The 111,409-nt window shown below is 65.6% G+C and carries 124 protein-coding genes and 1 tRNA gene (1 of these 125 running past the window's edge); 44 read left to right on the top strand and 81 right to left on the bottom strand.

Features of this window, described 5'->3' with window-relative positions:
- Together ectB and ectA are read right to left on the bottom strand one after the other, a co-directional pair.
- A protein-coding gene (gene ectB, locus BST42_RS18020) for a diaminobutyrate--2-oxoglutarate transaminase (RefSeq protein ID WP_083120665.1) crosses the window boundary here: on the bottom strand, positions 1-824 show its 5' portion. 466 nt of this gene lie to the left of the window's left edge; only the first 824 of its 1,290 coding nucleotides appear in the window; its start codon is at positions 822-824; the stop codon falls past the left edge of the window.
- Positions 825-842: 18 nt separating this feature from the next.
- On the bottom strand, positions 843-1,430 hold the full coding sequence (gene ectA / locus BST42_RS18015) for a diaminobutyrate acetyltransferase (RefSeq protein WP_083120664.1): 588 nt from the start codon (positions 1,428-1,430) through the stop codon (positions 843-845).
- Positions 1,431-1,856: 426 nt separating this feature from the next.
- Here ectA and BST42_RS18010 point away from each other — a divergent pair, with 426 nt between their 5' ends.
- Complete coding sequence (locus BST42_RS18010; protein ID WP_083120663.1) at positions 1,857-2,279, top strand: organic hydroperoxide resistance protein; 423 nt, start codon at positions 1,857-1,859, stop codon at positions 2,277-2,279.
- Positions 2,280-2,294: 15 nt separating this feature from the next.
- Here the strand turns inward: BST42_RS18010 and BST42_RS18005 are convergent, their stop codons facing one another.
- Positions 2,295-3,077, bottom strand: coding sequence for a DUF427 domain-containing protein (locus BST42_RS18005; protein WP_083120662.1), 783 nt, complete (start codon positions 3,075-3,077; stop codon positions 2,295-2,297).
- Between the two features lie 98 nt (positions 3,078-3,175).
- On the opposite strand from BST42_RS18005, the gene BST42_RS18000 reads away from it, so the two are divergent.
- Positions 3,176-3,931, top strand: a complete 756-nt coding sequence (locus tag BST42_RS18000; protein WP_083120661.1) for a dienelactone hydrolase family protein — start codon at positions 3,176-3,178, stop codon at positions 3,929-3,931.
- A gap of 12 nt (positions 3,932-3,943) precedes the next feature.
- The gene (locus BST42_RS17995) at positions 3,944-4,216 is read left to right on the top strand and encodes a DUF6295 family protein (protein ID WP_036343599.1); all 273 of its coding nucleotides are present in this window, start codon (positions 3,944-3,946) and stop codon (positions 4,214-4,216) included.
- 46 nt (positions 4,217-4,262) lie between these two features.
- On the opposite strand, the gene BST42_RS17990 is transcribed toward BST42_RS17995, so the two are convergent.
- On the bottom strand, positions 4,263-6,128 hold the full coding sequence (locus BST42_RS17990) for a glycoside hydrolase family 2 protein (protein ID WP_083120762.1): 1,866 nt from the start codon (positions 6,126-6,128) through the stop codon (positions 4,263-4,265).
- Between the two features lie 460 nt (positions 6,129-6,588).
- Between BST42_RS17990 and BST42_RS17985 the strand changes: the two genes are divergently transcribed.
- Positions 6,589-7,626, top strand: a complete 1,038-nt coding sequence (locus BST42_RS17985; protein WP_237159487.1) for a CobW family GTP-binding protein — start codon at positions 6,589-6,591, stop codon at positions 7,624-7,626.
- Positions 7,627-7,630: 4 nt separating this feature from the next.
- Here the strand turns inward: BST42_RS17985 and BST42_RS17980 are convergent, their stop codons facing one another.
- The 3 genes from BST42_RS17980 to BST42_RS17970 are packed head-to-tail and all read right to left on the bottom strand — an operon-like array spanning position 7,631 to position 10,732.
- The gene (locus tag BST42_RS17980; protein ID WP_083120660.1) at positions 7,631-9,382 is read right to left on the bottom strand and encodes an MOSC domain-containing protein; all 1,752 of its coding nucleotides are present in this window, start codon (positions 9,380-9,382) and stop codon (positions 7,631-7,633) included.
- 6 nt (positions 9,383-9,388) lie between these two features.
- Positions 9,389-10,027: a pyridoxamine 5'-phosphate oxidase family protein gene (locus tag BST42_RS17975; RefSeq protein ID WP_083120659.1), complete on the bottom strand. Its 639-nt coding sequence runs from the start codon at positions 10,025-10,027 to the stop codon at positions 9,389-9,391.
- Between the two features lie 42 nt (positions 10,028-10,069).
- Positions 10,070-10,732 (bottom strand): cysteine hydrolase family protein, encoded by a 663-nt coding sequence (locus BST42_RS17970; RefSeq protein ID WP_083120658.1) that lies wholly within the window; start codon positions 10,730-10,732, stop codon positions 10,070-10,072.
- 111 nt (positions 10,733-10,843) lie between these two features.
- On the opposite strand from BST42_RS17970, the gene BST42_RS17965 reads away from it, so the two are divergent.
- On the top strand, positions 10,844-11,338 hold the full coding sequence (locus tag BST42_RS17965; protein WP_237159486.1) for a MarR family winged helix-turn-helix transcriptional regulator: 495 nt from the start codon (positions 10,844-10,846) through the stop codon (positions 11,336-11,338).
- Here the strand turns inward: BST42_RS17965 and BST42_RS17960 are convergent.
- Positions 11,329-12,075, bottom strand: coding sequence for an SDR family oxidoreductase (locus BST42_RS17960; RefSeq protein WP_083120656.1), 747 nt, complete (start codon positions 12,073-12,075; stop codon positions 11,329-11,331). The two genes, BST42_RS17965 and BST42_RS17960, sit on opposite strands and share 10 nt — an antisense overlap.
- Before the next feature lie 152 nt (positions 12,076-12,227).
- Here BST42_RS17960 and BST42_RS17955 point away from each other — a divergent pair, with 152 nt between their 5' ends.
- Genes BST42_RS17955 through BST42_RS17945 form a run of 3 tightly spaced genes read left to right on the top strand, consistent with a single transcriptional unit; the run spans position 12,228 to position 15,066 of the window.
- The gene (locus tag BST42_RS17955; protein ID WP_083120655.1) at positions 12,228-13,013 is read left to right on the top strand and encodes a prolipoprotein diacylglyceryl transferase; all 786 of its coding nucleotides are present in this window, start codon (positions 12,228-12,230) and stop codon (positions 13,011-13,013) included.
- A complete protein-coding gene (locus BST42_RS30125; RefSeq protein ID WP_237159485.1) occupies positions 13,010-13,498 on the top strand; it encodes a hypothetical protein in 489 nt (162 codons plus the stop codon). Before BST42_RS17955 ends, BST42_RS30125 begins: the two co-directional genes overlap by 4 nt.
- An 8-nt stretch (positions 13,499-13,506) precedes the next feature.
- The gene (locus BST42_RS17945; RefSeq protein WP_083120759.1) at positions 13,507-15,066 is read left to right on the top strand and encodes a radical SAM protein; all 1,560 of its coding nucleotides are present in this window, start codon (positions 13,507-13,509) and stop codon (positions 15,064-15,066) included.
- Here the strand turns inward: BST42_RS17945 and sodC are convergent.
- From sodC to BST42_RS17890, 11 genes are all read right to left on the bottom strand, one after another.
- Positions 15,044-15,886 carry a superoxide dismutase[Cu-Zn] gene (sodC, locus tag BST42_RS17940; protein ID WP_083120654.1) on the bottom strand — a complete coding sequence of 281 codons (843 nt, stop codon included), beginning with the start codon at positions 15,884-15,886 and terminating at the stop codon, positions 15,044-15,046. The genes BST42_RS17945 and sodC overlap by 23 nt on opposite strands.
- Before the next feature lie 45 nt (positions 15,887-15,931).
- Positions 15,932-16,303, bottom strand: a complete 372-nt coding sequence (locus tag BST42_RS17935) for a hypothetical protein (RefSeq protein ID WP_110918656.1) — start codon at positions 16,301-16,303, stop codon at positions 15,932-15,934.
- Positions 16,300-17,046, bottom strand: a complete 747-nt coding sequence (locus BST42_RS17930) for a hypothetical protein (protein ID WP_237159484.1) — start codon at positions 17,044-17,046, stop codon at positions 16,300-16,302. Before BST42_RS17930 ends, BST42_RS17935 begins: the two co-directional genes overlap by 4 nt.
- Positions 17,047-17,147: 101 nt before the next feature.
- Positions 17,148-18,344, bottom strand: a complete 1,197-nt coding sequence (gene gjpA / locus BST42_RS17925) for an outer membrane porin GjpA (RefSeq protein ID WP_133057478.1) — start codon at positions 18,342-18,344, stop codon at positions 17,148-17,150.
- Between the two features lie 225 nt (positions 18,345-18,569).
- Entirely contained in the window at positions 18,570-19,373 is an 804-nt protein-coding gene (locus BST42_RS17920) for a L,D-transpeptidase (protein ID WP_237159495.1), read from the bottom strand.
- Positions 19,374-19,472: 99 nt separating this feature from the next.
- Entirely contained in the window at positions 19,473-20,291 is an 819-nt protein-coding gene (locus tag BST42_RS17915) for a CbtA family protein (RefSeq protein ID WP_083120651.1), read from the bottom strand.
- Positions 20,282-20,506 carry a CbtB domain-containing protein gene (locus BST42_RS17910; protein ID WP_083120650.1) on the bottom strand — a complete coding sequence of 75 codons (225 nt, stop codon included), beginning with the start codon at positions 20,504-20,506 and terminating at the stop codon, positions 20,282-20,284. Before BST42_RS17910 ends, BST42_RS17915 begins: the two co-directional genes overlap by 10 nt.
- A gap of 18 nt (positions 20,507-20,524) precedes the next feature.
- Complete coding sequence (locus BST42_RS17905; protein ID WP_083120649.1) at positions 20,525-20,842, bottom strand: nitrile hydratase accessory protein; 318 nt, start codon at positions 20,840-20,842, stop codon at positions 20,525-20,527.
- Entirely contained in the window at positions 20,839-21,459 is a 621-nt protein-coding gene (gene nthA / locus BST42_RS17900) for a nitrile hydratase subunit alpha (protein ID WP_083120648.1), read from the bottom strand. Before nthA ends, BST42_RS17905 begins: the two co-directional genes overlap by 4 nt.
- Complete coding sequence (nthB, locus tag BST42_RS17895; RefSeq protein ID WP_083120647.1) at positions 21,456-22,193, bottom strand: nitrile hydratase subunit beta; 738 nt, start codon at positions 22,191-22,193, stop codon at positions 21,456-21,458. Before nthB ends, nthA begins: the two co-directional genes overlap by 4 nt.
- Positions 22,193-22,723, bottom strand: a complete 531-nt coding sequence (locus BST42_RS17890; protein ID WP_083120646.1) for a DUF1097 domain-containing protein — start codon at positions 22,721-22,723, stop codon at positions 22,193-22,195. Before BST42_RS17890 ends, nthB begins: the two co-directional genes overlap by 1 nt.
- 320 nt (positions 22,724-23,043) lie before the next feature.
- Between BST42_RS17890 and BST42_RS17885 the strand changes: the two genes are divergently transcribed.
- The 3 genes from BST42_RS17885 (at position 23,044) to BST42_RS17875 (ending at position 25,178) form a co-directional block, all read left to right on the top strand.
- Positions 23,044-24,042 (top strand): GlxA family transcriptional regulator, encoded by a 999-nt coding sequence (locus tag BST42_RS17885; protein WP_083120756.1) that lies wholly within the window; start codon positions 23,044-23,046, stop codon positions 24,040-24,042.
- 203 nt (positions 24,043-24,245) lie between these two features.
- The gene (locus tag BST42_RS17880; RefSeq protein ID WP_083120645.1) at positions 24,246-24,884 is read left to right on the top strand and encodes a hypothetical protein; all 639 of its coding nucleotides are present in this window, start codon (positions 24,246-24,248) and stop codon (positions 24,882-24,884) included.
- Between the two features lie 60 nt (positions 24,885-24,944).
- Positions 24,945-25,178, top strand: coding sequence for a hypothetical protein (locus BST42_RS17875; RefSeq protein WP_083120644.1), 234 nt, complete (start codon positions 24,945-24,947; stop codon positions 25,176-25,178).
- An 8-nt stretch (positions 25,179-25,186) separates the two neighbouring features.
- On the opposite strand, the gene BST42_RS17870 is transcribed toward BST42_RS17875, so the two are convergent.
- From BST42_RS17870 to BST42_RS17860, 3 genes are read right to left on the bottom strand one after another with little or no spacing between them, the layout of a single operon-like run.
- Entirely contained in the window at positions 25,187-25,981 is a 795-nt protein-coding gene (locus BST42_RS17870) for a glycoside hydrolase family 16 protein (RefSeq protein WP_083120755.1), read from the bottom strand.
- Positions 25,982-26,033: 52 nt separating this feature from the next.
- Positions 26,034-26,423 carry a YchJ family protein gene (locus BST42_RS17865; protein ID WP_083120643.1) on the bottom strand — a complete coding sequence of 130 codons (390 nt, stop codon included), beginning with the start codon at positions 26,421-26,423 and terminating at the stop codon, positions 26,034-26,036.
- A gap of 20 nt (positions 26,424-26,443) precedes the next feature.
- Positions 26,444-27,346: an NAD-dependent epimerase/dehydratase family protein gene (locus tag BST42_RS17860; RefSeq protein WP_083120642.1), complete on the bottom strand. Its 903-nt coding sequence runs from the start codon at positions 27,344-27,346 to the stop codon at positions 26,444-26,446.
- Positions 27,347-27,566: 220 nt separating this feature from the next.
- Here BST42_RS17860 and BST42_RS17855 point away from each other — a divergent pair, with 220 nt between their 5' ends.
- Complete coding sequence (locus BST42_RS17855; RefSeq protein ID WP_083120641.1) at positions 27,567-28,046, top strand: hypothetical protein; 480 nt, start codon at positions 27,567-27,569, stop codon at positions 28,044-28,046.
- Positions 28,047-28,083: 37 nt separating this feature from the next.
- On the opposite strand, the gene BST42_RS17850 is transcribed toward BST42_RS17855, so the two are convergent.
- Positions 28,084-29,040, bottom strand: coding sequence for a mechanosensitive ion channel family protein (locus BST42_RS17850; protein ID WP_083120754.1), 957 nt, complete (start codon positions 29,038-29,040; stop codon positions 28,084-28,086).
- 161 nt (positions 29,041-29,201) lie between these two features.
- Here BST42_RS17850 and BST42_RS17845 point away from each other — a divergent pair, with 161 nt between their 5' ends.
- Together BST42_RS17845 and BST42_RS17840 are read left to right on the top strand one after the other, a co-directional pair.
- Positions 29,202-30,200 carry a YihY/virulence factor BrkB family protein gene (locus BST42_RS17845; RefSeq protein ID WP_237159483.1) on the top strand — a complete coding sequence of 333 codons (999 nt, stop codon included), beginning with the start codon at positions 29,202-29,204 and terminating at the stop codon, positions 30,198-30,200.
- A 228-nt stretch (positions 30,201-30,428) separates the two neighbouring features.
- Positions 30,429-30,809 carry a ChaB family protein gene (locus tag BST42_RS17840; protein WP_083120753.1) on the top strand — a complete coding sequence of 127 codons (381 nt, stop codon included), beginning with the start codon at positions 30,429-30,431 and terminating at the stop codon, positions 30,807-30,809.
- Positions 30,810-30,951: 142 nt separating this feature from the next.
- Here the strand turns inward: BST42_RS17840 and BST42_RS17835 are convergent, their stop codons facing one another.
- Together BST42_RS17835 and BST42_RS17830 are read right to left on the bottom strand one after the other, a co-directional pair.
- On the bottom strand, positions 30,952-32,172 hold the full coding sequence (locus BST42_RS17835) for a hypothetical protein (RefSeq protein WP_083120639.1): 1,221 nt from the start codon (positions 32,170-32,172) through the stop codon (positions 30,952-30,954).
- A gap of 540 nt (positions 32,173-32,712) precedes the next feature.
- Positions 32,713-34,575, bottom strand: coding sequence for a S9 family peptidase (locus tag BST42_RS17830; RefSeq protein WP_083120752.1), 1,863 nt, complete (start codon positions 34,573-34,575; stop codon positions 32,713-32,715).
- Between the two features lie 64 nt (positions 34,576-34,639).
- On the opposite strand from BST42_RS17830, the gene BST42_RS17825 reads away from it, so the two are divergent.
- Both BST42_RS17825 and BST42_RS17820 read left to right on the top strand, forming a co-directional pair.
- Positions 34,640-35,365, top strand: a complete 726-nt coding sequence (locus BST42_RS17825; protein WP_083120638.1) for a MerR family transcriptional regulator — start codon at positions 34,640-34,642, stop codon at positions 35,363-35,365.
- Between the two features lie 34 nt (positions 35,366-35,399).
- Positions 35,400-36,299, top strand: a complete 900-nt coding sequence (locus BST42_RS17820) for a LysR family transcriptional regulator (RefSeq protein ID WP_083120637.1) — start codon at positions 35,400-35,402, stop codon at positions 36,297-36,299.
- A 3-nt stretch (positions 36,300-36,302) separates the two neighbouring features.
- Here BST42_RS17820 and BST42_RS17815 read toward each other — a convergent pair whose 3' ends face one another.
- The 7 genes from BST42_RS17815 to BST42_RS17785 all read right to left on the bottom strand — a co-directional run bounded on the left by BST42_RS17815 (position 36,303) and on the right by BST42_RS17785 (position 42,672).
- Positions 36,303-37,127 carry an alpha/beta fold hydrolase gene (locus BST42_RS17815; protein ID WP_083120636.1) on the bottom strand — a complete coding sequence of 275 codons (825 nt, stop codon included), beginning with the start codon at positions 37,125-37,127 and terminating at the stop codon, positions 36,303-36,305.
- The gene (locus tag BST42_RS17810) at positions 37,105-37,773 is read right to left on the bottom strand and encodes a flavin reductase family protein (RefSeq protein WP_083120635.1); all 669 of its coding nucleotides are present in this window, start codon (positions 37,771-37,773) and stop codon (positions 37,105-37,107) included. The genes BST42_RS17815 and BST42_RS17810 overlap by 23 nt, the downstream gene beginning before the upstream one ends.
- Positions 37,773-38,489 (bottom strand): alpha/beta fold hydrolase, encoded by a 717-nt coding sequence (locus tag BST42_RS17805; protein ID WP_083120634.1) that lies wholly within the window; start codon positions 38,487-38,489, stop codon positions 37,773-37,775. Before BST42_RS17805 ends, BST42_RS17810 begins: the two co-directional genes overlap by 1 nt.
- Positions 38,490-38,535: 46 nt before the next feature.
- A complete protein-coding gene (locus BST42_RS17800) occupies positions 38,536-39,009 on the bottom strand; it encodes a MaoC family dehydratase (protein WP_083120633.1) in 474 nt (157 codons plus the stop codon).
- Between the two features lie 404 nt (positions 39,010-39,413).
- A complete protein-coding gene (locus tag BST42_RS17795) occupies positions 39,414-40,034 on the bottom strand; it encodes a hypothetical protein (RefSeq protein ID WP_083120632.1) in 621 nt (206 codons plus the stop codon).
- Between the two features lie 546 nt (positions 40,035-40,580).
- A complete protein-coding gene (locus BST42_RS17790) occupies positions 40,581-40,886 on the bottom strand; it encodes a hypothetical protein (protein ID WP_133057477.1) in 306 nt (101 codons plus the stop codon).
- 613 nt (positions 40,887-41,499) lie between these two features.
- Positions 41,500-42,672, bottom strand: a complete 1,173-nt coding sequence (locus tag BST42_RS17785) for a hypothetical protein (RefSeq protein ID WP_083120630.1) — start codon at positions 42,670-42,672, stop codon at positions 41,500-41,502.
- A 1,591-nt stretch (positions 42,673-44,263) separates the two neighbouring features.
- Between BST42_RS17785 and BST42_RS17780 the strand changes: the two genes are divergently transcribed.
- The 5 genes from BST42_RS17780 to BST42_RS17760 all read left to right on the top strand — a co-directional run bounded on the left by BST42_RS17780 (position 44,264) and on the right by BST42_RS17760 (position 49,400).
- A complete protein-coding gene (locus BST42_RS17780; RefSeq protein ID WP_083120629.1) occupies positions 44,264-44,566 on the top strand; it encodes a hypothetical protein in 303 nt (100 codons plus the stop codon).
- A 98-nt stretch (positions 44,567-44,664) separates the two neighbouring features.
- On the top strand, positions 44,665-46,122 hold the full coding sequence (locus BST42_RS17775) for a DNA primase family protein (RefSeq protein WP_083120628.1): 1,458 nt from the start codon (positions 44,665-44,667) through the stop codon (positions 46,120-46,122).
- Between the two features lie 186 nt (positions 46,123-46,308).
- Positions 46,309-47,235: a hypothetical protein gene (locus tag BST42_RS29390; RefSeq protein WP_133057476.1), complete on the top strand. Its 927-nt coding sequence runs from the start codon at positions 46,309-46,311 to the stop codon at positions 47,233-47,235.
- 111 nt (positions 47,236-47,346) lie between these two features.
- The gene (locus BST42_RS17765) at positions 47,347-48,006 is read left to right on the top strand and encodes a recombinase family protein (protein ID WP_237159482.1); all 660 of its coding nucleotides are present in this window, start codon (positions 47,347-47,349) and stop codon (positions 48,004-48,006) included.
- Complete coding sequence (locus tag BST42_RS17760) at positions 48,006-49,400, top strand: tyrosine-type recombinase/integrase (RefSeq protein WP_083120626.1); 1,395 nt, start codon at positions 48,006-48,008, stop codon at positions 49,398-49,400. Before BST42_RS17765 ends, BST42_RS17760 begins: the two co-directional genes overlap by 1 nt.
- A gap of 3 nt (positions 49,401-49,403) precedes the next feature.
- On the opposite strand, the gene BST42_RS17755 is transcribed toward BST42_RS17760, so the two are convergent.
- The 4 genes from BST42_RS17755 to BST42_RS17745 all read right to left on the bottom strand — a co-directional run bounded on the left by BST42_RS17755 (position 49,404) and on the right by BST42_RS17745 (position 53,098).
- A complete protein-coding gene (locus BST42_RS17755; RefSeq protein WP_083120625.1) occupies positions 49,404-50,177 on the bottom strand; it encodes a DUF8453 domain-containing protein in 774 nt (257 codons plus the stop codon).
- Positions 50,178-50,183: 6 nt separating this feature from the next.
- A complete protein-coding gene (locus tag BST42_RS29385) occupies positions 50,184-51,083 on the bottom strand; it encodes a hypothetical protein (protein WP_133057475.1) in 900 nt (299 codons plus the stop codon).
- 218 nt (positions 51,084-51,301) lie between these two features.
- Positions 51,302-51,375, bottom strand: a tRNA-Leu gene (locus tag BST42_RS17750).
- A gap of 349 nt (positions 51,376-51,724) precedes the next feature.
- Complete coding sequence (locus tag BST42_RS17745; RefSeq protein ID WP_083120624.1) at positions 51,725-53,098, bottom strand: cation:dicarboxylate symporter family transporter; 1,374 nt, start codon at positions 53,096-53,098, stop codon at positions 51,725-51,727.
- A 105-nt stretch (positions 53,099-53,203) separates the two neighbouring features.
- Between BST42_RS17745 and BST42_RS17740 the strand changes: the two genes are divergently transcribed.
- The 5 genes from BST42_RS17740 to mmsB all read left to right on the top strand — a co-directional run bounded on the left by BST42_RS17740 (position 53,204) and on the right by mmsB (position 59,308).
- Entirely contained in the window at positions 53,204-54,736 is a 1,533-nt protein-coding gene (locus tag BST42_RS17740; protein WP_083120623.1) for a sensor histidine kinase, read from the top strand.
- Positions 54,733-55,410, top strand: a complete 678-nt coding sequence (locus BST42_RS17735) for a response regulator (RefSeq protein ID WP_083120622.1) — start codon at positions 54,733-54,735, stop codon at positions 55,408-55,410. The genes BST42_RS17740 and BST42_RS17735 overlap by 4 nt, the downstream gene beginning before the upstream one ends.
- 317 nt (positions 55,411-55,727) lie before the next feature.
- On the top strand, positions 55,728-57,248 hold the full coding sequence (locus BST42_RS17730) for a CoA-acylating methylmalonate-semialdehyde dehydrogenase (protein WP_083120621.1): 1,521 nt from the start codon (positions 55,728-55,730) through the stop codon (positions 57,246-57,248).
- Between the two features lie 7 nt (positions 57,249-57,255).
- Positions 57,256-58,422 (top strand): acyl-CoA dehydrogenase family protein, encoded by a 1,167-nt coding sequence (locus BST42_RS17725; protein WP_083120620.1) that lies wholly within the window; start codon positions 57,256-57,258, stop codon positions 58,420-58,422.
- Positions 58,423-58,438: 16 nt separating this feature from the next.
- Entirely contained in the window at positions 58,439-59,308 is an 870-nt protein-coding gene (gene mmsB, locus BST42_RS17720) for a 3-hydroxyisobutyrate dehydrogenase (protein WP_083120619.1), read from the top strand.
- A gap of 76 nt (positions 59,309-59,384) precedes the next feature.
- Here mmsB and BST42_RS17715 read toward each other — a convergent pair whose 3' ends face one another.
- From BST42_RS17715 to secY, 6 genes are all read right to left on the bottom strand, one after another.
- The gene (locus BST42_RS17715) at positions 59,385-59,894 is read right to left on the bottom strand and encodes a MarR family transcriptional regulator (RefSeq protein ID WP_083120750.1); all 510 of its coding nucleotides are present in this window, start codon (positions 59,892-59,894) and stop codon (positions 59,385-59,387) included.
- A 148-nt stretch (positions 59,895-60,042) separates the two neighbouring features.
- Complete coding sequence (locus BST42_RS17710) at positions 60,043-60,762, bottom strand: anti-sigma factor family protein (RefSeq protein WP_083120618.1); 720 nt, start codon at positions 60,760-60,762, stop codon at positions 60,043-60,045.
- Positions 60,759-61,274 (bottom strand): sigma-70 family RNA polymerase sigma factor, encoded by a 516-nt coding sequence (locus tag BST42_RS17705; RefSeq protein ID WP_083120617.1) that lies wholly within the window; start codon positions 61,272-61,274, stop codon positions 60,759-60,761. Before BST42_RS17705 ends, BST42_RS17710 begins: the two co-directional genes overlap by 4 nt.
- 141 nt (positions 61,275-61,415) lie before the next feature.
- Positions 61,416-62,213 carry a type I methionyl aminopeptidase gene (gene map / locus BST42_RS17700; protein WP_083120616.1) on the bottom strand — a complete coding sequence of 266 codons (798 nt, stop codon included), beginning with the start codon at positions 62,211-62,213 and terminating at the stop codon, positions 61,416-61,418.
- Positions 62,214-62,219: 6 nt separating this feature from the next.
- Entirely contained in the window at positions 62,220-62,765 is a 546-nt protein-coding gene (locus BST42_RS17695; RefSeq protein ID WP_083120615.1) for an adenylate kinase, read from the bottom strand.
- Complete coding sequence (gene secY / locus BST42_RS17690) at positions 62,762-64,087, bottom strand: preprotein translocase subunit SecY (RefSeq protein ID WP_083120614.1); 1,326 nt, start codon at positions 64,085-64,087, stop codon at positions 62,762-62,764. Before secY ends, BST42_RS17695 begins: the two co-directional genes overlap by 4 nt.
- Positions 64,088-64,441: 354 nt before the next feature.
- Between secY and BST42_RS17685 the strand changes: the two genes are divergently transcribed.
- The 4 genes from BST42_RS17685 to BST42_RS17670 are packed head-to-tail and all read left to right on the top strand — an operon-like array spanning position 64,442 to position 68,109.
- Entirely contained in the window at positions 64,442-65,362 is a 921-nt protein-coding gene (locus BST42_RS17685; protein WP_083120613.1) for a class I SAM-dependent methyltransferase, read from the top strand.
- Positions 65,359-66,264 (top strand): class I SAM-dependent methyltransferase, encoded by a 906-nt coding sequence (locus BST42_RS17680; RefSeq protein WP_083120612.1) that lies wholly within the window; start codon positions 65,359-65,361, stop codon positions 66,262-66,264. The genes BST42_RS17685 and BST42_RS17680 overlap by 4 nt, the downstream gene beginning before the upstream one ends.
- A gap of 4 nt (positions 66,265-66,268) precedes the next feature.
- Positions 66,269-67,195 carry a class I SAM-dependent methyltransferase gene (locus BST42_RS17675; RefSeq protein ID WP_083120611.1) on the top strand — a complete coding sequence of 309 codons (927 nt, stop codon included), beginning with the start codon at positions 66,269-66,271 and terminating at the stop codon, positions 67,193-67,195.
- The gene (locus BST42_RS17670) at positions 67,195-68,109 is read left to right on the top strand and encodes a class I SAM-dependent methyltransferase (protein ID WP_083120610.1); all 915 of its coding nucleotides are present in this window, start codon (positions 67,195-67,197) and stop codon (positions 68,107-68,109) included. The genes BST42_RS17675 and BST42_RS17670 overlap by 1 nt, the downstream gene beginning before the upstream one ends.
- Here the strand turns inward: BST42_RS17670 and sppA are convergent.
- On the bottom strand, positions 68,090-69,895 hold the full coding sequence (gene sppA, locus BST42_RS17665; RefSeq protein WP_083120609.1) for a signal peptide peptidase SppA: 1,806 nt from the start codon (positions 69,893-69,895) through the stop codon (positions 68,090-68,092). The genes BST42_RS17670 and sppA overlap by 20 nt on opposite strands.
- A 58-nt stretch (positions 69,896-69,953) precedes the next feature.
- On the opposite strand from sppA, the gene BST42_RS17660 reads away from it, so the two are divergent.
- On the top strand, positions 69,954-70,880 hold the full coding sequence (locus BST42_RS17660; protein WP_083120749.1) for an LLM class flavin-dependent oxidoreductase: 927 nt from the start codon (positions 69,954-69,956) through the stop codon (positions 70,878-70,880).
- A 52-nt stretch (positions 70,881-70,932) separates the two neighbouring features.
- Here the strand turns inward: BST42_RS17660 and rplO are convergent, their stop codons facing one another.
- The 26 genes from rplO to BST42_RS17530 all read right to left on the bottom strand — a co-directional run bounded on the left by rplO (position 70,933) and on the right by BST42_RS17530 (position 86,839).
- Positions 70,933-71,376: a 50S ribosomal protein L15 gene (gene rplO / locus BST42_RS17655; protein WP_083120608.1), complete on the bottom strand. Its 444-nt coding sequence runs from the start codon at positions 71,374-71,376 to the stop codon at positions 70,933-70,935.
- Positions 71,373-71,567, bottom strand: a complete 195-nt coding sequence (rpmD, locus tag BST42_RS17650; protein WP_083120607.1) for a 50S ribosomal protein L30 — start codon at positions 71,565-71,567, stop codon at positions 71,373-71,375. The genes rplO and rpmD overlap by 4 nt, the downstream gene beginning before the upstream one ends.
- Before the next feature lie 2 nt (positions 71,568-71,569).
- Positions 71,570-72,283, bottom strand: coding sequence for a 30S ribosomal protein S5 (rpsE, locus tag BST42_RS17645; protein WP_172507332.1), 714 nt, complete (start codon positions 72,281-72,283; stop codon positions 71,570-71,572).
- Between the two features lie 28 nt (positions 72,284-72,311).
- A complete protein-coding gene (gene rplR / locus BST42_RS17640) occupies positions 72,312-72,719 on the bottom strand; it encodes a 50S ribosomal protein L18 (protein WP_036343534.1) in 408 nt (135 codons plus the stop codon).
- A gap of 3 nt (positions 72,720-72,722) precedes the next feature.
- The gene (rplF, locus tag BST42_RS17635; RefSeq protein WP_083120606.1) at positions 72,723-73,262 is read right to left on the bottom strand and encodes a 50S ribosomal protein L6; all 540 of its coding nucleotides are present in this window, start codon (positions 73,260-73,262) and stop codon (positions 72,723-72,725) included.
- Positions 73,263-73,283: 21 nt separating this feature from the next.
- A complete protein-coding gene (rpsH, locus tag BST42_RS17630) occupies positions 73,284-73,682 on the bottom strand; it encodes a 30S ribosomal protein S8 (RefSeq protein ID WP_071947464.1) in 399 nt (132 codons plus the stop codon).
- An 88-nt stretch (positions 73,683-73,770) separates the two neighbouring features.
- Positions 73,771-73,956: a type Z 30S ribosomal protein S14 gene (locus tag BST42_RS17625; RefSeq protein ID WP_019510998.1), complete on the bottom strand. Its 186-nt coding sequence runs from the start codon at positions 73,954-73,956 to the stop codon at positions 73,771-73,773.
- 4 nt (positions 73,957-73,960) lie between these two features.
- Positions 73,961-74,524, bottom strand: a complete 564-nt coding sequence (gene rplE / locus BST42_RS17620) for a 50S ribosomal protein L5 (RefSeq protein ID WP_083120605.1) — start codon at positions 74,522-74,524, stop codon at positions 73,961-73,963.
- Positions 74,525-74,529: 5 nt separating this feature from the next.
- Complete coding sequence (gene rplX, locus BST42_RS17615; RefSeq protein WP_083120604.1) at positions 74,530-74,847, bottom strand: 50S ribosomal protein L24; 318 nt, start codon at positions 74,845-74,847, stop codon at positions 74,530-74,532.
- On the bottom strand, positions 74,848-75,216 hold the full coding sequence (gene rplN, locus BST42_RS17610) for a 50S ribosomal protein L14 (protein WP_003892852.1): 369 nt from the start codon (positions 75,214-75,216) through the stop codon (positions 74,848-74,850).
- A gap of 132 nt (positions 75,217-75,348) precedes the next feature.
- Positions 75,349-76,239, bottom strand: coding sequence for a hypothetical protein (locus BST42_RS17605; protein ID WP_083120603.1), 891 nt, complete (start codon positions 76,237-76,239; stop codon positions 75,349-75,351).
- Positions 76,240-76,321: 82 nt separating this feature from the next.
- On the bottom strand, positions 76,322-77,200 hold the full coding sequence (locus BST42_RS17600; RefSeq protein WP_083120602.1) for a formylglycine-generating enzyme family protein: 879 nt from the start codon (positions 77,198-77,200) through the stop codon (positions 76,322-76,324).
- Between the two features lie 4 nt (positions 77,201-77,204).
- Positions 77,205-77,909: a hypothetical protein gene (locus tag BST42_RS17595; RefSeq protein WP_083120601.1), complete on the bottom strand. Its 705-nt coding sequence runs from the start codon at positions 77,907-77,909 to the stop codon at positions 77,205-77,207.
- A gap of 21 nt (positions 77,910-77,930) precedes the next feature.
- Positions 77,931-80,282 (bottom strand): arylsulfatase, encoded by a 2,352-nt coding sequence (locus tag BST42_RS17590; RefSeq protein ID WP_083120600.1) that lies wholly within the window; start codon positions 80,280-80,282, stop codon positions 77,931-77,933.
- 131 nt (positions 80,283-80,413) lie between these two features.
- Positions 80,414-80,710 carry a 30S ribosomal protein S17 gene (rpsQ, locus tag BST42_RS17585; RefSeq protein ID WP_036343518.1) on the bottom strand — a complete coding sequence of 99 codons (297 nt, stop codon included), beginning with the start codon at positions 80,708-80,710 and terminating at the stop codon, positions 80,414-80,416.
- Positions 80,710-80,943 carry a 50S ribosomal protein L29 gene (gene rpmC, locus BST42_RS17580; protein WP_083120599.1) on the bottom strand — a complete coding sequence of 78 codons (234 nt, stop codon included), beginning with the start codon at positions 80,941-80,943 and terminating at the stop codon, positions 80,710-80,712. The genes rpsQ and rpmC overlap by 1 nt, the downstream gene beginning before the upstream one ends.
- Positions 80,943-81,359 (bottom strand): 50S ribosomal protein L16, encoded by a 417-nt coding sequence (gene rplP, locus BST42_RS17575; protein WP_047329109.1) that lies wholly within the window; start codon positions 81,357-81,359, stop codon positions 80,943-80,945. Before rplP ends, rpmC begins: the two co-directional genes overlap by 1 nt.
- A gap of 3 nt (positions 81,360-81,362) precedes the next feature.
- Positions 81,363-82,205: a 30S ribosomal protein S3 gene (gene rpsC, locus BST42_RS17570; protein WP_083120598.1), complete on the bottom strand. Its 843-nt coding sequence runs from the start codon at positions 82,203-82,205 to the stop codon at positions 81,363-81,365.
- A complete protein-coding gene (rplV, locus tag BST42_RS17565) occupies positions 82,205-82,711 on the bottom strand; it encodes a 50S ribosomal protein L22 (protein WP_083120597.1) in 507 nt (168 codons plus the stop codon). The genes rpsC and rplV overlap by 1 nt, the downstream gene beginning before the upstream one ends.
- Positions 82,708-82,989, bottom strand: a complete 282-nt coding sequence (gene rpsS, locus BST42_RS17560) for a 30S ribosomal protein S19 (RefSeq protein WP_003892827.1) — start codon at positions 82,987-82,989, stop codon at positions 82,708-82,710. Before rpsS ends, rplV begins: the two co-directional genes overlap by 4 nt.
- A gap of 15 nt (positions 82,990-83,004) precedes the next feature.
- Positions 83,005-83,841: a 50S ribosomal protein L2 gene (gene rplB / locus BST42_RS17555; protein WP_005143876.1), complete on the bottom strand. Its 837-nt coding sequence runs from the start codon at positions 83,839-83,841 to the stop codon at positions 83,005-83,007.
- Positions 83,842-83,876: 35 nt separating this feature from the next.
- The gene (gene rplW, locus BST42_RS17550) at positions 83,877-84,179 is read right to left on the bottom strand and encodes a 50S ribosomal protein L23 (protein ID WP_083120596.1); all 303 of its coding nucleotides are present in this window, start codon (positions 84,177-84,179) and stop codon (positions 83,877-83,879) included.
- A complete protein-coding gene (gene rplD, locus BST42_RS17545; protein WP_083120595.1) occupies positions 84,179-84,823 on the bottom strand; it encodes a 50S ribosomal protein L4 in 645 nt (214 codons plus the stop codon). Before rplD ends, rplW begins: the two co-directional genes overlap by 1 nt.
- Entirely contained in the window at positions 84,820-85,473 is a 654-nt protein-coding gene (gene rplC, locus BST42_RS17540; protein ID WP_083120594.1) for a 50S ribosomal protein L3, read from the bottom strand. Before rplC ends, rplD begins: the two co-directional genes overlap by 4 nt.
- Before the next feature lie 19 nt (positions 85,474-85,492).
- A complete protein-coding gene (gene rpsJ / locus BST42_RS17535) occupies positions 85,493-85,798 on the bottom strand; it encodes a 30S ribosomal protein S10 (RefSeq protein ID WP_003883485.1) in 306 nt (101 codons plus the stop codon).
- Positions 85,799-86,167: 369 nt separating this feature from the next.
- The gene (locus BST42_RS17530; RefSeq protein ID WP_083120593.1) at positions 86,168-86,839 is read right to left on the bottom strand and encodes a hypothetical protein; all 672 of its coding nucleotides are present in this window, start codon (positions 86,837-86,839) and stop codon (positions 86,168-86,170) included.
- A gap of 110 nt (positions 86,840-86,949) precedes the next feature.
- Between BST42_RS17530 and BST42_RS17525 the strand changes: the two genes are divergently transcribed.
- From BST42_RS17525 to BST42_RS17510, 4 genes are read left to right on the top strand one after another with little or no spacing between them, the layout of a single operon-like run.
- Positions 86,950-88,020, top strand: coding sequence for an NAD(P)H-dependent amine dehydrogenase family protein (locus tag BST42_RS17525; RefSeq protein WP_237159481.1), 1,071 nt, complete (start codon positions 86,950-86,952; stop codon positions 88,018-88,020).
- Complete coding sequence (locus BST42_RS17520; protein ID WP_264045604.1) at positions 88,017-88,490, top strand: VOC family protein; 474 nt, start codon at positions 88,017-88,019, stop codon at positions 88,488-88,490. Before BST42_RS17525 ends, BST42_RS17520 begins: the two co-directional genes overlap by 4 nt.
- A complete protein-coding gene (locus BST42_RS17515) occupies positions 88,477-89,262 on the top strand; it encodes an SDR family NAD(P)-dependent oxidoreductase (protein WP_083120592.1) in 786 nt (261 codons plus the stop codon). The genes BST42_RS17520 and BST42_RS17515 overlap by 14 nt, the downstream gene beginning before the upstream one ends.
- Complete coding sequence (locus BST42_RS17510) at positions 89,259-89,873, top strand: TetR family transcriptional regulator (RefSeq protein ID WP_083120591.1); 615 nt, start codon at positions 89,259-89,261, stop codon at positions 89,871-89,873. Before BST42_RS17515 ends, BST42_RS17510 begins: the two co-directional genes overlap by 4 nt.
- Here the strand turns inward: BST42_RS17510 and BST42_RS17505 are convergent.
- Positions 89,870-91,429 (bottom strand): carboxylesterase/lipase family protein, encoded by a 1,560-nt coding sequence (locus BST42_RS17505; RefSeq protein WP_237159480.1) that lies wholly within the window; start codon positions 91,427-91,429, stop codon positions 89,870-89,872. The two genes, BST42_RS17510 and BST42_RS17505, sit on opposite strands and share 4 nt — an antisense overlap.
- Positions 91,430-91,619: 190 nt before the next feature.
- Here BST42_RS17505 and BST42_RS17500 point away from each other — a divergent pair, with 190 nt between their 5' ends.
- Positions 91,620-92,870, top strand: a complete 1,251-nt coding sequence (locus BST42_RS17500) for a cytochrome P450 (protein WP_083120590.1) — start codon at positions 91,620-91,622, stop codon at positions 92,868-92,870.
- Here BST42_RS17500 and BST42_RS17495 read toward each other — a convergent pair.
- The gene (locus BST42_RS17495) at positions 92,836-93,486 is read right to left on the bottom strand and encodes a TetR/AcrR family transcriptional regulator (protein ID WP_083120589.1); all 651 of its coding nucleotides are present in this window, start codon (positions 93,484-93,486) and stop codon (positions 92,836-92,838) included. The genes BST42_RS17500 and BST42_RS17495 overlap by 35 nt on opposite strands.
- A gap of 93 nt (positions 93,487-93,579) precedes the next feature.
- Here BST42_RS17495 and BST42_RS17490 point away from each other — a divergent pair, with 93 nt between their 5' ends.
- Entirely contained in the window at positions 93,580-95,226 is a 1,647-nt protein-coding gene (locus BST42_RS17490) for an MFS transporter (RefSeq protein WP_083120588.1), read from the top strand.
- Here BST42_RS17490 and mftG read toward each other — a convergent pair.
- The 7 genes from mftG to mftA all read right to left on the bottom strand — a co-directional run bounded on the left by mftG (position 95,137) and on the right by mftA (position 101,638).
- The gene (mftG, locus tag BST42_RS17485; protein WP_083120587.1) at positions 95,137-96,579 is read right to left on the bottom strand and encodes a mycofactocin dehydrogenase MftG; all 1,443 of its coding nucleotides are present in this window, start codon (positions 96,577-96,579) and stop codon (positions 95,137-95,139) included. The two genes, BST42_RS17490 and mftG, sit on opposite strands and share 90 nt — an antisense overlap.
- A gap of 4 nt (positions 96,580-96,583) precedes the next feature.
- Positions 96,584-97,996, bottom strand: a complete 1,413-nt coding sequence (mftF, locus tag BST42_RS17480; protein ID WP_083120586.1) for a mycofactocin biosynthesis glycosyltransferase MftF — start codon at positions 97,994-97,996, stop codon at positions 96,584-96,586.
- The gene (gene mftE / locus BST42_RS17475) at positions 97,993-98,736 is read right to left on the bottom strand and encodes a mycofactocin biosynthesis peptidyl-dipeptidase MftE (protein WP_083120585.1); all 744 of its coding nucleotides are present in this window, start codon (positions 98,734-98,736) and stop codon (positions 97,993-97,995) included. The genes mftF and mftE overlap by 4 nt, the downstream gene beginning before the upstream one ends.
- Positions 98,737-98,862: 126 nt before the next feature.
- Positions 98,863-100,056, bottom strand: a complete 1,194-nt coding sequence (mftD, locus tag BST42_RS17470) for a pre-mycofactocin synthase MftD (protein WP_083120584.1) — start codon at positions 100,054-100,056, stop codon at positions 98,863-98,865.
- Positions 100,057-100,059: 3 nt separating this feature from the next.
- Positions 100,060-101,229, bottom strand: coding sequence for a mycofactocin radical SAM maturase (mftC, locus tag BST42_RS17465; RefSeq protein WP_083120583.1), 1,170 nt, complete (start codon positions 101,227-101,229; stop codon positions 100,060-100,062).
- Positions 101,226-101,540, bottom strand: a complete 315-nt coding sequence (gene mftB / locus BST42_RS17460) for a mycofactocin biosynthesis chaperone MftB (protein ID WP_435406044.1) — start codon at positions 101,538-101,540, stop codon at positions 101,226-101,228. The genes mftC and mftB overlap by 4 nt, the downstream gene beginning before the upstream one ends.
- Before the next feature lie 2 nt (positions 101,541-101,542).
- Positions 101,543-101,638 (bottom strand): mycofactocin precursor MftA, encoded by a 96-nt coding sequence (gene mftA, locus BST42_RS17455; RefSeq protein WP_102807121.1) that lies wholly within the window; start codon positions 101,636-101,638, stop codon positions 101,543-101,545.
- 92 nt (positions 101,639-101,730) lie between these two features.
- On the opposite strand from mftA, the gene mftR reads away from it, so the two are divergent.
- The 3 genes from mftR (at position 101,731) to BST42_RS17440 (ending at position 104,239) form a co-directional block, all read left to right on the top strand.
- The gene (gene mftR / locus BST42_RS17450) at positions 101,731-102,348 is read left to right on the top strand and encodes a mycofactocin system transcriptional regulator MftR (protein ID WP_083120580.1); all 618 of its coding nucleotides are present in this window, start codon (positions 101,731-101,733) and stop codon (positions 102,346-102,348) included.
- Positions 102,349-102,470: 122 nt separating this feature from the next.
- On the top strand, positions 102,471-102,986 hold the full coding sequence (locus tag BST42_RS17445) for an RNA polymerase sigma factor (protein WP_083120579.1): 516 nt from the start codon (positions 102,471-102,473) through the stop codon (positions 102,984-102,986).
- Positions 102,983-104,239: a VOC family protein gene (locus BST42_RS17440; RefSeq protein WP_083120578.1), complete on the top strand. Its 1,257-nt coding sequence runs from the start codon at positions 102,983-102,985 to the stop codon at positions 104,237-104,239. The genes BST42_RS17445 and BST42_RS17440 overlap by 4 nt, the downstream gene beginning before the upstream one ends.
- Here the strand turns inward: BST42_RS17440 and BST42_RS17435 are convergent.
- Positions 104,236-105,423, bottom strand: a complete 1,188-nt coding sequence (locus tag BST42_RS17435) for an NAD(P)/FAD-dependent oxidoreductase (RefSeq protein WP_083120577.1) — start codon at positions 105,421-105,423, stop codon at positions 104,236-104,238. The genes BST42_RS17440 and BST42_RS17435 overlap by 4 nt on opposite strands.
- A 59-nt stretch (positions 105,424-105,482) precedes the next feature.
- Entirely contained in the window at positions 105,483-105,929 is a 447-nt protein-coding gene (locus BST42_RS17430; RefSeq protein WP_083120576.1) for an Rv2324 family transcriptional regulator, read from the bottom strand.
- Positions 105,930-106,053: 124 nt separating this feature from the next.
- Between BST42_RS17430 and ddaH the strand changes: the two genes are divergently transcribed.
- The 4 genes from ddaH to BST42_RS17410 are packed head-to-tail and all read left to right on the top strand — an operon-like array spanning position 106,054 to position 110,542.
- Entirely contained in the window at positions 106,054-106,899 is an 846-nt protein-coding gene (gene ddaH / locus BST42_RS17425) for a dimethylargininase (protein ID WP_083120575.1), read from the top strand.
- Positions 106,896-108,134: an ornithine--oxo-acid transaminase gene (rocD, locus tag BST42_RS17420; RefSeq protein WP_083120574.1), complete on the top strand. Its 1,239-nt coding sequence runs from the start codon at positions 106,896-106,898 to the stop codon at positions 108,132-108,134. The genes ddaH and rocD overlap by 4 nt, the downstream gene beginning before the upstream one ends.
- Before the next feature lie 33 nt (positions 108,135-108,167).
- A complete protein-coding gene (locus BST42_RS17415; protein WP_083120573.1) occupies positions 108,168-109,664 on the top strand; it encodes an amino acid permease in 1,497 nt (498 codons plus the stop codon).
- A complete protein-coding gene (locus BST42_RS17410) occupies positions 109,661-110,542 on the top strand; it encodes a universal stress protein (RefSeq protein ID WP_083120572.1) in 882 nt (293 codons plus the stop codon). The genes BST42_RS17415 and BST42_RS17410 overlap by 4 nt, the downstream gene beginning before the upstream one ends.
- Positions 110,543-110,545: 3 nt before the next feature.
- Here BST42_RS17410 and BST42_RS17405 read toward each other — a convergent pair whose 3' ends face one another.
- Entirely contained in the window at positions 110,546-111,400 is an 855-nt protein-coding gene (locus BST42_RS17405) for a mycofactocin-coupled SDR family oxidoreductase (protein WP_036343475.1), read from the bottom strand.
- Between the last annotated feature and the right edge of the window lie 9 nt (positions 111,401-111,409).

The raw sequence follows: 111,409 nt of genomic DNA, 5'->3' as shown, positions 1-111,409 counted from the left end.
ACGATGTCGGGCTTGATCCCGGCTTCTTCGAAGCTGAAGAACCTGCCGGTCCGGCCGCAGCCCATCTGTACGTCGTCAACGATCAGCAGGATCTCGCGCCGATTGCACAACTCGGCCAGAGCGCGCAGCCACTCCGCCCGAGCCACGTTGAGCCCGCCCTCACCCTGCACCGTCTCGACGATCACCGCGGCCGGACGATTGAGCCCACCACCGGAGTCGTCGAGCACTCGCTCGAACCAGTGAAAGTCCTCGGTGACGCCGTCGAAGTAGTTGTCGTACGGCATCGGCGTCGCGTGGACCAATGGGATACCCGCACCGGCACGCTTCATGGAATTGCCGGTCACTGACAGTGACCCCAATGTCATTCCGTGAAAAGCGTTGGTGAAGTTGATTATTGACTCGCGGCCGGTCACTTTTCGTGCCAGCTTCAATGCCGCCTCCACCGCGTTGGTGCCGGTGGGCCCGGGAAACTGCACCTTGTAGTCCATGCCCCGCGGAGCGAGAATCAGTCGCTGAAACGTCTCCAGAAATGCGGTCTTCGCCTCGGTTGCCAGGTCCAGCGAGTGCACGATCATGTCGCGGCTGAGGTAGTCGAGCAGAGGCCGCTTGAGGAGCGGGTTGTTGTGCCCGTAGTTGAGAGCGCCCGCACCAGCGAAGAAGTCCAGATAACGCCGGCCGCTGGTATCGGTCAACCAGGACGCGCTGGCTCCGGCCATCTCCACCGGCCAGCCGCGGCAGTAGCTGCGCACCTCCGACTCGACGGCGTCGTAGACGTCCGGTAGCTGAGAGTCGTTGAAAGAAGGCACCATTGCCTGGGTTGTCATGTTTCCTTTCGGGTGGGTTCAGTCGGAAAGTGCTGCCGCGATAGGCCCGATACGCAAGATCGGTTCGTCTTCGTGGTCGCTCTCGGGGTCGAGAAGCTCGGCGCCGAAATATGGTCGCTCGGTCATCGGGACGCCGTGGCGGCGGGCGAAGCCACCGAACAAAGCGCGCGACGGCCCATTACCCGGGGCCACCGTGGCTTCGACGGTCAGAGGATGGCCGTGTCGGGCTCGGCGGACGCGATTCACGAGCTCGTCGAGCATCGCCGCGGCCAGGCCGGTGCCCCGCACGCGTTCGGTCACCGCGACCTGCCAGACGAACAGCACCTCCGGCCTCTCCGGGGGGTGATAGGCGGTGATCAGACCGCAAAGCTCGCCGTCCCGCTCCGCCACAATCGAGGATTTGGCAAAATCGGTGGCCAGCAGCAGATATGCGTATGTCGAATTCACGTCGAGCACCCCTGTCGCGTCGACCAGCTGCCGCATCGCGACGGCGTCGGTTGAAGAGGGGCACCGTAGGTGGCGTTCCCAGGACACGTGTTGCCTGGTCACGCCGCCTGGAACAGTTGTCCACGGACTCTGCAGCCCATGGGTGTTGGAAGCATTCATCTCGGGTTGAAATCTCACCACCGAACAAGTCATCGTCGTCGTCAGTTCAAGTCTTCGGCGAGCTGACCGTAGGCCCGCAAAGCGTTGTGATCAAGCTGTGAGACCGCACGGCGAACGTGGCGTGACGATTGCGGCGTCTGCGGCTACCTGCGCGGATAGGGCGCATCGAGATCACCGTCACCCCTGACCGGCGTTACCAAATCGTTACCAAGCACTCACGCGCCATGATTGCGCTCCGGCAACCATTGCCGGTGGTAAATCTTCGCCCGACCACCTCGCGCCTGCCTGCCGTCAAGCGACATGCTGGCCCATTTGGCTGTGCGCAATGTGATTGCGCACTAAGCTCAGGCCGTTCCGACGCCTGCTCGGGGATCGCAGTGCAACGACTGGGCGACAGCATGCTCCACCAACTGGAATGGAACTCCGATGAAGGTTCTCTACACCGCTGAAGCACTGGCCACCGGTGATGGCCGCGACGGGCACGGCCGAACCTCCGACGGCAAGGTAGATGTCGATCTGAGCATCCAGAAGGAACTCGGCGGCACGGGTACCGGAACCAACCCCGAGCAGCTGTTCGCCGTGGGGTACGCCGCGTGTTACCACTCCGCACTGCGGCTCGTGGGCCGTCAGGAGAAGGCCGATGTCTCCGATTCGGTTGTGGGAGCCAAGGTTTCACTCGGAAGCAATGACGCCGGCGGCTTCGTCCTGGCGGTCGAGTTGGAGATCGTGCTGCCCAACGTCGACCATGAGACTGCGGTAGCTCTGGCCGAGAAAGCGCATCAGGTCTGCCCGTATTCGAACGCCACCCGCGGCAACATCGATGTGAAGCTGACCGTCACCGACGACTGAGGTCAGGCCGCGAAGCTAGGAAAAGTGCGTCTGCGCTCGGGGCAACTCGACGCCGTCGACGCTGATGTCGATCTTCTCGTTGTAGAAGGCGATCATGTTCGCGATCGGCGCGACCGCAGGCAGCGGGGTGTTGTAGGTCCAGGCCAGATCGGCATGAAGGGTGTCGCCGACGCGCACCGACCAGTAGCTCGAGGTGACGCCTTTGTACGGGCACAGCGTCTGGGTGTCCGACCGCTCGAGATGCTCGAACGCGACGTCGGTGCGGTCGATGTAATACCTTGTCGGCAAACCGGTTTCGAACAGCAGAACAGGACTGTGGGTGTCCGCCAGCACCGCGCCGTCGAGTTCGACCCTGACATGACGGTGGGAACGCAACGCATCGACGCGCGCGTAGGGGTTGCGGGGATGGCCATAGATCGGCTCGTCCTCTTCGAACCAGCTCAGCGCTGCCCAGTCGAATCGGACCAGCCCGGCGACCGGGCCCTCGCCCTCGTCGAACACTCGCGCCGCCGAGGGATGCGTCTGTGACCCCGAAGTGAGGGCAAATGTGCGCGACGGGCCGAACTGCACCCGTTGCGCATGGTCCTCGTCGTGCAGGAACTCCGACCGCACATCCGTGAGCGGGATGTAGTACTGCGGGTAGTACGGGACCTCCCACACGTACCGCGCCGCCGTGGTGTCGAACACCAACTCCGTGCCGAGGAAGCCGCGAACGCGGCGGGGAGACGGTTCTATCCGGCCGCGGGTCGCAGCCACCTGTGGATAATCGGTCGTCGGCCGCTCGGATGCGGTATTCACAATGGGACTCCCTTGCCGTGGATCACGTCACCTTCCATCATGACGAGTGGCTGGGCGGGTAAACCAGCGGCGGTGAGACTCAAGCAAGGAGCGGTGCGATGACACGAGCGGGCTCGGACGCGATCCGCGCGGAGACCATCACGATCAAGGGACACGGTGGCGACGAGATCGAGGCCTACTGGGCCGGGCCGTTGACCAGCGGGTCGCGGGGCGGTCTCGTGTGGATCCACCACATGCCCGGTTACGACCGGGAGACCAAGGAGTTCGTCCGTCGACTCGCCGTCACCGGCTACCACGTGGTGTGCCCCAACCTGTATTCGCGGGAAGCGCCCGATGCCGATCCCGACGATGCCGCAGCCGCCTCCCGCGCCGCCGGGGGTGTGCCCGACGAGCGCCTTGTCGGCGACGTCGCAGGAGCGGTCGCCCATCTCGGCGGACTTCCCGGCGCGAACGGGAAATTCGGCGTGATCGGACACTGCTCGGGTGGACGCCACGCGTTCCTCGCGGCATGTTCGTTGCCGTTCGATGCCGCGGTCAACTGTTACGGCGCATTCATCGTCGAGGAACCCCCTGAGGGAATGCCGAAGGCGATGAAGCCGATCCTGGACCTCGCGCCGAGCCTGAGCGCTCCGATGCTCGGACTGTTCGGCGCCGAGGACAGGTTCCCGACGCCCGCAGCTGTGGCGACCCTCGACGCCGAGTTGACCCGGCTCGGCAAGCCGCACGAGTTCCACAGTTATGACGGTGCCGGGCACTCGTTCTTCTCCGTCGATCGGCCCGCCTATCGCGTCGACGCCGCCGTCGACGGCTGGCGGCGTATCGACGCGTTCTTCGCCACCCACCTGAAAGGCTAGGTCTCCCAGCTCATGTGCACATATCTCACCGAACGCGTCGTCATCGAGGGCAGTGGTAAGGGCGCGACGGGATGGTTCGGCGCCGACCGGGCCACCGTCTACGTCGACCACCCGGTGCACGCGCCGTACACCCACACGGTGAACATCGACGTGCTCAATCCGGCGTTGGGACCCGCCGCCCGGGTGGCACTGGAGCTGACCGAAGAAAGCGCGTTGGCGCTGGCCGACGCCATCCACCGGGCCATCGGACATGCCCCTGCCGGCCTCGCGTCACGCGACCAGTAGGGCACGGATCAGCCGCCGGCTCGGACGTTCGACATGGCAATCGCGCTCACCGGCGAACGTCTGGCGGCACCATCCCCGGCGTTCCGGCGGCGATGACCGCGCGATTACGTTCGGCCACAATGGGAATCGGCATCTTGACCTGCTGGCGGTCGTAGCTCAAGAAGCCGTTGACCTCATTCTCGACATCGGTGGTCTGGGTGTAGATCGCCCCGGACAGGCCTGTCCTTCGTACGATGTCTTCCAGCCTGCGACTGACTTGAACGTAGCGTTCGGTGAGTCGTGCCGGGCTGTCGGCCATTTCGTAGGCCTCCGGTCGGCCCGGCCAGCGGTTCTGGTCGAGCACCAGTCCCAAACCACCGTATTCGCCGTCGACGCGTACCCGATTGTCGACCGGGGCAGGGCCTTTCGAGTGCGCCTTCATCAGGTCGTCGTGGATCTGGGGTTCGCCGGGGCCGACATAGGTGTGGTCGTCGTAGATATCGCCGGCCAGGGTGTCGCCACGCGACTTACAGCAGTTCACCCCGCTGTTGGCGTCCACCATGCGAGTAGGGTCCGCGGCCTTTGTGAGGCCGGCGATCCTGGCGGTGTCGAATTCTCCCCAGCCCTCGTTGAACGGCACCCAGCCCACGATCGACGTCACGCTGCGCAGCTGGTCGATCATGGCCAGCAGTTCTTTTTCGAAATTGGCCTTCGCGGCGGGCGACGGCTCCGGAGCCGGACCCACCGGGATGTCCAGGGACACATCCAGCGACGGCATGTCTTGCCAGACCATCAGCCCCAGCTTGTCTGCCCAGTAGTACCAGCGCGCGGGCTCCACCTTGCCGTGCTTGCGCACGAAGTTCATGCCCAGTTCCTTGATCCGCACCAGATCCGACTTGAGCGCGTCGTCGGTGGGCGCGGTGTAGATGCCGTCGGGCCAGTAACCCTGATCCAGCGGGCCGTGCAGGAACGTGATCCTGTTGTTCAACGCGATTCGCGGCCGGCCCTGCGAGTCGGGCATCGTGCTGATCGTGCGCAGCCCGGCATAACTGGAGACCGCGTCGACAACCTTGCCCGACGGATCCACCAGCGCCACCTTCAGGTCGTACAGGTACGGATCGTCGGGTGTCCACAGGTGCGGCTCGGGCACCGGCAGGCGAATGGTGTCACCTGCACCGGCGGAGCCGACCGCCACCACTCGGCCGCCGTTGGGCTTGACGACGAACACCACGGCGCGCTGGCCCTTCGTTCCGGCGATGCGCGGGGTAACGGTCATACCGGTCAGATCGGTGCTGATGTCCACCTTGTTGATGTAGGTGGCGTGGACGGGCTCCATCCAGACCGTCTGCCAGATCCCGGACGCGCCGGTGTAGAACAGCCCCTTCGGGCGGTTGCGTTGCTTACCGATCGGGAAAGGGTTGGCGTCGTTGCGGTCCTGGACGCGGACGGTGATCACCTGGGGACCCGGCCATTGCAGCGCCCTGGTGATGTCGACGCTGAATTCGGTGTAGCCGCCTTCGTGTCGGGCCACCTCCTGGTTGTTCACCCAAACCGTCGCGATCTGATCGACCGCACCGAAGTGCAGCAGCACATGCCGCCCCACCCAGGCGCTCGGCACCTTGACCACCTTGCGGTACCACATCTCGTCGTCGTGACGCTGGATGCCGGACAGGGCCGACTCGACCGGGTACGGGACGAGGATCTGCTCCCCGTACGCGCTCGGCGCGGGAGGTGCGGGCAACACCGTGCCCGCTGACCGGCCCATGTAACCCCACACGCCATTGAGGTTCATCCAGGATGTGCGCGTCATCTGCGGACGGGGGTACTCGGGCAGCGCGTTCTCCGGCCCGACCAGTTTGGTCCACGGAGTGGGCAGCGGCGCAGCCTTGGGATGCCACATCACGACGGCGTTCGCAGGCGGGTTCCCGATCATGGTGAGGAGCAACAGAGTCAACGCGACCACGACGCCACGGCCGGCCCACACCCGTCCGCGGGTTGTCAGCGATTGGCGATCGGTGACGATTGTTCCCCCCGAGTTCGAGACGGCCACGACGCGTGCCCCCGCGCACGGCCGCATCTGTGCAGCAAACGACTCGATCCGGTCCCGACATGGCTCCCGCGGCACTGCGCGACAGTGTCGCGAAACGGACCGGAAGATGCGATTGCCTGAGGCACTTTAGCCTGCAGCCAGCGGGGTAGCCACTGTCTGAGAGGGCGTTTCGCCCAGCAATGTTCGAGGCGTCGAGCCCACCGGACCGCGTGCTGGGCATTGCCGGAACGAGGCGGTCACCGCCTTGGCATTCGCAGGCCACGATGTGAAGATTCATAGGTTCCAGCAAACGCGCCCCGATGCGACAAGCCGGCGCACGGCCGAGTATGGCACCATCTGGAACGTGGTGTCCCGGGCTGTCAGCGGCGCAACGATCCCGGTGATCGCCCTCACCGGCCATCTGGGCGCAGGTAAGACGACGCTGCTCAACCACGTGTTGCGCACCCCGCAGGCTCGGATCGGCGTGGTAATCAACGACTTCGGCGAGATCAACGTCGACGCCGGCTTGATCAGCGGGCAGATCGACGAGCCCGCCTCGATCGCCGGCGGCTGCATCTGTTGCCTTCCCGACGACGGCCAACTGGACACCGCGCTGGCCCGGCTCGCGGATCCGAAGCTGCGACTGGACGCCATCATCGTGGAAGCCAGCGGGCTGGCCGACCCGGCGGCACTGGCCCGCATCATCGGGTTCAGCGAGATCGGCGGAGTCCGCGACGGCGGTGTCGTCGATGTGGTGGACGCCGTACAGCACTTCGACACCGTCGACCGCGGCGGCGTGGCACCCGCCCGGTACGGCGCGGCGACGCTGGTGGTGGTCAACAAACTCGATCAGATCCCGGCAGAGGACCAGGATGCCGTGCTGGCCCGGGTCGAAGCCCGGGTGCGCGAACGCAATACACGTGCCCACGTCATCGGGGCGACGAACGGAAACATCGACCCGGCCTTGCTCTACGACGTCGCCGCGGCGACCGATGAGACCGGACAATTGTCGTTTCGCGACGCGCTGTTCGAAGAAACGGTCGGTGAGCACGACCACGTGCATGCCGAGTCGGTGACGGTGACCGCCACCGAGCCGATCGACCCGGCGCGGCTGCTGGAGTTGCTCGAGTTTCCGCCCGCAGGCGTGTACCGGATGAAGGGCCGGGTGGCGGTGCGACATCGCAGGGCCGTGCAGGGTTTCGTGGTCAACGTCGTCGGGCCTGCGGTGCACATTGCACGAAGCGCGATTCCGTCAGCAACGGACAACCACCTCGTGGCGATCGGAACCCACTTCGACACTGCAAAGGTGCGGACCCTGATGACCGATGCGCTGCGGCCCGCCGACGGGCCTGCGTCGGCTACCACCCAGCGGCGCTGGCAGCGCTACCTCGCCAAGTCCTGACGGCTCACAGGTCGACGACGACGTCCTCGACCGGTGCGGCGATGCACAGCAAGACGTTTCCTTCGGCCGGCGGTTCCAGCGGGTCGGGCTCGTAGCGGACCCGGCCGGCCAGAAGCGCTGTCTCGCAGGTGTGGCAGACGCCGGTGCGGCACGACCACTGGGTGGGCACGTCGCAGGCTTCGGCGAACTCGAGCAGGCTGGCGTCGGTGGGCCGCCACGGCGCGGAGAGCGCGCTGCGCGCGAATTGCACGTTAGGTCCGGGACCGGGCGGGCCCTCCGGCTGGTGTGGCGGGCGCGCGGGGGCCGCCGCAATGCCGGGCGTGATCGCGCTATGGGCGCCGAACCGCTCGGAGTGGATATCGCGGGCGTCGAAACCCAGTGTGAGAAGGGCCTCGCCGACCGCGTCCATGAACATCTGCGGGCCGCAGATGAACACCTGCGCCTGCGCCGGCAGGCCCAGGTCGCGCAGCGCCTGTGCGGTCAGCCTGCCCTGTTGGTCGAACTCGACACCCGCGTGGTCGGACGCACCAGGACTGCTGAAGAATATTCGAGACTTGCTGTGCGGCAGTCGATTCAGTAGCTCCCGGACCTCGGCGGCGAATGGCTGCTCGGCGCCGTCCCGAGCGCCGTGTAGCCACCAAACCGGGCGCTCGGAGTCACTGACCGCCAGCGAGTGCAACATCGACAACACCGGGGTCACCCCGACACCCGCCGATATCAGGATCACCGGCCGCGAGCTGTCGTCGAGGAAGAAACTCCCCCGCGGCGCGGCGACGTCGACGAGGTCGCCGACCTTCACATGCTCGTGGATATATGCGCTGACCGTGCCCATCGGTTCGCGCTTGACGCCGATGCGGTACTCGGGCATGCCCGGCTCGTTGGACAGCGAGTAGTTGCGCACGAGCGGGGGCCCGTCGGGGCCGAGCGCGACGCGCAGTACGACCGATTGGCCGGCAAGCCATTTCGGCAACGGCTCGCCGGCGGGGTCGGCGAGCGATACCGATCGGACATTCCGGCTCTCGTCGCGCACCGCCGTCACCTTCAGTGCGCGAAAGCCGGGCCACGCCGGCGGTGGTGGCGCCGCTCCGGTCAGCCCGGTGTTGCCCGCGGCGGAGCCTTGCGCCAGCAGGCTCTGCAACGAGGCCTTCCACCCGGCGCTCAATGCCGGGACCGCGAGAGCGCGCTCCAGGGCGTCACCGGGATGCCCGGGAAGGTAGAGCAGAGCGTCGATCTCGGCGACACTGACCTGCTGTGGACCGTCGGCGACCTTCACCACCTCTTGACCGGCCATGAGTTCGCCTTCGGCCAGCACCCGGCAGTAGAACCCCGGTCGGTGGTGCGATACCAGCAGGGCCGCCATTCGCGGTTCGCCCAGCCGCATTCCGACGCGATAACAGGTGACCCGGGGCTGGGTCACCTCCAGGACGACATCGCCGATCTGGTACCGATCGCCGATGCAGACCTCGTCGTCGGGCAGCCCGTCGACGGTCAGGTTCTCTCCGAAGGCACCCGGCCTCAAGTCGTCGCGGCCGAGTTCACTGGCCCAATACTCGTAGGAGGCAACCTGATACACCAGGACGGCGCGGTTCTCGCCGCCGTGACCGCCGAGATCACCCTGGCCGTCACCGTCGACGTTGAGCCGCCGCACCATCCGCGGACCAGCCACCGGGGCCTTCCAGGCGCCGGTGTACACGGTGCGCCCGTTCCACGCCACATCCTTGGGGAGCCCTACGTTGACCGAGACCAGTGTCGCCATTGGTGGTTACCCCTTCGTCTCGTCGAGTTGTGCACGCAGGCGGTCGTTTTCAGCCTGCAGCTCCGCCAGCTTGGCGCGCAGGGGTTCCAGAGCGGGTTCGAGCTCAGCCGCGCTGAAGCGGGGGGTGATGTGCTGCTGACAGTTCCAGTCGTATGCCTCGACATCGATGAGGACGGCCCGCTCGACCACCGAGTCATCGGTCTCATCGGTCAGGCCTTTCAGCAGCTCCGGGTCTTGGTCTGCGGTCACGATGCGCGCGTGCCCGAAGAGTTTCAACCGGCGCTGGTGGGCGTAGTCGAGGACGATGATCGCCACCCGGTCGTCACCGGTCATGTTGCCGGTACTGATGTACTGCAAGTTGCCGCGGAAGTCGGCCCAGCCGATGGTGTGGTCATCGATAACGTGGATGAATCCCGGCTTCCCGCCGCGGAATTGAACGTACGGCCACCCGGTCTCTGACACCGACGCCAGATAGAAGCCGTCCCGCTCGCTGAGGTAGTCCTTCTCGTCCTCGGTGAGCGAGTCGCGTCCCGGGGCGGCCGTACCGGCGATGACCTTGCGGGCGTAGAACGTGTCGCTGCCGTGGTCGTTCTGGACGGCGCGGACATCGTCGGTGAAGGCGATGGACGCGTAGTGCTTGCTCATGGACGTCTCCCTGTCAGCTCGGGGTCATCGCAGCGGAACGCATCAACTCGTCGGCGGAACTGCCATGGCTGCGACCACGTCATCGGTACTCAGCACAGCGTGCGCCAGGAACGCGTAATTGACCAGCGCCGCCTGATATCCGTCACCTCGGGTCGGATGTCGTGGGCCCGCGGTGGCGTCGCGAACCACCGCCACCTCGAACCCGTGCTCGAGCAGATCTCGTAGATGGGATTCCACGCAGATGTTGGCGAGCATGCCGCATAACACAACCTTGGTGATCCGGCGCTTGCGCAGTTGCAGAACGAGGTCGTTGGTCTGGGGTCCCCACACCTTGTGGGGGCTGGCGACGATCGTCTTACCGTCGTCGATGAACGGCTTGAACTCCTCGAGCCAATCAGCGCCGGATCCGTCGAAGCCGTCCATGGTCAGCGCACCGCGGCGGGCGAACGTTCCGGTGCGCAGTTCGTCGGCCTCCAGCGGTCCGTTGAAAAGCCAACCATGGTCGGTGGGATAGAAGTAGTGCGGTGAGATCACCACCGGGTAGCCCGCCGCCTTGGCTGCGGTGAAGATCTCGATGAGGTGTCCGACAGTGTTGTTCTCCGTCACCGACGCCCCCAAGACCTCCCAGTTCTTGCCGGTCGGGCTCAACACGTCGTTCTGCGGGTCGATCACGACGACGGCGGTATCGCTGGAGTCGATATCCATGCGGTGAGTGTGCCACCCCACACTGCACAGGTTGTGAAACGTTTCTGAACGCGGAGCGGGCAGCCTTAAGATGCGTGACACGTCACACTTTCCAGGTAGGGAGCACCACGCGTGGGCGCACGCCGTAAGAGCTATCCGCTCAATACTTCCCAGCAGCGGACCTGGCTGAACTACATGCGGGTGTACCACCGGCTCGAATATGAGATGAACCGGCAGTTGCTGGCCGACTGCGGACTGTCGCTCAGCGACTACACGGTGCTGAACGCGCTGTCGCAGGCGCCGGGCCGGCGGACCCAACTGACGGCGCTGGCGACCACGATCGGCTGGGAACGCAGCAGGCTGTCCCATCACCTCCAGCGAATGACCGGTCGGGGCCTGGTCGAGCGGGTGCGCTCGAAGGCCGACGGCCGCTCCACCGACGTACTGCTCAGCGACGCCGGTTGGGACGCATTGCGCTCTGCCGCGCCCCGGCATGCCGAGTGGGTTCGCACGCTGTTCTTCTCCGACCTCGACGACCGCCAGGATGAGCAGTTGGCCGACATCCTGGCGGTCGTCTACGACAGCATCCTGCGGGAGGGAACGTTGCCGCGTCCGGATCAGACCTGAACGGAACCGCCGTCGACGAAGATCTCCGATCCGGTCATGAAGCTGCTCGCATCGGAGGCCAGAAACGCCACCACGGTGGCGATTTCGCCGGGATCACCGATCCGGCCCATCGGCACCGTCGCGGCCTCGCCGTCGAGCAAGGCCTGGTGCTGGCCGCTGGGGGCCAGTCCCTTGAGCCCCGGGGTCTCGATCGGGCCCGGTACCAGGGTGTTGACCCGGATCTTGCGGCCGACCAGTTCGGCAGCCCAGGTCCGGCCCAGGGAGCGGATGGCGGCCTTCGAGGCGGCGTAGGCGCCGAACGCGGGAACGCCGCGGCTGGCTGCTGTCGATCCGGTCAGAATGATCGAGGCGCCCTCGTTGAGAAGGGGCAGCATCTTCTGCACGGTGAAGACGGCGCCGCCGACGTTGCGGGTGAAGGTGTCGGCCAGGTGTTCGGGTGTCTCGTCTTCCAGAGTCGCGAACTCGCCGCCGCCCGCGTTGGCGAAGATGATGTCCACGCCTGCGCCATGCTGCCGGATCACGTCGGCCAGACGGTCCAGGGCGCCAATATCGGTGACGTCGGCTGCGACACCAGTCGCCGCGTCGCCGATGGTGGCCGCCGCCGCGTCGGCGCGCTCCTGGGTTCGTCCGGTCAGGAAGACGTGCGCCCCTTCGGCCGCGAGGTGTTGCGCGGTCGCCAGACCGATGCCCGATGTGCCGCCGGTGACCAGGGCTGTCTTGCCGCTGAGTTGACCCATGATTGCTCCTCGATGTGTTGGACCTGTGGCCAGAAGAACTACGTGACATGTCACGTTATTCCATCGTCCCCATCGAGACGATGGTCTGAGCCGACCTGCCGGCCCAGGCAATCACACACCCCCGTCGCAGGATTGCCGATAGGTTTTGACACATGGTCCCCGAATGGCATGTCGGGCCGGTGGCGGTCCCCGTGCACAGTCTGTTCGTCGGGCTCGGCGTGGCGACGGCGATGGTCGTGTTCATGTTGGAGGCGCGTCGGCGGGGGGCCGTCAACGACCAGTCGCTCGTCGCGGTCGCCGGGGCGCTTGTCGGCGGCGCGATCGGAATGCGCCTGTCAGGCTGGGCACGCCACCTGGATTTCGCCGCCAACCCCGCGCTGACGCGGGCCTGGGAGTACGGCTCCAAGAGCATTCTCGGCGGCTTGCTCGGAGCGTACGTCGGGGTGCTGATCGCCAAACGCCTCGGCGGCTACCGCGGGAAGACCGGCGATCTGTTCGCTCCGGCGGTGGCGCTCGGGATGGCCGTCGGCCGGATCGGGTGCCATCTCACCGAGGCGCCCGGTCGACCCACATCGCTGCCCTGGGGTGTGCACGCCGCCGCCACCACACCCGAATGTCCCGGCTGCCTGACCGGCCAGGCGATGCACCCGTCCTTCGTGTACGAGATCGTGTTCCAGCTGGCAGCTTTCGCGGCGCTGATGTGGCTGCGGCCCCGCATCACCAGGCCCGGCGAATTGTTCGTCATCTATGTCGCGGCCTATGCCGTGTTCCGCTTCTTCGTCGAGTTCACCCGCGCCAACCAGACAGTGTGGCTGGATTTGACTCGGCCGCAATGGTTTCTGCTGCCCTCGCTCGTCGTTGTCGGCGTTCGACTGTGGTACGGAATCCGCCGCGGTTACTATCGCTTCCCAACGCAGCGGCAGGAGATATCCGCATGACGACTCCCCCACCGGGCGACGACGAGAAGGGCGACGGCGTCCCACCGCCACCACCCGAGCAGCCGCTGCCGCCCGCCTATCTGCCGCAGCCGCCGTGGTATCCGCCGCCCGCGGGATACCCGCCACCTCCGGGCTATCGGCCGCCTGGCCAGTACGACTACCCGCCGCCGGCGCCGCCGCCGTGGCAGCCCAACACCCCACGCATCTCGGTCGGGATGGCCGTCCTCGGGACGTTCTTGTACTTCGCACTGAACTTCGTCATCGGCTTCGCCGCGCTGAGCATGTCCGACGGGCGTGGGCACGGAACGCTGATCCTCGCTGCAGTGGTGTTGGCGCTCATCGCTTTCGGTGGGGGCGGTGTACTACTGGCCACGACGAAGGCGAACGGCAAGGGACTGGGTCTCGGCCTGATGATCGGCTGGGCGGTACTGTCCGTCATCTCCGTCGGATTCTGCACGGGTCTCAACCCCGAGCTGTACACGTGACGGCCGGGATGGGGTTGCGCGGCGACCGGTTGTTGCGTTACGTCACCGCCTTCTGCCCGTCCTGCCACGACGAGGCCCCCGAAAAGGCGCTGGCCGATGTCGCCCGCCTCAGCGGTCGGCTCGTCGAGCGCGACGAGCGGGTATGGCTCGAGCGCGGTTGCCGGACACACGGTTTGGTGAGCACCCTCTACGACGAGGATCCGGAGATCCTGCGCTATCTCGAGGAATGGACCGCGCCGACCAAGGCCCACACCCCCGATGTGGCAGGAAACTTCGATCCGATCCCGTCGGCGTATCTGCGCGGGTTGCCGGAGATGCAGACCCAGCACACCTGCATCCTTCTCGAAGACATCGCCGAAACCTGCAATCTGCGCTGTCCCACCTGTTTCACGGGTTCCTCGCCGGACCTGCGCAACGTGGTCGCGGTCGCCGACGTGCTTGCCAACGTGGACCAACGGCTGACCCGCGAGAACGGCCGCCTCGACGTGCTGATGCTCTCCGGCGGCGAGCCCACGCTGCACCCGGCTCTGCCCGAGCTGTTGGCCGAACTGACCTCTCGTCCGATCACCCGAATACTGATCAACAGCAACGGCGTTCGCATCGCCAACGACGACAGCCTGCTCGATCTGCTGACCGAGCATCGCGACCGAGTCGAGGTGTACCTGCAATACGACGGTCGCACCGAGGCCGCGCATCGCCATCACCGCGGCGGGGATCTGCGCGCAGTGAAGCACGCTGCATTGCAGCGGTTGTCGCAGCGCGAGATCTTCACGACGCTGGTGATGACGGCCGCGCTCGGGGTGAACGACACCGAGATCGGTGACATGGTCGCGCTGGCTCTGGCCACGCCCTACGTCGGTGGGATCAGCATCCAGCCGCAATTCGGCTCCGGCCGGTCCGGGCACATCGACCCGCTGGACCGGCTCACCCACACCGGGGTGCTCAAGCGGCTCGGCCCGCAGACCGACGGCGCGGTGACGTGGCGCGACCTCACCGCACTCCCCTGTTCGCACCCGCACTGCTGCTCGGTCGGATACCTGATTCGCGACGACGCCGGTGCATGGCGCTCGCTGGTGTCGTTGCTCGGCCACGACGGCCTCAAGGCCAGACTCGGGCTGGTGTCGAACCGGATCGCCGACAGCGAACTTCCTCAGCAGCTGCACCTGGCGGTCAAGGAATCACTGCTCGGGCTGCTCTCGGAGCAGTCGTCGCTGTCGCACCCCGACATCGGCGAAGTGTGGCGAACCATTTGCGAGAGTTGCGATCTCGGCATGAGCACGCTGCTCACCATGGCATCGTCGGCGCTGCCCGGACGGCGTCGCAAACTCCGCCGAATGCTGGGCGAACGGGTCGTCCGCATCACGATCAAGCCGTTCATGGATATGTCGACCATGATCGAGGAGCGCCTGGTTCAGTGCTGCGTGCACGTGGGCACCAGCGCCGGCCAGCACCAGTGCGCGCCGTTCTGCGCAGTACAGGCATGGCCGGCTCTCGCCCGCCAGCGCATGTCGATCGCAGCGGGTCAACAACTTCCGCTGCTCGCGGTCAACCCGCAGGCTGGGGACTGACCGGTGTCGTGGTGGTCGAGACGGTGGGCGACGTCGTCACCGTGGTGGTCGGACTCACCGTCGTGGTTGTCGCCGGCGTGGTCGACGTCGTCGTGGTCGGGCTGGTCTCCGCCGGCGGCACCTGCGTAGCCGTCGTCTCGGTGACGGTCGACGTACTCGTCGTGACGGAGGTGGTGGTGCCGGCAGTTGCCGGCGCCAGGACCGCACACGCCACCCGGGCACCGGCGTCACCGGTTGCCATCGTTTCGGCGTCGGGCCCCGGCACGCCGTCGTGGGTGTAGCGCTGCGGGATGTTGGCGAAGTTGTCCGGCCCCGCGTGAATGATGAGCGCGCTGCCCTGCGGGCCTTTGAGGTCGTCGAGGGTGAAGGCGTCGGTGGTGGCGACGAGTTTCCCGGAACCGTCCGTGCGTACGAACAGCGGTGTCAGGTCTCCGCTCGCAGGGTGCTCGGTGCGCCCGCCCACCTGCAGGTGTCCGCCTGCGGACAGGAAGTTGCCCGGCGCACCGCCGGACGGGGCAACCGAATCGGCCTCGCACTTGCCTATCGAGTGGATGTGCATGCCATGGCTTCCCGGCGACAGGGTGCTTCCGGCGACGGTCTCGACCGTCACGGTCGCGTATCCGTTCGCGAAGTCGATCGTCGCGTTGGCGACGGGCTTGCCGTCGGGCGACTTCAGTTCTGCTGTGATCGTCTGGGCACTGGAGCCCGACGTCGTCGTACCGGATGTCTGCGGACTGCCGTTCTGAGCGGAGTTGCAGCCCGCGAGGACGACGACGGGTGCCGCGATGAGCGCTGCGGCGGCGGTTGCACGGTTGACCATCGCGCTGGAGTACCCGGTATTACCCGTTTGTACCGCGTTTCGTAGCTACTGGGCAGCGGCGTGCGTTCGGCTTGCGTCTCGGTGGATCAACTCAACTATGTCACCGACGTCGATCGTGACGGCGCCGTCGGACGCGACGAAAGGTATCCGGAGCAGGCCGTGGAAGCTGTCCGTCTCGACGAATGTGTGCGCACGGGCGAACAGGGGCTGTACGTCGAAGACGCGTACCCGCAGCTTCTCCCGGCTGAGTCTGCCCAATTCCCGACCCGACTCGGGGTCGGTGATCACCGGCCCCGAATTGGAGTGCACCGCGAAGATCATGCCTGATCGCACCCCGGCGTCGCTCCCACGGTTGATGACGAGCGTGTAGTCGTCCTCGACGAGAGCCACCTGACCCGTGATCGCCGTTGCTGTCACGACGCCGCCAGTGAATTGCTTTCTGGCAGAGCAGAAGTCGACCCGGCACGGATGCGCGGCCGCAAGGCGTAGTCGTCCGCGCGAAGCGACAGGTCGACGTGGCTCGGTGGATCCTGCTCCGTTCCCAGCGTGAGCTCGACCGCCGTCTTCGCCTGGAACAACGCAATGACCGCTTGCTGGTGTTGCTCGGTGCCGAACGCGTTGAGAGCCAGTGCCAGCTTCTTGTCGACGTACTCGACCGAGCGCTGCAAATCGGACTGCGTCGGCTGGGCCGGCGTGACGCGCTCAGTGGCGTCGATGCCCAGTCCGCAGTACCAGCGGTGACCGAGCGCACCGAGGATTGCGGCGCAGACCGGGATGACCACGACGGTGCAGACCAAGCCCGCGGTGGAGTGCACTGTGATCGCGCCGACGATACCGACGAGCATCCCGATGCCCGCCGCACCGAACAGCTGCACGGCTGCCGGTACGGCTTCGATCGCCCGCCAGAGCTTCGTCAGGGCGAGCGCGGTGTTCCTGGCGACCGCTGCGACGAACCGGGCGATGCCGGTGACGGCTTTGAGCGCCGCGCGACCGACGTCGTCGAGCTGCTTGCGCGTGATCGGCGACTTCGGCATCGACCAGGTCCGCTGCTTGGGCGGCGGCGCAGGGGTCGGCTCGGCGGGCGGCTCGGCAGTCGAGGCCTCGGCGGATGCCTCCGGTTGCGGTGTCGGGCGCTCGACCGGCGGTTCCTGGTTAGTCACATTGGTATCAGCAGCCACATCCGTATCATCGCCCGACGTGATCGAAACGTGGCCCTGGCGCGCCGAGGCCCGGCTACCGAGTTTGGAACGCTGACCGTCGGCTACCCGGCGGCGGCCTTCGCAGGCGCCTTCGCCCGCGCGCTGGAGCCCTTGCCGGCACCTGCCGTCGCCGGGGTGCGCTTGGCGGTGGTGTTGCCGCGAGATGCGGTACTACTTCCCTTGCTCGCCTTGACATCACGGTTCGTGGTGGCCTTGGGGGCGACCGGCGTCGTCACGGTGGCGGTGGGTGCGGCGGCCAGAACGGACTTCGGCACCTCGTTGGCCGCCGCCAAACCGCTCGGCGCAGCCACGCTCCGGGCGGAGGCGGCAGCGCTCGCGGGAGCGGTCCACCCGATGGACTTCGCGATCGCTCGGGTGAAGTCCATGAACGCGCCGATCGGCCCGACCCCGGTCCCGGTCGCGAGCGGGACGTGGATGTGGAAGACACCGAGCAGGTTGTTGTCGTACGCGAAATCCAGCGCATTGAAGATCGAGCCGCCCGGACTCAGCAGGCCGCCGAGAGCAACGCCGACTTCAACGCCGTCGGGAAAGGTGACGCCGATCGCCGGTCCGAATGCCTTCGCCAGCGCTGTGAGGTCAACATGCTGGCCGCCGTTGAGGAATGCGTCGGTCATCGCCGCCGGAATGTTCGTCAACGTGCCGAGCGCAGCAGCCACGTCGGGCGTCGGCGAGGTGAGCTCCGCCCGGATTGCGTCCACGCTCGACGACAACACGATCAGGGGACCGAGCACCGGACCGGCCATGCCGAGAATCAAGCCGCTCAGCGCAGTTGTCGAAAAGCCCAGCAACTGCCGCCCAGTCGGCGAGATGATGAGGTTCAACGCTTCTGGGACACCGGGCAACTGCAAGACCGCGGGCAGCAGTTGGTAGAAGGTTCCGTGTGTGGGGTCCAAAGTGCTGAGATCGGGCGCGACCGGTGCGGCCAGCGCGGCCCGGAGATGGGTCTGGATCTGGTTGGCGATGGCGGTGAAGTCGGGCAGCTCTTTGAGGTAGGAGATCTGGTTGGCGACGATCTGCTGTAGTACCGGAGCGGGCGCCTGGCGCCAGGTGTCGAACAACGCCTGCGCGTTCTGGCCCGCCCTGGTGAAGATGTCCGCCCAGTCGGCGCTGGCAGCCAACTGAATCGCGGGGGCGGAGTGGATATCCAGTGCCGGCGGGGCCAGCGGGCTGATCGCGATGGCGCTGGCGCCGACCACTGCCGCCGTGGCGGCAACAAAGGGCCGAGGGACTGCATACATAGTGACTCCCCGTCGTCGTGTCACCCCTGACCCATGAGCAACCTACCCCACGGCCGAGGTGGAAAAATCGAATTCGGCAGGGATGAGCCGTGTTTGGACCGTCCGGCTGGTCCAGCAACTCCCGGTGCTGCGGCTTCTGGCAAATTACTCAGGGGCCTGCAGACGCAGACGTTGCCGCATCTCTGTCCGCGTGCGGCTCCCTCAGCGAACGAAAACGCGAACGGGCTATCGCTGCCAGTCGCTGGAGCCGTCGACCCTGGTGTAGGTGCCGGTGGAGTTCTTCACGATGATCGGATCGCCGGCGCCGAAGTTGTCGTAGAACCAGCGGGCGTTGGCCGGGCTGATGTTGATGCACCCGTGGCTGACGTCTCGCTTTCCCTGATCGTCGACCGACCAGGGAGCACTGTGCACGAAGTTGCCGCTGTCATCGAATCGCACGGCGAGCTCGACTGTCGTCTTGTAGCCGTATGTGGAGTTGACCGGGACCCCATAGGTCGAGGAATCCATCACCACCGACGGCATCTTCTCTTGCACGTAGTACGTCCCGTTGGCGGTTTGATGCCCACCTGCCGCCATGCCCATCGACATCGGGATGGTCTTCTCCACCACCCCGTTGCGAGTGACGGTCAGTTGGTGGGTGGCGTCGTCGGCGGTGGCGATCAGCGTGTCACCGGTGCGGAAGGTCGACACGGTACCGCCCGCGTCGACAGTCACTGTGGTGTGCGCAGGCCAAAAGCTGAGCGGGCGCCACCGCAACTGGGTGGGGGTCATCCAGTAGAACTTGCCGGGGACCGGTGGAGTCGACGAGACGTGGATGGCGTTCTCGGTGGCGCCCGCATCCTCGACCAATCCGGGGAAGTCGATGATGATCGGTTGAGCCACGCCCACTGTCGAGCCGTTCGCAGGAGCTATCCTCGGTGGCCCGAACGGCGCGACGCCGGTGAACGGCGTCGGGTCCTGACCCGCGGCCGGATCACCCGGATCTGCCAGCGCCGGTGCGGCATTCGCTACCAGCAGGCCGGCGACCATCACAGCGGCGGCCCGGGTGATCCTCGTCCAGCGCGACATCTGCGTTCTCCCATCACGTGCTCTGGGAGTCAGTGTCGCATGACGGATTGCCGAGATCAGTCAGGTTGCAACATAGTCCATTCCGACCGAGCGCTGCCGATGGCGAGCGGCCAGCCCCGACAGAAGGGCCCACGTCACGCCGATCGTCGTCCACATCAGTGCCTGGTTCAGCAGCGAATACACCCGGAAATCGGCGAGCACCTGAGCCGGGAAGCCCTCCATCAGGATGCCGTCCGGTCCGGAGAGCGGGCCGGGAACCTCGTGGAATCCGGGTAGCGACACGAACGCGATCAGCATGACCACGGCGTAACCACCGACCGCGAGCGCGGTCGCGGGCCAACTCCCCCACCGCCGCGACCAGGCCAACCCGGCCGCCGTCGCCACGCACGCCGCGATCACCGAGACCACGGTGACGGTCAGGAAGGCCGAGCTTCGCGCACCGATGGTCTCTTCCAGACCGACCGTGGGCGGATTCGGCGGATACTTCAGGCCCGGCACCAACGTGATCGCCCCGAACATCCCCGCCGACAACAGCAGCGCCAGGCCGGTGGGATCGGCCGTGCCGCCGCGTCGTTCGACCGCAGAACGAATCACGGTGTAGGCCACCACGAACAGCACGCCCATCGCGACAGCGAAGGCGATGATTCCAACGGCCGCACCGAAGTTCTCTTGCACCGAGCGGCTGAAGAGCTCGTGGCCGTGGCCGTGAGCTTCTCCGGCGAGCTCGGCCTCGGCGTGTTCTCGAGCACCTTCATAGTCCACCGCGGTGGAGATCAACGGCTCGATCAACCACCGGCTGAACGCGAAGCAGACGATGCCGCCCATCACACCCGGGACGAGATAGCGTACGGCTGAGGGTAATTCGGCGGTCAGTGGCACGGGAACCCCAGCAGGTGCCGTGCGTCGTGCACGAACTCGTGGATGTGAGTGTCCGACCCGAACACCGACACGGCACCTTGGTCATATCCGACGAAGTAGTAGACGATCAGTGCGAGCAGCGTCAACACAGCCAACCGCAGTGGGCTGGCAAGACTGTTCGCGGCCGCACGCAGGTCGAGACCCGGCGCACCGACGGTGGGATTGGCTTCGTTCATCGAAAGGTCCTCGCAGTTCTAGTGGTCGTGGTCGTGCTCGTGGGCGAGCGCGTGATCGTTGGCGTCGGTGAGCAGCGGCGCAGTAAGGAGCTCGTGGCGGTCGACCAGCTTCTCCAGCGTGGCAACCCAGTGGTCGTAGTACTCCCATTGCCCCCGTTCGGCTTCGGGACGGCCTTCCCACTCGCCGATCGTCGAGATCAGGGTCTCCTGGAACTCGCTCCAGGGGTAGTGCCGGAACTCCGAGAGTGCGAGCGCCAGCCCGAAGGCGCGGCGCTGCCACTCATGGTCGAATTGCGGTGCGGCCTGGTCGGTGGTGCAGGTGTCGTGCAGCTTCATGACGTCGGACCCGCCAATGCCACTCCGATCATCGACTCCGTGGTCACCAGATCCATCAACATCTCGTCGGTGAAACCTTCCGTGCCCGCCGGCCTTTCGGGAATGACGAACCATCGGGAATGGCCGCTGGAGTCCCACACCTTGATCTCGGTGTCGGCGGGCAGCTCGAGTCCAACCTCGGCGAGCACCTTGCGTGGTTCGCGGGCGGCGCGCGAGCGGAACGTCGGGTCTTTGTACCAGTAGGGCGGCAGGCCGAGCACCGGCCACGGGAAGCACGAGCAGAGCGTGCAGATCACCAGGTTGTGCACACCGGCCGTATTCGCCACCGCCTGCAGATGTTCGCCCTCCGCGCCCGCCATCCCCTCCGGCAGGTCCAGTTCGGCGACGGCCGCAGGAGTGTCCACCACCACCTTGGCCGCGAATTCGGGATCAGTCCAAGCTTTTACGACAATCTTCTTGCCATTGAGCGGTGTCATCTCCGTCTCGAAATACGCCAGGACCTTGTCCACGGTCTGCGGAGTGATGACGCCCTTCTCGATGAGCAGCGCCTCCAACGCAGCCACCTGCTTGGCGCTGGCCTCTTCGCGGTCGGGCGGGTAGGCGAACTGGCCGGTCATGATTCCTCCTCGATCGGTGCCAAATAGGCTTCGAACAGCTCGGCATAGAGCTTCAGCGGGCCGCCTTCGGCTCGCGGACCCCAGATCTCGGCCGGGTCGAATTCGACGATGTAGATCGGCATCGGATCACCGATGCCGTCGCCCGTGTGGGTGAAGTAGCCATAGTCACCCTCGAAAACGCGTTCCACGGTGCCGACCCGGCCACGCAGGTAGCCGGGCAGCCGGCTGTGCGCGTCAGCGGGCACATTGGTGATCCGCACCTGCGAGCCGACGGCGAACTTGGGGTGCGCGACGTCTCGGCGGGGGCTGTCGCCCAGACGGAGGTAGGCGATCACCTGGTCGTCGATCGCCGGAAGGTCCTGGGCGTCGGCGCCCGTAGCGGCCTCGGCCATCCGGTCGGCGAGTTCCTCCTCGGTGACGTAACCCTTGTCGATGAAGAACTGGGTGATACCGCCCAACCACTTTTCGTAATAGCGAAACTTGAAGTAGTCGAACGGATTCATCGCCTCGGCGCCGGTCCGCAGGTCGGCCCACGTCCACTCGTCCTTGAAGGCGGTCGGCACCTCGTCGATGGGATACGCCGGCAGCGCCGCTCCGAGGTGGTTCGACAACCCCATCATCGCGACGTGGATGCCGAAGATGCGCTTCTCCCACTCCTCGACGAAGACCCGCTTCTCCAAGGTCAGTGGTTCAGGCAGTCCTTCCAGGCCGCCAAGGTAGTGCTGCAGTTTCATCAGGCCGGACTTCCTTCCGTATGCGGGGGTGCGGTCTCTGCCACCGTCTTCTTCGTCATCGCGGTCGCCAGATATTCGGAAAGCAGGCCGAAGGATGCTCCGAGGACGCAGGCGACCGCGGCAACCAACCCGGGGTGGGAGATGGTGGTGACGGTGATGTCGTTGCCTCGTCCGGCGACCGTCGAGACCGTGGATGCGAATCCCACGACGACAGCAGGGGTGGTGGCCAACAGGGGCACCCACGACGCCTGCACCATGACGGCGCTGCCGACGCCCACCGCGATGGCGGTCACCAGCAGGCTCCCACCCATCAGGTAAGCGGCGTACAGGCTGGCCGAGGCGATGACCACACCGACGATGTTCGACGAGACCGACCGAACCCAGCCGGCGACACCGCCACCGACGAAGAAGAACGATGCCCACGCCAAGAACACCACCCAGATCGGCACGGTGATGACTTCGGCAGTGAACGCGACTGCCACGCCGCCGAGCACGCCGATGCTCAGCGTCAGGGCTGTCCGAGAATCCATGGCCACCTACTTCGAAGGGTTGATGACTCGCTTCGGCGCCGGAGCGAAGTACGGTGAAATCAGCCTCCGCCCAGGCGGTTTCAGCGGTGTTACGGCCCGGTTGCTCGGCCCGTCAGCTCCGGACACGAATCGCGCAATTCCGGACTTCATCGTTGCGCCCCGCCGTTCGCGTTGCCGTCGCTCGGCGGTGCGGCTACGTTGGCTTCACCTCGGATGGGGTCACGAGAGGACAGCACCGGGTGTCAGACGAGCACAGATCACCGCGGCCGGGCGCCGCCGGGCGTGGACCCGCCGATGCGCAGGGATCACCGGCGCCCAGGATCGTCGTGTTCGCGCTGTACGACAAAGTGACGTTACAAGATGTGGCCGCGCCGCTCGAAATATTCGCGCGGGCAAACGATTTCGGCGCAAGGTACCAGGTCATCCTGGCGTCGCTGACCGGTGAGGCCGTTAACACGACCTCGTTTGTCACCCTCAAAGTGGATGTGCCGCTGGCCGACGTGCCCGACCGGATCGACACCTTGATCGTGCCGGGCGGGGTGCCGCCGGACTTCTACTTCACCCCTGGCGAGCACGACATCCCCGAAGAGCAGACACCTGACGTCGTGGCATCGGCCTTGGAGATGGTGGGCGAGCTGGCTCCGCGGGCGCGCAGGGTGGCCTCGGTCTGCACCGGCGCGTTCGTGCTGGCGGCTCTGGGCCTACTCGAAGGCCGCCGGGCGACCACCCATTGGGCGCATTGCCAGGAGTTGGCGCGCACCTACCCCGAGATCGAAGTGGTGCCCGATTCGTTGTTCGTCCAGGACGGCCCGTACATCACCGGAGCGGGAATCAGTGCGGGGGTCGACCTCGGTCTGGCCATGGTTGAAAGCGACTACGGCCCCGACGTGGCCCGGCGGGTAGCGCGGTGGATGGTGGTGTTCCTGCAACGCCCTGGCGGCCAGGCCCAGTTCAGCGTCTGGACCGAGGCGGCGTCGCCGGTATCACGTGGGCTTCGCGAGATCCTCGACTCCGTGGTGACCGATCCGGCAGCCGATCACTCCATCGCGTCGATGGCCGAACGCGCCGCCGTCAGCGAGCGGCACCTGGTTCGCATGTTCCGCGATCAGGTCGGGTTGACGCCGTCGCGGTTCGTCGAGCAGGCGCGGCTGGAGGCGGCGAAGGTGCTGCTGGCGACCGGCGATCACGGCCAAGAGACCGTCGCGCGGCGGGCCGGCTTCGGGTCGGCGGACACCATGCGCCGGACCTTTCGCCGGGCATTGGGCGTGTCACCGAGCTCCTACCGAAGCCGTTTTCGCACGACCGGAATCCATCGCTAGGTCCCTCACCCGACTCCTTGTGGTGCCAGAGTGAAAATTGATGACGACACAGCAAGCGCGGATATATTTGCCTGTGCGTCATTAGATGGTTACAGTCACAGCTGGGTTGGGTACTACCTCGGCATATTAAGGACCGGACCGTGACATCGAGCATCAACCCGTCATTCGCAGCAAAGATCTGTGCCGTATGTGTCGGAGGGCCTGTGATCGCCCTCGTGATCGGGGCGCCCGTCGCTCTGGCGGCGCCGTCCACCGGCACCGCACACAAGCAGGCGTCTTCCGACAACTCGAACAGCACCAGCAAGCGGCACCCACGTGTGCACGCCGCCGCGGATCCGCAGCCCACGCCCGATTTCGCCGTCTCGTTCAATGGCCGCACCGTCGTCCAGTCCGGCAGCGCGACGGCGACGTCGGATCCTGGATTCAACTTGGCGGTGGCGGGCGCCGGCAGCAGCGCGCACGCCGGCGGCGGTCTGTTCAATTTCGCGGTCGCGGATCACAACAGCACCTCCGATGCGACCGGCGGGATCCTGAACTTCGCCAGTGCCGACTATGACAGCCACGCCACCGCTCACGATGGGATCTTCACCGTTGCCACGGCCCAAAATGGCAGCACCGCAACGATTACCGGTGGAAAGCTCAACATCGCCGATGCCAGCAACGGCAGCACGGCATCGGTGAGCGGCGGTGACCGGAACCAGGCGATCGCAGACGGCAGCGGGAGCGTGGCGTTCGCAGGCAACGGCAGCAACAACGAGGCGACCGCGTACTGCGGCTCGCATGCCGATGCCAGTGGAGGCGACAACCTGTTCGTGACCACACCGGCCGGCGGCTGCCAGTAAGACTCGCCATCCCCCATCGGGGCTGTTTTCGCGCGGTAGATCGTGGGCATTAGAGGACACATGAACAAGCTGGCCCGAGTTCGGCATGCCGAGCAGCGCGTCGTCAAAATCCAGCGGCGGGTCTGGCTGGCGCAGGTGTTGATGTGGCCCACGATCATCGTCGGCGCAATCGTCGCGGCGGGTGTGGGGGTCTGGTTCCTTCAGCGCCGGTCGGGCGGTGGACGGCACGAGATGCCGGAGACTCCCGGAGCGCACGAGGCCGGCGTTGTCGATGCGGGAACCGGCGGGGTGTAGCGGCCTCGCTACCAGATGCGGATCCAGTCGATCAGCATCGCCGCCGGCCACGTACCCAGCGAAGGATCACCGCCACCCGGCCCCCCGACCGCGAGGGTGAACATCGGCGACAGCCAATAGCCGGGATTGTTGAACGGCCAGCGCAAGTCGGTGGGATTGCCGTGCACCGGGATCGGCTTGGGAGGCACAGTGAAGTACGGTTTCGCGCCGTCTACGTAGTCGCGCCAGAACTTGAATCCGTCAGCGTCCCAACGCATCCGCCAGGTGTGCCAGCCGTCGTCGACCAGTCCGGCAATCGACTTGCTTTCCCACGTCTTGCCGTTCGATGCCGCGTGGACGGTGGTGCCCGGCGCCCAGCTGCGGTTGCCGTAGAACTCGAAGATGTCGACCTCGCCGTCGGGCAGCGGGTCTTCGTTGACCGCCCAGTACGCGGGCCACGCCCCCGACGTCAGACAGTCGAGCTTGGCCCGCGCTTCCCAGGTGTGGCCCATGGGGACCCGCCAATTACCCCGCACCTTGCCGCTGAAGTACTGATCGTCTTCGTGGGTGGCGAGGAGCACGAGGTTGGAGTTTCCGTCGAGGAAGACGTTGCGCCGGTCGTCGCGGTACTGGCTCTCGACCGGCGGCCAGACGTCGTCCTGCCAATTCTGAATCGACCAATTCGCCGGGTTCGGGGCCGACCCCGCCGGTCCGTCGAAATCGTCCTGGAACAGGAAGGGGGCTTCCGCGTTCGCACTCGGGATCGGTAGCGCGGCGGCCAGCAGGCCCAACACCGACATCAATATCATGCTTCGACGGTCCAATTCGGGCACGGCTCGACCATAAAGCAGCGGCCGCGCTCGGGCGCGGATTTAATCAGTCGAAGATGTCCCCGTCCAGGTAGAACCAGCGGCGGGCCCGCACGGCGAAGCGTGACCGCTCGTGTAACACCCCAGGTCGGGGGCCTTGTCGGTACTGAGCCCGGAACTCCACTTCGCCGGTTTCGTCACCTGGCTGACCGGCGACGGTGTCGAGGAGTTCCAGCCCGGTCCAGGTCAGTCCGTCGGTCGGCGTCAGCGAGTCGGGGCGGGTGCGCGGATGCCAGGTCTGCCAGATGTAGTCGAGATCGCCAACGGTGTAGGCGCTGTATCGGGACCGCATCAACTGTTCGGCCGTGCCCGCCGGGCTCTCGCCACGGTGCAGCGGCAGGCAGCAGCGGCCGAACGGTGCGCTCGAGCCGCACGGGCACGGATCGGTCGGGCGCATGCCGTCAGTGTGGCAGTCAGTCAGGCGCCGACCAGCTCCGGGCGGAACTTGGCTGCCATCCGCCGCATCCCGTCGCGCCAGTCGACGGTGGTGCCCCCGATGAGCTCGTGCATTTTGGTGACATCCAGCGGATTGCCGCGCAGCGCTTGATCGCTTTCCTGGAAAACCGGTTCCGTGCCGACGAGCGATCCGAGGAAGGTGCACCATTCCTGAACGCTGACGTATTGGTCACCGCCCCAGTTGACGGTGGTGGCCGGAACTGACGCCACCTCAAGCAGTTTCGGGATCATCGCGATGATGTCGTCTTCATGGATCGGGTTGTAGACGGCCGGTCCACCGGGCGGGACGGGGACAGGCATGCCGCTCAGCATCATCTCCATCTGGAAGTACGGCCAGCCGCCGTTGTCGCCGTAGGGAACGTTGAGGCGCGCGATTGTCGTCGGGACGCCGAGGGCACGTGCCATGGTCGCGACGACAGTTTCGCCCGCGATCTTGCTGATGGAGTAGGTCGGCAGCAGGCTCTTGTGGTTGTCGCCATAGACGGCGCGTTCGGTCCGGGGCTCGTCGCCGGGCGGGTCGTAGACCGCGCCGGACGAACAGTGCAGAAACGCCGTTGCGTCGCGGCAGTGTGCCATGAGAAGGCCCGCCGATTCCGCGTTGGCGGCGAGGTCTTTGTCCCAGCGACCGCTCTTGGCCACCGCCAAGTTCAGGACGTAGTCGAAATCGGACGGCAGACCGGTGAAGTCCCCGGCCGCCATGTTGACGGTCTCGCACCGGACACCGGCCTTCTCGAGGCTGTCCTTGACCGCCGAATCGGTGAACCGGGCGATGCCCCACACCTCGTTGTCCGGCGCCATGGCGAGGGCGACAGGGGTGGCGACCTGGCCACTCACTCCAGTGATCAGAATCTTGGATCCGCGCATCGGCTGATGGTAGGCAGGCCGACGGGGAGAGCGATCTATTTTGTCTCGGTGGGTTGACACCCGGTCACCAGCAGTTTCAACGATCGCGTGACGGGTACCTGAACAAAACCTGAACGCAGCCAGTAAATTTACTGGATCGAGTTGTGCAAGCTCGCTCGAACAGATCTAGCCACGGCCCCATCGACGAGGCCAACGAGCACGTCGGAAACGGAGCCACTAGTTGAACGCCCGCATCTATCTTGTAATTTCGGCAACGCTGCTTGCCGCGACACTCCTGTTCGCACCCAGCGCCACCGCTGAGCGGATCCCTGGGGCAGAAGCCGCGATCGCCAAGGCCGAAAGTGCGCTCGGGTCAGACATGTTCGGCCCATACGGCTGCGAGGCGTTCGTGGCCTATGCCTTCGACGTGCCGCAGGCGAAGTACGGCTGGGATGGCGCCGCCGAAACGATGTACCAAACGCTGCTTCAACAAGGTCAGATACATACCGATATGGATGCCCCACGCGGAGCGCTCGTCTTCAGCAAGAGCCCGTACGGTGCGCACATCGACATTGCCCGCGGTGACGGAACCTATGTCTCCGGCGGCGTCCAAGGACTCAAGCGAGGGTACGGCGACGGGCACAACATCCAGATTCTGCCGACTCCTCATGTGGGGTCCGGCTGGACTTACCGAGGCTGGAGTCTGGGCTACCCCCAGTGATTTCTTCTCTCCGATGCCATAACGGCCCAGTCCCGCCTCAATTCTCGGCGTTCCCGCCTACCACGGCGTGGATGCGTCCCCGCGGATACGGCAGCTCGATGCCGTTTTCGTCGTAGGCCTGCAGGATCTCTCGCAGGAGGCGGCGCTGCACCGACCATTGCGCGCCCGGCCTGGTTTTCAACGTCATCCGCAGCTTCAGTAGGTCTGGGGCAAGTTCCTGTACGCCGAGCATCTCGGGCTCGCCGAGTACCTTTGCGCGCACGGTCGGATCCTCGAGGGCCTGAGCGGCCGCCTCCAGCGCCACCCGCTCCGCCTGCTCGACGTCGGCGGTCAGCGCGACCGGCACCTCGATACGGGCCACCGCATATTCCTGGCTCATGTTGCCGACCCGGGAGATCTCCCCATTACGGACGTACCACAGCGTGCCGTCGATGTCGCGGACGGTGGTGATGCGCAGACCGACACTTTCGACCTCACCGCTCATCTCGCCGAGGTCTACGACGTCACCCACCCCGTATTGGTCTTCGAGCAGCATGAACACGCCGCTGACGAAGTCGCGCACCAGATTCTGGGCACCGAATCCGATCGCGAGGCCAATCACGCCGGCCGAGGCGATGAACGGCGCGAGATTCACCCCCACCACGTTGAGAGCTGCCAGCACCAACCAGGACAGCAGAATTATCGACACTGTGGATTTCAGGACCGACCCGATCGTGTGAGCGCGCTGCTGGCGTCGAGTGCTGGCTTGATCGCTGATGGTCGTCACCGGGCCGCCATGACGAAGGCGCCGCAGTAAGGCCGGCTTCGAATCCTGGGGCCGCTCCTGGACGCTGCTCTTGCCGCTCCGGCGGATGGTGGCACGGTCGATCATCCGGTGCAGCACATACCGGACGATCAGGACGACGACCAGGTACGCCGCCAGGCGGATCGGCACCTCCACGAGCCAGTGCTGGGTAGTGTCCGTCCATTCCAAGGCCAAGTTGCGTGCATCCATGTTCACGACGTTACGTACCCCGAAAGCCGGAAAGGTTCACCTCCCGCGGGTCCGGACCTGGATTCAGTTGCGGCTGCATGGGTCGCCGCTGCGCGCCGCTGGTGGCCAACCAGTCTTCTCCTACGCTGGGTGCAGTGTCATTGCGAAGCAGGCAGCACGACGTGCGGTCGCGCGTGTCGGAGGCCGCCGCCTCCGCGCGCCGGACCCTGCGGCGTCGCGGTTACACGGCGTTCGTCCGCCTGCCCAGGCCGTTGCAGCAGACCTGCCGGCTGATCGGCCGGACCGGCCGCGGGACACTCGAGGACCGCGTCCCGGGTTTGGCGGCCGAGGCGGCGTTCTTCACGTTGATCTCGCTGCCGGCGCTGCTGTTGGCGGTCGTGGGTTCACTCGGATTCGTCGCAGCCGCCCTCGGTCCGGAGGGACGGGACAGCTTCCGCCAACTCGTACTCGGGATCCCCAAGTCGTTCCTGTCGGATCCCAGCTATGCCACCTACAAGCAACTGGTGGACACCGTGCTGACCGAAACGCGCGGAGGTGTTGTTTCGGTTGCCCTCCTGCTGAGCGTCTGGACCGGTTCACGGGCGGTGAATCGCTACCTCGAGACGATCACGATCGCCTATGACCTCGAACCGCGACCCGGTTGGCGGCGGCGCCTGCTGGCTTTGGGAGTCACCATCGGCCTGCTCCTGGGTGCGGGGGCAGTGTTGCCGCCCATGGTGTTTGGTCCGCGGATCGTGAAATGGGTGGCGCCGGATTCCGTCGAGGAGACCACACTCCACCTGTTCTTCTGGCCATCGGTCGTCGCGGTCTTGATCGTCGGCTTGGCGACGATGTACCACGTCGGGGCCCCATGGCGGACACCCTGGCGCCGCGACCTGCCCGGCGCGTTACTCGCCATGGCGATCTGGTTGCTGGCGTCTGCCGGGCTACGGACGTACCTTTCGGTGAGCGTTCGGCATGACGCCGTCTTCGGCCAACTCGCGGTGCCCATTGCTGTTGTCCTGTGGCTCTACATCACCGCTTTCGCAGTGCTTTTGGGCGCGGAGTTCAACGCCGCGATCGAGAGGATGTGGCCGCACGTGGATCATCCATGGCGGTTGCAGACTCTCCGCAGAAAGCTCGAGCGCGGCGCACCGGCGAGAGCAGAAGACGGCCGGTGATGTCGCGCGGCCGGCAACATCGACAGCTCGGCCGCACCGCATCGCCTGATGTTCGGCTGGTGAATTCCTTGTGCCACAGGGCAAGTGGAACTCCGAATCGGCACGAGGTTGCACGACGCGTTTAGCTGACACATCAGCGGGTAGTCGGCGTCGAATTAGCGGACTCCATCTGCCCGAACACTTGGCTCGTGGCGGACCATGCCGGATCAACTCGAAAGGAGCGACACCGTGCCGATGACCAAGAAGAACGGGAAGCCGAAGAAGAGTGAACTGCCAAGCACCCTGCAGAAGTCGGGCAAGAAGGCTCAGCGCACCTTCGCCAAAGCACACGACGCGGCAGCCAAGGAATACAGCGACGCCGAGCGCGCTTACCGAGTCGCCTACAGCGCGCTGAAGAGCAAGTTCGAAAAGGTGGGCGACCACTGGGAGAAGAAGGCCAAGGGCGCCAAGGGTCAGGCCGCTGAGGGTGTCAATGCCGATGCGACCAAGAAGCACTTAACCGAGATCGCGCGCAAGCTGGACATTCCGCGCCGCTCGACGATGAACAAGAGCGATCTGATCGCTGCGATCAAGAAGACCAACCGTCGCGAAGCTGCGCACAGCCGCTAGCTGTCACAGCCGCAGTGAGAATTGATCCACCCGAAGGCTTTTCGGCCCGGCTGAGGCCTGTTCGCGCAGCGTCTCCCGGTGACGCCGAAGCGCCAGCCGCTCCCTCCCTCCTCAGGGAGCGACTGGCGCCGAGCGGTCACACTTACTTGCCGGCCTTCGCGGCCCTGCCGGACTTGCCCGACGAACTCTTCTTGCCGCTCCCGGCCTTCGAATCGTGCCCGCCGGCGGACGAGGATCCGGCCTTGGCGTCGCTCGACGAATCCGAGCCACCGGTGCTGGAAGCCGCCGCCGTCACGGCCGGCGTGGCCTTGGCGCTGGCCTTGGTGGAACCGGTGCTGCCAGTGGCGGATTCGGTCGCGTCGGCTTCGGTCGCGGTATCGGCAGCCGCGCTGTCCGATGCGACCTTGGTGGCACCCCTGGCCGCCGACGCCGTGCCGGTTGCCTCCGGGGCGGCGGTCGACAGGGTGACCGTCTTGGCGGCCGCGGGCACCTTGGCCGCGCTGATGGCGGCCGTGGCCGGCGGGGTGGCTCCGATGGCCTGGGCGATGACGTCCCGCAGTGCGATCAGGCTGGAGATCGGTCCACTGGCCAGGAACCCGAGGTTCGGGTCGTAAGGCGTCAGGAGGCCCGGGGCATTGATGAATCCGAGGATCGTGCCCGAACCATTCAGGAAGCCGTTGACCAGATTCGCCGGGAGATTCACCAGAGTGCTGATGACGGCGGCCGGGTCGCCGGCGACCACTCCGTCGTATACATCCTGCGTAGCCTGCACGGCGGCGTTGATCGTCGACACCAGCGGGAACGTCATCGGCAGGATGACCTGGAACACCGAGTCGGGCAGTGTGGCGAAGGCCTTGGCGAAGTTGTTCACCGTGCTGACCAGGGGGCGCGTCAGATCGGAGACAGCCTGGACTCCCGCCAACGCGAGCGGGATGACGATCTGGTTGTTGAAGGTGTCGAAGGCACCCGTGATATCGCCGTCCTGGAGCTGGCCGCGAGCGGTAGCGATCGCGCCGGGGGCGCCGTCGAGGATCAGCTTGACGGTTCCCGCGTTGGAGTCGAATCGCGTCTTCAAGTCCTCGAAGGCGGCCATCTGGTTGACAACGATCTGTTTGAGGATCGGCGCGGGACTGGCTGCGATCTGCTGGCCGATTGCACCGAGATTTGCTGCGGACTTCTGGAAGACCTGTACCCAGTTCTCGATCGGGTTGACGGCGGCGCTGAGCTCGACGCTGACCGACGACATCGACCGCTGCAGGGCCTGGGCATCAGGCATCGGGGGCGCCAGAGGCGAGATCGCAATGACACTCGCTCCCACCAGCGCAACACCAGCGGTGGCGTACGGACGAACGGCAGCGTTCATGACTCTCCTTCGAAAAAGTTGACCCCCTAAGCGCCAAAACGTAGCGCAACTTACCCGTCAGTAAGTAGAGATTCTGGAAACTTTCTTGCGCGTCGAAAGGACCCTAGATAGCTGCGCTACATGTCGATTTGAGTAATCAACACCGCTGTTCACGACCGTCTTGACGATTCCACCAGGTTGCCGTTCGGTGAACCGGGGGCGGCCGCCAGCAATCAACGGCGACCATCTAACTTACCCATGGGTAAGTTAGATGGTTTGCTGAGATCGTGATCTAAGTTACCTTTCGGTACCATAATCGTTCTTATGTAAATTTAGTGGTGTTTGCGCGAGCGGCGGATGGCGGGGCGGCCAGCGGAACGGCGCATACAGCGGACCCGTCTCCGGCACCAAAATCTGATCAAGCCGGATCCCCGCCCACGTGTCCACTCGGAACGTGTGCGATGGCAGGTTTGCTGGCGGGCGAAAATTGTTGCGCATCCGAACCCGGCTTGGTGTTCACCGCCGAACGCTCGGACGCCGGCCGGCAGCCGTACCTGACGGTCACAGATGCTTCTCCAGGAATCGATCCACGGCGTTCCACATGTCGATCGTGTTGTTCGGATTGACGAAGCCGTGGCCCTCGTCCTGCTTCACCATGTACTCGACCTCGACGCCGCGGGCGCGCAGACCCTCGACAAGGTTGTCGGATTCTGCCTGGACGACCCGAACGTCGTTGGCGCCTTGGATAACCAGCAGCGGTGTCGTGATCTGGTCCAGCTTGGTGATCGGTGAGCGAGCGAGCATGTCGGCCAGTTCCTCTGGATCGTCGGGGTTGCCGACGAAGAGGTGCCAGTTGTTGGCCAGGTGCGGCCGGGCTATTTCTGGCAGGGTCCGCATGAAATTGCTCAGGTCCGAGATGCCGACGTAGTCGACCGCGCCGGCGAAGACGTCGGGGGTGAATGTGACGCCGACGAGCGCCGCGTACCCGCCGTAGGATCCGCCGAGGATGGCGACCCGGTCGCGGTCGGCGTACCCCTGCTCGATCGCCCACTCGACGCCGTCGATCAGGTCGTCGTGCATCGTGCCAGCGAACTGGCCGATGGCCGCCTTCTGGAAGGCCTTCCCATAACCGGCCGAACCACGAAAGTTGACCTGCAGCACGGCATATCCGCGGTTGGCGAGCAACTGGACGGCGGGGTTGTACATCCATGCGTCGCGTGACCAGGGTCCACCGTGCACGGTCAAGACCAAGGGCAGATTCCGGTGCTCGATACCGATCGGCAGCGTCAGGTAGGAATGCAGATCCAGCCCGTCACGGGACGGGATCGTCACCGGCAGCATCGGTGCGAGCTGCTCGGGATCGAGATGCGGGAACGGGCGGAACAGCAGGCGACTCTCTCCGGTGTCGTGGTCGTAGAAGTAGGTCGCGCCGGGATCGCGATCGTGGTTGAAGCTGACGATCCACTTGGTCCCGCCGTTGTCGGAGGACAGCGCCCCGATGTCTCCGTCGGAGAGTTTTCCCAGCGCGCTCAGGACGTCGGCAAAGTGCGGGTCGAGAGCCTGAATGACTTGGCGCTCATGGAGATACCGCACGCCGAGCAAGTCGCCGGTGGCGCGGCTCTGGATGAGCGGCTCGGGTAACCCAGGCCAGACCTGAGCGCGGGTGTCGATGTCGAACCTCGGGTGGCTATCGACGGCGTACTGCTTGCCGTCGGCCACATCGAGCCGCACCAGGCGGGTGCGGTCGGTGCCCTCGTTGGAGCCCATCCAGATCCCGCTGCCGTCCGGGGTGACAACCATGGGGTACATGCCCATGGTGTAGTCCTTGCCGTCATAGCGAGCGATGGAGTGCAGCGATCCACCGGCCCACTCGAGGACTTCGAGATCGCCTTCCTGGTTCAGCTTGGTGGCGAACAGGTCGCCACGCCGGCTGGCCAACCACCCGACCACGTCGCCGGGATTCTCGGCAAGCAGTGTCAGCTCGCCCGACGCGATGTCCAATTCGTAGGCGTCCATCTGCGTCGGACTGCGCTTGTTGGAGTGGACCAGGGCCTTCCCCGGCTTCTCGGGCAGGAGCTCGAAGGCCGACATGGCGCCCGGGAACGGGGTGAGGTCTGTTGCTTGAGCGTCTGGATCGTCGAGGTCCACGCGCATGATGTGCCAGTTCTCGTCGCCGCCGGTGTCTTGGAGGTATAGCAGCCAGCGCGGATCATCGGTCCAGGAGAAGTGCAGCACGCTGCGGGTCTCGTCGGCGGTCACGCGCCGCGGTTCGGCGCCGTCATTCAAACCGTGCACCCAGATGTTGAGCCGGTCGCGCCACGGTGCGAGATAGGCGACGCGAGTGCCATCCGGGGAGATCGAGGCGGCCGCGCGGACGGGCGGCGTGAAGAAGTCGTCGACGGAGATGCGCGCTGGTCTGATCATGAATCCATCGCACACTCGGACGTAGCGGCACAGTCAAGCCGCGCTGATCAACCATGATGGGACCGTGGCCTGGAGCACGCGGGAACTCGCCGAGTTGGCCGGCACCAGTCTGCGCGCGGTGCGCCACTACCACGACGTCGGCCTGCTGCCGGAGCCCACGCGGCTCAGCAACGGCTACAAGCAGTACGGCGTCGCGCATCTGGTTCGGTTGGTGCGCATCAAGCGGCTGACCGACCTCGGCTTCTCACTCCCCCAGATCGCCGCCCTAGGCGAGCACGACGAATACCCGGAACAGGCACTGCGCGAACTCGACGTTGAATTGGCGGAGACGATCACGCGGTTACAGCGTGTTCGCGCGGAGCTGGCCGAGTTGCTTATGCAGGCCGCGCCGACCGATCTGCCGCCCGACTTCGTGGCGCCCGATACCGCGGCGAAAATGACCGACGCGGACCGCTCGCTCGTCGTGGTCCTGAGCCGCGTGCTCGGACCCCGCGGCGCACAGGTCTATGCGGACATGATGCGGCAGACGCCTGATGATCCTGCTGCTGTCGACTTGGACAATCTGGCTGCCGATGCGTCCGAGGAGGCCCGACAAGCGCTCGCCGAGCGACTGGTTCCCTACATCCGCGCCGTGCGCGAGGCGAATCCTGGTCTGGACGATTCGCGCGCCGACGCTCCGCACGGAAAGCGGTTCGCGGACAAGGTGATCGACGACGCAATGGCCGAACTCTACAACCCCGCGCAGCTGGACGTGTTGCGGCGAGCGGGGCAACTGCTGCGTGGGGGTTAGGGCGCGTTCGCCCGGCGTGCGCCATCCTTGTCGGATGGACCTTCGCAGTTTGGAGTACTTCGTCGCGGTCGCCGACGAGCTGTCGTTCACGCGAGCAGCTCAACGATGCCACGTGACGCAGCCGACGATCAGCGGCCAGATCAATGCCTTGGAACGCGAGCTGGGTGAGGCCCTGTTCGACCGCGACGCCCGCACTGTGGCACTCACCGACGGCGGCGAGATCCTTCTGCCCTATGCCCGGCAATGCCTGGCAGCCGCCGAGAACGCCAAGGCGGAATTCTCCGCGCGCGCAGGCCTGTTGCGGGGCGAGTTCCGGATCGGCACCGGCGGCGGTGTGGAGAACACCTCGATCCCGATGCTGCTGGGCGCGTTGCGCAAGGCTCATCCGGGCATCGACATACACCTCACCGAAGCGACGAGTACGCCCCTGCTGGACATGGTGGTCCAGGGCCGTCTCCACGTCGCGGTGATCGCCCGCCCGCACGGCACCCTGCCGGCGACGATCGCGAGCGCCCCGATGTTCTCCGGTCACCTGGTGGCGGTCTTCGACCCGGTGGTGTTCGCCTTCGCCGAACCGGTGACACTCGCCGCGCTGAGCGGCCATCCGGTGATCACCTACCCCGCCTCGAGTGCGCTGCGGTCACGCCTGGACACCGCCATCGCCGAAAGCGGAGCCGACATCGCGGTCAACTACGTCGCCAATGACGTTCGACTGCAGATCGCGTTCGCCCGCCAAGGTGTCGGCGTCGCAATCTCCGCAGATTCAGATCCGGCCCTGCAGGACTGCCCCGACCTTGCGATTCGCACCCTCACCCCGAGCGTGGGCTTCGACAAAATCCTGGTGTGGCGCAACGACATCGAGCCCGCCGCTGCCACCCAGGCCTTCTTCGGCGTCTGGAAGGAATTCAGCACCGCTGCCCGCGAATCGGCCTGAGGGTCAAGACCGTACGAACTCGAGCAGGTCCGCGTTGATCGTCTCGGCGTGGGTGGTGGGCATTCCGTGTGGGAAGCCCGCATACGTCTTGAGCGTGCCGTTGGGCAGCAGCGCGGCCGACAACGGCCCCGCGTCGGCGTAGGGCACGATCTGGTCGTCGTCGCCGTGCATCACCAGGACCGGGATTCCGATCCCTTTGAGGTCTTCGGTGAAATCGGTCTGCGAGAACGCGACCACGCCGTCATAGTGGGCCTTCGCTCCGCCGGTCATGCCCTGGCGCCACCAGTTCGCGACGATGGCTTCAGAGAGTTCGACTCCGTCTCGGTTGAATCCGTAGAACGGACCGGCGGCCACCTCGCGATAAAACTCCGAACGCCGGGTCGCAACCTGCAGCTGGAAGTCGTCGAACACCGACTTCGGGAGCCCACCGGGGTTGGCGTCGGTTTGCACCATCAACGGCGGGACCGACGAGATCAAAACGGCCTTGGCGGCGCGGCTTTCGCCGTGCCGGGCCAAATACCGCACCACTTCCCCACCGCCGGTGGAGTGTCCGATGTGCACCGCGTCGTGAAGATCGAGGTGGGTGACGACCGCGGCGAGGTCGTCGGCATAGTGGTCCATGTCGTGGCCGTCGGCGACCTGCTCGGAGCGGCCGTGTCCGCGCCGGTCGTGTGCCACCACCCGATAACCGTGGTTGACGAAGAACATCAGCTGCGCGTCCCAGTCGTCGGAGGACAGCGGCCAGCCGTGGCTGAACACGATGGGTTGCCCTGTGCCCCAGTCCTTGTAGTAGATCTCGACACCGTCATCGGTGGTGATCGTCGGCATGGCGCCCTTTCTGCTGTGGTTGGTCATCAGGTCTGGTCATGCTGAACATCGACTCGTGGGTGATGCCGGCGTAGGCGGCAGGGCCGCCGGCGCGCAAGATCGGTGCGGCGGCAGCGGTGTCGTAAACCCCGTTGACCAAGAGTTTTTGGTCGATGTGGACGGCGACGACCTGTCCGATAACGAGCCAACTCTGCGAGTCTTGTCCGTCGATGCCGGTCAGCCGGATCAACTGGGTCAGCTTGCATTCGAAGTTCACCGGGCTCTCGCCGACCCGAGGAGCACTGACCAGACGACTCGGCTCGGCAGTCAAACCGCTGCAGGCGAATTCGTCCTCAGTTGCTGGCAGGGAAGCCGACGTCAGGTTCATCGCCTCGGCCAGCGGGCGGGTGGCCAGATTCCAGACGAACTCACCGGTCGCCTCGACGTTGGCCACGGTGTCTTTCCAGCCGATCGAGGAAAAGCCGATCAACGGCGGGGTGTAGCTGAAAGCGTTGAAGAAACTGTAGGGCGCCAGGTTGGCGATGCCCTCGACGCTGCGGGTGGAGATCCAGCCGATCGGGCGAGGGCCGACGATGGCGTTGAACGGATCGTGCGCCAGCCCGTGTCCGTCGACGGTTCGGTAGAAGTGGGTGTCGCCACCGGCCATCAGACTGTGACCTCGCTGAGCGCCGCGCTGATCAACGCCGCGATCTCCAGCGGGTGCGACAGCGTCACCAGATGTGAGGAGTTGATCTCCGTTGTATTGGCACCTGCGCGTCGATAGCCGAACCGCTGCACGTCGGGGTTGATCGCGTGGTCATCGGCGGCAACGACGGCCCAGGCGGGCTTGGATCGCCAGGCGGCAACCGGTGCCGCCTCGACGAAGGCAGCGGCGGCCAGCGGTCGCTGCGAAACTGCCAGTGTCGCAATCAGTTCGGGGTCCACGTCGGCACCGATCACCGGGCCGAAACGCTCCGGTGTGACCGTGACGTCGACGCGGGCTTCACCGGCCACCGACGCGGGCACTTCGGTTTGCACCAGCGCGGCGGGCAGCTCCGAATCCGGAAACCCGCCCTGCAGTTCGGCCAGGCTCTCACCTTCGTCGAGGGCATAGCCGGCCAAATAGACCAAGCCCACGACGTTGTCGGCGGCGCCGGCCACCGTGATCACCGCACCGCCATAGGAGTGACCGACCAGCAGGACGGGGCCGTCGAGCTGTTCGACAACAAACCGGACTTCGCGCGCGTCGCCGAGCAAGCTGCAATTGGGTACCGCGGGCGCCAGCACCGAAATACCTTCGTCGAGCAACGCTTTCGTGACCGGGGCGTACGTGGACGCATCAGCGAACGCGCCGTGGACCAGGACAACGGTCGGTTGGGGCACAGGTGCTCAGCTCCTCAGCGGGTCGAGAGTTCGGGTCCGGGACGCGTCAGCGCCGGAGCAGGTAGGTGTGCTGACCGTCGAGTACCAATTCGCCGCGCTGATTGTGCACGGTCGCCGCGGTGGTCACGCGGCCGAGTTCACCGGCATCGGACAAGGAGATGATCTCGAGCTGCGGGTACAGCGTGTCGCCGGCGTGGACTTCGCCGAGGAAACGACAGGACACGCTTTCGAAGCTGACGAACACCTCGCCGATGATGTGGGGAAAGAGCGTGGCGCCGGGGGCGGTGAACGCCAACACCTGAAGGCCGTGCACCACCGGGGCGGTGTGGCCGTGCGCCCGGGCCCACTCGACGTCGTAATGCACGGGATGGTTGTCCGCAGAGACCGCCTGAAACGCTGAGGCGTGTGCGTCGGTGACAGTCCGGCTGGGTGCGCGAAATATCTCGCCGACCTCCAGCTGGTCGAACGTTCTTGATGTGACCAGCGTGAAGTTGTCGGCAGAGAAGCCGGATTGCGGCACGCAGCGTCTCCTTTGGATGGGCCGGTCGACGCTGACCTGCCGATGATGATGGGATCCACGCTGCCGAAATGAGCCGGCGATGTCCAATAGGGAACGCTGCGAGCAGCCATAGGCAGCGCCGATGGGTCACGGCGGGCGGCAGGTGCCCCCAGTCGGACTCGAACCGACACTGTGCGGATTTTAAGTCGGACTCCCCGGCGCGATTAGATTTGCTGTAACGCTCCGCGAGGACATTAGATCGGGAGTAATGCCCAGTTCAGAACAGGAAAGGACGGCTACGGGCGCGATACAGGACAGCATCGGGCGTTAGCCCAGTTTGCCCAGTTGGCGAACGACTGTGGACGCGGCGTGGACGTGTGACGGCTTCTGCGCTAAAGCCGGTGAGGGCCGCCAGGCTGAACCGCTCATTGGAGGGGGTTAAGCATGCGCGGGCGGTTCTCGTCGACAGCGCGTCGTTGCACACCCTTGCGGGTCGAGTCGGACTCTGGCCGGCATTCCACATTCTCCAGCTCTTTGAAAAGCGCGATTTGCCGTCGGATGCCGAACGCGTTCTTGTCGATCTCATTTATCCCGCTGATGATGCACCTGACTTGCGTCCGAAGCAGCGAAAGGTCAGCCTTCAGCTGCTGCCGCGCCGGTTTATCACCGTCGGGCGCGAAGATCGAGTCGTCCGTAGGCACTCCAGTGGCAGCTTCATAGTGCGAAATGGCCGTATCGATCGTCGCAACCAGTGCCGAGATTTGTTCGTGTGTGGGAGCAATGAACTCATCCTTGCGGAGAATCAGGTACTCGCGAAGGCTACTCAATTCGTCCTTTATACGGTCCGAGGGGAGTCGGCTTTCGAGCTGGTTGAGTGCCTTCTCCAGATGGTGGTAGTCGGTCAGGAGAAGTGTCTGCCGCAGATTCCCACGAATTTTCATCTGGTTATCGCGCACAGGCGCGTGTTTCATATGTCGGTAGTTGCGAAGACTTAAAGTGAGGCCCGCGACGCCCGTCAGGGTCGCAATGACTGTCAGAATCCACATTGTCAGCGTTCTCTCTCGACGATTTTTATAGCTACCGAAGGGTCAACGCTTGCGGATGACGCGGTTGACGATTGTCCCCGGGGGACCGGTGATCACCCAAGGAGCGCCACCACGGACCGGCTCAGACTCCAAAGTAAATATTGTTCCTTCATTCCCGTTCCACGAGAACGACTTTCGCTCAACCTGGAAAAGGTAAGCATGGCCGTCCCGCACGACAGCAAGGGACATCCCAGTCTCTGCCTGCTCGATGGGGATTCGGACCACTGAGACATCGTCCTCCGCACCGGCGGCCTGGCCGCCCAACCGCCGTGCCTGGCACTCGCCACAGTTCGCGCATTGCTTAGGAGGCTGGTCGATACGAATTCGACCGTGAGTTTCGTTTCGGATGATGCCGTGATCGCACCACGAGCACGTAACGAGCGCCGCCATTTGGGGCTCCGATTCATAGACTCCGCGTCAGCGAAGATCGCCAGAGTACACCCTGCCGTCTACAAGTCAAGATCCCGCCGAAGACATTCGCCGATAGCGGCGAAACCGCTCGGACGTCTATCTGCTGACCAGGTTGTCCCACTCGGCGTTCGTGATGCAATCGTCGTCATGGTCGTCGTCATGGTCGTCGACGAGGCAGATTCGACCGCGTTCAGGCTCCACACCACGCAGGCGAAGGAACCCGTCCACGAGTGAGAACGCTGCGTACTCGTCACGAGCGTCAATCGGGAAAATTATGAGTGGCTCATCCGGATCCTCGATCAAGATGGTGCCGGGTATCACATCTATCAGGTCGCGCAGACCGTCCCACTCTTCATCCGTAGAAATGGGGGCCATGACTGCTTCTACGTTGTAGGCCTTCATCACTTCGATCCTTCGGGCCGTTTCTTCTTAGGCGCTGTATACCCCTTGTGGGGCACTTCGACGCCGAGTTTGCGTAGCTGTGCTGCGCAGTTCCTAACTCCTCGGTAGTCGGAACTTGTGCTGCTCAGCGTTACTGGTCGGGCGGGTTTACCTGTTGCCGGGTCGCAAAGACCCTCCGGTGGAGTCAGCCGGGGATGGCCACTCTTGTCATAGCTCAGAGTCCAACCAGCATCGACGGCGACGCCTACAAGGGCGTCCCACTCTGAGTTCCCGCGCGCCAAGTGCCTTCATCCCCCGAAACCTACACATCTCTGATCGCAGGGATCAACACTAAATGGGGAACAGGTGGTAACGGAGTGTTTTCCAAGATCGGGAAGAAACGAATCTCATCGATGGGATTCCGCACAAGGCTCCTCGCGAACGGCTCCTCTTGTACTCGATGCCTACCTCCGTTCCACCCCAATTCTCGGCTCACAGTATGGCGTTGTACCCCTATACGTCCCACCTTCGCTGGGCGGCTTTCCGCGGACAGACGGCGGCTCCAGACCTTCGCCCCAACAGAATTCACTTTCGCCATCAGTGTCGTTGGGGTCCAGCGGATACGGAATGCTACTCATCGCGGAATCACCGGGATGTCATACGCGCCGGAGCTTTTGACCTGAACCACGGCGGCTTGGCCGCGTCGGCGGGTACCGACACCAAACGCTCTGGACAGGAACGAGTCTTGGAGTGGGTAATCGGTATTGCCAGGAATAATTCTGAGTCCCTGGTAAACCGGGCTAACGTGCTGGCGAAAGCCAATCACATTGTCGGGTGAATTGGGACCGTAGGTAGCGACGACGGCGAAGTAATCCTCAGGGATGAAGTCACTTTGGATAACCCACACGTCGCCGTAAGAACCTTGTACCTTCAGACCGCTGAACGACTCAGGGGCCACTTGGCCGACTATGTTGTCGGGCTGCAGGTAAGCCGGAGCTCCCGCGCTGGGGATATAGTCATACTTCGCAACGATTCCGCTTGCGCTCTCTTCGCCGGCCTTGAAGGTGGAGACCACCTCAGCTTGGGCCGGGTTCATTAGCGCCAGTAGGCGGCTGTTGGGTGTGGTGCCGTATCCGTGCTCGGTCACCAGCTTCGCCGCCTGTTCTAGGTCACCGGAGTCGATTGTCGCGGAGCCGGATACGAGGTAGTGCTGGTGCGGTGTGGCGAAACTGCGCCCGAGGTAAGGCGGAGGGGTCATCGTGTCTCCGTTGTACAACCCGTAGACGACGTGGCCCCAATCATTTTCACCCTGTGTGGGATCGAACAGCCGTTGGAGGATAGTGCCGGAGGTCAGGCGGTTGTCGGCCTCCAGTGCGTAGTTGAGTACGGCCCGAACTTGTTCGGCTGTGGCGTCTCTGAGGAAGAATCGGCTGTAGCGCATGGCGAGGTCGAAATCGCGAAACTGGTAGCCCATGAGCGCGTATTCCGAAGGTGGACGCAGAGATTCAGGCTGGCCGAACTCCGAGGCTTCCTCGAAGCTGTCCTCTGACTTGCTTTGCGGAATGGCGTCTGCGGTGTTGGTGGTGTTAAAGGCCAACAGGTTGGTCAGGGCACTGCGTTCGTTGTTCCACGCGGAGATTACTTGTGCCACCTCTGCCCAAATAGCGTTGAGGTCAACACCGTCCGCGGTCACGTTGACGAGGGCATCACCCTGTGTGGCAATGCCGCCTTCCCCACCGAAAGGCGGCAGAATCAAAAGCGACTCCAAGTCAGAACGATTGGTTCGGGGGCGTGTATAGGTGGTCATTTTCGGGTCTCCGGTAGTAGTTCAAAGCTGAACCGTCTGTCCGAAAGCGGAAGGACTGAAAGGAGAAACCACTTCCGCCTTCGCGACGGCGGCTCCGGGGATACCGGCTACCTTTGGGAACTTACAGGTTCGCCCACGCCCATGACACAATTATACCCTGTGCGCCAGTCAATTTCGCGCGCTCAGCGGTGGACGTGCCCGGGCCGGTCGGGGATAATGACGGTGAGTCCATGCCGATTAACGCGAGGCAACCATGTCACTTTCAGCCACCGGTGAGCAGCTCTATACCCGCGGTGCCGCAGCCGATTACTGCCGCTCTAGAGGGTTAGAGAGGGTAACGCCAAACACCATCGTTCGAGCTGCCTACTACTCAGGAAAACTGGCCCGCCCCAGAATCATTGGTAACACTGCCTATTGGCCGCGTAGCGCCCTGGACCGGTGGATCGCCGGCCTCGTGCCGTGACGGCAGCCGCGCCAATCGATATGGCAGCACCCCACTGGACAGAGTAGGGCGACTGCCCGACACAACAGCAGGCCGGAGAAGGCCAGAACTTGGAAGGAAACCACTGTGACTCGATATTTTGGCGACACCCGGTCGCGGATCGAGGCGTGCAACGCCGCCGTGTACGGCGACAGTGCCGACCTGCTGGCCCCTCTCGACGACGCCCATCCAAACCCCGGCTGGAGTGGCGGGCGCGTGCTCGGGTGCGGCGAAGATTGGACCGTAAACAAGCTGTCGTCCCAATTGGATCATGAACTGGAGCTGTACCCCGTGGTCCACGCTTGGCGCACTGATAACGGTTCAGGGCTGACGTTCTGGTGCAAGTTCTGCAAGAGCCACCATATCCACGGGCGGCATCATGGACCCGCGAGCGTAGAGGCGGATAACCGCCGGGACGCCGAAGACAATTGGGCTCCGCGCTTTGATGCCGTGCTACCGCTTCGCCTCTGGCGGCGCTATCTGCAGCGCTCCAGCGGGTGCAAGTTCAACCCCAACAAGCCGGGTGGACGCGGATTCTGCACCTGCCCCACGGGAAGCGGCGACGGCCATCGGTCAACGCAGTGCGGAAACAGACGCGGTGCGTACTACGAGCACGGGTACATCCTGCACGAAGTCGAACCCAACGACTCCAGAGCCACTCGTAAGCCTACGCGGACGTGGCGCTAACGGAGTCTGAAAAGATCCCGCCGCGCTCGCAAGCTCGCACAAGAACAAGACGGGTGGCTGTCGCAGTGGGCAAGCCCGACTGGCCCTGTCACGGACATAGATGGTCGGGACGGTGATACTGCGCTACAACGGAATCCCGTCGGTTCTCGCGTACATCGCTGCGGGGTCAATAGATCCGGTATTTCAGACCGTCCCGACGTTGTAGGGCAGCACGCGTGGTACGCGCGGGTCCAAAATCTATTGGCCAGCAAACTATTACTGTCCTGCATCGCACATTTCCGCAGCTCAGAGCCGCGGACTAGGGGTTACTAGGGGCGTCCCCTATCTTCGCAGTCGTTGCGGCGCAGCGGCTTTCGTGCGCCTAAAGTCGGTCTTGCTGGCACCCGCCAGCGCAAGGAAACGGGCCATGGGAGACAACGGATCATGCCTTACATCAACCTTCTGGACCGAGCGGAGTTCAATACCGCTGCCGTCCATCGCTTCATTGTCGAGGAATGCGGCTTCCCGGTGACTCTCACCAAGGTAGAGCTTGCTGCCGCCGCTGGGGAGCTTGAGACTGTGCGCGCGACTCACCACAACAGGTACTCGCGGCGCATGGCGCTTAGGTGGTTGGAAAGCCTAGGCGTAGCCGTGGACTGGGATATCGCGAATGATGAAGCAAGGCGGGAGCTGGCACGGTTGGCACAACGTGAAGCGGAAGCCGAGTTGGCAGAGCTGGATTCGTAGCAACACATCGAGACAGAGGCGGTGAAGCCTAGCCGGTGAAAAGCGATTCTCCCGAGCGCATTTGGCAGTGAAGGGGAGAACTCGCCGAAAGGGAACAGATGACGTCGAGTATACCGCCTGGCGGCACCACAGACACCGGCAGCGGCGAGCCCGAGCAACCCAGCGTCAACGACAAGGTCGTCACACGAGATCTGCGGATGGCGGGACGCCTGGAGACCAAATCGGCTGGGCTGCATAAATTTATCGCTAAACGCGGCTGGCACTACTACGACGGCAGGGTCTGGCGTCTGGACGACAATGAGAGCCGCATTCAGCAGTTGTTGATTGACCTGCTGGCGGACCTGTGGCCCTCGGCATTCTCCAACCAACAGCTTCAGGAAGACATCCAGCGCTGCCATACCTCGGCAGGCATCACCGGCGTACTCAAGATCGCCTCAAAGCTGCGCGGATTTTCCGCACGCATCGAAGACTTTGATGCCAAGCCCTGGCTACTCAATACGCCAAACTGCACGATCAACCTAAGCAGTCGCGAAGCTCGTCAACACGACCCCAACGACTTGCTCATGCAGATCACCCGCGCTGAATTCCATAAAGGCGCATACGACAGCAGCACAGTCTTTCGTCCGATGCTGGAGCGCATCCAGCCCGACGACCCCACCCTGGAGTACCTCCAACGCGTCGCGGGCAGCGCACTGCTCGGCAATCATCGCGAAGACATATTTGTCATCTGGCTCGGCGAGCTGGGGAGCAACGGCAAGACGGTGCTCGACGGCGCACTGCGGTATGCACTGGGCGACTACGCCAGCATCGCACCCCGCGAAATGATCATGGAGACCCGGTTCACGCACTCGTCGGACAACATCGTGCTGTTCCGTAAGCGCTACGTCTCCATCGACGAAACCAACCGCGGCGAGCGCATCGACGAAGCCAAGATGAAAAGCCTCACCGGCGGAGGAACACTCACCGGACGCGACCTATACGAGAAGCGTGTGACGTGGGAACCCACGCACACCCTGACCCTGATGACCAATCACGGCCCGAAGGTATCCGGGGACGACAAAGCGTCCTGGCGCCGAATCGTGGTCATTCCGTTCAACGTCCGCATCCCAGACCCAGACCCCAACGACCCCGGCGCAGCCAATGTCGGGCTCAGTGCACATCTGGAAGACGACGCCGATGCCGTGCTGGACTTCCTCATCAAAGGCTATGCGCAGTATCTAGAAAACGGCCTGGCCGATGTTCCCGAAAAGGTGCAGCAAGCCACCACGGCCTACTACGAAGCCAACGACGAACTGTTGCAGTTCCGCCGAGACTGCTGCGATGAGGCGACCCACCTGAGAGTCCCTAACCCGGAATTACTCGCGGCCTATCGGGCCTGGTGTGACAGCGAAGGAATCGAACGCCCCTACGGAGCGCGCGCTTTCGGCCGGTACATGGACGGAAGCGGCTTCAAGCGCGAAGCCGGTGGAGACAAGCTGCGGGTCGGCATCGCGCTGAAGCAGAGGTTGCAGACGGTGCGTCGGGCCGACCCCCGGCGGGAAAACCACGCTGACTAGGCAAAAGGAAAAAATGGATGTTTCGCAAGCACTCCCTATATAGGGCATTTTCAGAAATGTTCCGACGGGATGTCCATAGTCTCCTCTTCCCAGGTCAGGCCATGTTTTCGTCCGGACGAAACGCCTCTACCTGCGGCGATGAACGCCCAGCTGGGCAAATGCAAGCAGCACAGAAGGAGCAAGCCAATGCCTGACGAAGACAACGTGATCGACGTCGAAGCTGTCGAAATCACTGAAGGCGACAATCTTCCGGCGGTCGTCGAAGCATCGACAACGTCGAGCATGAACAACGATGCCACTGCGGTACCTCGATGGAGCGAGGAGTTCTGGCATCGTGCCTCTCCGAACGTCCAAGCGCGTAGATGTGTGGGACACAAGCGCAACGGCGACCGTTGTCTCAAAGCCGCGCTCAAAGGTGCAACGGTATGCCGTACGCATGGTGGTGCCACCCGTAGAGTCCAGCGGGCAGCCAGAATCAGGCTTGAGAACGCGCAAGACCTCATGGCTCAACAGCTATTGGGAGTTGCGCTCACCGCCGAGAGCGAATCCGTCAAGCTCGCCGCGATCAAGGACGTGCTGGATCGAGGTGGCCTCAGAGCACCGACTGAAGTCGTACTGTCCCAGAGCGAACCGAAGCCGTACGAGCAGATTTTCGAAGGCATCACAACAATGTCCCGTGAAGAATCTCGAAGGGCTCGAGGTGTCTCCGATGCTTCCGACGACATTGCCGGCCTGGATGGCGCTCACTTGCACGCAAGCTCGCAAGAAGGTGCTACGCACCATTCTTCGCACCCACCCGACCAAAGCGACTCGCCCCACACAGACGTCCCCGGGGATAGCAGCGCGCGGCGGGAGTCTTTAGACCCGACCGCCTACCCACGTGACCATGACACGCCCGCTTCTGGGCAGCATGAAGCATCGTCAGCGCCGGATTCGCCGATGCATCGGGACGGGCCGCGAAGATTCGCCCGCGAGCGTGACGCTGGGCCACCCGCCCGCCACATCACCGGCGACGAAGCAATTCGGCAGGCCAACGCCGCAAATCGCCAGATAGGCGCGCTGCCGCCGCCGCGTGAGTTGGAGAGTCCACATAAGCGCTATCCACGTCCGTAGGGCCGAGAGTGGCGTATTCAAGCCATCTTTCGAGGTCAGGCGGTCGGCTATAAGTATTCGGTGAGGTGGGTGACGGTCGTCACTCGCTACAACCGACACCAAGGAGAGGGCATGAGCGCAGTGAGCGAGAGCAGCAATATGTCGAGAGCCATTGGCTATCTGCGAGTTTCGACCAACAGGCAGGCCGAGAGCGGCTACGGGCTAGAAGCTCAACGAGATCAGGTCGAACAGTTCTGCACCGTCAACGGCATGGACCTTATCGGCCTGCACATCGATGTCATGAGTGGCCGCAAGACCGATAAGCTGCACGGACGCATAGCCGCTGTTTCCGCTATCCAGTCGGGTATCGCGAACGTATTGGTAGTCAACACCTTAGACCGCTCCAGCCGCAGCATGGCCGACGGCGCAAAGCTGGTGGCAGATGCGAAGGCCGAAGGGTGGCGCATCGTGGGGCTTGACGGAACCGACAGCGACACAGTGTCGCAACTCGTTGCGCACGCCAGACTCCTAGTGGCAGAAGAGGAGCGGGAGCTTATCAGTAAGCGCACTAAGCAAGGGCTGATCAAGGCTCGACAGGCCGGAAAGCAACTCGGAAAGCCGTCCACCATCGACCGCGTCACCATTGACCACATCGTCGAGTTGCGTAGTGGCGGTATGGGAACCAAGGCCATCGCCAGGGCATTGGATACTGCCGGCATCGCCGCACCACGTAGCAACACATGGAGTTACAGCACCGTACGCGGGGTGCTTGAACGGGAAGGTGTGGTCTGATGGCTGCAACGATTCGGGCGCGGGTAACCAAGCGTGTCGACAAGTTCGGCAATCCTGTCGTGTCCTACCAAGTTCGATGGCTAGAACCTATACGGGATGAGTTCGGAGCACCCACCGGCAAGTTCAAGCAGACATCCGAGACCTTCGATACCGAGCGCAAAGCCAAGGCGCACATGCGGAAGGTTGAGAATCAGCTGGAAGGTGCAGCAGGCGTTGACCCGTCCTCGGCGAAGCTGAAGGCCAATACACCCCTGGGAACCTATGCGCGCCAGTACTTCGACTCTCTGGTCGGAATCATCGACCCGAACACCATCGAAGGCTACGAGAAGATCTACCGGAGCCACATCGGTCCGGTATTCGGTTCCAAGCCTGTGGCCGCGATCACCACGGCCGACATTGCGCAGTTTCGGGCGAGTCTTCTCGCTCCGTATCTGCGGTATCGCCGACCAGGTTCCAAAGCGTCCCCCAGCACCGGGCTGAGCACTCGCAGTCCAAAGACCGTGAAGCACATCGTAGGAACGCTGAAGCGGATTCTCGATGTGGCTCAGGATGATCAGGCCATCGCAGCCAATCCGGTTATCGCCAATCGCCGCAGAACCACCAAGCGCACCGGACAGCCCTTCAAGCACCATCCGCTGTCGGCCAACCAGATAGCGTCGGTAGTCGATTGGATCGCCACTGACCATGTGATGGTTCGTGAAGAATCGAACTCGGCAGGACCTACGGGCAGCACCTATATCCGGCAAGGAAACGACGTATACGCGCTGGCCGTGCTGTTCACCGCCCACACCGGTGTTCGGGCCAGCGAGCTCCAGGGTCTACAGGTTCAGGACGTCACATTGTCCGATATACCGGGCACCGTGGGTAGCATCCGCGTCGAGCGCACCGCGAAGCGCAAGAACCGTGACTGGACGTACGGCACTCCCAAGAGCGACGCTTCGTCCGATCGCGTCGTGCCTCTGGCGCCATGGTTGGCCGACGAATTGCGCGTGTATCTGACTGACACTCACCCGTTCTCGGCGATGAACACAGCCGGCAACAGGTACATCCCGCATGCTCCCCTGTTCCCCGGGCGTCGCAATCGCTATGTGTTCGACTGGGCGAAGCCGGTCTGTGCCGCAAGTCTGTACGAGCACTATTTGCAACCTGCATGCCGCTCTCTGAAGCTGGGTCAGGTGCGGTTTCACGATCTGCGGCATACCTTTGCCACCATGAACTTATCTGCAGGCGAGCATTACATGCAAGTTTCAAAGTGGCTGGGACACAGCACTTTCGTCCTGACTCTGACGACCTACGCGGACTACATCAACGAGGACGAGGTGGTCGCCCCGAAGGTTGGGCGGGGAACCGTAAGCACCGAAAACGTAGTGCCTCTGGAGCGGAAGGTCAATTAACACTCACTCCTCGGAAGAGCCGCTTTCTTCTTCCGTTCCAGCCGAGTTGCCCTCAGTTGATCGTGGCTCTTCCGACTCTCCCCTGAGCATGCGGCCGATGTGCTCTCGATTGGCTCTCCGCCGCTCGGCAACGGCTGCGTAGTACTGCCGCTCGTCGTCACCGGGCACGGTGTAAACCCACATACCACCGTGTTGGCTTTTGTACCCCTTGAGGGTCCCGGATATTTCGTAGAGAGCCTTTTCGACTGTGCGGCTCTTCTCAGTTGTCACGTGCATGCTGTCGCGAAGCATGTCGGCGTCTAACGAGATGGGATTGCGATAGCTGGGTCTATCAGGATTCATCTTGTCGTCAAACTCGACGTGACCAACAAAGTGGCTCTGAAGCTCGCCCTTGTATTCTTCGCGTTCGATGCCTGAGTCCCAGGACGTTCGCCATTCCTGTTGTGGGGCCAGGACGGCGATAGTCTGGGGTACGTACAGGCTCGTGACCTCTTCCCCCGTGTCAGCCCTTTTCCACGGCACTACTGCCAAAGGCGGCAACGTGATTCGTAGGTTGTAAGCGGTTGTCTGTCCGAAGTTTTTGACCACCAGGTCCATGTAGTGCCAGTTGTGGGGGTCGCGCTCGATGAAGACAACAACGTCCGGTTGAGCCACTCTCTCGGCTGTGTCACGGGCAGCTTGAACCTGACCATGCGCATAGATCAATGCCCAACCCGCAACGACGACAGTTGCCACTTGAGCGATCGCTGCTACAGCAACCCAAGAGTCGGCGTCCACCCCGGCCTACTCCAGCAATGTCTGCCGACCGACCGGCTGTTGCCCGGCCAATCGGTCAGCCTTGTTTTGAGGGGTCAACGTGTACGTAATCCCTATGCTGTGCAACGGATAATCCCACGCAAAGTTGATGCGCTTTTCGACGCCTTCAAGCTCCCAACCGATGTACTTTGGCCGCTGGAGTGATCCGCGCAGAGGGTTAAGTGGATTGTTGAACCGTGGGTCTTGTCGGCCGGGATTGAATAGCGTCAAACCAAAACTTACGTGAGCAAGATCGATGACGCCGCCACCGACCCATGTGTTGTCCTTATCGATGAATGGCGAACATCCCCACCAGTGACTGTCAACAACTTCTTTGGTCTGAAATGGGCAATAGCGGACATCATGGTTGTCCGTACTTCCAGGGACCGTCAGGCCCCACTCCGACGGCCAAGCCGCGCGATTGAGCAGCAGATCGATTGCTTCCGGCGGGAACGTGAGTTTGTGCTCTCGTTGCTCGTGTAGGTGCCCAGTGACAACGTGATTTAGGAGCAGCTTTAGGAGCCAACGTTGCATGTCGTCACCAGAGATGGTGACTTCCTCTGCATCTCCCCACTCTCCAGCGCCAGCGTCGTACTGAAGTGCGTTTCGCCGAAGAAATTTCGCAAATGCGACTGCGGCGGCATCTGCAGGACTAAGGGACTCGTTATGCTTCTTACACAAAATGTTCGCTACGAAGACTTTTGGCGGTACCGGGTTACCGATGCCCTTACCGGCTTTGTGTTGGACCGTGAAATCTGGATTGTCGTCTTCGTACAACCTGAGCAGGCCTAGTGAGACGTAGTGTTCGCCGGAAATCTTCGCAGAGCACCCGCCACGCGTGTTCGCGTAGCACCTGGGGTGCTTGAAGTCGTCAGCTTCGTCTGTCATCTCGTCGCTTCCTACCCGGACGGCCACCGATCAACATATCAAACACTTGTTCGACTGAAGATGTACTTTCGCCTGCGTGTCGTGCTGGGCTGCTGATTGGCACGGCACAGTCCTCACCATTGCGCCCGATGTGGACCCGGCGTGGACGCGGCGGTCTCTGCCAAGAGTTTGCGCGGGTACCAGAACCGCTGAAACGCCGTCTACCTGCAGATACTCGGTGCCCCCACTGGGACTCGAACCCAGACTTGGCGGATTTTAAGTCCGCTGCCTCTGCCAATTGGGCTATGGGGGCCGCACCGGGTGGTCGGCGCAGCATTGACGTTAGCGCGTGTGACCTCGGGCTCCGGCGACCACGGGGCCGCCGAGACACCGCGTCGCACCCCAGGTCACCGTCGCGAACGCCACGCATCACAGCGTGTGCCGACTGAAGTCATTGGTAATTCACAGCTTTCACCCAGTTCAGACCCGTGATTCACAGCGAGCTGCGTTACGGTGAAGGAGCGACAGGGCCTGGCTCTTCTCGCGGAAAGGCCCGGCGGCCCCCCCGACAGCCGGGCTTTTTCCGTTTCACGACCATGTCCGTCTCCCAAACGGCACGACACCCCGGGGGAAGGGCTCCCGGGGTGTCGTGAGCTTGGGGATCAGGCGGCGACTGCCTCCTTTTGCGCCGGCCGATGATCGTTGTCGAGCATGGTCACCTCGTCGAACGGGTCGCGGCCGGACAGCACGCCGTCGACCTTGGCCGTGTCGACCGTCTTGGTCCACGAGCCCACCAACAGGGTGGCCACCGCGTTGCCGGAGAAGTTGGTCACCGCACGCGCCTCGGACATGAACCGGTCGATCCCGACGATCAGGCCGACCCCGTCGAGCAGCTCCGGGCGGTGCGCCTGCAGGCCGCCGGCCAGCGTCGCCAACCCGGCCCCGCTCACCCCGGCCGCGCCCTTGGACGCCACGATCATGAAGACCAACAAGCCGATCTGCTCCCCCACCGACAGCGGATCACCGAGCGCATCGGCGATGAACAGCGATGCCATCGTCAGGTAGATCGCGGTGCCATCCAAGTTGAACGAATATCCGGTCGGCACAACCACACCCACGGTGCTCTGCTGCACACCCAGGTGCTCCATCTTCGCGATCAGCCGTGGCAGCGCCGACTCAGAGGACGACGTCGCGAAGATCAGCAGGTACTCCCGCGCCAGGTAGCGGACCAGCTTGAAGATCGACACCCCGGCCACCATCCGCAGCAGCGCACCGAGCACGCCGAACACGAACACCAGACACGTCAGGTAGAAGCCCAACATCAGCACCAGCAGGTTGGTCACCGCGCTCCATCCGGTCTGGCCCACCACATTGGCCATTGCACCGAACGCACCAATCGGGGCCAGCCACAACACCATTGACAGGACCTTGAACACCAGCCGCTGCAAATGCTCGACCCCCCGCAGGATCGGCTCGCCCTTGGTGCCCATCGCCTGGATCGCGAACCCGACCAGCAGCGCCACGAAAAGCCCTTGCAGCACATTGCCGTCGGTCAGCGACGAGAACAGCGACGTCGGAATGATGTGCTGGATGAACTCCACCAAACCGCCGGACTCGTGCGCCTGTTCGGCCAGTTGCGCTCCCTTGCCTGCGGTCGACTCCGAGAGCTTGAGGCTGCTGCCGGGATGCAGCAGGTTGCCCACCAACAGGCCGATGCCCAGCGCGATCGTCGACATCACCATGAAGTAGCCGAACGCCAACCCGCCGACCTTGCCGACGGTGGCGGCTTTGCGTACCGATCCGATACCCAGCACGATCGTGCAGAAGATGACCGGGACGATCATCATCTTGATCAGGGCGACGAACATGGTTCCCAGAACGCCGACGTCCTTGCCGATACCGGGGGCCATCAGACCGACGGCGACGCCGCCGACCACCGCGAGGATGACAGCGATGTACAGCCAGTGGGTGCGATCCCGGCGCTTGGGCGCCGGGGGTTTGTCATCGCCGCCTGGACGATCCACAACCGTGGTCATGAGCGGTTTCCTTCCGATGTCACGGCAATCTGTCTGAAAGGATGGTTTACCCTCACGTGACGCAGGTCACGCTTTAGTTCATTACGTTCATCGCGGAGGTGAGCAGTGGCCGTACTGCCCCGCTCGCTGGCAGGCCAGGCCTTCGCGTTGCAAGCCGCGGTGATCCTGCTGGTGGTGGTGGCCGGCAGCGCGTTGGCCCTCTTCGATGCGAAACGCCACGGCGACGAAGCCGCGCGCCAACAGGTGACGGCGATCGCCGTCGCCCTCGCTGACGCACCGTCCACGGCGGAAGCGATCGAAAGCGGCAACGCCGCACAGGTTCTGCAGCCGGTGACCGAGGCTGTCCGCAAGAGCACCGGCATCGCCTTCATCACGATCATGGCGCCCGACCGCACCCGGTTCACCCACACAAACCCCGACCAGATCGGGCAGAAGTACATCGGGACCATTGAGCCGGCGCTGCGCGGCGAGACCTACACCGAGGTCTACACCGGCACTCTCGGTCCGTCGGTGCGCACCATCGCGCCGGTGCGTAACGGCAGCGGGCAGGTCATCGGCCTGGTCGCCGCCGGCATCACGCTCGAAAGCCTCTCCGCGCGCTGGCGCTCGCAATGGCTGATGATCGTCGGTGTCGCGACCGGAGCGCTGGCCCTGTCCTTCGTCGGCATCTGGGCGATCCGCCGGCGCGTCCTGCACCAGACCCACGGCCTGGCGCCCGACGAGCTGCGGCTGATGTACGACCACCACGACGCGATCCTGCACTCGGTCTCTGAAGGGCTGATCGTGTTGGACCGCAACGGGGTCGCGCTGGCCAACGACGAAGCCCGACGCCTCCTGGCCCTGCCCGCCGGACCCATCACGCGCGCCGACCTGCCAGAGTTCCTGCGCGGCAACGACCCCGGTGTACGCGACGAGGTCCGGCTCACCGATGACCGAGTGCTGGTCGTCAACCGCTCTGCGGTCAGCACGTCGGACTCCGAAGTGGTCACCATCCGCGACCGCACCGAATTGCAGGGCGCGCTGGGCGAATTGAGTTCTCTGCAGGGCTTCACCGACTCGCTGCGCGCGCAGGCCCACGAGTCGGCCAACAAGCTGCACACCGTCGTCACACTGGTCGAGATGGGCCGCCCCGACGAGGCGGTCAAGTTCGCCACCCAGGAACTCGCACTGTCTCAACAACTCGTCGACCGGGTCTCCGACGCCGTCGGCGAGCCCGCGCTGGTGGCGCTCCTGCTCGGCAAAACCGCCGAGGCCGACGAGCGCGGCATCGAACTGACCATCACCGAGGAGACTCATCTTCCCGCCGAGGCGCTGCTGAGCCCGCAGGAGATGGTCACCGTGCTGGGCAACCTGATCGACAACGCGATGGACGCCTGCGACCGCGACGACCCGTGGGTCGAGGTGACCGTCAACCAGACCGACGAGCAGCTGCAGATCCAGGTCGCCGACAGCGGCCCCGGCATGGACCCCGACACCTTCGCACGCGCCAGGCAGCGCGGCTACTCGACCAAGTCCGGCAGCGACGCCGGACACCAGGGCCTCGGGCTCGCTCTGGTCGCACAGATCGTCAACCGGCACGGTGGCAGCCTGAGCGCCGACGTGACCTATGGGTCGGTGGTGACGGTGACCATCCGATGATCAACGTGCTGATCGTCGAGGACGAACCGCTGATCGCCGAAGCGCACAACGCGTATCTGGCTCGGCTACAAGGGTTTACCGTCACCGGCATAGCCAACACCGCGCGCGACGCGATGCGCATCGCCGCCGAAGCCGAGTCCCCCGTCGACCTGGTGTTGCTCGATCTCGGCCTGCCCGACGCCAGCGGGATCGCGCTGGCCTCAGCCCTGTCCGGTTTACGGCCCGCCCCCGACATCATCGCGATCACCTCCGAACGCGATCTGGAGATGGTGCGCGCCGCCGTCGCCCACGGTGCGCTGGCCTATCTGCTCAAACCGTTCACGTTCGCGGCGTTCCGTGACCGCCTCGAGCGCTACCGCCGCTACCGCGAGGCACTGCCTGCGGGCACCGAGGCGGCCAGCCAGGCCGAGGTGGACCGGGCGCTGGCCGAGCTCCGCACCACCGACAAGTCGGTAGCCCCCAAGGGCGCCGCACCGGGGACCACCGACGAGATCGCCCGCGCGGTCCGTGATCGCGCCGACGGGCTGACCGCCGACGAGGCCGCCAAACTGGTCGGCGTCTCCCGGGTGACGGCCTGGCGCTACCTGGAACGGCTGGCCGATGACGGCACCGTCACCCGCCTGACCGAATACGGCAAGACCGGCCGGCCCAGCACCCGCTACCAGTGGCGCTGAGACCGAAGCCAGGTCCGGTTTCGGCGACGAATCGCGATCTGAACGCCATCAAAGGGTGAGGGGTCAGTGCACTTCTCCGGAACGCGATATCGCCGGTGATATCGCGTTTCAGAGGAACTACATGGTCCTTCGCAGAGCCTCCCCCTCGGTGGCATCCAACTACATCTGACCCCCATCGAGTGTGCGCGCAGATCGAGTTGGGGCGGCACACAGCGATCTGTACGCACACTCGGCGCATCGCCGGCCCCTTGCGGAGCCGGTCACAGCGTTACTAGGATGTCCTAGTATTCAGCGGCCAGGTCAGCCAAGGGGCAGTCATGAGCACAACCATTCAGCACTTCATCGACGGCAAGCGCAGCAACCTCAGCAGCACGCGCACCGCGGACGTTTTCAACCCCAGCACCGGTGAGGTGCAGGCCCAGGTCCTGCTGGCGTCGGCCGCCGACGTCGACACCGCGGTCGCCTCCGCGGTCGAAGCCCAGAAGGAATGGGCCGCCTGGAATCCGCAGCGCCGCGCCCGCGTCCTGATGAAGTTCATCGAGCTGGTCAACGCCAACACCGATGAACTGGCCGAGCTGCTGTCGATCGAGCACGGCAAGACCGTCCCCGATTCCAAGGGCGACATCCAGCGCGGTATCGAGGTCATCGAGTTCGCGATCGGCATCCCGCACCTGCTCAAGGGTGAGTTCACCGAAGGCGCCGGCGGCGGCATCGACGTGTACTCGATCCGCCAGCCGCTGGGTGTGGTCGCCGGCATCACGCCGTTCAACTTCCCCGCGATGATCCCGCTGTGGAAGGCGGGGCCGGCCCTGGCATGCGGTAACGCGTTCATCCTCAAGCCCTCCGAGCGCGACCCCTCGGTCCCGGTGCGCCTTGCCGAGCTGTTCCTCGAAGCCGGCCTGCCCGCCGGTGTGTTCCAGGTGGTACAGGGCGACAAGGAAGCCGTCGACGCGATCCTGGCGCACCCCGACATCAAGGCCGTCGGCTTCGTCGGCAGCTCCGACATCGCGCAGTACATCTACTCCACCGCGGCGGCCAACGGTAAACGGTCGCAGTGCTTCGGCGGCGCCAAGAACCACATGATCGTCATGCCCGACGCCGACCTGGACCAGGCCGTCGACGCACTGATCGGTGCCGGTTACGGAAGCGCAGGCGAGCGCTGCATGGCCATCAGCGTCGCGGTACCCGTCGGCGAGGAAACCGCAAACCGCTTGCGCGGCAGGCTCGTCGAGCGCATCAACGAGCTGCGCGTCGGGCACAGCCTGGACCCCAAGGCCGATTACGGCCCACTGGTCACCTCCGCCGCGCTGCAGCGGGTTCGGGACTACATCGACGCGGGCGTGGCCGCCGGAGCCGAGATCGTGGTCGACGGCCGCGACAAGGCCAGCGACGAGCTGACGTTCGACGACGCCAGCCTCGAAGGCGGCTTCTTCATCGGCCCCACCCTCTTCGACCACGTCACCACCGACATGTCGATCTACACCGACGAGATCTTCGGTCCGGTTTTGTGCATCGTCCGCGCGCATGACTACGAAGAGGCGCTGCGGTTGCCGACCGAGCACGAATACGGCAACGGCGTGGCCATCTTCACCCGCGACGGTGATGCTGCCCGCGACTTCGTCTCCCGCGTCCAGGTCGGCATGGTCGGCGTCAACGTGCCGATCCCGGTTCCGGTGTCCTACCACACCTTTGGTGGCTGGAAGCGTTCCGGGTTCGGCGACCTCAACCAGCACGGGCCGCACTCGATCCTCTTCTACACCAAGACCAAGACTGTCACCGAGCGGTGGCCGTCGGGCATCAAGGACGGGGCCGAGTTCGTCATCCCCACGATGAACTAGAGGGGCAATGAGCTTCCTGACGCTCGACGATGACGATCGCGTGATTGCCGAAACGGCGGCCGCGTTCGCGATCAAACGTCTTGCGCCGCATGCCCTGGACTGGGATCACTCCAAGGAGTTCCCGGTGGAGGTGTTGCGAGACGCCGCCGAACTGGGGATGGCCGCGATCTACTGCGCCGAGGACGTCGGCGGCAGTGGCCTGCGGCGGCTGGACGCGGTGCGGATCTTCGAGCAGCTCTCCACCGCCGACCCCGCGCTGGCGGCGTTCCTGTCGATCCACAACATGTGCGCGTGGATGGTCGACACCTACGGCACCGACGATCAGCGCAGGTCATGGATCCCCCGGCTCGCGTCGATGGAGGCCATCGCCAGCTACTGCCTGACCGAGCCGGGTGCGGGATCGGATGCCTCGGCGTTGCGCACCAAAGCTGTTCGTGACGGCGATGCCTTTGTGCTCGACGGGGTCAAGCAGTTCATCTCCGGCGCAGGCACGTCCGACGTGTACATCGTGATGGCCCGCACCGGCGCCGACGGGCCGCGCGGCATCTCGGCGTTCATCATCGAAAAGAACACGCCTGGATTGAGTTTCGGCGCCCAGGAGGAGAAGATGGGCTGGAACGTGCAGCCCACCGCTCAGGTGATCCTCGACGGTGTGCGGGTGCCGGCGTCGGCGATGCTCGGCGGACCCGAGGGTGAGGGTACCGGCTTCGGCATCGCGATGAACGGCCTCAACGGTGGCCGCCTGAACATCGCGGCCTGTTCACTCGGCGGCGCCCAAACCGCCTACGAGAAGGCCGCAAGCTATCTCGCCGACCGGCAGGCCTTCGGCGGTGCGCTGCTCGACGAGCCGACCATCCGATTCACGCTGGCCGACATGGCCACCGCGCTGGAGACGTCGCGGCTGATGTTGTGGCGCGCGGCCGTTGCCCTGGACAACGACGAGGCGGACAAGGTCGCATTGTGTGCGATGGCCAAGCGCTATGTCACCGACGCGTGCTTCGAGGTGGCCGACCAGGCGTTGCAGCTACACGGCGGCTACGGCTACCTACGGGAGTACGGGATCGAGAAGATCGTCCGCGATCTTCGCGTGCACCGAATCCTGGAGGGCACCAACGAAATCATGCGCGTGGTCATCGGGCGAGCAGAAGCTGCCCGGGCACGCGCATCGGCGTGAGGCAAAGGAGCCACACATGACGACGGTTGCGTTCCTGGGGTTGGGCCACATGGGCGGGCCGATGGCGGCCAACCTGGTCAACGCCGGCTACACGGTGCGGGGCTTCGATCCGGTGCCCGCATTACGTGCGGCGGCTGAGGAGAAAGGCGCGACGGTCTTCGACGCCGGCGCCGCAGCAGTGTCCGAGGCGGACGTCGTCATCACCTCACTGCCCAACGGCGCGATCGTGAAAGCCTGCTACGCCGAAGCGCTTCCGGCCGCCAAGGCGGGCACGCTGTTCATCGACACCTCGACAATCTCCGTCGACGACGCCCGCGAGGTCAACGCGCAGGCCTCCGCGGCCGGGATGGCTCAGCTCGACGCCCCAGTCTCCGGCGGCATCAAGGGCGCCACCGCAGGCACGCTCGCATTCATGGTCGGCGGCGACGCCGACGCGTTGGACAGGGCACGGCCGGTGCTGGATCCCATGGCCAGCAAGGTGATTCATTGCGGTTCATCGGGCGCGGGGCAGGCCGCCAAGCTGTGCAACAACATGGTGCTGGCCGTGCAGCAGATCGCCGTAGGTGAGGCCTTCGTGCTGGCCGAAAAGCTGGGCCTCTCGGCACAGTCCCTGTTCGACGTGATCACCGGCGCCACCGGGAACTGCTGGGCGGTCCACACCAACTGCCCTGTGCCCGGACCTGTTTCGACCTCGCCGGCCAACAACAACTTCCAGCCGGGCTTCGCCACAGCGCTGATGAACAAGGACCTCGGGCTGGCGATGGATGCGGTGTCGTCGACCGGCGCCACCGCGCCACTGGGCACCCACGCTGCCGAGATCTACGCCAAATTCGCGCAAGAGCACGCCGACCTGGATTTCAGCGCGGTGATCGAAACCCTGCGCTGAGGCCGGTTTCCCTCGCGAGCAGACGGAAAGGTCCCCGACACGCCGATCATTGGGGGACGTTCACGTCTGCTCGCGGTTAGAAATCGCCTGCGTGGTGGCGCAGCGTCTCGATCGACGCCACCAGCGCCCGGGCTTCCGGCGCCGCCATCCCGATATCGGCGAACACCATCTCGTTGAGCGTCGCGGTGGCGTCCTCCACCGTCGAACGCCCCAGGTCGGTGATCTCGACCAGCGTGGTGCGCCCGTCGGTGGGATGCGGCACCCGCCTTACCAATCCATCGGCCTCGAGCCGGCGAATTGCGTGCGTGACGCTGGTGACGTGCACCTGCAAGCGGTCCGAGGCCTTGGTGATCGGTAACGCCCCGGTGCGGCTGAACGCCAACAGCCGCAACAGTTCGAAGCGAGAAAAACTCAGATCGTAGGGCCGCAGCGCGTTCTCGACCCGGGCCAGCAGGATCTGGTGGGCCCGCATCACCGAGGTGACGGCCACCATGCCCTCGGCGACATCACCCCACCCGGCGCGCTCCCAGTTGCGTCGCGCGGCGGCGATCGGGTCCGGCTTGGCGGGTGGGATTGATTCGGCCATCCGCACATTCATACCGCATCGACCCACCCCCGTAGGGCACTACCGTCGGGCTGCCACCGCGGCCGAGAATCCACGCTCGCCCGGAACGGCGGCATTGGTTAGTCGAAAAGTGCTTGTAGAGAATGCTTTTGACTGGTCAACAGATCCGTCAGGAGGACAAGCTGCGCTGCAGCAGCACGTCACCGGTCTCGGCCTTGACGACCTGTACTGCGGCGATCTTCTCCATCGGCATTGACGTGCTGCCGGTCGGCGAGGCCGACTCCCCTTCGCGCGCCATCCACGTCGCCAGCTGAACCCGGCTACCGTCGCGACCGACGGCATACATCGCCAGCTTGTCCGCGTCCTCTGTCGCGTCGGCGCCGATCTCCTGGTGGTAGGTGCAGGTCATCTCGATATGGGTGCCCCACCCCATCGGTGTGACCTGGATCGTCGCGTCGAACGACGACGGCATCACCGGTGTCATGCTGACCGTCGCAGCCGACACCTGCGGGGCGGGGGTGTGCGCGCCGAACGGTGCGGGCTTGATCGCGACGAACACCCCGACGGCGAGCACCGCGGCGGCCGCGGTGGCCACCGACCAGGTGATCCACCGTCCCCGGCGGCGACGCCTGCGCACCTCGAACAGCAGGCCGTCGAGCAGTTGCGGGCGCAACGGCGGCGGTTCCATCCCGCCGGTGTCGATGGCGGTCACCTCGTCGGGGGTGAGCATGGCCAGCAGCGCAGGCATGCCGCTGAGCTCGCCGACCGACGAACGGCAGGGCACGCATCCGCTGAGGTGCGCTTCGTATTCGCGTCGTTCGGTGCTCGACAGCGACCCCAGCACGTAGGCGGCGTCCCACGTCTCGTAGGGATCGTATGGATCCTTCACCGGGTCACCCCCATCTCCTGCAACGTCAGCCGAAGCGCGCGCACCGCGTAGTGCAGCCTCGACTTCACCGTCCCCTCGGCGATCTGAAGGTCGGCCGCGATCTGCGCGGTGGTCCAGCCAAGATAGTAGGAACGCCGGACCACGGCGCGGTGATCAGGCGACAGCTGAGCCAGCGCATCCCCGATCAGCAGCCGGTCCAGCGCGCTGTTGACCTCGTCGGGCCCTGCGGGCTCCGGCGCCCCCTCGGTGTTCAGCGAGTCGGTTTCCCGGCGGAACCGGGCGCTGCGCCGTTCGTCGATGATCATGTTGCGGGCCACCGTGAACAGCCACGCCCGAGCAGAACGCTCGGCGTCACCGGCGACCTCGGGATGTTGCCAGGCCCGCAACAGGGTCTCCTGGACCACATCCTCCGCGCGCGCCGGATCGCCGGTCAGCCGCAGCGCATAGCGCCACAGCGCGGCGGCGTGCTCCTCGTAGAGCACCCGAACCAGCGCCGCCTCCGGGTCGTCCATGGTCAACCTCCCGGCTGATACACGTAACCGGTGGGCATTTGGTTCACAGTGTGCGCGAAAGCACTACCGGCCAGCCGCGAAATCGACCTCAGGGTCGTGATCCGGGCCCATCAACAGCCATGGTGGCGGTCTCGGGGGAGATCAGACGGTCAGGATGCGCGGGCCGTCGTCGGTGACGGCGACGGTGTGTTCCCAGTGCGCGGCGCGGGACCCGTCGGCGGTGACGACGGTCCACTCGTCGGCCAGGATCCGGGTCTTGGTGGTGCCCAGGGTCAGCATCGGTTCGATGGCCAGCACCGATCCGGCCACCAGCATAGGGCCGCGGCCGGGTTCGCCCTCGTTGGGCAGGAACGGGTCCATGTGCATGGCGCGGCCGATGCCGTGCCCGCCGTAGCCGGCGACGATGCCGAACCGGCGTCCGTAGGTCTGTTCGGCGGCGCGGGTGCCGGTCTCGATGGCATGCGACACGTCGGTGAGCCGGTTACCGGGGATCATCGCCGCGATACCGGCTTCCATCGACTGCTTCGTCGCCGCCGACAGCGCCTCGTCCATCGCGATCAACGTGCCGATCCCGAACGTGACGGCGGCGTCGCCGTGCCAGCCGTCGATGATCGCACCGCAGTCGATCGACACCAGGTCGCCGTCGGCCAGCTTCTCGTCCGGCATCGGAATGCCATGCACCACACGGTCATTGACCGAGGAGCAGATGCTGGCTGGGTAGCCGTGGTAGCCGAGGAAAGACGGCGTGCCGTAGGCCTGCCGAATCACCGACTCGGCGACGTCGTCAAGGTCCTTGGTCGAGACCCCGGGAGCGGCGGCCGCCTGGACGGCGCGCAACGCTGCCGCCACCACGGCGCCGGCGGCGGCCATCGCATCCAGCTCACCCGGCGTGCGGGCGGGAACGGTTTTGCGATTGCGCAGCCCGGGCAGTGAAACCATCGAAACTCAGCGACCGAGTGCGTGCAGCGCCCGGGCGAACACCTCATCGAGGCTGCCGACGGCGTCAACGGTCTTGAGTTCTTCGGAGTAGTAGTCCAGCAGCGGCGCGGTCTCGTCGCGGTACACCTTGAACCGGTTGCGGATGGTGTCCTCGTTGTCGTCGGCACGGCCACGGCCCATGAGTCGCGTGACCAGTTCCTCCTCCGGCACCCGGAACTCCAGCACCGCGTCGAGTTTGAGGTTGCGGCGGCTCAGCATCTGCTTGAGCGCCTCGGCCTGCTCGACCGAGCGGGGGAAGCCGTCGAGGATGAATCCGTCGCTCACGTCCGCGTCATCGAGACGGGAGTCGACCAGCGCGTTGGTCAGCGTGGCCGGGACCAGGTCGCCGGCGTCGAGGTACTTCTTGGCCTCAACGCCCAGCTCGGTGCCGCGCGTGATGTTGTCACGGAACAGGTCACCGGTGGAGACGTGCGGAATGCCGAACTTCTTGGCCAGGTCAGCAGCCTGGGTTCCCTTGCCCGCGCCCGGCGGTCCCAGCAGAACGATTCTCACTTCAGGAACCCTTCGTAGTTGCGCTGCATGAGCTGGCTCTCGATCTGTTTGACCGTATCCAAACCGACACCGATCATGATCAGAACCGCGGTACCGCCGAACGGCAGGTTCTGGACGCCGCCGCTATTGCCCATCTGCAGGAACACGTTCGGCAGGACGGCGATGACACCGAGGTAGATCGAGCCGGGCAGGGTGATCCGGTTCAACACGTACCGCAGGTAGTCGGCGGTCGGCTTGCCCGGTCGGATCCCGGGGATGAAGCCGCCGAACTTCTTCATCTCGTCGGCACGCTCGTCAGGGTTGAACGTGATCGAGACATAGAAGTAGGTGAAGAAGATGATCAGGCCGAAATAGATGCCGATATAAACGGGATCCGCCGGATTCGTCAGGTAGTTGGCGACGAAGCGATCCCACCAGCCGTTACTCGGGGTGGTGCGCCCGCTCTGGATCAGCTGAGTGATCAGGTGCGGGATGTAGATGAGCGACGACGCGAAGATGACGGGGATGACGCCGGCCTGGTTGACCTTCAACGGCAGATAGGTCGACGTGCCGCCGTACATGCGCCTGCCCACCATGCGCTTGGCGTACTGCACCGGGATGCGGCGCTGGCCCTGCTCGACGAACACGACGCCGATGATGATCAGCAGAGCAGCCCCACAGACCGCGGCGAAGATCAGGCCGCCGCGGCTGTCCAGGATGCTCTTGCCCTCGGCGGGGATGCGCGCGGCGATACCGGCGAAGATCAGCAGCGACATGCCGTTGCCGACGCCCCGCTCGGTGACCAGTTCACCCATCCACATGACCAGCGCGGCGCCCGCGGTCATCACCAGGACGATGATGACCAGCGAGAAGATGCTCTGACTCTGCAGGATGTCCAGGGTGCAGCCCTGCAGCAGTCCGCCGTTGGCGGCCAGGGCCACGATGCTGGTGGCTTGCAGGATGGCCAGCGCGATCGCCAGGTAGCGCGTGTACTGGGTCATCTTGGCCTGGCCGGCCTGACCCTCCTTGCGCAGCTGTTCGAAACGCGGGATGACCACTGTGAGCAGCTGCACGATGATGCTGGCGGTGATGTAGGGCATGACGCCCACCGCGAACACCGTCAGCTGCAGCAGCGCGCCGCCGGAGAACAGGTTGATCAGCGAGTAGATCTGCCCGCCGGCACCACCGCTCACCTGCTCGATGCATTGGTGGACGTTCTTGTAGTTGACCCCGGGGGACGGCAGCGAGGCGCCGACCCGGTACAGGATCACGACACCCAACGTGAACAGGATCTTTCGCCTCAGGTCGGCCGTCCTGAGCGAAGAGATGAAAGCCGAGAGCACTCTTCCTCCTGGGCAGCCGGACGTGAGTCACAGCGTGCCATTGGGGCTGGCCTGGCCAGCGTTCGGGTAATCCTGCCTTGCGCCGATCGCCGCCAGGATTTTCGCCTGCGGCACCGCTCGCTCAAACAGTCTACGAGAGTAACAGTTGGCCCAGGCAGGGCGGGAATCCGCGGATCAGTGCCACGGCGGGCAGGAGCGAAGCGACCCGGGAATGGGTACGGCGGGCAGGAGCGAAGCGACCCGGGAATGGGTACGGCGGGCAGCGGCGCGCTCAGGAATCACACAGCGGGAACAACGTACAGTCGATAGTGGTTAACTCAGCTAAGTATCAATCGCGGCAGTGAGGGTCAAACGATGACGCGTACCGACAACGACACCTGGGACCTGGCCTCCAGCGTGGGTGCCACCGCGACTCTGGTCGCCGCCGCCCGCGCCGCGGCGAGTCGGGAGCACGAACCCTTGATCGACGACCCGTTCGCCGAACCTCTGGTGCGCGCCGTCGGCATCGACTTCTTCACCAAGATGGCCAGCGGCGATCTGCCCGCGCCCGACGACCAGACAGCCGTGGGCGTGACCCGGATGACCGACAACATGGCGGTGCGCACGAAGTTCTTCGACGAGTTCTTCCTCGGCGCCGCCGAGGCCGGTGTCCGCCAGGTCGTCATCCTCGCCTCCGGTCTGGACTCGCGTGCCTACCGCCTGGACTGGCCGGCCGGCATGGTCGTCTACGAGATCGATCAGCCCGACGTCATCGCATTCAAGACCCAGACGCTCGCCGAGCAGGGCGCCGTACCGACGTGTGACCGCAGGCCGGTCGCGATGGACCTGCGCAACGACTGGGCGGCCGCGCTGCGCGAGGCCGGCTTCGACCCGCAGGCACCCACTGCGTGGAGCGCCGAAGGCCTGCTGGGCTACCTGCCGCCGGACGCCCAGGACCGCCTACTGGACTCCATCACCGACCTGTCCGCTCCCGGCAGCCGGGTGGCCATCGACACCGCGCCGCCCATCGCGCCGGACGAACAGGAACAAACCCGCGAAAGCATGCGGACCCACGCCGACAAGTGGCGCGAGCAGGGCGTCGACCTGGACTTCGGAGCCCTCGTCTATCTCGGTGAGCGTCACGAGCCCAGCGCCTACCTGGCCGACCACGGCTGGCGGACGCGCAGCACCTCGGTCAACGAGCTGCTCACGGCCGGCGGGCGGGCCGCGCTCGACGACGACGAACCGATGGGCAAGCTCTACTACCTCAGCGCCATCTACGGCGGTGCCCGATGAGCCGCAGCGACTCCGACTCCTGGGACCTGGCCACCAGCGTCGGCACCACCGCGACCATGGTGGCCGCCGCCCGTGCGGTGGCCAGCCGCGAAGAGAGCGCCCTCATCGACGATCCGTTCGCCGCTCCCCTGGTTCGCGCCGTCGGGATCGACGTCTTCACGAAGATGGTCGACGGCGACATCGACATGGCAGCGATGGACGGCGCCGAGACCGCCCGGGTGATGACCGATGTGATGGCGGTGCGGACCCGCTTCTTCGACGACTTCTTCCTGACTGCGGCCGCCGCAGGAGTGCGTCAGGCGGTCATCCTGGCCTCCGGCCTGGACTCCCGGTCGTATCGGTTGACGTGGCCGGCCGGCACGGTGGTCTACGAGATCGACCAGCCCCAGGTCATCGACTTCAAGACCGAGACGCTGGCCGCGCTCGGCGCCTCCCCCACGGCGGACCTCCGCACGGTCAGCGTCGACCTGCGCGACGATTGGCCGGCAGCGCTGCGGGCCAACGGTTTTGACGCCACCTTGCCGACCGCGTGGAGCGCCGAAGGCCTGCTGGTCTATCTGCCGCCGGAGGCCCAGGACCGGTTGTTCGACAACATCACCGCGTTGTCCGCGCCGGGCAGCCGGATCGCCACCGAATACCACCCCGACGGCGGTCGCGGTCTGGCCGACCGTTCCAAGGCGATCAGTGACCAATGGCGCGAACGAGGGCTGGACATCAACATGTCCGACCTGTTCTACGACGGGGAACGCAACCCCGTCATCGGCTACCTCGAACAGCAGGGCTGGCAGGTCGGCTCCCAGGCGCGCGCAGACCTGTTCGCCGCGTACGGGCGGCCATTCCCCGAGACCACCCTGACCGAATCACTGCGGAACTCCGTGTCCGTCACCGCAATCCGGAAGTAACAGCATGAGCAAGACAAACATCCGCTACGACGGCGACACCTGGGACCTGGCATCAAGCGTCGGCGCCACCGCGACAACGGTGGCGGCGTCGCGCGCGCTGGCCTCCCGCGGACCGGACGCGCTCATCCACGACCCGTACGCCGACGCACTCGTCAAGGCCGTCGGTGTGGAGTCCCTGATCCGGGTGGCCACCGGCGAGGCCAACATCGAGGACGACCCGATGCTCAACCGGCGCCGGATGACCGAACAGATCGCGGTGCGCACCCGGTATTTCGACGACGTGTTCACCAACGCGGCCCGCGACGGCGTCACCCAGGCCGTCATCCTGGCCTCGGGCCTGGACACCCGCGCCTACCGAATGAGCTGGCCGGCCGGCTCGGTCGTGTTCGAGCTGGACCAGCCGCAGGTCATCGAGTTCAAGACCCGCGTGATGGCCGACCTGGGAGTGTCACCTACCGCCGATCGCCGCACCGTCGCCATCGACCTGCGCGACGACTGGCCGACGGCGTTGCGGGAACACGGTTTCGACGCCGACCAACCAACAGCGTGGATCGCCGAAGGCTTGTTGATCTATCTGCCCCCGGAGGCGCAGGACCGGTTGCTGGACAACGTCACCGCGCTGTCGGCGCCGGGAAGCCGCTTCGCCACCGAATTCATGGCCGCGGGAATGACATTGCCGGACAGCTGGCGCGACCGGTTCAAGAAGTACTCGGCCCAGATCGGCTCCGACATCGATCTGCCTGCCCTGTTCTACGACGGCGAGCGGAACTCGGCCGGCGACTACCTGGCCGAACGCGGGTGGCGCATCAGCACGATGAGCACCCGGGAGTCGTACGCCGCCAACGGCTTTGACTTACCCGATGACGAGACGCTGGTGCAGTTCAGCGACAGCACCGGTTACCTGACCGCCACCCGATCACAGGAGCAGTGATGACACGCACCGATGACGACACCTGGGACCTGACCTCCAGCGTCGGCGCCACCGCGACAGCCGTGGCCGCCGGTCGCGCGCTGGCAACCAAAGACCCGCGGCAGCTCGTCAACGACCCGTTCGCCGATCCCCTGGTTCGCGCGGTCGGCGTCGACTTCTTCATCAAGATGATCGACGGCGAACTCGACACCTCGGCATTCGGCGATCTGGCGCCCGAGCGCGTGCAGTCGATGATCGATGCAATGGGTGTGCGGGCCAAGTTCTTCGACGACTACTTCATGTCGGCGACCGGCACCGGAATCCGGCAGGCGGTGATCCTGGCGTCCGGATTGGACGCGCGCGCATACCGGCTGCCGTGGCCGTCAGACACCGTGGTGTTCGAGATCGATCAGCCCGACGTCATCGCGTTCAAAACCGGGGTGTTCGACGATCTCGGCGTGCAGCCCCCGGCGCAGCGCCACACCGTCGGCATCGATCTGCGCGAGGACTGGCCCGCCGCCCTGCGCGCCGCCGGCTTCGACCCGAGCCTGCCGACCGCATGGCTGGCCGAGGGACTGCTGGTCTACCTGCCGCCCGAAGCTCAGGACCGGTTGTTCGACACGATCACCGAGTTGAGTGCGCCGGGCAGCGCCGTGGCCACCGAATTCGTGCCAGGCATCATGGATTTCGACCCGTCGAAGGGGACGGCGATGACAGCCCAGGCTCGCGATCAGGGGCTGGACATCGACATGGGGTCACTGGTCTACGCAGGCCCCCGCAGCCATGTGATGGAGTACCTGACCGGGAAGGGTTGGGACGTCACCGGCGTCGCCGACGAGGAGCTGTTCCGGCAGCTTGGGCTGCCGCCCCGGCCCGAGCTGGACGACAACAACCCCTTCGGCGAAATCGTCTACGTCAGAGCCACTCTGGGTTGAACCCCAGCCACAGCGCACTGGTTCCGGTCAGCGCACGCTCGCTCTGATCGACCACGCCCCTGATGGACTGGCCCATCAGCACCGCGATGGCCTCCGGTAGTGAGGCCGCGGCCGGCTGCGATGACGGCTTGGGACGCAGGAAGTCCCGCAGCGACGAGCTGGGATAGCTGACCAGTTCCGCTTTGCTATCGGCGTCGATCCCGGCGAGCACCTTGGCCCGTCGCACCGCTGTCCGCAGGCCGCCCAGTTCGTCGACCAATCCGTGCTCGAGGGCATCGGCACCGGTCCACACCCGACCCTGCGCCACCGCCTCGACCGCCTCGACGGACATGTGCCTGGCCTCGGCCACCCGCTGCACGAAGTCGGTGTAGAACAGATCGGCCTCGGCCTCCACCAGAGCTTGCTGTTCCGGGGTGAACGGCGCATTGACCGACCATGCGTCGGCGTTGTCGTTGGTGCGCACACTGTCCGAGCCGACCCCGAGGCGCTCCTTCAGGCCCCGGGCCACCAGCTTGCCGGTCAGCACACCGATCGACCCGGTGATGGTGCCCGGGTTCGCGACGATGGCGTCGGCAGCCATCGCTACGTAGTAGCCGCCCGATGCGGCGACCGCGCCCATCGATGCCACCACCGGCTTGCCCTTGGCGCGCAGGCGCTTTACTTCCCGCCAGATGGTCTCCGAACCCGTCACCGAGCCGCCGGGACTGTCGACCCGCACCACCACCGCGTCCACGTCGTCATCGGCCGCGACCTCGCGCAGCGCCGCGCCGATGGTGTCACCGCCGGCGCTGGACCGGCCGATCGGCAGGCCCTGCGGGCCGCCGCGGCCGCTGACGATCGCCCCGGCGACGGTGACCACCGCAATCCTCGGGCGCTTCTTGCGGCCTGGCACCGAGGGCATCGGTACCGCGGGACCGCCCTTGCCTGCGTGTGCGTACCGGGACAGATACAGCCGCGGCGGGGCGTTGTCGTCAGAGTCGGCGTCACCGGATTCCGGCGAAACCCCTTCCCGGCCAGTGAGTTCCGCGATTCGGCTATACGCCTCGTCGCGGAAGCCGATCCGGTCGACCAGATGTCCGTCGACCGCGGCATCACGCAGCAGCGGCGCCTGGTTGGCCAGTTCGTCGACGGCGGCGACGTCGATGTGCCGAGACTCGGCGATGGCCTGCCACACCTGGCTGTGCAGGCTGGCGATCAACCGGGAGTCGGCCTCGCGGTGCGCGTCGGTGTAGTGGTCCTGGGTGAACAGATTGGCTGCCGACTTGTATTGGCCGCGCGTCACGAACTGCGCCTCGATACCGGCCTTGTCCAGGGCGTCGCGCAAAAACAGCGCGTTGGTGGCGAAACCGATCAGACCGACGGTGCCCGTCGGTTGCATCCACACCTCGGAGAAGGCCGACGCCAGGTAGTACGACAGGGTGCCGGGGTACGTTTCGGCCCACGCCAGCGACGGCTTGGTTTCGGTGAACGCGGCGATGGCGGCGCGCAGTTCCTGCACCGGTCCGGCCGGGGCGGCCGAAAGCTGAACTCGGGCAATGAGTCCCGCCACCCGCGGATCCTCTGCGGCGCGGTGGATCGCGGCAACCGCGTCGCGCAGCAGCATCGTCCGGCCGCCACCGGTGATGAAGGTCAGCGGGTCGAATCCGCTGGACTCCGGCGGGACAGATTGCAGGTCGAGCTCCAAGATGCAGCCGTCGGGCACACCGTGGTGCCGGGCGGTGTCGATGCGCCGCAGCGCGTCGCGGAGGTCGTCGGCGCCCGGAATCGCGGGCAGGAAGGCGAACATACAGTCGAGATTACCCACGCCGGCGCGGGCGCCCTCCCCTCGCTCGTACGGTGGAGTGGTGAAGTACTCGATCTCGATACCGCAGTTCGACGCCGACGGCTTCGACGGCGAGGGGCTGCGGAGCTATCTGATCCGCGCCGAGGACCTCGGCTTCGAGGGTGGTTGGACGATCGAGCAGATCATCGGACCGTCGCCGATGATCGCACCGATGGAACTGCTGGCCTGGGCGGCGGCGTGCACCACCACCCTGCGGCTTGGCGTGGCCGTGCTGATCACCTCGCTGCACGACCCTCTGCAACTGGCCTCGACGGTGACCGCCGTGGACCGGCTCAGCCATGGCCGATTGGAACTCGGCGTGGCGCCCGGCGGTGGCCGGCGAAAGTTCGAGGCGTTCGGCGTCGACCCGAAGACCTTTATCAGCAGCTTCACCGAAGGCCTGCAGTTGATGAAGGCGGCGTGGTCCGACGAGCCGCGGGTGACGTTTCACGGACGGTTCCGGGACGTCGACGACCTGCCGATCTCCCCGAAGCCCGTGCAGCGGCCGCACCCGCCGATCTGGTTCGGCGCCAACGCCCCTCGCGCGATCGCCCGCGCGGTGCGCCATGGCGACGCGTTCATGGGTGCGGGATCCTCAACGACCGCGAACTTCGCGACCGCCGTGCGAACCCTGCGCACCGAACTGGCCGAGCAGGACAAGGATCCGAACACGTTCCGGATCGGCAAGCGGGTGTACCTGATCGTCGACGACGACGCGGCCCGGGCCCGCGAGCGTGTGCTAGCCGGTCTGCGCCGGATCTACGGATCGATGCCCGGCGTTGACGCGGTCCCGGTATCCGGCACGCCATCGGATGTCGTGCGCGGTCTACGCGAGGTGATCGACGCCGGCGCGCAGACGCTGCTGCTGCACCCGGTCGGCGCAAGCCTGGCGGAGGATCGCGAGCAGATGGAACGCCTTGCCGCCGAAGTCATTCCGCAGCTGAGCTGAACAACGAAAAAAGCCCCGCCTGGGCGGGGCTTCTTCGTGGTACTTGGTTCTTCTACAGCTCGGTGACCGAACCACCTGCGGCGGTGATGGCCTCACGGGCGCTGCCACTGAACTTGTGGGCGGTGATGTCGACCTTGGCGGTCAGCTTGCCGTCGCCGAGGACCTTGACGAGCACGTTCTTGCGAACGAGGCCCTTGTCTACCAGGTCGTCGACACCGACGGTGCCGCCCTCGGGGAAGGCCTTGTTCAGGTCGCCGACGTTGACGACGGCGTACTCGGTGCGGAACCGGTTACGGAAGCCCTTGAGCTTGGGCAGCCGCATGTGGATCGGCATCTGCCCACCCTCAAAGGTCACCGGCACGTTCTTGCGGGCCTTGGTGCCCTTGGTGCCACGACCGGCCGTCTTACCCTTGGAGCCCTCACCGCGACCGACGCGAGTCTTCGCGGTCTTGGAGCCGGGGGCCGGCTTCAGGTCGTGCAGCTTGATGACGCTCATGATTTAGCCTCAACCACTTCTTCTACTTCAACGAGGTGGTGCACAGCCTTGATCAGGCCGCGCGTCTGCGGGTTGTCCTCGCGAACCACCGTCTGGCGAATCTTCCTCAGACCCAGGGTCCGCAGGCTTTCACGCTGCTTCCAGCGGGCACCGATGATGCCGCGCACCTGGGTGATCTTCAGCTCTGCCATGGTTATGCGCTTCCTTCACCACGCGCTGCTGCGGCAGCCAGCGCTTCGCTCTCCCGACGTGCGCGCAGCATGCCTGCGGGCGCAACGTCTTCGATCGGCAGCCCGCGACGAGCGGCCACCTCTTCAGGACGCTGCAGCAGCTTGAGCGCGGCAACGGTGGCATGGACCACGTTGATCGCGTTGTCGCTGCCCAGCGACTTGGCCAGAACGTCGTGCACGCCAGCGCATTCCAGCACGGCACGGCACGCGCCACCGGCGATGACACCGGTACCGGGGCTGGCCGGACGCAGCATGACGACACCGGCCGCCGCTTCGCCCTGCACGGGATGGGTGACGGTGCCACCGATCAGCGGGACGCGGAAGAAGTTCTTGCGAGCTTCCTCGACACCCTTGGCGATCGCGGCGGGCACCTCTTTGGCCTTGCCGTAGCCGACGCCGACCAGACCGTTGCCGTCGCCGACGATGACCAGGGCGGTGAAGCTGAAGCGCCGACCACCCTTGACCACCTTGGAAACCCGGTTGATCGTGACGACGCGCTCGAGGTAGTTGCTCTTCTCGCCGCCGTCGCGGCCACCACGTCCACCGCGGTCGCCACGATCGTCGCGACGACCACGGCCGCCGCGGTCGTCACGTCCGCCGCGCTGTACGTCGGTACGGGTGCCGGCTGAGGGGGCGCCGGTATCCGGCGCGCTGCCGGCTGCGGTCTGCTCCGCCATCATGCGGTCCTTCCGTTATAAGCAGTCATTAGAATTTCAGTCCGTTCTCGCGAGCCGCGTCGGCCAGCGCCGCGATGCGACCGCCGTAGGTGTTGCCGCCGCGGTCGAACACCACGGCCTCGACGCCTGCGGCCTTGGCGCGCTCGGCGATCAGCTGACCGACACGCACGCTGTGGGCCTTCTTGTCGCCCTCGACAGCGCGGACGTCGGCCTCGATGGACGAGGCCGCAGCGACCGTGACACCTTCGGCATCGTTGACGAGCTGCACGTGGATGTGCCGCGAGGAGCGGTTGACCACGAGACGCGGCCGCTCGGCGGTGCCGACGACCTTCTTACGCAGCCGGTTGTGCCGACGCAGGCGCGAAACCCGGCGCGCGGCCGAGACACTCGTGCCGACCGGCGTCCGATCGTTGGCTGCCTTCTGTGCTTGAGCCATGGCTTACTTACCTGTCTTTCCGACCTTGCGGCGGATCTGCTCACCCTCGTACCGCACGCCCTTGCCCTTGTACGGGTCCGGGCGGCGCAGCCGACGGATGTTCGCCGAGATCTGGCCGACCTTCTGCTTGTCGATACCCGAGATCGAGAACTTGGTGGGCGTCTCCACCGCGAAGGTGATGCCCTCCGGGGCCTCGATGACCACGGGATGGCTGTACCCGAGCGCGAACTCGAGGTTGCTGCCCTTGAGCTGAACGCGGTAACCGACGCCGAAGATCTCCATCTTCGTGGTGTAACCCTGGGTCACACCGGTCACCAGGTTGGACACCAGCGTGCGCGACAGCCCGTGCAGCGAACGGCTGCGCCGCTCGTCGTCGGGCCTGCTCACCACGATGGCGCCGTCGTCGCTGCGCGACACGGTGATCGGCTCGGCGATCGCCAGCTCCAGCGTGCCCTTCGGGCCCTTGACCGACAGGTTCTGACCGTCGATCGTCACATCAACTCCGGCGGGAATGGCCACCGGCTGCTTACCAATACGCGACATAGTTCTGCTTCTCCTATCCCGCTACCAGACGTAAGCGAGGACTTCGCCGCCCACGCCCTGTCGGGACGCCTGGCGGTCGGTCAGCAGGCCGGACGACGTGGAGATGATCGCCACGCCAAGCCCACCGAGAACCCGCGGCAGATTGGTGGATTTCGCGTACACCCGCAGACCGGGCTTGGACACCCGGCGCAGCCCGGCGAGGCTGCGCTCCCGGTTGGGGCCGTACTTGAGCTGGACAACAAGTGACTTGCCGACCCGAGCATCCTCGGTGCGGAAATCGCTGATGTACCCCTCGCTCTTGAGGATCTCGGCGATGTTCGCCTTGATCTTCGAGTGCGGCAGGGTCACTTCGTCGTGATACGCCGAATTGGCGTTGCGCAGACGTGTCAAAAAGTCTGCGATCGGGTCCGTCATGGTCATGACTGGGCCTGTCTACCTTCCTCGCAACGGTTCCCACTCGGGTCGATTCCCTCGGGGGCCTGCTGCGCACCTGTTCTGTAGGGGTCTGTTACCAGCTGGACTTCTGCACACCGGGCAGTTCGCCGGCATGTGCCATCTCGCGCAAGCAGATTCGGCACAGGCCGAACTTGCGGAACACGGCGTGCGGACGTCCGCACCTGTTGCAGCGGGTGTACGCCCGCACGGCGAACTTCGGCTTCTTATTGGCCTTGTTGACCAGTGCCTTCTTTGCCATCTGCTCAGTTCTCCTTGAAGGGGAAGCCCAGCGCGCGCAGCAGCGCCCGACCTTCGTCGTCGTTGGTCGCCGAGGTGACGACGGTGATGTCCATGCCGCGCGGACGGTCGATCGAATCGACGTCGATCTCGTGGAACACCGACTGCTCAGCGAGTCCGAAGGTGTAGTTGCCGTGGCCGTCGAACTGCTTGGGGCTCAGGCCGCGGAAGTCGCGGATACGCGGCAGTGCGATCGACACCAGCCGGTCGAGGAACTCCCACATCCGGTCGCCGCGCAGGGTCACCCGCGCACCGATCGGCATGCCTTCGCGCAGCTTGAACTGTGCGATCGACTTGCGGGCCTTGCGGATCTCCGGCTTCTGGCCGGTGATCAGCGCCAGGTCGTTGACCGCGCCGTTGATCAGCTTGGCGTCGCGGGCGGCGTCACCGACACCCATGTTGACGACGACCTTGACCACGCCGGGGATCTGCATGACGTTGGCGTAGTTGAACTCTTTGTTGAGCGCGTCCTTGATTTCTTCGCGGTAGCGCGCCTTCAGCCGGGGCTGAACTTTTTCTGCGGTAGTCATATCTCTCAGAGGTCCTTGCCGTTGCTCTTGGCGATGCGAACGTTCTTGCCGGTCTCCTCGTCGCGGCGCACGCCGACGCGGGTCGGCTTGCCGTCGGAGTCGACCACCATCACGTTGGACACGTGGATCGGAGCTTCCTGAGTGACGATGCCGCCCGAGGATGCACCGCGCTCGTTCGCCGACTGCGCGGTGTGCTTCTTGATCCGGTTGACGCCCTCGACGAGGACGCGGTTGCGGGCCGGGTAGGCCTGCAGGACCTTGCCCTTGGCGCCCTTGTCCTTACCGGCGATGACGAGCACGGTGTCGCCCTTGTGGACCTTCATTTACAAAACCTCCGGGGCCAGCGAGACGATCTTCATGAACTTCTTCTCGCGCAGTTCACGACCGACCGGGCCGAAGATGCGGGTGCCTCGCGGGTCGTTGTCGTTCTTGATGATGACGGCGGCGTTCTCGTCGAACTTGATGTAGCTGCCGTCGGCGCGGCGACGTTCCTTCACGGTGCGCACCACGACGGCCTTGACCACGTCACCGCGCTTGACGTTGCCACCGGGGATGGCGTCCTTGACGGTCGCCACGATGACGTCGCCGATGCCGGCGTAGCGCCGCGACGAGCCACCCAGAACACGGATGCACAAGATCTCCTTGGCGCCCGTGTTGTCGGCGACCTTGAGCCGCGATTCCTGCTGAATCACTAGATCTCCTCGACCTGGTTAACTGTGTGCACGGCAGATGCCGACCTGACGTGCGCGGTCTTGTTCTTGCTACCCAAAGAGCACGCAGGGTTTTCTCACGTGGAGATAACCGAGGTCTGCCCTAGGCAACCCCTACATGCTAGTTGACGAGCGAAAAAGCTCCAAATCGCCGCAGTTCACCCCAGCCGGCGGATCAGCCGCCCAGGCTGTCGTTATCGACACAAAACGAGAGTGGACCTGTCGCCAACTACAGGCTCGCTGCGTCGCCCAGCATGGTCGGCGGCCGCCACCAGCGGTTTCGCCGGGACGGACGGAGCCGACCGTCCCATCCGCGCCCGACGAGTGCCGCACGTATGCGACCTTCAAGTCCTCCCACCCCATGTCCAGCCGGCGCACAACCTTCCAGCGCCCTTCGAACACCGGGACCTGCGTGGTCGGCCGTGGAAAGCCGGCGTCGAGATACAGCAGTCGCAGTCGCGTCTCTTGCGGCGAGGCCGCCCCACCGTCCACCAGCGGCAGCAGTTCGAGCAGCTGCCGCATGCCCCGCGCGCCCTTGTGCCGTCGTGTCAGTTCGAGCACCTCGGCGTCCACGAAGGCCGTTGCCCGTTTGAGCGCGTCGAGTCGTACCAGTGCTTCGAGCCGCGGAAGGTGCCTGCCGAGGTCGTACGCGGTTCGAGCTGCGGTCGTGACCGCGATGCAGTCGAGGGTGGTGAATTCGTCGGGCTCCAAGCGTTCCGCGCGGGCGATGACACCGTCGGGAGGCCGCGTGCTGTTCCAGATCAACTCGACGGTGATGTCGTCACCGACCCAGGCTGCGCCGTGTAGCGCAGAAGCGGCGATCCCTGCCACCACACCTTTTCGGCCGGAGCGCAACCACGCACCGTCGATGACGTCCATCAGGTCTGGCGAATAACCTTTGGGCACATAGATATCCCGGTGCAACCGCACGTATCCCCGACGCAGCTGGTACTCGGTCAGGGCTCCCGCTTGCCGGGCTTGGCTACCGACGATGAGCTTCCTCATGACCGAATGTTCGCAACCGAGGCCGACAAACCGCGACGAGGCTGTAGTCATCGCGACAAAGTGCGAGTGCACATGTCGACAACTACAGGCTCGCCACGCAGCGGAAGCCGATGTGGGTGGTCGAGGTGTCCTGCGACTGGGGTGAGCGCGCGGCGGGCCGGTACCGGTGGCAGTACTCCGGCGCGCACAGATGCGAGCCGCCTTTGAGGGCCTGGCTGACGGCGGGATCGGGCACGGTAGGCGGCGGGCAGCACGAATTCTTTTGGTCCAGCACGTGGTGCGCCGAGAACCGCGTGGTCGTCCACTCCCACACGTTGCCGATCATGTCGACCAGCCCGAAACCGTTCGGCGGGAAGGTCCCCACCGGCGAGGTCCCCGTCCACCCCAACGCCCCGTCATTGCGGTACGGGAACCGCCCCTGCCAGGTGTTGGCCATCAACGATCCGTCGACCGTCGGCTCGGCACCCCAGGCGTAGTCCGTGGTGCTGCCGGCTCGTGCGGCGTACTCCCATTCCGCCTCCGTCGGCAGCCGCCGGCCGGCCCACCGCGCGTAGGCGGCCGCGTCCGGATAGGCCACCTGCACGACGGGATGGTCGGCTTTGCCGGCGATGTCGCTGCCGGGCCCGAACGGTGCGCGCCAGGTCGCCCCGGGCGCCCAGTCCCACCACTGTCGCCAGTCGCGCAGATCGACCGGGCCCGCCGTGGCCCGGAACACCAGTGCACCGGGTTGCAGATCTGCTTGCGGCACACCGGGATACAGCGCCGGGTCGAGTGGCTTCTCGGCGACGGTGACATGCCCGGTGGCAGCGACGAACTCGGCGAACTGCGCGTTGGTGACCGGGTGCCGTTCGATGGCGAACGCGTCCACGATGACGGTGTGGATCGGCGCCTCTTCGGGATAGAAACTCGTCGACCCCATCCGGAAGGCGCCGCCGGGCACCTCGACGAGGTCGGTGAGCATGGCTTCAGGGTATGACGATGCTGAACTTGTCGGTCAGCACCGAGGCCGCCTCATCGAAGCCGGGAGCTCCCGTCGGCGCCTCCACGTGCACCGCGACCAGATAGTTGCCGCTGTTGGTCCAGATGTGGGCGATGCGGTCGTGGTACTCCAGCGACTCGTCCGGATCCTGGGCCCAGGTGCCGATCAGCTTCTGCCCGCTGAATCCGCAGAAGTCGCCGGGCAGCAGGCTCAGCGTGCTGATCGGATACTTGGCCATCAGCTCGTCGCCGTACCGGCTGAAGGCGGCGGCCGGATCTAACGGGGTGGCCGCGATGGTCACCTTGGCGACCATGTCGTCAGGTCCGGACAGCGACGCAGCGACGTCGCCGGCGCCGGGGGTCACCGACCATCCGGGCGGCACCCGGATGGTGATCTTGGGCGCGGCCGGGTCTGCGACGGCGGCCATCGCCGTCTGCCCTTCCAGTTCCTGCGGGCACACGACGGCGTTCGGCGGAACCGGCACCTCGGTGGTCTCCAGCACGCCCGGTTGCGACAACTCGGGCTCGTCGGTTTCCCGGGTCGACGGCGACGCCGACGTGGGTGCGACGCTGGTGGCCGAGGTAGGCGTCTCGGCACGGACCGCGCTTCCGTCGCTGTTTCGCGCGCAGGCGGCAACACCTGGAACGGCCAGCACCATCACCGCCGCAGCGGCACACACCAGCCGAGTCACCGCTCCAGTATGACGCGGTGCTCAGTCCCTGGCGAAGGCCGCCGCGAGCTCCCGCTCCGCGTCAACGTACGGAGTGCCCGACACATCGACCACGACCTGCGCGATGGTTCCTCCGGTGAAACTGAAAGGTGCCTGGTAGGCAGCCGAGACCGCCTGGCCGAGATTCCGGCCGACACTGACCCCGCCGCCGGCCAACCCGAACGTGAACGGGTGGGCTTTCACACCGGCCAGCGTCGCCACTGCGGCCCCGTCGACGTACAGCGTGGCATCACCGACCGGGGTGTGGCTGCCGTCGACCGTTCCGGTCCGGGCGTAACCCACTCCCAAGATGTGGTCGCCGAGCGGCAGCGGGTCCGGGGCGATCACCCGCTGTTCGTCTTCACCGAAGAAGTTGTAGACGAACTGCAACCGTCCGTCGTCGACGAACAGTACGTAGCCGCCGTGGCCGGCCCCCTGCTTGAACATCACCCCGCGCACGTCGGGGCTGCTGATCGTCACTTCGGCCAACACGGAGAACGAGCGGCCGACGATGTTCACGCACGCACCCATCCCGACCGGCGCGGTGTTCGGGTAGTAGATGTAGCGCGGCCGATCACCGGCCAGCGTGGGCCGCCAGCGGCCCAGCATCTCCCCCACGTTGAGGTCGGACAGCGGCAAGCCGTTGTATTTCTCGGCCTCGCTGAACCACAGCTTCTGCAATTCGGCGAGCTTCTCAGGATGCTCGGCGGCGAGGTCGTGGAGTTGGCTGCGGTCCTTCTCGATGTGGTACAGCTCCCAGCGGTCGTCCTCGAAATGCGACCAACCCGACGGCGAGGCGGGGTGCACCGCGCTGGCGAACCACCCCTTGTGCCAGATGCCACGGGTGCCCAGCATCGTGTAGAACTGGGTCTCTTTACCGGTTTTCGCTGTCGAATCCTCCAGCGCCGCTTTGAAACTCACTCCGTCGAGCGGCTTCTGGGCGATCCCCTTCACGGTTTGCGGGACGTCGATGCCGAGCAGCTCGTAGATGGTCGGCGTGATGTCACTGACATTGACGTAGTTGTCCCGCACTTCACCGTGTGCGGCAATCCCGTTGGGCCAGGAGATGATTGCGGTGTCGGCGATGCCGCCCTCATGGGAGGCGTAGCGCTTGTACAGCTTGTAGGGGGTGTTGAACGCCATCGCCCACCCGATCGGGTAGTGACCGTAGGTGGTGGGACCGCCCAGCTCGTCGAAGAATCGCATGCTCTCTTCGACGGTGTCGATGTAGCCGTTGAAGAACTTGCCTTCGTTGACCGAACCGTTGGGCCCACCCTCGCCGCTGGCGCCGTTGTCGGAGATGACGACGATGATCGTGTTGTCCAACTGGCCGGATTCGTCGAGATAGTCCAGCACTCGGCCGATCTGGGCGTCGGTGTAGGACAGGAATCCGGCGAACACCTCGGCCATCCGGGAGAACAGCCGCTTCTCGGAGTCGGACAGCGATTCCCACGGTCGCACGGTGTCGCCCTCCGGCCAGGGCTGGCCGTCGGGCCCGGTGACGTCGGAGTACGGATTCACCGCGGACAGTTCGGTGTCCGGGGGCACGATGCCGAGCTTCTTCTGGTTCTCCAGGACGATCTCGCGGTAGCGCTCGTAACCCATGTCGAACGTTCCGGAGTAGCGGTCGGCCCATTCGGTGAACACATGGTGCGGGGCGTGTCCGGCCCCCGGGCACAGGTAGGTGAACCACGGCTTGTCGGGAGCGATCATCGTGGAATCGCGGATGAACTCGATTGTCTTGTCCGCCAGGTCCTTCGAGAGGTGGTAGCCCTCCTCCGGAGTGGCCGGCGCCTCCACGGGGTGGCTGTCGTACATCAGCTCGGGATACCACTGATCGGTCTCACCGCCCATGAAGCCGTAGAACCGCTCGAAGCCGCGAGTCAACGGCCAATGCCTGCGAGTCGCTGCGAGGCTGGACTCCTCGATCGGCGTCAGATGCCACTTGCCCACGCAGTACGTGTTGTAGCCACGCTCGGCCAACACCTCCGAAATCAGCGCGGTGTCATCGGGAATGCGGCCGTTGATACCGGGGAAACCATCGGTGAATTCTTCGACGGTCGCCATGCCGACGGTGGTCGAGTTCCGGCCCGTCAGCAGCGACGCGCGCGTCGGGGAACACAGTGCCGTGGTGTGGAACTGCGAGAGCCGAACCCCGCGCTCGGCGATCCGCGACATCGCAGGCATGGACACCAGCCCACCGAAGCAATCCCAGGTCGCGATGCCGATGTCGTCCCACACCAGGTAGAGCACGTTGGGTGCGTTGTCCGGCGCAGTGGGCGCCGCGTACGGGCCCCAGTCCGCCTCGGAATCGCGAATATCCAGTTCGATCTTGCCGTTGAACTCCGTGGTCATACGCGTTCCCCATTTCTCGAGGCTGCCGTGGGATGCCGAGCAGACACGAGTCTGACATGAAGGCCACCAGACGCAAAGGCCCCCGACACGCCGGGCGTGCGGGGGCTTCTACGTCTGCTCGCGCAGAGAAATTACTTGGCGCGCTCGAGGACCTCGACCAGGCGCCAGCGCTTGGTCGCCGACAACGGGCGGGTCTCCATCAGGGAGACGCGATCGCCGATACCGGCGTCGCCGTTCTCGTCGTGCGCCTTGACCTTGGTCGTGGTCCGGATGATCTTGCCGTAGAGCGGGTGGCTCTTGCGAGACTCCAGCTCGACGACGATCGTCTTCTGCATCTTGTCACTGACCACGTAGCCGATGACCGTCTTGCGACGGCCGCGCGACTCCTCGGTGCGCTCAGTGTGCTTGGTGCCCTTTGTTTCTGCCATCACGATTCCTCACCAGCGGGTCCGGCGGCCAGACCCAGTTCACGTTCGCGCAGCACGGTGTAGATGCGCGCAATCTCCTGACGCACGGTGCGGAGCCGGCGATTGTTGTCCAGCTGCCCGGTGGCCATCTGGAAGCGCAGGTTGAACAGCTCTTCCTTGGATTCCCGCAGCTTGTCGGTCAGCTCTTCGTCGGTGAGCTCACGCAGTTCGCCGGCGCTGACGCCAACAGCCATCAGAACTGCTCCTCTCGGGTCACGATGCGTGCCTTGATCGGCAGCTTGTGGATCGCACGGGTCAGAGCTTCCCGAGCAGTCTGCTCATTGGGGTAGCTCAACTCGAACAGCACGCGGCCGGGCTTGACGTTGGCCACCCACCATTCGGGCGATCCCTTGCCCGAACCCATGCGGGTTTCGGCGGGCTTCTTGGTCAGCGGACGGTCCGGGAAGATGTTGATCCACACCTTGCCGCCACGCTTGATGTGCCGGTTGATGGCGATACGAGCGGACTCGATCTGCCGGTTGGTGATGTAGGCGTGCTCCAGTGCCTGGATGCCGTAGTCACCGAACGTCACCGACGTTCCACCGCTGGCGATACCACGCTGCCTGGGGTGGTGCTGCTTGCGGTGCTTGACTTTACGGGGAATCAGCATGAGTTAGCTCTCCGTGTTTTCAGCGGCGGGCTCTATGGCCGGCGCGTCCGCGGTGACGGGAACCGCGGATTCCGCGGTCTCCTCGCTGGCGGCGCGACCGGCTTCGGTGCTCGTCGCGGTGGTGCCCGACGCACCGCTGCGGCGCGGGCGGGTGCCCGACGGACGCTCGCGGCGCGGACGGTCGGCGGCGGGTGCGGCGGCGGCGAGCTCACGCTTGCCACCGACGATGTCGCCCTTGTAGATCCACACCTTCACGCCGATCCGGCCGAACGTGGTCTTGGCCTCGTACAGTCCGTAATCGATGTCGGCGCGCAGCGTGTGCAGCGGCACCCGGCCTTCGCGGTAGAACTCCGAGCGGCTCATCTCGGCGCCGCCGAGACGGCCCGAGCACTGCACGCGGATGCCCTTGACGTTGGGCTGCCGCATGGCCGACTGGATGGCCTTGCGCATCGCGCGGCGGAACGCCACACGGTTGCTCAGCTGCTCGGCGACACCCTGGGCGACCAGCTGTGCCTGGCTCTCGGGGTTCTTCACCTCGAGGATGTTCAGCTGAACCTGCTTGCCGGTCAGCTTCTCCAGGTCGGCGCGGATGCGGTCGGCTTCGGTGCCACGACGGCCGATCACGATGCCCGGACGCGCGGTGTGGATATCGACGCGGACCCGGTCACGGGTACGTTCGATCTCCACGTCGGCAATGCCTGCGCGCTCCAGACCCGTTGCCAGCAGCCGGCGGATCGCCACGTCTTCCTTGACGTAGTCCGCGTACTGCTTGTCGGCGTACCACCGGGACTTCCAGTCGGTGGTGATACCGAGCCGGAAGCCGTGGGGGTTGATTTTCTGGCCCACTACTCCGAGCCCTCCTTCGTCTGTTCGGCCGTCTTCTTGGCAGCCGGAGCCTTCTTGGCAGGAGCCTTCTTGGCCGGCGCCGTCGAGGCCGCCTTGCTGGCCTGGGCACGACGCGAGCGAGCGGACGCCGCAGAGCGCTCCTTGCGCTCCGGACGGCTCTCGACGATCACCGTGATGTGGCTGGTGCGCTTGCGGATTCGGTACGCGCGACCCTGCGCGCGCGGCCGGATGCGCTTGGCGGTCGGGCCCTCGTCGGCGGTGATGGTCGCGACGACCAGAGTCGCCGGGTCCAGACCGTCGTTGTTCTGCGCGTTGGCGGCAGCGCTGGCGATCACCTTGGCGACCGGCTCGCTGGCCTGCTGCGGCGCCCAGCGCAGGATGTCGAGGGCTTCCTCGACACTCTTGCCGCGGACCAGGTTGATCACCCGGCGAGCCTTACTCGCCGAGATCCCGATGTGGCGCGCTTTGGCCGTCGCAGACGGGTATTCGGTGGTTGCAGTCGTCATCGCCGCTTACTCTTCCGGTCGTCCTTGATGTGACCTTTGAACGTGCGCGTCGGTGCGAACTCGCCCAGCTTGTGGCCGACCATCGCCTCGGTGACGAACACCGGCACGTGCTTGCGACCGTCGTGGACGGCGAAGGTGTGACCGATGAAGTCGGGGATGATGGTCGAACGACGCGACCAGGTCTTGATGACCTGCTTGGTGTTCTTCTCGTTCTGGACGTCGACCTTCTTGAGCAGATGGTCGTCGACGAACGGACCCTTCTTCAGGCTGCGTGGCATGTCTTAATCTCCTGCCTAGCGCTTCTTGCCGGTGCGCCGGCGGCGGACGATGAGCTTGTCGCTCGGCTTGTTGGGCTTGCGGGTGCGGCCCTCGGGCTTACCCCACGGGCTGACCGGGTGGCGACCACCGGAGGTCTTGCCCTCGCCACCACCGTGCGGGTGGTCGACAGGGTTCATCACCACACCACGGACGGTGGGGCGCTTGCCCTTCCACCGCATGCGGCCGGCCTTGCCCCAGTTGATGTTGGCCTGCTCGGCGTTGCCGACCTCGCCGACGGTGGCGCGGCAGCGCACGTCGACGCGGCGGATCTCACCCGACGGCATACGCAGGGAGGCGTAGGCGCCTTCCTTGCCCAGCAGCTGGATGCTCGAGCCGGCCGAGCGGGCCAGCTTGGCACCGCCACCGGGACGCAACTCGACGGCGTGGATCACGGTACCGGCGGGGATGTTGCGCAGCGGCAGGTTGTTACCGGGCTTGATGTCGGCGTTGGCGCCCGACTCCACGATGTCACCCTGCGAAAGACCCTGCGGCGCAATGATGTAGCGCTTCTCGCCGTCCAGGTAGTGCAGCAGTGCGATGTTCGCGGTGCGGTTGGGGTCGTACTCGATGTGAGCGACCTTGGCGTTGACGCCGTCTTTGTCGTTGCGCCGGAAGTCGATCACCCGGTAGGCACGCTTGTGCCCGCCGCCCTTGTGGCGGGTGGTGATTCGGCCGTGGGCGTTACGACCGCCAGTGCCGTGCAGCGGGCGGATCAGCGACTTCTCCGGAGTCGAGCGAGTGATCTCGGAGAAATCGGAGACGCTGGCACCGCGGCGACCGGGGGTCGTCGGCTTGTACTTGCGGATTCCCATTATCTATTCCTGAGTTCTATCTGCAGTCCCGCCGGTCAGGCGGGAGCTCCGAAGAGGTCGATCGGCTTGCTGCCGGCGGCCAGGGTCACGATCGCGCGCTTGGTGCTCTTGCGCTGTCCGTAACCGGTGCGGGTGCGCTTGCGCTTGCCCTGCCGGTTGGCGGTGTTCACCGAGTCGACCTTCACCTTGAAGATCTTCTCGATGGCGATCTTGATCTGCGTCTTGTTCGAGCCGGGTGCGACGATGAACGTGTAGACGTTGTCCTCGATCAGTCCGTACGACTTCTCGGAAATGACCGGGGCCAAGATGATGTCGCGGGGATCAGTCACGGTCGCCATCAGGCCGAAACCTCCTGAACATTGGCGCCGATGTAGGCATTCAGCGCTTCCACGCTGAACACCACGTCGTCGGCATTGAGAACGTCGTAGGTGTTGAGCTGATCCGGCGAGATCACATGCACACCAGGCAGATTGCGCACGCTCTTGGCGCCGACCTCGTCGGTGCGGCCGATCACGACCAGCACCTTGCGGCGGTCGGTCAGCGTGCCCAGGAACGCCTTGGCGCTCTTGGTCGACGGGGTCTGCCCTTCGAGCAGCTCGGTCACGGCGTGGATCCGCTCGTTGCGGGCCCGGTCCGACAGCGCGCTGCGCAGGGCGGCGCGGATCATCTTCTTGGGCGTCCGCTCGCTGTAGTCGCGCGGCTGCGGGCCGTGGACAATGCCACCGCCGGTGAACTGCGGTGCGCGGGTCGAACCCTGACGGGCGCGACCGGTGCCCTTCTGCCGGTACGGCTTCTTGCCGCCGCCGGAAACCTGAGCGCGTGTCTTGGTGGCGTGCGTGCCCTGACGCTTGGCGGCCAGCTGCGCGGTCACCACCTGGTGCATCAACGCAATGTTGGGTTCCACATCAAAAAGGTCAGCCGGCAGTTCGACCGTGCCGTCCTTCTTGCCGTCCGGAGTGCGAACGTCAATCTTCAGAGTCACTTCTCACCTCGTTTGACTGCCGTGCGAACCATCACGAGCCCGCCATTGCGGCCGGGGACAGCACCCTTGATCAGGAGCACGCCGTTCTCGGCATCGACCTTGTGCACCACCAGGTTCTGCGTGGTGACGCGGTCGCTACCCATGCGGCCCGACATCCGGGTGCCCTTGAAGACGCGACCCGGGGTGGCACAGCCACCGATCGAGCCGGGCCGGCGGTGCACGGCCTGCGCACCGTGGCTGGCGCCCTGGCCCTTGAAGCCGTGACGCTTCATGGTGCCTGCGAAGCCCTTGCCCTTGGAGGTCCCGGTGACGTCGACATAGGCGCCGTCGGCGAAGATCTCCGCCGTCAGCTCCTGACCGACCTCGTAGTCGGCGGCAGCGGCCTCATCGTCGAGCCGAAGCTCGGCCAGGTGCCGGCGCGGGTTGACCCCGGCGGCGGCGTACTGACCGGTGACCGGCTTGTTGACCTTGCGGGGGCTGATCTCGCCATAGGCGAGCTGCACAGCGCTGTAGCCGTCACGCTCGGGCGTGCGGATCCGGGTGACCACGTTGGGTCCGGCCTTGACGACCGTGACGGGAACGACCCGGTTGTTTTCGTCGAACACCTGGGTCATGCCCAGCTTGGTGCCCAAAATGCCTTTTCGTGCCATTTGTTCGTCGACTCCCCTACTACTGGATGTTCACGTCGACGCTGGCCGGCAGATCGATGCGCATGAGAGCGTCAACGGTCTTCGGCGTCGGGTCGAGGATGTCGATGAGTCGCTTGTGCGTGCGCATCTCGAAGTGCTCCCGCGAGTCCTTGTACTTATGCGGGGAGCGGATGACGCAATACACATTCTTTTCCGTCGGCAGCGGCACCGGACCAACCACGCTCGCACCGGTACGGGTGACCGTCTCCACGATCTTGCGCGCCGAGGCATCGATGGCCTCGTGGTCGTAGGCCTTGAGCCTGATGCGGATCTTTTGTCCCGCCACGCTTCTCCTACCTTCACTCCTGCTTGGTCCCATGGAGGGACACGGTGGTCATGCGCCGTTCCCGCCGGCTCTCGCCGGAGTCACAGCGCTGGCTGTCGCCGCCGCTCTTTACCTGTCTCTGGTGCTCCGGCCCCCGCGGTCGGGTGTGTCGCCCTCACGCAGTCTCGAACGCACGGTCAAATCTTCCGTACTCCGAGATGGGGACCGGACGCGCCCGTTCGGGCGCCGGTCGTACACCTTGGGCGGCACGCTCCCGCATGGGAGGCGAACCCGGCTCAAGGCAACCCGAACAGTATGCCCTAGATCGCGGCACCAGCCAAATTCGGCCGGAGCTCGATCAAGATTCCCGCCCGCCCTGCTCAGCGGGGGTCATGGGGCGGCGATCTGATGGGCCCGGTACAAACTGACCGAGGTTCCGAGGTACCACACTCCGGTGGCGGCGACCGGTAACAGCGTGCCCCACCCGCCTTCGATGGAGAACGGGCCGCCGCCGAGGAAGACGGTCAACGTCCCCACCAGGTTGACCACGGCAGCGATGATCGCCAGCCAGCCGGTCCACCGCGGCAACACGGCTTGCGACAACACGCAGCCCGCGTAGCCGGTCGCCGCGAGAGCGACGATGAAGCCGCACAGCGCCAACAAGACGAGACTGAAGTCGGCTCCCACCGCGCGCACCGCGGAGGCCGACAGCTCATCGGCCGCTCCCGCCGCGACGATCCGGATCGACATCGAGACGAAGGACAACGCGGCGACGGCCACCGTGCCGACGAAGAACAGATCGCCGAGATGGCGACCGACCGACGCGGTGTGAAGCAGGCGGCGGACCGCGACCGCGAACCAGATGACCAACCCGGTGGCCAACGCATACAACCACCCCTGCAGCACCACCTGACTGTGGTGGTCGATGAAGAATCGTTGGACGGCCTGGTTGCTGGCGTCGGGTCCAGGGGGCTTACCCGTCAGCAGCGCGGCCACCACGGTGGCGATCACAAATGCAATGCCGGCACTGCCGCCGGTGCGATCCAAACCAGAGTTGTCCATCGCCGCCCCCCCCGATAGCTAGGTCCCTTGCCGGACGATACGTCCGACCGGCGGGCTGTAGGCCGACTTCTGCGGCGAAATGCTGACAGTCACTGCCATATCGGCATAGGATGCCGCTCATGTATCGCGTCATTCAGTGGGCAACCGGCGGGGTGGGCAAGGCGGCAATCCAGGGCGTGCTGCGTCACCCCGAACTCGAACTCGTCGGCTGCTGGGTTCACAGCGCCGACAAGCACGGCCGCGACGTGGGCGAGGTGATCGGCGAGGCCCCGATCGGGGTGGCCGCCACCACCGACGTCGACGAATTGCTCGCGTTGGACGCCGACTGCGTCATGTACTCCCCCTTGCTGCCCGAAGATTCGGTGGTCGCCAGGATCCTGCGCTCCGGCAAGAACGTGGTGACCCCGGTCGGCTGGGTGTACCCGGACCGGGAGAACCCCGCGGTGCAGGCCCTTGAGGAGGCGTGCGCCGCGGGCAACGCGACGTTGCACGGCTCCGGCATCCACCCCGGCGGCATCACCGAGCGGTTCCCGCTGATGATCTCCGCGCTCACCGCTGCGATCACGCATGTCCGGGCCGAGGAGTTCTCCGACATCCGCACCTACAACGCACCGTTGGTGGTGCGGGAGGTGATGGGCTTCGGCCTGACGCCGGAACAGGCGATGAGCGGACCCATTGCCGCGCTGCTGGAGGCCGGCTTCAAACAATCGGTGCGGATGGTCGCCGACCAGTTGGGCTTTCGGTCCAATCCCCGTATCCGCTCCACCCAGGAGGTCGCCGTCGCCGTCCACGGGACCGACGAGCTGGTGGTTCCGATGGAGGCGGGCACCGTCGCCGCTCGCCGCTTCAAGTGGCAGGCCATCGTCGACGACGAGCCGGTCGTCACGGCCGCGGTCAACTGGCTGATGTGCGACGTGGAACTCGACCCGCCGTGGACGCTCGGCGAGAAGGGTGAACGCTTCGAGGTGGAGGTCACCGGTGACTGCGATGTGTCGCTGACTTTCAAAGGGCTGCAACCGGAAACGGTCGAGGAGGGCCTCAAGCGCAACCCGGGTGTGGTGGCCACCGCCAACCACTGCATCAGCGCCATCCCCTATGTCTGTGAAGCCGCCCCCGGCATCAAGACATATCTCGACCTGCCGCTGATCGCCGGCCGGGCCGCGCCGCACCTGGCTCGGTGATTGTGGAAAGTCTTCGGGATCTTCGGTTTTCGCATCTGGTGGTCGGCGTCACCGACATGGACCGGGCACTGGAGTTCTACCGGGGGCTGCTCGGCATGGACGTGGTGTTCGACCAGACCATGGCCGGCGAGCCCTTCGACCATGCACTCGGTGGCGGCGACGGAAACCGGGGCCGGGTGGTGGGCGGACTGATCGGTGGAGTGATGATCGAGCTGCTGTCACTGGGTACCGAGAGCCGCCCGGCAAAGCGGTCTTTGGTCGGCAACCAGAACATCTCGCTGTCGGTCACCGACCTCGACGCCACCTACCGGCAGGTGCAGTCGGCAGGCTTCGCACCGGAGCAGGCTCCGTTCGACATCGCCGGAGTGCGGATGTTCTTTGTCAAGGATCCCGACGGAACCGCGATGGAATTCATCGAGTTCCCAGGTACTGCACGCACATCGGAGGAGTTACATCGTGGTGTCCGCTGACGCGACGTATTGGCATCCGGAATCGCTGAGCGGGCACCGGGTTATCGTCACGGGAGCGGCGCGCGGAGTCGGCCGGGGAATCAGCGCAGCCCTGCTCGAACGCGGCGCCTCGGTGTTGATGGTGGACCGCGACCCGGGCGTGATCGGCGTCGCGGGAGCCCTGCGCGATGACCAGCACGCCGTGCCGCTGGTCGCTGACCTCTGCGACCACTCCAGCTATCAGCACATCGTCGACGTCGCGGTCGAATCGTTCGGTGGGATCGACGCTCTGATCAACAACGCGATCGCCACCGATGAGCCCAAGCCGTTCACCGACATCACCATGGCGGACTACGATCTCGTCTTCGACATCGGCCCGCGGGCCACCTTCTTCCTCATGCAGGCCGCCTATCCGGTAATGAAGGCTGCCGGCGGCGGGTCCATCGTGAACTTCGGCTCGGGCAGCGGCACGGGTGGACAGAAGTCGTTCGGGGCCTATGCCGGCGCCAAGGAAGCTATTCGCGGTATGTCGAAAGTCGCTGCGCTGGAATGGGGTGTCGATAACATCCGGGTGAACGTGGTGTGCCCCTTTGCCAACTCCGACGGTGTCGCGGGATGGAGCGGCGCCCACCCCGACATCTACAACAAGATCGTCAAAGGTGTTCCGCTGCGCCGGATCGGCGACACGCACGCCGACATCGGCGCGGTGGTGGCCTTCCTGATCAGCCGTGACGCCTCCTATATGACCGCCCAGACGATCAACATCGACGGCGGGATGGGAACCTACCGGTGAGCAGTCCGCCCGCGGAGCGGCCGCCGACCCTGCGGGACCGGCAGCGGGCGCAGGTGCGTGCCGATATCCACGCCGCGGCCTACCGGCTGTTCGCCGCACGGGGATTCGGCAACGTCACCACCGACGACATCGCCGCCGAAGCGTCGGTGTCACCGCGGACATTCTTCCGCCACGTCGCAACCAAGGAGGACCTGCTGCTCGGGGCCGTGCAGCGCGGAAACGCCGCGATCGCATCGCTGCTGGTGCGTCGCCCGCGCGACGAGACCCCCGACGTCGCACTGGCCGGCGCGATCGTCAACCGGGTCGGGTCATTCGAAGACGACGATCTGGAGAACTGGCGGGCGGCGATCCTGACCGCACCCGAGTTGCTCGACCGGGCGACCCTGCTGTCCACCGCGGATCGCGAACAGATGATCCAGCTCGTGGCTTCGCGTATGGACACCGACCCGACCGAGGATTGGCGCCCCGGGCTGCTGGTCCAATTGTCCTTTGCGGCTGCTGATTTCGCCTTCCAGCGATGGGTGAGGAATCGCGGAGACCGGCGCAGACCACTGGCGGCCGACGTCGCCGAAGCGCTTGCTGTGGTGGCCCACCCGCGCTGGAGGGGCTAGCGCGCCCCGTTGCGGCTCGTCCAGAACGGGCACTGGTGCCGCGCGCTGAAGTCGGTGGTGACCGTCAGTTCACCGGTCTGCAGCGATATTCGCTTGCCGGCGCCGAACTCCGGCCACTGCGGTAAACCCGACACCTCGGGAGAACCGGTCTTCACGAACTGGCTCCAATAGGCGACCATCTGGTCGGACAGCATTCGTTGTGCCGGGTCCAACGGCCGGGCGCCGCCGACGTCGAACAGATAGCGCAACTCCAGTGAGTGGCTGGCCCCCACCGGGAACGGCGCCGCGCGCAGCGGGTCGGGGGCCGGCGCCGTGCGGTCGTTGAACTCGTAGGCGTACACCGGCCCGGTGTGCGCCAGGCCGGACGCGATTCGGTCTGCGGGACAAGCGAATACGCTATCGGTGACCGCCGCGGAGTACGCCAGGCCGACGCTGCCCCCGTACCGGTCCACAGGATAGCGCTCGGCGACCGCGGCGGCGTCCGCACCGAACGTCTTCGCCATCAACTGCGGGTAGGGCGGCAACTGCCGCTCCTTGAGGTACTGGATGGCGGCGAACATGGCGAACTCGTCGCCGTTGCTGCCGACGAGCACCGGGATCCGCGGCACCCGACTCGACGCGATCGCGGTCATCGGGTCGGTTGGTAACCGGTCGGTACCGGTGACCGGACCGGTCAGCTTGTCGGGGCCGAACCCGACATAGAGCGGGGCGCGTTGCAGGGCCTCGGTCGGCAGCCCTCGCAGGCACGCCGCGACCGCGGCGGGATCGGTGCAGCCTGCCGCGGTCGCGTATTCGGCACTGACCCGTTGAGCCGTGGGCAGATCCGCCTGCGCCTGGCACGGTCCGCTCTGCAGGATCGCGGCGCGGAACAAGCCGGCCGACTCGGGCGCCACCAGGTGGTCGCACACCGACATCGCACCGGCCGATTCACCGGCGATCGTGACTTTGGTTGGGTCACCGCCGAATTCAGCGACATTGTCGCGAACCCACCGCAACGCGGCCTGTTGATCGGCCAGGCCGTAATTGCCGACGTCGCCGTACGGGCCGAGTGCGGGATCCGCCAGGAACCCCAGTGTTCCGAGCCGGTAGTTGACGGTGACGACGACGATGTCGCCCTGGGTGGCCATCCAGCGCGCGTCGTAGATGTCGGCACTGCCGTTGAGAAAGCCACCACCGTGAATCCACACCATCACCGGCTTCTGGTGGGAGCGGCTCGCACCGTCAGGGGTCCAGACGTTGAGGTTCAGGCAGTCCTCACCGGTGGGCCGGCCGTAGTCCGGGTCGTAGGCGGTGTCCTGGATGCACCGCAAGCCCGGTTTGGTGGCGTCGCGCTCACCGGGCCAGGGCGCCACGGGCTGCGGCGGTTGCCAGCGCAGTGGCCCCACCGGTGCGGCCGCGTAGGGGATGCCGTTGAAGACCCGATAGCCGGGGGCCACGACGCCGCGCAATGCACCGGCCGCGGTCTGCACCACCGCCGGACCCGGCTCGGCTGCTGCGGCCACCTGGGGTTGCGGCGCATCGCCGTTCCGTGCGCACGCCGCGATGACCAGGGCCATGAGCAGCACCATCACGCGGCGCACTGGTCGGCTGCTCGGTTGGTGTGGCACGAGAATCGAGCCTACGCGGCGGACCGTCCGAGCCATGACCTGCCAATTCGCGCGATTTGCCTGCGACCTGGCAGAATCCCCGCCAAACTAGGAACCTGACACCCGTCAAGTTTCTGGTATTAGTGAGCGAGGAGACCCGATGACCCCACGGATCATGGACAAGGCGGCCCGGGTTCTGGCCAGTCCGCTGGGCTACACCGATGAGAAGCGGATGCACGAATCGCTTGCTCACCTGCGTGCGCATGCCCCCGTGTCGTGGGTCGAAGCCGAGGGGTACCGGCCGTTCTGGGCGATCACCAAACACGCCGACATCATGGACATCGAACGGCAGAACGACCTGTTCACCAACGATCCGCGGCCGCTGCTGGCGATCGCCGAAGCCGACGACGTGCTGCGCGCGCAGATGGAAGCCGGGATCGGCCTGCGCACGCTGATCCACATGGACGACCCGCTGCACCGCGACATGCGCAAGATCGGTGCCGACTGGTTCCGCCCGAAAGCCATGCGCGCGTTGAAGACCCGCTGTGACGAGCTGGCCAAGATCTACGTCGACAAGATGCTCGAGCAGGGACCCGAGCTCGACTTCGTGCAGGAGATCGCGGTCAACTATCCGCTCTACATCATTCTGTCGCTGCTGGGCCTGCCGGAGTCGGACTTCCCGCGGATGCTCAAGCTCACCCAGGAGATGTTCGGCGGCGATGACGAAGAGTTCCAGCGCGGCGGCAAGACCGACGACATGCTCGCGGTGCTGCTGGACTTCTTCAACTACTTCAACGCGCTGACCGCCTCGCGCCGCGAGCATCCCACCGAGGACCTCAGCTCGGCGATCGCCAATGCCACGATCAACGGAGAACCGTTGTCCGACATGGACACCGCCTCCTACTACGTGATCGTCGCCAGCGCCGGTCACGACACCACCAGCGCAGGAATCGCCGGCGGACTACTGGAACTCATCCGCAACCCGGGCGAACTCCAGCGGTTGCAGAACGATCCGAATCTGATGGGTACCGCGGTCGAGGAGATGATCCGCTGCATCGTGCCGGTCAAGGAATTCATGCGCACCGCCCAAGCCGACACCGAGGTCCGCGGCGTTCCCATCGCCAAGGGCGAAGCCGTACTGCTGTCCTACGTCTCGGCCAACCGCGACGAAGAGGTGTTCGCCGACCCGATGCGCTTCGACGTCGGCCGCGACCCCAACAAACACCTGTCCTTCGGCTACGGCGTGCACTTCTGCCTGGGCGCCGCCCTGGCCCGCATGGAGATGAACAGCTTCTTCACCGAACTCGTCCCGCGCATCAAGTCCATCGAACTAGCCGGCGAACCCGAACTCATGGCCACCACCTTCGTCGGCGGCCTCAAACGCCTGCCGATTCGCTACTCGCTGAGGTGATTTCACTGGCCCGGTGGACGGCGAGAAAGCCGTCCACCGCAGCGCGGGCGCACTCGCGGTAGTCGAAGTCGGCGAGTGTGCTGATCCGACCCGCGACCAGCGGGCCGATCAGCAGCATGATGGCCTGCGCGCGGTCGACCTCGCCGAGTTCACGCTGGGCGTCCGGGCTGTCGAAGATCGCATCGAACGGGGCGCCGTACTGCTGGGCGACCCGCTCCCGCAGGGTGCGCACTTCCGGGCTGTCCGCGTCCTCGGTCTTGCCGGGCAGGTGCTCCATGTCCGGACCCAGCGCCAACCAGTAGGTCGCCGACAACAGCGCCGGGGTCTCCGAGATGAGGTCGGCCTGCGCCTGCAACAACGCCAGTAGGCGCTCCCGAAGCGTCCCGGTCTCCGGTGGCATCGGGGCGGGTGGAATCAGGCTGTGGAAAGCGGCGGCAAGCAGGTCGTTCCCGCTGGGGAAATGCCGGTACAGGGTCGCCCGCGCGACGTTGGCGCCGCGTGTGACGGCGTCGACGGTGACCGCGCTGGGACCGCCGGTGCGCAGCAATGCCGTTGCGGCGTCCAGTAACCGCGCGCGGGAACGCGCAGGTCTGGGGTCGCTGCGTCGGCTCGCCATGCCTTGAATCCTCCCCGATGCCGGTCAGCACGTTTGAATATTTTTGAGACGGATAGTCCCATACTTCGACCGCGACCGAAGGAAGGCTCCTCCGTGGACACCTTGATCCGGCCCGACAAGGGTACCGATAGCCGACTCCGGGACGTCTCGACTCTGCAGCGAACGTGGACACTGACTGTCGCCTGCCTGGGCGTGGCGCTGGTGATCTCCTCGATGATCGCCCTCAACACCGCACTGGGCGACATCGCCGTGTCGACTTCCGCCAACCAGTCCCAGCTGACCTGGGTCGTCGACAGCTACACGTTGCTACTGGCCTGCCTGCTGCTCCCGGCCGGGGCCATCGGTGACCGTTACGGCCGTCGCGGCGCTCTGTTGATCGGCCTGGCCATTTTCACGCTGGCATCGCTGGCACCGATCTTCTTCGACACACCGATTCAGATCATCGCCGCCCGAGCGGTGGCCGGAGCGGGCGCTGCGTTCGTCATGCCGGCCACCCTGTCCCTTCTCACCGTGGTCTATCCGAAGTCGGAACGGACCAAGGCGGTCGGCATCTGGGCGGCGGTGGCCGGCAGCGGCGCGGTGCTTGGAATGTTGGGTTCTGGTGTGTTGCTCCGCTTTTGGCCGTGGCAGTCGATCTTCTGGGCATTGGCAGGCGCAGGCGTGCTGTTGTTCGCGCTGACCTGGACGGTCAGCGATTCCCGCGACGCTGCGACTCCCCCGCTCGACTGGCCCGGCGCAGTACTGATCGCCGGCGCCGTCGCGATACTGGTGTTCGGCATCGTCGAGGCGCCCCAACGAGGCTGGTCGGATCCGCTGGTGATCTGCTGCCTCATTGCCGGACTGGCGCTTGCGGTGGCATTCGGCGTACTGGAGGCCCACCGAACCCATCCGCTGCTCGATGTATCCCTGTTCCGGCGAGCAGATTTCGCGACCGGTGCGGCTGCGATCGCGGTGTTGTTCCTGGCCAACTTCGGGTTCATGTTTCTCGCCATGCAGTACACGCAGCTGATTCTGGGATACTCGGCGTTGCAAACAGCGATGGCATTGGCCCCTTTGATACTGCCGCTGGCCGTGCTGTCCGTGACGTCGTCGTGGTACCTACCCCGGCTGGGCTTGCGCACGGTCATCTTTACCGGATTGCTGTTCCTGACAGCCGGATTCATCTGTCTGCTGACCCTGCGGATCGATTCGTCCTACCTCGGCCTGGCCTGGCCGCTGCTGGTACTGGCCACCGGAGTCGGGCTGTGCACCGCCCCGACCACCTCGGCCATCATGAACGCCGCGCCCGACGACAAGCAGGGTGTGGCGTCGGCGGTCAATGACACCGTCCGTGAAGTCGGTGCCGCGCTCGGTATCGCCTTGGCCGGCTCGGTGCTGGCCGGCCAATACACCCACCGTCTCGGCGACCAACTAGAGGCGTTCCCGCCGCCGGTGCGAGAGGCCGCCGAGGGTTCACTGGCCGAAGCACTGGCGGTCTCCACCCGGTTGGGGCCCGCCGGTGCCCAGCTGGCCGACATCAGCAAGTCGGCCTTCCAGCACGCGATGCAGAGCTCGATCGTGGTACTCGCGATTCTTGTCGCGGTCGCCGCCGTTGCGATCGGGCTGTGGGCACCCGGCCGTGACGGCCATCAACTGCGGCTCGTCCGAAGGTTAACCGGCCGAGACGAAGTCGGCGGCGCGGTGCCCGATCATGGCAATCGTCGCGTGGGGGCCACGGCTGGTGATGCGCGGCAGGACTGAGCCGTCCACCACCCAGAGATTGTCGAAGCCCCGAACCCGGCACCGCGGGTCGACCACGGCATACTCGTCGGCGTCGAGACCCATCGGGGCCGTACCGCAGAGATGTTGGGACGTCGACCACATCGGCTCGCCGAGTTGCGTTGTGGTTCCGAGTATCTCGGTGGCGTACTCGAAACCGCGCCGTAGCGCGGCGGTATCGGCGCCCGCGCTGTCGTAATGGTGCTCGATCAACGGGCCGGCCAGCGGGTCGGCGGACTGCAGCGAGACGCATCCGTTGGCCTGGGGATTCATCAGCGCCACGCCGAGATGGGGCCAATCCGGGCGCCCTGCGGTCCCGTCGCCGACCATGGCGATGAAACCACCTGTGTACGGCCGAATCTCGAGGCCATCAGTGACCAGCACCACCTCGAGCACGGGTCGCTGGGGGGCGACGGCCCAGGTTGTCGGCAGCACCCACTCGGGGTGGTCCCAGGTTCGCCGGCCTACCGGCAGGTCGGCCGCCACCGAGATTCCGAGCCGATGCAGGGCCGCGGCGGGTCCGATGCCCGACAGCATGAGGAGTTGCGCCGAGGAGATGGCGCCCGCAGACAACACCACCCGTTGTGACTCCAACACAGCGGGCCCGTTCGGTCCGACGACCTCGACGCCGACCGCGCGACTGCCGGAGAGCCGGACACGCAGGGCGCGGGTCCGCGGCAGCACGGTCAGATTGGGGCGGGCGGCAGCCGGTTCCAGGAAGGCCGCGCCGGGACCGCTGCGCACACCGTCGACGATGTTCAGCGGCACCGCCCCGATGCCGGGCGGCGCATTCTCCCCGGTGGGCTCGGAGTTCAGGTCAGGTAGCCAGGGCAGTCCGGCGGCCTGGGCGGCATCGACGAAAGCGGCTGTACTGCCGACGAGTTCGTCGGTGCGCCGGATGGCGATCGGACCACCGTCGGCGCGGTCGGGGAAGTCCCGATCGGTCTGGATCGCGCGGTAGTGCGGTCTTACGTCGCTCCATGACCAGCCCGGCAGGGCAGGCCCGTCGAAGTCGACGGGCAACGCTCGGCAGAAATAGCCGCCATTGACCGCACCGGACCCGCCCACGGTCACACCGCGGACGATGTCGGCGTCGCGGGGCGGATCGTCGGTCAGTCGGGTCCGGTAACGCTGGGCCAGTGGGCTCGCGGCGCCGATGGGCAGTTGCAGGCCATTGCGGGTGAGGTCCCGCACACCCGGTTCGTCGGGACCAAGGCCGGTTTCGACGACGGTGACCCTGCATGTGGGGTCCGCCGAGAGGCGTTCGGCCAGCACGGATCCGGCGCTGCCGGCACCGACGATCAGGACGTCGCTGCGGGTGATGTGGTCGGCCACCGAGTCAGGTTTTGATCTGCGGCTTCAGCGGCCGCAACGTGCGCTCGCGGACGACACCCGTCCACAGCCCGGCACCGTAAGCCAGATCGTCGAGGCGCTTTAGCAACAGGTACGCGAACAGGCCGATCGGCTTGCCCTCGACATCGGCACTGCGGTTGCGGGTGATCCAGTCCTGCACCCCGTCGAGCACCGCGGCCACCAGGATCGCCTGCCTGCACCGCCGGGAGAGCAGGGCCGCCGCCAACGCCAGCGGCCAGTAATGCCGGCAGACGGCCGCCGACAGTTGCAGGGCGGCGGCGCCGATACCGCGCAGAGCCAGGACCACCACCTGGGACATGCCCGCGTCGGTGTCCTGCATGGCCTTGGCCGTGCGCCGGGTGGTCACTCCGGCGAACACCAGCGAGGCCAGACAGCCGCCCACCGAGCCCAGGGCCATCAGCAACCACACCAGCAGGCTCCACGCCGAGATCACCACCGGGGCCATCTTGTCGGGGTGCCGGATCGACAGCGGAGCGGCTGAGCTGCCATAGAAGGCCTTGCGACCCAGCCAGTCTCGCATCTGCGTGCGGTGCTCGTGGGCGACCAGCGCGATCGGCTCGTAGCGCAGCCGGGAGCCGGTCTCGATCAACCGCCAGCACAGATCGACGTCTTCACCCGAGGGCAGGGTCTCGTCGAAACCCCCGACCTCGAGCAGCGCCGAACGCCGGCAGATGATCGCCGCACTTGGTACGTAGGACACCCGACCGTAGGGCATCACCGGAGCCTCGCGCTCACCGAGGTCCAGAGACGACCGCACCGACTCATACCGGGCGACCAACTGATCGCTGTGCCCGAGCCCGACGATTCGCGGGGCAACCAGCGCCACGGCGGGATCGCAGAAGTGACCCAGCAGCGCCTCGAGCCAGCCGCGCCGCGGCACGACATCGGAGTCCAGGAAGGCGACGAAATCTGTTGCACACGAGGCAAGCCCGGTGTTACGGGCGGCCGCCGGGCCTTTGCTGCGCGCGTGGCGCACCACCTCGACATCGCAGCGGGCACCGGCGAAATCGTCGGGCTGCACCGGCATCTCGGATCCGTCATCGACGACCACCACCCGCATGCCGCGCAGGGACATGATCAGCCGGTAGAGTCCAAAAGGGTTGTTGCGCACCGGGATAACCACGGTGACGTCCCGGTGCGACGGACCACCCGCCGGGCGGGGATGGGCGACGGTCGCGTCGAGCAAAGTGCGAGCCAGTTGCGCGCTCACCGCGTCGCGCACCTCGAGGCGGCCGCCGTCCAGCAAGGTCTGGGCCGCCGGCGCCAGGCGCAGCAGCCGGGTCGGTGAACCGCCGAGCAGGGCCGAACCCTCAGCGAGTGTTCGCACCCGACGATCGACCTGTACTGCGAAGCCGTCGGGCAACCGCGGCTGGGTCATATCAGCATCCCGTCGTCGGCCGGGCGCCACCGGCCGACGCGTCGCGAGCAATCGGCAACCATCTGCGCAAAGATGCGCTCACCTTCGACCGGAGTCGCCGTCGTCGGGTCACCCAGCACGCCCACCTCACTCACCGCGGCCACCCCCCCGACACGCATCTGCGGCAAAAGGGTAGCCAGTGGGGCCCTGTTCCCGCTACACCAGGCGTCGGTGTGGACGTCCGCCGGCGAAATATGTAGCAATACAGACGTTTCCGTATGGCCGGCGTGGGCATCACCGCCCTCGGCGATGCACGGGCACCAGCCGGCGTCGCGGCCCTCGGTGCGCAGCAGGCGCACCGCGGAGCGCATCGCTTCCACGTTGCCGCCGTGACCGTTGACGAAGACCACCCGGCGCGCCCAGCCACACGCCGAACGGCCGTACTCGACCAGCACGGTGGTCAGCGCGGCGGTGCCGATCGACACCGTCCCGGCAAAGCCCTCATGCTCGCCGGATGCGCCGTAGGCGATGGCGGGCGCGAGCAGATATTGATCATGACCCGCACCGTCGAGGTCTTCAGTAACGGCCCGGGCCACCGCGGTGGCGATGCGGGTGTCGGTGTCCAGCGGCAGGTGCGGGCCGTGCTGTTCGGTCGAACCGACCGGGATCAAGATCGTGGGCGAGGTATCGCGAAGCTGACTCGACGTCGAGTTGCCCAGCTCGCTCCGGAAAGCCACGCGCCGATGGTAGGCCGAATTCACCTGCTGTGCGCCAATTGTTCGAGGAGAAGACGGATTTCTTTCGCAATCAGGACGGCGGTGCCCACTCGGAGCGTTCACCGTCGTCCCGTCAGTCACGCCAGCACCAGAGGCTAGGTTATGGCCGAGTCAGTGCGTCCCGCCGCCGGGCACTCCGAGCGCCCGGACGAAGCCGTCCGGGACCAAGATGTCCTCGGGCGTCAGGTCGTGAACCGAGGCCTTCCCCAGCCCCCGCAGGGCCGAGTCGATGCCGCCGGTGAGGATGTCGAGGACGTTCTCCACACCCGCCTGACCGTTCGCGGCCAGACCCCACAGGTAGGCACGGCCGATCATGACCGCGCGGGCGCCGAGCGCCAGGGCCTTGACGACGTCGCTGCCCCTACGGACGCCACCGTCGAGCAGCACCTCGACCTGGTCGCCGACCGCAGCCGCGATGGCAGGCAACGCCCGGATCGAGGCCGGTGTGCCGTCCAGGTTGTTGCCGCCGTGGTTGGACACCGAGATCGCCGAAACGCCAGCGTCCACAGCGCGTTTGGCGTCATCGATCCGCATGACGCCCTTGAGCATGAACGGTCCACCCCACAGCTCGCGGAGCCAGGCGATGTCGTCCCAGGTCGGCGGGGGCGTGCCCATCCACTGTCCGTAGGCGTCGAAGAACGCCGGACCGGCCTCGCCCCTGGCGGCCTGGTTCGGCACCGACAGGGCCGGCGGGCGCAGAGTCTTGGCCCACTGGTAGAACCAGCTCGGCTTGGTCAGTACCTCGGGACTCATCTTGATCATGGTCTTGAGGTCCATTTTTTCCGGGATCTTGGGGCTGCCCCAGTCCCGCCCGTGGCTGAAGCTCCAGTCGGTGGTCACGATGAGCCCGACGGCCCCGGCCGCGCGGGCGCGCTCGGCCCGGGCGGCGATGGCGTCCCGGTCGCCAAGCCAGTAGATCTGGAAGAACGTCTTCGGGTTGGCCGCGACGACCTCTTCGATGGGCTTGCTGGCAAACGACGACAGCCCCATCGCGGTGCCGCGGGCCGCGGCCGCGCGGGCGACAGCCACCTCGCCGTCAGGGTGCACGGCCTGCACGCCGGTCGGTGAGATGAGCACCGGTACCGAAACCTCTTGGCCCATCACCGTGGTTGCCATGTCCCGCTTTTCGAGGGCGCCGATCACGTGCGGGGCGAAGCCGAGCTCGTTGAAGGCTTCGTTGTTGCCGTTGACGGTGAGGCCCTTCTCACTGCCACCGATGAGTGCGCCGTACGCGGATTTGGGGAGACGCTTGCGGGCGCGCTCCTGCGCGATGGCGACGGTTTCGAACCAGGTGTCGCGTGCCATGACTCAGATCGGACTTTCGTTGCAGGGCTTGGCCGGCGGACGGGTGGACAAGGTCAGCATGATCGGCTTGCCGCGGGAGTGGTCAGCGCTCGGACGGGGCTTGTCGCGCTCGGTGGCCAGGGCGGGCACTCCGTAGCCCTCGACGCACTCCGGGTCGGGACCGTCGAGCGGCAGGCCGGTGAAGAACTTCGCGGCCATGCAGCCGCCCCGGCACGCGTCGTAGTGTCCGCAGCTGCCGCACGCGCCGGCCGACTGCGGCTCGCGCAGTTCACGGAACAATGGGGCGTTCTTCCACACGTTGTCGAAGCCGTTATCCCGCACAATGTTTCCGGCCAAGAACCGGTCATGGATGGCGAACGGGCAGGCGTAGACGTCACCGACCGGATCGATCAGGCAGACCACCCGGCCGGCGCCACACATGTTCAAACCCGACAGCGCACCGGGCGCACCGAGGCCGGACAGGTGAAAGAACGAGTCGCCGGTCAGCACTCCCTCGCCCTTGGCGACCAGCCAGTCATACAGCGTCACCTGCTGCTCGGGGGTCGGATGCAGTTCGTCCCACACGTCGGCGCCGCGCCCGGACGGACGCAGCCGCGTGATGCGCAGGGTGGCGCCGTAGCGGTCGGCGAGAGCTTTGAAGTCATCGAGCTGGTCGACGTTGTGGCGGGTGACCACCACGGAGATCTTCGCGTCCTTGAAGCCCGCCGCGGCCAGGTTCTCCAGCGCGCGGGTGGCCATCTCGAAGGAGCCCGGGCCACGCACGGCGTCGTTGACTTCCGCGGTAGCGCCGTCGATGGAGATCTGCACGTCGACGTAGTCGCTCGCGGCCAGTCGCGCGGCCACCTCCGGGGTGATGCGCACGCCGTTGGTGGAGAACTTGACCCCGACATGGTGCGCGGTGGCATAGTCCACCAGCTCCCAGAAGTCCGGGCGCACAGTGGGTTCGCCGCCACCGATGTTGACGTAGAAGACCTGCATGCGCTCGAGCTCGTCGATGATGCCCTTGCATTGCGCCGTGGACAGCTCGCGCGGGTCGCGCTTGCCGGACGACGACAGGCAATGCACGCACGCCAGGTTGCAGGCGTAGGTGAGCTCCCAGGTCAGGCAGATCGGGGCGTCGAGACCGCGCTCGAACTGCTCGATCAGCCGGGGTACCGGTGCTACCGAAGTCATTGGGAGTCCTTGGGAGTCAGCATGTTCGAGGTCGCCAGCACGCTCAACGCATGCAGGTAGGGCGCCTCGTCGGGCTCGTTCACCCCCGCGGCCCGCAAGGCGGAGCGCACGTCGGGATGCTGGGGTAGCGAATTCACGACGGCCAGAATGGTGCGGTTCTTCAGGAACGACAGCTTCCGGGTGCCGAAGTGGTACAGCAGCGCGCCGAAGGGTTCCGGTCGCACGGCCACCTGCGGATGCAGGCGCCAGCTGAGTGCCGGGTCGAAGGCCGACCCGGCCACAGCCGGATCGCCCACAGCGTGGGCGGGCACGGTCAGTAGACCCCGCACATCCCGTCGATGGAAACCTCTTCGACCAGCGTCTCGGTCACCAGTTCGGTTTCGTTCTCGGTTGCTTGGCTCGGCTCCATGAAAAGCACCCTTTCGTCGGCCCAGGTTCTCGACAATTGTGATCGAGATCGCAAGAATATGGCATCGAGTGCCGAAAAGGAAGGGCGGGTCGATGACGACTGGTGCTGGGGGTTCTCCGAGCGCCCGGGTTGGGCGGCGCAGGTCCACCACCCAGGACCACATCACCGACGTCGCGCTCGACCTGTTCGCCAACTACGGGTTCGGCTCGGTCAGCGTCGACGACGTGGCTGCGGCATCGGGCATCGCCCGGCGAACGCTGTTCCGGTACTACCCGTCGAAGAACGCGATCCCCTGGGGTGACTTCGACGCCCACCTGCAGCATTTCCGCGACCTGTTCGACGGGGTTGCCGACACCGAACCGATCAGCCCTGCGCTGCGCTCAGCGCTGTTGGCGTTCAACACTTTTGACCCCTCCGAGACCGAACGGCACCGACAGCGGATGCGGGTGATCCTGCAGACCGCCGAACTGCAGGCGCATTCGATGACGATGTACGCCGGCTGGCGCGCCGTGGTCGCGGATTTTGTGGCTGCGCGCACCGGCGGCAACCCCGGCGATCTGGTCCCGCAGTCGGTCGCCTGGCTGATGCTCGGGGTCGCCCTTTCGGCCTACGAGTACTGGCTGGCCAACGAGGCCGTCTCGCTGCCGCAGGCGATCGGCGATGCCTTCGACGTGGTGGCGCACGGACTCGACGACCTGGACGGCAAGTGACGATGCGATGCTCACGACACCGAGTTTCACGTTTTGCTGGCGTCTACTCGAACTTTCACTGCGAAACGTGAAATTCGATGTTGGTGCGTCGGAGATGACCCTCGCGCGACGACGATAAGGGTGTGAGCGCGGATCCGGAACCACCCGATGCTCCGTACCGGCTGTTAGAGCTCTACGACGACGCGCTTCCGGTCGTCTACGGCTACTTCGTCCGCCGGTGCGGCGATCAGGCCACCGCCGAGGATCTCACGTCGGAGACGTTCCTCGCGGCGATGGATGCCGCCCGTCGGCCCGCGCCGCCGCCACTGGCGGTCCCGTGGTTGCTCGGGGTGGCTCGGCACAAACTGGCCGACCACTACCGGCGTCGTTCGGCCCGATCCACGGTGCCGGTCGCCGACGTGCCCGAGGGTGAAGCGGCCGACGAATGGGATGCGCAGCTGGACCGCATCGTCGCCGATAGCGTGCTCGCGCGGCTGCCCGAGCAGCACCGTGTGGTGCTCGCACTGCGCTACATGGACGACTGTTCGGTGCCCGAGTGCGCGGAGTTGATCGGACGCAGCGTGCACGCCACGGAGGCGCTGCTGGTCCGCGCTCGGCGCGCCTTCAGAAAGCTCTACCCGGAAGGAGGTGTTTCATGACCGACCCCTTGCGCGTCCTGACCACCGAAGACCTTCCCGTGCAACCGGATCCGTCCTTCGCGGCCGAGTTGCGAGCGCGGCTGGAGTCAGCCTTGTCCTTACCTGCGAACACCCAAGGAGTCACCATGAGCGGTACCGCTGCAGCAGTCGCCGAACTGAGCGAGCCGGCGAACCAGACCGGAATTCCCCGGCCCGCCGCGTTGCCCTACCTGACGGTGGCCGACGCTCGCGCCGCGATCGACTGGTATCGCGACGCCTTCGGTGCGGAATTGATCGGCGACCCGATCGTGATGGACGACGGGCGCATCGGCCACGCCGAACTGGCGATGAGCGGCGGTGTCCTGTACCTGGCCGACGAATTCGCCGACCTCGGACTGCAGGCGCCGGTGCGGGGCACCAATTCGGTGAGCCTCATGGTGGACGTCGCCGACACCGACGCCGCCCTGGCCCGAGCCAGGGCCCAGGGTGCCGAGGTGCAGCGCGAGCCCTACGAGGGACACGGCGCGCGTACCGCCACCGTTCGCGACCCGTTCGGCCATCGATGGATGCTCAGCGGGCCGGTTCGCGAGCCGATTCGGCACGGCGACATCGGCTACGTATCGGTGCAGAGCCCGGACCCCGCCCGGGCGGCCGCCTTCTACTCACACGTGCTGGGGTGGGAGTACGACTCGGCCGGGCAGGTCAGCAATACCGTTGAGGCGATTGACTTCTCGACGTCCGAGCGCACCGCGCTGTTCTGCTGCTATGCGGTCGACGACGTCGATGAGGCGCGCACCGCGATCCTCGCTGCCGGCGGACGGGTGGGCGCGTCACGCGACTCCGCGGTCGGCACTCTCCTGGAGGCCCGCGACAACCAGGGCACCGCGTTCGCGATCTATCGGCCGGAACCGGGCCAGCGTCGTCCGCTGCTCAACGGGGCAGGCGCCGGCGAGCTGTCCTATGTCACGTACGAGGTCGGTGAGTCGGCAGCCTTCCGCGAGTTCTACAACCAGGTGCTGGGATGGACGTTCGAACGCGGTCGGGTCGCGGACGGCTGGGCGGTGCAGAACGCACACCCGATGTCCGGCGCTGCCGGCGGCTCGCGCACGCCGAGCACGGTGCCGATGTGGACGGTGTCCGATATCGAGGCGGCGGTCGCCCGCGTTCGCGAGGCGGGCGGGTCGGTTCTCGCCGAACCCAGCCGCCAGCCCTACGGACTGTCGGCGGAGTGCACCGACGACCAGGGCGGCCGGTTCTACCTCGGCGAGTTCTAGGACGCGGGAAGGACGTCGGAAATCGGGGCGCCGGAGGCGATCTTGGCGCGGGTCTTCATGACCTTGCCAGGCATACCGCCGCCGACCACCCCGGCCACCACACCGTCGCGCTCGTAGAAGGCCAGGAATTTGCGTCCGTCGTCCTCGACGACGTGCACCGTATCGGTGGCCTCCGGCTCCCCGAGGCACTGGATCTTCACGTCGTACTGGTCGCTCCAGAAATACGGCACCACGATCACCGACGGCGCCTCCTGACCCAGCATCGACGGCACGATGACCCGGGCCTGCTCGGCCACATTGCTCCAATGTTCAACGCGGGCTTGATGTCCGGTGGCGTCGCGCCAGGATGCGACATCACCGAGTGCCCACACCCCGGCAGCGCTGGTTCGGCCCGCCTCGTCGCACACCACACCGTTGTCGACGGCGACACCGCTGCCCTCCAGCCAGTCGGTGGCCGGCCGCGACCCGATGCCGACCACCACGAGGTCGGCGGGCAGCTCGCTGCCGTCGGACAACACCACGGTCGTCACATGGCCGTTCTCGCCGCGCACCTCAGCCACGCCGATCCCGGTGCGCACGTCGACACCCTCGGCGCGGTGCAGGCGGGTGACCAGGTTGCCGACCTGCTCGCCGAGCACCGAGGCTAGCGGCGCCGGTTGCGGCTCGACCAGGACCACCTCGACCCCAAGCTTGCGCAGGCTTGCCGCGACCTCGCAGCCGATGAAGCCGGCCCCGATGATGACCGCGTGCCGGGCCGAAGCAGCGTGGGCGCGCAGCGCCATCGCCTCGTCGAGGTTGCGCAGCACCCGAATGCCGTCCAGATCGGGAAACGACGGGATGCGCTTGGGCACCAGGCCGGTGGCGATGACCAGTTCGTCGTAGGCCAGCACCGAGCCGTCGGCCAAGGTGACTGTTCGGGCGGCGGTGTCCAGCGCGGTGGCGGCACTGCCCAGGCGCAGCGCGATGTTGTTGTCCGCATAGAACTCGGCGGGCTTGAGCGCGACATCGTCGAGGTCGGCGTGCAGCACGTCCTTGGACAACGGCGGCCGGTCGTAGGGCAGGTGGACCTCGTCGCTGACGATGGTGACCGGGCCGGTGTAGTCCGCCTTGCGCAGCTGCTCGGCGGTGCGGGTGGCGGCCAGGCCGCCGCCGACGATGAGGATGCCGTTTTCGCTCGTGCTCACGTGGTGTTCTTACACGATCGCCGTCGCGAAGTGCGCGCCAGCCTGCACCAACCGACCAGTTAGGCGGGTGCCCGGTCGATCAGGTTGGACAGCACCACGATGCTCTCGCTGCGTTCGATGTCGGCGCTGGATCTGATGCGTTCCAACGCAGCCTCCAGATGTCTCATATCGCGCGCCAGCACATGCAGGATGGCATCCGAAGTTCCGGTCACAGTGGCGGCACTGATGATCTCCGGTATGTCAATCCAGGCCGCGCGCAACCGATCTGGCGCGATCGTGCCGTGGCAGTAAACCTGGACATAGGCCTCGGTGTTCCAGCCCACGGCGCTGCGATCGATCACCGTGGTGAAACCGCGGATCACTCCGGCGTCCAGCATCCGGTCGACCCGGCGCTTCACCGCCGGAGCCGACAGGTTCACCCGTTCCCCGATCTCGGCGAAGGTGGCCCGGGCATGCTCGGCGAGCTCGGCCAGGATCCGCTCATCGGTGTCATCCAACCGGTCCATTGGGCACCCTTTCCGCGCTGTACACAACAAATCATCGCGATGTTAGCTCTCACGCAATAGATCGTTCATAGACACGCAATAGGTGTCGATTGATTGCGTGCAAAGCCGCTTCTATCGTTGATTCATGACGATATCCCCCGATGTCGCCGTCGGGTCGACGAGGACACCGCGCAGCCAGCGACTCCGCCACTACGCCATGACCCCACCGACGTACTTCACCGTCGAGTACGCCATCAACCCGTGGATGGACACCAGCACGCCCGTCGACACCGAGTTGGCGCTCAGCCAGTGGGAACACCTGCGCGACACGTATCGCCGGCTCGGCCACACCGTCGATCTCGTCGAGCCCGTAGCGGGCCTGCCGGACATGGTGTACGCCGCCAACGCCGGACTGATCATCAACGGAACCGCGATCGTCGCCCGGTTCAAGCACGCCGAGCGGCACGGCGAATCGGTCGCATATGCCGCCTGGATGGGCCAACACGGGCACGATCCGATAGCCACCCGCCACGTCAACGAGGGCCAGGGCGACCTCTTGATCGTCGGATCAATGATTCTGGCAGGCACCGGTTTTCGCACGCATCCGCACGCACATGCCGAGGTGGGCGCCCTCACCGGCATGCCGGTGATCTCGCTGGAGCTGGTCGACCCGCGGTTCTATCACCTCGATACCGCGTTGACGGTGCTCGACGACACCACGATCGCCTACTACCCGTCGGCGTTCTCCGACGACGCCCGAACCCAGCTGCGCCGACTTTTCCCCGACGCCATCGAAGTGGCGAGCGCCGATGCCTACGTGCTGGGCCTCAACGCGGTGTCCGACGGCAAGCATGTGGTGCATCCCGCGCAGGCCACCGGCTTCGCCGAGCAACTCCACCGGGCCGGCTTCCACCCCATCGGTGTCGACCTCTCCGAGCTGCTCAAGGGCGGCGGCTCGGTGAAATGCTGCACACTGGAGGTGTTTTCATGACCATGGCCGACACCCTCACCGGCGCCACCGCCGAGGCAATCGCACTGGACAACGCCTATGCCGCGCACAACTATTCGCCGCTTCCGGTGGTGGCCTCCCATGCCCGCGGCGCGTGGATCACCGACGTCGAGGGCCGCCGTTACCTGGACTGTCTCGCGGCGTACTCGGCGGTGAACTTCGGCCACCACAACGACGAGATCGTCGCCGCCGCCCACCGCCAGCTCGACGCGCTGACGTTGGTGAGCCGAGCTTTCCACTCCGATCAGCTCGGCCCGTTCTGTGCCGCGCTGGCCGGGCTCTGCGGCAAGGACATGGTGCTGCCGATGAACAGCGGCGCCGAGGCAGTGGAAAGTGGCCTCAAAATCGCGCGCAAGTGGGGCGCCGACGTCAAGGGTATCGCCGCCGGGATGGCGAATATCGTTGTCGCCGAGAACAACTTCCACGGACGTACGATCAGCATCGTCAGCTTCTCCTCCGATGACACCGCCCGCGGCGGCTTCGGCCCGTTCACCCCCGGCTTCCGGTCGGTGCCGTTCGGTGACGCTGACGCTGTCGCAGCCGCGATCGACGAGAACACGGTCGCCGTGCTGATCGAGCCCATTCAGGGCGAAGCCGGGATCATCGTCCCGCCCGACGATTACCTGCCCCGGCTACGCGCAGTGTGCACCCAGCGCAACGTGCTGCTGATCGCCGACGAGATCCAGTCCGGCCTGGCCCGCACCGGCCATACCTTCGCCTGCGACCACTGGGGTGTGGTTCCCGATGTTTACCTGCTCGGCAAGGCACTCGGCGGCGGCGTGGTTCCGCTCTCGGCGGTGGTGGCCGACCGCGACATCCTCGGGGTTCTTCATCCCGGCGAGCACGGATCGACGTTCGGCGGCAATCCGCTGGCCGCGGCGATCGGTTCCACCGTTGTCGACATCCTGCGGCGCGGTGAATTCCAGTCCCGCTCAGCCGAACTCGGCCTGCATCTGCACGCCCGGTTGCGGTCGCTGATCGGCCACGGGGTACTCGCTGTACGCGGCATGGGACTGTGGGCCGGCGTAGACATCGACGAGCGACTCGGTACCGGCAAGCAGCTCAGCCTCGCCCTCGCCGAACGCGGAGTGCTGGTGAAGGACACTCATGGTTCGACGTTGCGGTTCGCTCCCCCGCTGGTGATCACCGCCGAGGAGATCGATTGGGCGGTTGGGCAGTTCGCAAGTGTGCTGGCGCAGGCGGGTGCACACTCTTAACGAGTAGTTCAGTTTGGTGACCCAGGAGGCACTATGACCGCACCGCCGCTGAGCCTCTCCCAGCAGCTGTTCCGTCGCCGCCCCGTTGCCGGCGCTCCGGTCGCACACGGCGCCTCCGACCATCTGAAGCGAAGTATCGGCACCTTTCAGCTGACGCTCTTCGGTGTCGGCGCGACCGTCGGCACCGGCATCTTCTTCGTCCTGTCCGCGGCGGTGCCGGAAGCCGGCCCGGCGGTGCTGGTCTCGTTTCTGCTCGCCGCCGTCGCGGCCGGGCTGTCGGCGATCTGCTACGCAGAGATGGCGTCGTCGGTACCGGTGTCGGGCTCGACCTACTCGTACGCCTACACGACGATGGGCGAAGTCGTCGCCATGGGTGTGGCAGCCTGTCTGCTTCTCGAATACGGCGTATCCATCTCGGCCGTCGCCGTCGGGTGGAGCGGTTATCTGAACAAGTTGTTGCAGAATCTGTTCGGGTGGCAGCTGCCGCAGTCGTTGAGCGCCGCCCCCTGGGACTCCGCCCCCGGAATCGTCAATCTCCCCGCGGTCCTTCTGATCCTGATGTGCATGGCCCTGCTGATCCGTGGCGCAAGCGAGTCGGCCTTCGTCAACACCGTGATGGTGTTGATCAAGCTCAGCGTGCTGGGGATGTTCATCGTCATCGCGCTCACCGCGTTCAACGCCGACCACTTCCACGGCTTCTGGGACAAGGGTGTTCCCGGCATCACCACCGCCGCGAGCATGATCTTCTTCTCGTTCATCGGCCTCGATGCGGTGTCGACCGCCGGTGACGAAGTGAAGAATCCGCAGAAGACCATGCCCAGGGCCATCATCGCGGCTCTCCTCGTGGTCACCACCTTCTACATCCTGGTCGCGTTCGCCGGCCTGGGCACGCAGGACGCGGCGGACTTCGGATCGGACGAACAAGCCGAAGCGGGCCTGTCGGTGATCCTGGAGAACATCACCGGCAGCACCTGGGCCAGCACCATTCTGGCCGCCGGCGCGGTGGTCTCCATCTTCTCGGTGACGCTGGTCGTGATGTACGGACAGACGCGCATTCTCTTCGCGATGGGCCGAGACGGGCTTCTGCCGTCGATGTTTGCAAAGGTCAACCCGCGCAGCATGACTCCGGTGGGCAACACCGTCATCGTCGCCGTCGTCACCGGCATTCTCGCGGGCTTCATCCCGCTGAACTGGCTGCTCGATGCGGTGTCGATCGGCACCCTGGTCGCGTTCATCACCGTGTCGGCCGGTGTGATCATCCTGCGGGTGCGTCAACCCGACCTCGAGCGGCCGTTCAAAGTCCCGGGCTACCCCGTGACGCCCGTTCTCTCGATCCTGGCGTGCGCCGCGGTGCTCTACGGCCTGCGGTGGCAGACGTGGTTGGTCTTCGGTGGTTGCGTCGCTCTGGTGTTGCTCTTCTATCTGCTCTGGGGGCGACGCCACAGCGCATTGAATGCCGACGGCTCCGATGGTTACATTCCGACCGCCGTGCCCGGCGACGACGACGTGATGATCAAGGATGAGCCGTGACCGTCGCCGTCGGCTACCTCGCGGGAAAGAGTGGTCGCTCGCCGTTGTATCTGGCGGTCGAAGCGGCCAGGACGCTGCAGACGTCGCTGACCGTGGTGACGGTCGTGCCACGACCCTGGATGACCCCGTCGCTCGGCCGCATCGACGCCGAATATGCCCAGTACGCAGAACAATTGGCGACGAACTCCGCGGCGCAGGCCCGGGACTGCATTGACGCGATCGCCGACGGCCTCGACGTCAGATATCACAAGGTGTCGCACCGCTCGGTGTCCGGCGGCCTCCTGGAAGCGATCTCCGAGTTGGACGCGGAGGTTCTGATATTGGGTTCGGCCGCCGACGGAAAGCTCGGGCAGGTCGTAATCGGCTCGACCGCCGACCGCCTGCTGCACTCGTCGCCGGTACCGATGGCGATCAGCCCGCGCGGCTACCGCGGTTCGAAGGCCGGCGGCCTGACCCGGATCACGGCCGCCTACCCGGGCACGGCCGACACACTGCATGTCGTGCAGCGCGTCGCCGCGCTCGGCCGACGGCTCAACGTGCCTATGCGGGTGATCACGTTCGCGGTTCGGGGCCGAACGATGTACCCGCCGGAAGTCGGCTTGAGCGCGGAGGATTCGATTCTGGAACAGTTGGCCGGTTACGCACGAGAGGCATTGGCGCAGTTGAAGACCGACGGCGTGGTGGGACCGGACGTCGATGTACAGGTGGCCACCGGCAACGGCTGGGACGATGCTCTGGACGCCGTCGATTGGCAAGACGGTGATCTGCTGGCTATCGGCACATCGCCCGCCGGCGGAATCGCGCGGGTGTTCTTGGGCTCGCGGGGCTCGAAGATCCTGCGGCACAGCCCCGTTCCGGTGCTGGTACTACCGGGCTGATCGCTAGTACTTCATCACACCGCGGTCGACGCTGATCTGGGAACCCGACAGGGTCGCGGATTGGTCGCCGGCCAGCCAGACCACCACGTCGGCGACCTCGTCGACGTTCATGAAGTCGGACCGCTTGCCTGTCGCGTTCTGGCCCACCGGGAGGTAGGGCATCGGGGCGAAGCCGTGCAGATAGCTCGGGTGCGCGCCGAAAACGCCCAACATGGCGTCGTTTTCGGTCATCGGGGTGGCCACCGAGTACGGGTGAATGGAGTTGACCCGGATGCCGTACTCGCCGGCTTCCAATGCGAGCGAGTTCGTCAGTGCGGTCAGCCCGTGCTTGGACGCGGCGTAGTGGCTGTTGCCCGGCGTGGCCTTCACCCCTGCCGACGAACTGACCACGATGATCGAGCCGCCGTTGCCGGCCTCGATCATCGCCGGGACGACGGCACGTAGCGTGCGCCAGGTTCCGGTGAGGTTCGTGTCGATGACGGTGTTCCACTGTTCGTCGGTCAGTTCCCACAGCCGGCCCCAGGACAGCACGCCGGCGTTGGCCACCAGGATGTCGAGCCTGCCGAACTGCTCGACGCCGTCGGCCACCAATTGGCGCACCGCGGCGTCGTCGCGGACGTCGACTTCGCGTCCCAGCACTTTGCGGCCCTCGGCCTCCACCAACCGGACGGTCTCGTTCAGGTCCTCGGGGGTCGTCCCGGGATAGGGAATGGTGTCACTGACAGAGGCACAGATATCGGAGACGATCACGTCGGCGCCTTCGCGTGCCAGCCGCACAGCGTGGGCGCGGCCCTGGCCTCGCGCGGCACCGGTGACGAACGCCACTCGCCCTTCGAGCGTCCCCGACGATGTTGTCATCAATGGTCC

The sequence above is a fragment of the Mycolicibacterium rhodesiae genome (assembly GCF_002086695.1).
GTDB lineage: Bacteria > Actinomycetota > Actinomycetes > Mycobacteriales > Mycobacteriaceae > Mycobacterium > Mycobacterium rhodesiae.
This window is presented reverse-complemented; position numbering and strand designations above follow the sequence as displayed.

What these genes read in the sequence shown, in the direction of transcription:
- ectA (WP_083120664.1), bottom strand. Translation starts at nt 1,430, where the DNA reads ATGAATGCTTCCAACACCCATGGGCTGCAGAGTCCGTGGACAACTGTT.
- BST42_RS18010 (WP_083120663.1), top strand. Translation starts at nt 1,857, where the DNA reads ATGAAGGTTCTCTACACCGCTGAAGCACTGGCCACCGGTGATGGCCGC.
- BST42_RS18000 (WP_083120661.1), top strand. Translation starts at nt 3,176, where the DNA reads ATGACACGAGCGGGCTCGGACGCGATCCGCGCGGAGACCATCACGATC.
- BST42_RS17995 (WP_036343599.1), top strand. Translation starts at nt 3,944, where the DNA reads ATGTGCACATATCTCACCGAACGCGTCGTCATCGAGGGCAGTGGTAAG.
- BST42_RS17990 (WP_083120762.1), bottom strand. Translation starts at nt 6,128, where the DNA reads ATGATCGGGAACCCGCCTGCGAACGCCGTCGTGATGTGGCATCCCAAG.
- BST42_RS17980 (WP_083120660.1), bottom strand. Translation starts at nt 9,382, where the DNA reads ATGGCGACACTGGTCTCGGTCAACGTAGGGCTCCCCAAGGATGTGGCG.
- BST42_RS17975 (WP_083120659.1), bottom strand. Translation starts at nt 10,027, where the DNA reads ATGAGCAAGCACTACGCGTCCATCGCCTTCACCGACGATGTCCGCGCC.
- BST42_RS17970 (WP_083120658.1), bottom strand. Translation starts at nt 10,732, where the DNA reads ATGGATATCGACTCCAGCGATACCGCCGTCGTCGTGATCGACCCGCAG.
- BST42_RS17960 (WP_083120656.1), bottom strand. Translation starts at nt 12,075, where the DNA reads ATGGGTCAACTCAGCGGCAAGACAGCCCTGGTCACCGGCGGCACATCG.
- BST42_RS17955 (WP_083120655.1), top strand. Translation starts at nt 12,228, where the DNA reads ATGGTCCCCGAATGGCATGTCGGGCCGGTGGCGGTCCCCGTGCACAGT.
- BST42_RS30125 (WP_237159485.1), top strand. Translation starts at nt 13,010, where the DNA reads ATGACGACTCCCCCACCGGGCGACGACGAGAAGGGCGACGGCGTCCCA.
- BST42_RS17945 (WP_083120759.1), top strand. Translation starts at nt 13,507, where the DNA reads ATGGGGTTGCGCGGCGACCGGTTGTTGCGTTACGTCACCGCCTTCTGC.
- sodC (WP_083120654.1), bottom strand. Translation starts at nt 15,886, where the DNA reads ATGGTCAACCGTGCAACCGCCGCCGCAGCGCTCATCGCGGCACCCGTC.
- gjpA (WP_133057478.1), bottom strand. Translation starts at nt 18,344, where the DNA reads ATGTATGCAGTCCCTCGGCCCTTTGTTGCCGCCACGGCGGCAGTGGTC.
- BST42_RS17920 (WP_237159495.1), bottom strand. Translation starts at nt 19,373, where the DNA reads ATGGTCGCCGGCCTGCTGGTAGCGAATGCCGCACCGGCGCTGGCAGAT.
- BST42_RS17910 (WP_083120650.1), bottom strand. Translation starts at nt 20,506, where the DNA reads ATGAACGAAGCCAATCCCACCGTCGGTGCGCCGGGTCTCGACCTGCGT.
- BST42_RS17905 (WP_083120649.1), bottom strand. Translation starts at nt 20,842, where the DNA reads ATGAAGCTGCACGACACCTGCACCACCGACCAGGCCGCACCGCAATTC.
- nthA (WP_083120648.1), bottom strand. Translation starts at nt 21,459, where the DNA reads ATGACCGGCCAGTTCGCCTACCCGCCCGACCGCGAAGAGGCCAGCGCC.
- nthB (WP_083120647.1), bottom strand. Translation starts at nt 22,193, where the DNA reads ATGAAACTGCAGCACTACCTTGGCGGCCTGGAAGGACTGCCTGAACCA.
- BST42_RS17890 (WP_083120646.1), bottom strand. Translation starts at nt 22,723, where the DNA reads ATGGATTCTCGGACAGCCCTGACGCTGAGCATCGGCGTGCTCGGCGGC.
- BST42_RS17875 (WP_083120644.1), top strand. Translation starts at nt 24,945, where the DNA reads ATGAACAAGCTGGCCCGAGTTCGGCATGCCGAGCAGCGCGTCGTCAAA.
- BST42_RS17865 (WP_083120643.1), bottom strand. Translation starts at nt 26,423, where the DNA reads ATGCGCCCGACCGATCCGTGCCCGTGCGGCTCGAGCGCACCGTTCGGC.
- BST42_RS17860 (WP_083120642.1), bottom strand. Translation starts at nt 27,346, where the DNA reads ATGCGCGGATCCAAGATTCTGATCACTGGAGTGAGTGGCCAGGTCGCC.
- BST42_RS17850 (WP_083120754.1), bottom strand. Translation starts at nt 29,040, where the DNA reads ATGGATGCACGCAACTTGGCCTTGGAATGGACGGACACTACCCAGCAC.
- BST42_RS17835 (WP_083120639.1), bottom strand. Translation starts at nt 32,172, where the DNA reads ATGAACGCTGCCGTTCGTCCGTACGCCACCGCTGGTGTTGCGCTGGTG.
- BST42_RS17830 (WP_083120752.1), bottom strand. Translation starts at nt 34,575, where the DNA reads ATGATCAGACCAGCGCGCATCTCCGTCGACGACTTCTTCACGCCGCCC.
- BST42_RS17820 (WP_083120637.1), top strand. Translation starts at nt 35,400, where the DNA reads ATGGACCTTCGCAGTTTGGAGTACTTCGTCGCGGTCGCCGACGAGCTG.
- BST42_RS17815 (WP_083120636.1), bottom strand. Translation starts at nt 37,127, where the DNA reads ATGCCGACGATCACCACCGATGACGGTGTCGAGATCTACTACAAGGAC.
- BST42_RS17810 (WP_083120635.1), bottom strand. Translation starts at nt 37,773, where the DNA reads ATGGCCGGTGGCGACACCCACTTCTACCGAACCGTCGACGGACACGGG.
- BST42_RS17795 (WP_083120632.1), bottom strand. Translation starts at nt 40,034, where the DNA reads ATGTGGATTCTGACAGTCATTGCGACCCTGACGGGCGTCGCGGGCCTC.
- BST42_RS17790 (WP_133057477.1), bottom strand. Translation starts at nt 40,886, where the DNA reads ATGAAGGCCTACAACGTAGAAGCAGTCATGGCCCCCATTTCTACGGAT.
- BST42_RS17785 (WP_083120630.1), bottom strand. Translation starts at nt 42,672, where the DNA reads ATGACCACCTATACACGCCCCCGAACCAATCGTTCTGACTTGGAGTCG.
- BST42_RS17780 (WP_083120629.1), top strand. Translation starts at nt 44,264, where the DNA reads ATGCCTTACATCAACCTTCTGGACCGAGCGGAGTTCAATACCGCTGCC.
- BST42_RS17775 (WP_083120628.1), top strand. Translation starts at nt 44,665, where the DNA reads ATGACGTCGAGTATACCGCCTGGCGGCACCACAGACACCGGCAGCGGC.
- BST42_RS29390 (WP_133057476.1), top strand. Translation starts at nt 46,309, where the DNA reads ATGCCTGACGAAGACAACGTGATCGACGTCGAAGCTGTCGAAATCACT.
- BST42_RS17765 (WP_237159482.1), top strand. Translation starts at nt 47,347, where the DNA reads ATGAGCGCAGTGAGCGAGAGCAGCAATATGTCGAGAGCCATTGGCTAT.
- BST42_RS17760 (WP_083120626.1), top strand. Translation starts at nt 48,006, where the DNA reads ATGGCTGCAACGATTCGGGCGCGGGTAACCAAGCGTGTCGACAAGTTC.
- BST42_RS29385 (WP_133057475.1), bottom strand. Translation starts at nt 51,083, where the DNA reads ATGACAGACGAAGCTGACGACTTCAAGCACCCCAGGTGCTACGCGAAC.
- BST42_RS17745 (WP_083120624.1), bottom strand. Translation starts at nt 53,098, where the DNA reads ATGACCACGGTTGTGGATCGTCCAGGCGGCGATGACAAACCCCCGGCG.
- BST42_RS17735 (WP_083120622.1), top strand. Translation starts at nt 54,733, where the DNA reads ATGATCAACGTGCTGATCGTCGAGGACGAACCGCTGATCGCCGAAGCG.
- BST42_RS17730 (WP_083120621.1), top strand. Translation starts at nt 55,728, where the DNA reads ATGAGCACAACCATTCAGCACTTCATCGACGGCAAGCGCAGCAACCTC.
- BST42_RS17725 (WP_083120620.1), top strand. Translation starts at nt 57,256, where the DNA reads ATGAGCTTCCTGACGCTCGACGATGACGATCGCGTGATTGCCGAAACG.
- mmsB (WP_083120619.1), top strand. Translation starts at nt 58,439, where the DNA reads ATGACGACGGTTGCGTTCCTGGGGTTGGGCCACATGGGCGGGCCGATG.
- BST42_RS17715 (WP_083120750.1), bottom strand. Translation starts at nt 59,894, where the DNA reads ATGGCCGAATCAATCCCACCCGCCAAGCCGGACCCGATCGCCGCCGCG.
- BST42_RS17705 (WP_083120617.1), bottom strand. Translation starts at nt 61,274, where the DNA reads ATGGACGACCCGGAGGCGGCGCTGGTTCGGGTGCTCTACGAGGAGCAC.
- map (WP_083120616.1), bottom strand. Translation starts at nt 62,213, where the DNA reads ATGGTTTCACTGCCCGGGCTGCGCAATCGCAAAACCGTTCCCGCCCGC.
- BST42_RS17685 (WP_083120613.1), top strand. Translation starts at nt 64,442, where the DNA reads ATGACGCGTACCGACAACGACACCTGGGACCTGGCCTCCAGCGTGGGT.
- BST42_RS17680 (WP_083120612.1), top strand. Translation starts at nt 65,359, where the DNA reads ATGAGCCGCAGCGACTCCGACTCCTGGGACCTGGCCACCAGCGTCGGC.
- BST42_RS17675 (WP_083120611.1), top strand. Translation starts at nt 66,269, where the DNA reads ATGAGCAAGACAAACATCCGCTACGACGGCGACACCTGGGACCTGGCA.
- BST42_RS17670 (WP_083120610.1), top strand. Translation starts at nt 67,195, where the DNA reads ATGACACGCACCGATGACGACACCTGGGACCTGACCTCCAGCGTCGGC.
- sppA (WP_083120609.1), bottom strand. Translation starts at nt 69,895, where the DNA reads ATGTTCGCCTTCCTGCCCGCGATTCCGGGCGCCGACGACCTCCGCGAC.
- rplO (WP_083120608.1), bottom strand. Translation starts at nt 71,376, where the DNA reads ATGAGCGTCATCAAGCTGCACGACCTGAAGCCGGCCCCCGGCTCCAAG.
- rpmD (WP_083120607.1), bottom strand. Translation starts at nt 71,567, where the DNA reads ATGGCAGAGCTGAAGATCACCCAGGTGCGCGGCATCATCGGTGCCCGC.
- rpsE (WP_172507332.1), bottom strand. Translation starts at nt 72,283, where the DNA reads ATGGCGGAGCAGACCGCAGCCGGCAGCGCGCCGGATACCGGCGCCCCC.
- rplR (WP_036343534.1), bottom strand. Translation starts at nt 72,719, where the DNA reads ATGGCTCAAGCACAGAAGGCAGCCAACGATCGGACGCCGGTCGGCACG.
- rplF (WP_083120606.1), bottom strand. Translation starts at nt 73,262, where the DNA reads ATGTCGCGTATTGGTAAGCAGCCGGTGGCCATTCCCGCCGGAGTTGAT.
- rpsH (WP_071947464.1), bottom strand. Translation starts at nt 73,682, where the DNA reads ATGACCATGACGGACCCGATCGCAGACTTTTTGACACGTCTGCGCAAC.
- BST42_RS17625 (WP_019510998.1), bottom strand. Translation starts at nt 73,956, where the DNA reads ATGGCAAAGAAGGCACTGGTCAACAAGGCCAATAAGAAGCCGAAGTTC.
- rplE (WP_083120605.1), bottom strand. Translation starts at nt 74,524, where the DNA reads ATGACTACCGCAGAAAAAGTTCAGCCCCGGCTGAAGGCGCGCTACCGC.
- rplX (WP_083120604.1), bottom strand. Translation starts at nt 74,847, where the DNA reads ATGAAGGTCCACAAGGGCGACACCGTGCTCGTCATCGCCGGTAAGGAC.
- BST42_RS17605 (WP_083120603.1), bottom strand. Translation starts at nt 76,239, where the DNA reads ATGAGGAAGCTCATCGTCGGTAGCCAAGCCCGGCAAGCGGGAGCCCTG.
- BST42_RS17600 (WP_083120602.1), bottom strand. Translation starts at nt 77,200, where the DNA reads ATGCTCACCGACCTCGTCGAGGTGCCCGGCGGCGCCTTCCGGATGGGG.
- BST42_RS17590 (WP_083120600.1), bottom strand. Translation starts at nt 80,282, where the DNA reads ATGACCACGGAGTTCAACGGCAAGATCGAACTGGATATTCGCGATTCC.
- rpsQ (WP_036343518.1), bottom strand. Translation starts at nt 80,710, where the DNA reads ATGGCAGAAACAAAGGGCACCAAGCACACTGAGCGCACCGAGGAGTCG.
- rpmC (WP_083120599.1), bottom strand. Translation starts at nt 80,943, where the DNA reads ATGGCTGTTGGCGTCAGCGCCGGCGAACTGCGTGAGCTCACCGACGAA.
- rplP (WP_047329109.1), bottom strand. Translation starts at nt 81,359, where the DNA reads ATGCTGATTCCCCGTAAAGTCAAGCACCGCAAGCAGCACCACCCCAGG.
- rplV (WP_083120597.1), bottom strand. Translation starts at nt 82,711, where the DNA reads ATGACGACTGCAACCACCGAATACCCGTCTGCGACGGCCAAAGCGCGC.
- rpsS (WP_003892827.1), bottom strand. Translation starts at nt 82,989, where the DNA reads ATGCCACGCAGCCTGAAGAAGGGTCCGTTCGTCGACGACCATCTGCTC.
- rplB (WP_005143876.1), bottom strand. Translation starts at nt 83,841, where the DNA reads ATGGGAATCCGCAAGTACAAGCCGACGACCCCCGGTCGCCGCGGTGCC.
- rplW (WP_083120596.1), bottom strand. Translation starts at nt 84,179, where the DNA reads ATGGCGACCGTGACTGATCCCCGCGACATCATCTTGGCCCCGGTCATT.
- rplC (WP_083120594.1), bottom strand. Translation starts at nt 85,473, where the DNA reads ATGGCACGAAAAGGCATTTTGGGCACCAAGCTGGGCATGACCCAGGTG.
- BST42_RS17530 (WP_083120593.1), bottom strand. Translation starts at nt 86,839, where the DNA reads ATGGACAACTCTGGTTTGGATCGCACCGGCGGCAGTGCCGGCATTGCA.
- BST42_RS17525 (WP_237159481.1), top strand. Translation starts at nt 86,950, where the DNA reads ATGCCGCTCATGTATCGCGTCATTCAGTGGGCAACCGGCGGGGTGGGC.
- BST42_RS17505 (WP_237159480.1), bottom strand. Translation starts at nt 91,429, where the DNA reads ATGGCCCTGGTCATCGCGGCGTGCGCACGGAACGGCGATGCGCCGCAA.
- BST42_RS17500 (WP_083120590.1), top strand. Translation starts at nt 91,620, where the DNA reads ATGACCCCACGGATCATGGACAAGGCGGCCCGGGTTCTGGCCAGTCCG.
- BST42_RS17495 (WP_083120589.1), bottom strand. Translation starts at nt 93,486, where the DNA reads ATGGCGAGCCGACGCAGCGACCCCAGACCTGCGCGTTCCCGCGCGCGG.
- mftF (WP_083120586.1), bottom strand. Translation starts at nt 97,996, where the DNA reads ATGACCCAGCCGCGGTTGCCCGACGGCTTCGCAGTACAGGTCGATCGT.
- mftD (WP_083120584.1), bottom strand. Translation starts at nt 100,056, where the DNA reads ATGGCACGCGACACCTGGTTCGAAACCGTCGCCATCGCGCAGGAGCGC.
- mftC (WP_083120583.1), bottom strand. Translation starts at nt 101,229, where the DNA reads ATGACTTCGGTAGCACCGGTACCCCGGCTGATCGAGCAGTTCGAGCGC.
- mftA (WP_102807121.1), bottom strand. Translation starts at nt 101,638, where the DNA reads ATGGAGCCGAGCCAAGCAACCGAGAACGAAACCGAACTGGTGACCGAG.
- mftR (WP_083120580.1), top strand. Translation starts at nt 101,731, where the DNA reads ATGACGACTGGTGCTGGGGGTTCTCCGAGCGCCCGGGTTGGGCGGCGC.
- BST42_RS17440 (WP_083120578.1), top strand. Translation starts at nt 102,983, where the DNA reads ATGACCGACCCCTTGCGCGTCCTGACCACCGAAGACCTTCCCGTGCAA.
- BST42_RS17430 (WP_083120576.1), bottom strand. Translation starts at nt 105,929, where the DNA reads ATGGACCGGTTGGATGACACCGATGAGCGGATCCTGGCCGAGCTCGCC.
- ddaH (WP_083120575.1), top strand. Translation starts at nt 106,054, where the DNA reads ATGACGATATCCCCCGATGTCGCCGTCGGGTCGACGAGGACACCGCGC.
- rocD (WP_083120574.1), top strand. Translation starts at nt 106,896, where the DNA reads ATGACCATGGCCGACACCCTCACCGGCGCCACCGCCGAGGCAATCGCA.
- BST42_RS17415 (WP_083120573.1), top strand. Translation starts at nt 108,168, where the DNA reads ATGACCGCACCGCCGCTGAGCCTCTCCCAGCAGCTGTTCCGTCGCCGC.
- BST42_RS17405 (WP_036343475.1), bottom strand. Translation starts at nt 111,400, where the DNA reads ATGACAACATCGTCGGGGACGCTCGAAGGGCGAGTGGCGTTCGTCACC.